This is a genomic window from Stenotrophomonas sp. YJH_SMC_120 (assembly GCF_059368675.1).
The window spans coordinates 1-109,485 of the sequence record NZ_JCAFRY010000007.1 but is presented as its reverse complement, the minus strand read 5'-3'; the positions used below and the strand labels follow the sequence as shown (position 1 = coordinate 109,485).

112 protein-coding genes, 13 tRNA genes and 1 other RNA gene (1 of these 126 only partly in view) are annotated in these 109,485 nt (G+C 65.9%); 53 read left to right on the top strand and 73 right to left on the bottom strand.

Annotated elements, in window-relative coordinates:
* The 3 genes from phoR to AC5P60_RS11230 form a co-directional block, all read right to left on the bottom strand.
* Nucleotides 1–1,067, bottom strand: the 5' portion of a protein-coding gene (gene phoR, locus AC5P60_RS11240) for a phosphate regulon sensor histidine kinase PhoR (RefSeq protein WP_005408257.1). It extends 265 nt beyond the left edge of the window; 1,067 of the gene's 1,332 nt are visible here — the first part of the coding sequence; its start codon is at nt 1,065–1,067; the stop codon falls past the left edge of the window.
* A 106-nt stretch (nt 1,068–1,173) separates the two neighbouring features.
* Nucleotides 1,174–1,863: a phosphate regulon transcriptional regulator PhoB gene (gene phoB / locus AC5P60_RS11235; protein ID WP_005408258.1), complete on the bottom strand. Its 690-nt coding sequence runs from the start codon at nt 1,861–1,863 to the stop codon at nt 1,174–1,176.
* A 116-nt stretch (nt 1,864–1,979) separates the two neighbouring features.
* A complete protein-coding gene (locus AC5P60_RS11230) occupies nt 1,980–3,626 on the bottom strand; it encodes a M48 family metalloprotease (protein WP_495201740.1) in 1,647 nt (548 codons plus the stop codon).
* 142 nt (nt 3,627–3,768) lie between these two features.
* Between AC5P60_RS11230 and grxC the strand changes: the two genes are divergently transcribed.
* The 6 genes from grxC to AC5P60_RS11200 all read left to right on the top strand — a co-directional run bounded on the left by grxC (nt 3,769) and on the right by AC5P60_RS11200 (nt 8,434).
* Entirely contained in the window at nt 3,769–4,059 is a 291-nt protein-coding gene (gene grxC / locus AC5P60_RS11225; RefSeq protein WP_004154541.1) for a glutaredoxin 3, read from the top strand.
* Entirely contained in the window at nt 4,056–4,448 is a 393-nt protein-coding gene (locus tag AC5P60_RS11220; RefSeq protein ID WP_483693519.1) for a carboxymuconolactone decarboxylase family protein, read from the top strand. The genes grxC and AC5P60_RS11220 overlap by 4 nt, the downstream gene beginning before the upstream one ends.
* 257 nt (nt 4,449–4,705) lie before the next feature.
* Nucleotides 4,706–5,710, top strand: coding sequence for an isocitrate dehydrogenase (locus AC5P60_RS11215; RefSeq protein ID WP_033835461.1), 1,005 nt, complete (start codon nt 4,706–4,708; stop codon nt 5,708–5,710).
* Between the two features lie 243 nt (nt 5,711–5,953).
* Complete coding sequence (locus tag AC5P60_RS11210) at nt 5,954–6,697, top strand: cysteine hydrolase family protein (RefSeq protein WP_033835462.1); 744 nt, start codon at nt 5,954–5,956, stop codon at nt 6,695–6,697.
* A gap of 53 nt (nt 6,698–6,750) precedes the next feature.
* Complete coding sequence (locus AC5P60_RS11205; RefSeq protein WP_033835463.1) at nt 6,751–7,659, top strand: LysR family transcriptional regulator; 909 nt, start codon at nt 6,751–6,753, stop codon at nt 7,657–7,659.
* A gap of 25 nt (nt 7,660–7,684) precedes the next feature.
* The gene (locus tag AC5P60_RS11200) at nt 7,685–8,434 is read left to right on the top strand and encodes a sulfite exporter TauE/SafE family protein (protein WP_164207826.1); all 750 of its coding nucleotides are present in this window, start codon (nt 7,685–7,687) and stop codon (nt 8,432–8,434) included.
* A 60-nt stretch (nt 8,435–8,494) separates the two neighbouring features.
* Here AC5P60_RS11200 and AC5P60_RS11195 read toward each other — a convergent pair whose 3' ends face one another.
* Nucleotides 8,495–9,253 carry a Bax inhibitor-1/YccA family protein gene (locus tag AC5P60_RS11195; protein ID WP_005408265.1) on the bottom strand — a complete coding sequence of 253 codons (759 nt, stop codon included), beginning with the start codon at nt 9,251–9,253 and terminating at the stop codon, nt 8,495–8,497.
* A 180-nt stretch (nt 9,254–9,433) separates the two neighbouring features.
* Between AC5P60_RS11195 and AC5P60_RS11190 the strand changes: the two genes are divergently transcribed.
* The 8 genes from AC5P60_RS11190 (at nt 9,434) to AC5P60_RS11155 (ending at nt 11,946) form a co-directional block, all read left to right on the top strand.
* Nucleotides 9,434–9,510, top strand: a tRNA-Pro gene (locus AC5P60_RS11190).
* A gap of 39 nt (nt 9,511–9,549) precedes the next feature.
* Nucleotides 9,550–9,626 (top strand) — tRNA-Arg (locus AC5P60_RS11185).
* A 143-nt stretch (nt 9,627–9,769) separates the two neighbouring features.
* Entirely contained in the window at nt 9,770–10,507 is a 738-nt protein-coding gene (locus tag AC5P60_RS11180) for a BPL-N domain-containing protein (protein ID WP_005408266.1), read from the top strand.
* 188 nt (nt 10,508–10,695) lie between these two features.
* Nucleotides 10,696–10,772 (top strand) — tRNA-His (locus AC5P60_RS11175).
* A gap of 79 nt (nt 10,773–10,851) precedes the next feature.
* Nucleotides 10,852–10,927, top strand: a tRNA-Lys gene (locus AC5P60_RS11170).
* A gap of 197 nt (nt 10,928–11,124) precedes the next feature.
* Nucleotides 11,125–11,200, top strand: a tRNA-Lys gene (locus AC5P60_RS11165).
* A 220-nt stretch (nt 11,201–11,420) separates the two neighbouring features.
* A complete protein-coding gene (locus AC5P60_RS11160; RefSeq protein ID WP_483693518.1) occupies nt 11,421–11,720 on the top strand; it encodes a hypothetical protein in 300 nt (99 codons plus the stop codon).
* A gap of 139 nt (nt 11,721–11,859) precedes the next feature.
* Nucleotides 11,860–11,946 (top strand) — tRNA-Leu (locus AC5P60_RS11155).
* Nucleotides 11,947–12,005: 59 nt separating this feature from the next.
* Here AC5P60_RS11155 and AC5P60_RS11150 read toward each other — a convergent pair.
* The 11 genes from AC5P60_RS11150 to AC5P60_RS11100 form a co-directional block, all read right to left on the bottom strand.
* Entirely contained in the window at nt 12,006–13,250 is a 1,245-nt protein-coding gene (locus AC5P60_RS11150; RefSeq protein WP_049417433.1) for a tyrosine-type recombinase/integrase, read from the bottom strand.
* Nucleotides 13,251–13,316: 66 nt separating this feature from the next.
* Nucleotides 13,317–13,691, bottom strand: coding sequence for a winged helix DNA-binding protein (locus AC5P60_RS11145; protein WP_005412378.1), 375 nt, complete (start codon nt 13,689–13,691; stop codon nt 13,317–13,319).
* A 739-nt stretch (nt 13,692–14,430) separates the two neighbouring features.
* Nucleotides 14,431–14,571, bottom strand: a complete 141-nt coding sequence (locus tag AC5P60_RS11140) for a hypothetical protein (RefSeq protein ID WP_005412379.1) — start codon at nt 14,569–14,571, stop codon at nt 14,431–14,433.
* 241 nt (nt 14,572–14,812) lie between these two features.
* Nucleotides 14,813–15,433 carry an antirestriction protein ArdA gene (locus AC5P60_RS11135; RefSeq protein ID WP_032961789.1) on the bottom strand — a complete coding sequence of 207 codons (621 nt, stop codon included), beginning with the start codon at nt 15,431–15,433 and terminating at the stop codon, nt 14,813–14,815.
* Nucleotides 15,434–15,496: 63 nt separating this feature from the next.
* Nucleotides 15,497–15,757 carry a hypothetical protein gene (locus AC5P60_RS11130; RefSeq protein ID WP_032961791.1) on the bottom strand — a complete coding sequence of 87 codons (261 nt, stop codon included), beginning with the start codon at nt 15,755–15,757 and terminating at the stop codon, nt 15,497–15,499.
* Nucleotides 15,754–15,936 carry a hypothetical protein gene (locus tag AC5P60_RS11125; protein WP_032961794.1) on the bottom strand — a complete coding sequence of 61 codons (183 nt, stop codon included), beginning with the start codon at nt 15,934–15,936 and terminating at the stop codon, nt 15,754–15,756. The genes AC5P60_RS11130 and AC5P60_RS11125 overlap by 4 nt, the downstream gene beginning before the upstream one ends.
* The gene (locus AC5P60_RS11120; protein ID WP_005412383.1) at nt 15,933–16,373 is read right to left on the bottom strand and encodes a hypothetical protein; all 441 of its coding nucleotides are present in this window, start codon (nt 16,371–16,373) and stop codon (nt 15,933–15,935) included. The genes AC5P60_RS11125 and AC5P60_RS11120 overlap by 4 nt, the downstream gene beginning before the upstream one ends.
* On the bottom strand, nt 16,373–16,696 hold the full coding sequence (locus AC5P60_RS11115) for a hypothetical protein (protein WP_005412384.1): 324 nt from the start codon (nt 16,694–16,696) through the stop codon (nt 16,373–16,375). Before AC5P60_RS11115 ends, AC5P60_RS11120 begins: the two co-directional genes overlap by 1 nt.
* 52 nt (nt 16,697–16,748) lie before the next feature.
* Nucleotides 16,749–17,348, bottom strand: coding sequence for a DNA polymerase III subunit beta family protein (locus AC5P60_RS11110; RefSeq protein ID WP_005412385.1), 600 nt, complete (start codon nt 17,346–17,348; stop codon nt 16,749–16,751).
* Between the two features lie 64 nt (nt 17,349–17,412).
* On the bottom strand, nt 17,413–17,583 hold the full coding sequence (locus tag AC5P60_RS11105) for a hypothetical protein (protein ID WP_004154558.1): 171 nt from the start codon (nt 17,581–17,583) through the stop codon (nt 17,413–17,415).
* A 68-nt stretch (nt 17,584–17,651) separates the two neighbouring features.
* Entirely contained in the window at nt 17,652–17,813 is a 162-nt protein-coding gene (locus AC5P60_RS11100; protein ID WP_154267699.1) for a hypothetical protein, read from the bottom strand.
* 1,075 nt (nt 17,814–18,888) lie between these two features.
* Here AC5P60_RS11100 and AC5P60_RS11095 point away from each other — a divergent pair.
* From AC5P60_RS11095 to AC5P60_RS11085, 3 genes are all read left to right on the top strand, one after another.
* On the top strand, nt 18,889–19,218 hold the full coding sequence (locus AC5P60_RS11095; protein WP_032961796.1) for a hypothetical protein: 330 nt from the start codon (nt 18,889–18,891) through the stop codon (nt 19,216–19,218).
* Between the two features lie 215 nt (nt 19,219–19,433).
* Nucleotides 19,434–19,766, top strand: a complete 333-nt coding sequence (locus tag AC5P60_RS11090) for a hypothetical protein (protein WP_043033726.1) — start codon at nt 19,434–19,436, stop codon at nt 19,764–19,766.
* 88 nt (nt 19,767–19,854) lie between these two features.
* Nucleotides 19,855–20,256, top strand: coding sequence for a response regulator (locus AC5P60_RS11085; protein ID WP_125899042.1), 402 nt, complete (start codon nt 19,855–19,857; stop codon nt 20,254–20,256).
* Between the two features lie 21 nt (nt 20,257–20,277).
* On the opposite strand, the gene AC5P60_RS11080 is transcribed toward AC5P60_RS11085, so the two are convergent.
* From AC5P60_RS11080 to AC5P60_RS10970, 23 genes are all read right to left on the bottom strand, one after another.
* The gene (locus AC5P60_RS11080; protein ID WP_005412387.1) at nt 20,278–20,730 is read right to left on the bottom strand and encodes a hypothetical protein; all 453 of its coding nucleotides are present in this window, start codon (nt 20,728–20,730) and stop codon (nt 20,278–20,280) included.
* Nucleotides 20,727–21,035, bottom strand: coding sequence for a hypothetical protein (locus AC5P60_RS11075; protein WP_005412388.1), 309 nt, complete (start codon nt 21,033–21,035; stop codon nt 20,727–20,729). Before AC5P60_RS11075 ends, AC5P60_RS11080 begins: the two co-directional genes overlap by 4 nt.
* A 9-nt stretch (nt 21,036–21,044) precedes the next feature.
* A complete protein-coding gene (locus AC5P60_RS11070; RefSeq protein ID WP_065426719.1) occupies nt 21,045–21,542 on the bottom strand; it encodes a hypothetical protein in 498 nt (165 codons plus the stop codon).
* Nucleotides 21,539–21,730, bottom strand: coding sequence for an LPXTG cell wall anchor domain-containing protein (locus AC5P60_RS11065; RefSeq protein WP_005412390.1), 192 nt, complete (start codon nt 21,728–21,730; stop codon nt 21,539–21,541). Before AC5P60_RS11065 ends, AC5P60_RS11070 begins: the two co-directional genes overlap by 4 nt.
* Nucleotides 21,731–21,738: 8 nt before the next feature.
* The gene (terL, locus tag AC5P60_RS11060; protein ID WP_032961836.1) at nt 21,739–23,403 is read right to left on the bottom strand and encodes a phage terminase large subunit; all 1,665 of its coding nucleotides are present in this window, start codon (nt 23,401–23,403) and stop codon (nt 21,739–21,741) included.
* Between the two features lie 8 nt (nt 23,404–23,411).
* Nucleotides 23,412–23,657, bottom strand: a complete 246-nt coding sequence (locus AC5P60_RS11055) for a DNA packaging protein (RefSeq protein WP_032961803.1) — start codon at nt 23,655–23,657, stop codon at nt 23,412–23,414.
* Nucleotides 23,654–23,923: a phage holin family protein gene (locus AC5P60_RS11050; RefSeq protein WP_005412393.1), complete on the bottom strand. Its 270-nt coding sequence runs from the start codon at nt 23,921–23,923 to the stop codon at nt 23,654–23,656. Before AC5P60_RS11050 ends, AC5P60_RS11055 begins: the two co-directional genes overlap by 4 nt.
* 26 nt (nt 23,924–23,949) lie before the next feature.
* Complete coding sequence (locus tag AC5P60_RS11045) at nt 23,950–24,435, bottom strand: hypothetical protein (RefSeq protein WP_126411773.1); 486 nt, start codon at nt 24,433–24,435, stop codon at nt 23,950–23,952.
* A complete protein-coding gene (locus tag AC5P60_RS11040; RefSeq protein WP_049427184.1) occupies nt 24,435–27,239 on the bottom strand; it encodes a tail fiber domain-containing protein in 2,805 nt (934 codons plus the stop codon). The genes AC5P60_RS11045 and AC5P60_RS11040 overlap by 1 nt, the downstream gene beginning before the upstream one ends.
* A gap of 25 nt (nt 27,240–27,264) precedes the next feature.
* Nucleotides 27,265–29,802, bottom strand: coding sequence for a phage tail fiber domain-containing protein (locus AC5P60_RS11035; RefSeq protein WP_005412396.1), 2,538 nt, complete (start codon nt 29,800–29,802; stop codon nt 27,265–27,267).
* A 39-nt stretch (nt 29,803–29,841) separates the two neighbouring features.
* Nucleotides 29,842–32,934 carry a hypothetical protein gene (locus AC5P60_RS11030; protein WP_099470283.1) on the bottom strand — a complete coding sequence of 1,031 codons (3,093 nt, stop codon included), beginning with the start codon at nt 32,932–32,934 and terminating at the stop codon, nt 29,842–29,844.
* Between the two features lie 78 nt (nt 32,935–33,012).
* Nucleotides 33,013–35,187, bottom strand: a complete 2,175-nt coding sequence (locus AC5P60_RS11025; RefSeq protein WP_032961810.1) for a hypothetical protein — start codon at nt 35,185–35,187, stop codon at nt 33,013–33,015.
* Nucleotides 35,188–35,190: 3 nt separating this feature from the next.
* Nucleotides 35,191–35,589, bottom strand: coding sequence for a virion core protein, T7 gp14 family (locus AC5P60_RS11020; protein ID WP_032961812.1), 399 nt, complete (start codon nt 35,587–35,589; stop codon nt 35,191–35,193).
* Between the two features lie 32 nt (nt 35,590–35,621).
* Nucleotides 35,622–36,095, bottom strand: coding sequence for a hypothetical protein (locus tag AC5P60_RS11015; RefSeq protein ID WP_005412400.1), 474 nt, complete (start codon nt 36,093–36,095; stop codon nt 35,622–35,624).
* Nucleotides 36,092–38,224, bottom strand: coding sequence for a phage nozzle protein (locus tag AC5P60_RS11010; protein ID WP_005412401.1), 2,133 nt, complete (start codon nt 38,222–38,224; stop codon nt 36,092–36,094). Before AC5P60_RS11010 ends, AC5P60_RS11015 begins: the two co-directional genes overlap by 4 nt.
* Nucleotides 38,224–38,814, bottom strand: coding sequence for a phage tail tubular protein A (locus AC5P60_RS11005; protein WP_005412402.1), 591 nt, complete (start codon nt 38,812–38,814; stop codon nt 38,224–38,226). The genes AC5P60_RS11010 and AC5P60_RS11005 overlap by 1 nt, the downstream gene beginning before the upstream one ends.
* Before the next feature lie 99 nt (nt 38,815–38,913).
* Nucleotides 38,914–39,867 (bottom strand): major capsid protein, encoded by a 954-nt coding sequence (locus tag AC5P60_RS11000; protein ID WP_005412403.1) that lies wholly within the window; start codon nt 39,865–39,867, stop codon nt 38,914–38,916.
* 26 nt (nt 39,868–39,893) lie between these two features.
* Nucleotides 39,894–40,679, bottom strand: a complete 786-nt coding sequence (locus AC5P60_RS10995; RefSeq protein ID WP_005412404.1) for a capsid assembly protein — start codon at nt 40,677–40,679, stop codon at nt 39,894–39,896.
* Nucleotides 40,679–40,822: a hypothetical protein gene (locus AC5P60_RS10990; protein ID WP_004154577.1), complete on the bottom strand. Its 144-nt coding sequence runs from the start codon at nt 40,820–40,822 to the stop codon at nt 40,679–40,681. The genes AC5P60_RS10995 and AC5P60_RS10990 overlap by 1 nt, the downstream gene beginning before the upstream one ends.
* Nucleotides 40,823–40,838: 16 nt before the next feature.
* Complete coding sequence (locus AC5P60_RS10985; RefSeq protein WP_005412405.1) at nt 40,839–42,395, bottom strand: portal protein; 1,557 nt, start codon at nt 42,393–42,395, stop codon at nt 40,839–40,841.
* The gene (locus tag AC5P60_RS10980; protein WP_005412406.1) at nt 42,388–42,540 is read right to left on the bottom strand and encodes a hypothetical protein; all 153 of its coding nucleotides are present in this window, start codon (nt 42,538–42,540) and stop codon (nt 42,388–42,390) included. The genes AC5P60_RS10985 and AC5P60_RS10980 overlap by 8 nt, the downstream gene beginning before the upstream one ends.
* A 20-nt stretch (nt 42,541–42,560) precedes the next feature.
* Nucleotides 42,561–42,740: a hypothetical protein gene (locus tag AC5P60_RS10975; RefSeq protein ID WP_005412407.1), complete on the bottom strand. Its 180-nt coding sequence runs from the start codon at nt 42,738–42,740 to the stop codon at nt 42,561–42,563.
* A gap of 64 nt (nt 42,741–42,804) precedes the next feature.
* Nucleotides 42,805–43,341 carry a deoxynucleotide monophosphate kinase family protein gene (locus tag AC5P60_RS10970; RefSeq protein WP_004154581.1) on the bottom strand — a complete coding sequence of 179 codons (537 nt, stop codon included), beginning with the start codon at nt 43,339–43,341 and terminating at the stop codon, nt 42,805–42,807.
* Between the two features lie 68 nt (nt 43,342–43,409).
* Between AC5P60_RS10970 and AC5P60_RS10965 the strand changes: the two genes are divergently transcribed.
* Nucleotides 43,410–43,718 (top strand): hypothetical protein, encoded by a 309-nt coding sequence (locus tag AC5P60_RS10965; RefSeq protein ID WP_032961816.1) that lies wholly within the window; start codon nt 43,410–43,412, stop codon nt 43,716–43,718.
* A gap of 25 nt (nt 43,719–43,743) precedes the next feature.
* Here the strand turns inward: AC5P60_RS10965 and AC5P60_RS10960 are convergent, their stop codons facing one another.
* The 21 genes from AC5P60_RS10960 to AC5P60_RS10860 all read right to left on the bottom strand — a co-directional run bounded on the left by AC5P60_RS10960 (nt 43,744) and on the right by AC5P60_RS10860 (nt 55,964).
* A complete protein-coding gene (locus AC5P60_RS10960; RefSeq protein WP_005412408.1) occupies nt 43,744–43,950 on the bottom strand; it encodes a hypothetical protein in 207 nt (68 codons plus the stop codon).
* Complete coding sequence (locus tag AC5P60_RS10955; RefSeq protein WP_004154583.1) at nt 43,938–44,771, bottom strand: hypothetical protein; 834 nt, start codon at nt 44,769–44,771, stop codon at nt 43,938–43,940. The genes AC5P60_RS10960 and AC5P60_RS10955 overlap by 13 nt, the downstream gene beginning before the upstream one ends.
* Nucleotides 44,768–44,917 (bottom strand): hypothetical protein, encoded by a 150-nt coding sequence (locus tag AC5P60_RS10950; protein ID WP_005412410.1) that lies wholly within the window; start codon nt 44,915–44,917, stop codon nt 44,768–44,770. Before AC5P60_RS10950 ends, AC5P60_RS10955 begins: the two co-directional genes overlap by 4 nt.
* A complete protein-coding gene (locus AC5P60_RS10945; RefSeq protein ID WP_043033722.1) occupies nt 44,914–45,225 on the bottom strand; it encodes a hypothetical protein in 312 nt (103 codons plus the stop codon). The genes AC5P60_RS10950 and AC5P60_RS10945 overlap by 4 nt, the downstream gene beginning before the upstream one ends.
* Entirely contained in the window at nt 45,222–45,470 is a 249-nt protein-coding gene (locus AC5P60_RS10940) for a hypothetical protein (RefSeq protein ID WP_005412412.1), read from the bottom strand. The genes AC5P60_RS10945 and AC5P60_RS10940 overlap by 4 nt, the downstream gene beginning before the upstream one ends.
* The gene (locus AC5P60_RS10935) at nt 45,467–45,592 is read right to left on the bottom strand and encodes a hypothetical protein (RefSeq protein ID WP_005412413.1); all 126 of its coding nucleotides are present in this window, start codon (nt 45,590–45,592) and stop codon (nt 45,467–45,469) included. Before AC5P60_RS10935 ends, AC5P60_RS10940 begins: the two co-directional genes overlap by 4 nt.
* A gap of 28 nt (nt 45,593–45,620) precedes the next feature.
* On the bottom strand, nt 45,621–45,986 hold the full coding sequence (locus AC5P60_RS10930) for a hypothetical protein (RefSeq protein ID WP_005412414.1): 366 nt from the start codon (nt 45,984–45,986) through the stop codon (nt 45,621–45,623).
* Nucleotides 45,983–46,321: a hypothetical protein gene (locus AC5P60_RS10925; protein WP_050483582.1), complete on the bottom strand. Its 339-nt coding sequence runs from the start codon at nt 46,319–46,321 to the stop codon at nt 45,983–45,985. The genes AC5P60_RS10930 and AC5P60_RS10925 overlap by 4 nt, the downstream gene beginning before the upstream one ends.
* Nucleotides 46,303–48,177, bottom strand: coding sequence for a DNA polymerase (locus tag AC5P60_RS10920; protein WP_049417451.1), 1,875 nt, complete (start codon nt 48,175–48,177; stop codon nt 46,303–46,305). The genes AC5P60_RS10925 and AC5P60_RS10920 overlap by 19 nt, the downstream gene beginning before the upstream one ends.
* 12 nt (nt 48,178–48,189) lie before the next feature.
* Nucleotides 48,190–48,840: a Gabija anti-defense Gad2 family protein gene (locus AC5P60_RS10915; RefSeq protein ID WP_005412416.1), complete on the bottom strand. Its 651-nt coding sequence runs from the start codon at nt 48,838–48,840 to the stop codon at nt 48,190–48,192.
* 10 nt (nt 48,841–48,850) lie between these two features.
* Nucleotides 48,851–49,099: a hypothetical protein gene (locus AC5P60_RS10910; RefSeq protein WP_005412417.1), complete on the bottom strand. Its 249-nt coding sequence runs from the start codon at nt 49,097–49,099 to the stop codon at nt 48,851–48,853.
* Nucleotides 49,100–49,264: 165 nt separating this feature from the next.
* Nucleotides 49,265–50,896 carry a toprim domain-containing protein gene (locus AC5P60_RS10905; RefSeq protein WP_004154589.1) on the bottom strand — a complete coding sequence of 544 codons (1,632 nt, stop codon included), beginning with the start codon at nt 50,894–50,896 and terminating at the stop codon, nt 49,265–49,267.
* Nucleotides 50,883–51,062, bottom strand: a complete 180-nt coding sequence (locus tag AC5P60_RS10900; RefSeq protein WP_004154591.1) for a hypothetical protein — start codon at nt 51,060–51,062, stop codon at nt 50,883–50,885. Before AC5P60_RS10900 ends, AC5P60_RS10905 begins: the two co-directional genes overlap by 14 nt.
* Nucleotides 51,059–51,445: a helix-turn-helix domain-containing protein gene (locus AC5P60_RS10895; protein WP_004154592.1), complete on the bottom strand. Its 387-nt coding sequence runs from the start codon at nt 51,443–51,445 to the stop codon at nt 51,059–51,061. Before AC5P60_RS10895 ends, AC5P60_RS10900 begins: the two co-directional genes overlap by 4 nt.
* Nucleotides 51,446–51,456: 11 nt before the next feature.
* On the bottom strand, nt 51,457–51,819 hold the full coding sequence (locus tag AC5P60_RS10890; protein WP_004154593.1) for an N-acetylmuramoyl-L-alanine amidase: 363 nt from the start codon (nt 51,817–51,819) through the stop codon (nt 51,457–51,459).
* On the bottom strand, nt 51,820–52,257 hold the full coding sequence (locus AC5P60_RS10885) for a RusA family crossover junction endodeoxyribonuclease (RefSeq protein ID WP_157178715.1): 438 nt from the start codon (nt 52,255–52,257) through the stop codon (nt 51,820–51,822).
* The gene (locus AC5P60_RS10880; RefSeq protein WP_004154595.1) at nt 52,241–52,906 is read right to left on the bottom strand and encodes a hypothetical protein; all 666 of its coding nucleotides are present in this window, start codon (nt 52,904–52,906) and stop codon (nt 52,241–52,243) included. The genes AC5P60_RS10885 and AC5P60_RS10880 overlap by 17 nt, the downstream gene beginning before the upstream one ends.
* Nucleotides 52,906–53,064, bottom strand: coding sequence for a hypothetical protein (locus AC5P60_RS10875; protein ID WP_154267700.1), 159 nt, complete (start codon nt 53,062–53,064; stop codon nt 52,906–52,908). The genes AC5P60_RS10880 and AC5P60_RS10875 overlap by 1 nt, the downstream gene beginning before the upstream one ends.
* The gene (locus AC5P60_RS10870) at nt 53,064–53,348 is read right to left on the bottom strand and encodes a hypothetical protein (RefSeq protein ID WP_005412421.1); all 285 of its coding nucleotides are present in this window, start codon (nt 53,346–53,348) and stop codon (nt 53,064–53,066) included. Before AC5P60_RS10870 ends, AC5P60_RS10875 begins: the two co-directional genes overlap by 1 nt.
* Complete coding sequence (locus AC5P60_RS10865) at nt 53,341–53,484, bottom strand: hypothetical protein (RefSeq protein ID WP_005412422.1); 144 nt, start codon at nt 53,482–53,484, stop codon at nt 53,341–53,343. The genes AC5P60_RS10870 and AC5P60_RS10865 overlap by 8 nt, the downstream gene beginning before the upstream one ends.
* A gap of 44 nt (nt 53,485–53,528) precedes the next feature.
* Nucleotides 53,529–55,964, bottom strand: a complete 2,436-nt coding sequence (locus AC5P60_RS10860) for a DNA-directed RNA polymerase (RefSeq protein WP_005412423.1) — start codon at nt 55,962–55,964, stop codon at nt 53,529–53,531.
* Between the two features lie 563 nt (nt 55,965–56,527).
* Here AC5P60_RS10860 and tig point away from each other — a divergent pair.
* From tig to AC5P60_RS10805, 11 genes are all read left to right on the top strand, one after another.
* Nucleotides 56,528–57,823: a trigger factor gene (tig, locus tag AC5P60_RS10855; RefSeq protein WP_483693515.1), complete on the top strand. Its 1,296-nt coding sequence runs from the start codon at nt 56,528–56,530 to the stop codon at nt 57,821–57,823.
* Nucleotides 57,824–57,899: 76 nt separating this feature from the next.
* Nucleotides 57,900–58,526 carry an ATP-dependent Clp endopeptidase proteolytic subunit ClpP gene (clpP, locus tag AC5P60_RS10850; protein ID WP_004146318.1) on the top strand — a complete coding sequence of 209 codons (627 nt, stop codon included), beginning with the start codon at nt 57,900–57,902 and terminating at the stop codon, nt 58,524–58,526.
* Between the two features lie 126 nt (nt 58,527–58,652).
* Nucleotides 58,653–59,942 (top strand): ATP-dependent Clp protease ATP-binding subunit ClpX, encoded by a 1,290-nt coding sequence (gene clpX / locus AC5P60_RS10845; RefSeq protein ID WP_004154600.1) that lies wholly within the window; start codon nt 58,653–58,655, stop codon nt 59,940–59,942.
* A 144-nt stretch (nt 59,943–60,086) separates the two neighbouring features.
* Nucleotides 60,087–62,534: an endopeptidase La gene (lon, locus tag AC5P60_RS10840; RefSeq protein WP_033835467.1), complete on the top strand. Its 2,448-nt coding sequence runs from the start codon at nt 60,087–60,089 to the stop codon at nt 62,532–62,534.
* A 217-nt stretch (nt 62,535–62,751) separates the two neighbouring features.
* Nucleotides 62,752–63,024 (top strand): HU family DNA-binding protein, encoded by a 273-nt coding sequence (locus tag AC5P60_RS10835; RefSeq protein ID WP_005408270.1) that lies wholly within the window; start codon nt 62,752–62,754, stop codon nt 63,022–63,024.
* Between the two features lie 11 nt (nt 63,025–63,035).
* Nucleotides 63,036–63,110: transfer RNA gene (locus AC5P60_RS10830), tRNA-Val, on the top strand.
* Nucleotides 63,111–63,136: 26 nt separating this feature from the next.
* Nucleotides 63,137–63,213 (top strand) — tRNA-Asp (locus AC5P60_RS10825).
* A gap of 84 nt (nt 63,214–63,297) precedes the next feature.
* A tRNA-Asp gene (locus AC5P60_RS10820) sits at nt 63,298–63,374 on the top strand.
* An 86-nt stretch (nt 63,375–63,460) separates the two neighbouring features.
* A tRNA-Asp gene (locus AC5P60_RS10815) sits at nt 63,461–63,537 on the top strand.
* Between the two features lie 106 nt (nt 63,538–63,643).
* Nucleotides 63,644–63,720 (top strand) — tRNA-Asp (locus AC5P60_RS10810).
* Nucleotides 63,721–63,866: 146 nt separating this feature from the next.
* Entirely contained in the window at nt 63,867–65,822 is a 1,956-nt protein-coding gene (locus AC5P60_RS10805; protein WP_483693514.1) for a peptidyl-prolyl cis-trans isomerase, read from the top strand.
* 227 nt (nt 65,823–66,049) lie between these two features.
* On the opposite strand, the gene AC5P60_RS10800 is transcribed toward AC5P60_RS10805, so the two are convergent.
* Together AC5P60_RS10800 and gloB are read right to left on the bottom strand one after the other, a co-directional pair.
* Nucleotides 66,050–67,249: a lytic transglycosylase domain-containing protein gene (locus AC5P60_RS10800; RefSeq protein WP_005408272.1), complete on the bottom strand. Its 1,200-nt coding sequence runs from the start codon at nt 67,247–67,249 to the stop codon at nt 66,050–66,052.
* A complete protein-coding gene (gloB, locus tag AC5P60_RS10795; protein WP_049402787.1) occupies nt 67,246–68,010 on the bottom strand; it encodes a hydroxyacylglutathione hydrolase in 765 nt (254 codons plus the stop codon). The genes AC5P60_RS10800 and gloB overlap by 4 nt, the downstream gene beginning before the upstream one ends.
* Nucleotides 68,011–68,021: 11 nt before the next feature.
* Between gloB and AC5P60_RS10790 the strand changes: the two genes are divergently transcribed.
* From AC5P60_RS10790 to dnaQ, 3 genes are read left to right on the top strand one after another with little or no spacing between them, the layout of a single operon-like run.
* Nucleotides 68,022–68,672, top strand: coding sequence for a class I SAM-dependent methyltransferase (locus AC5P60_RS10790; protein ID WP_049397081.1), 651 nt, complete (start codon nt 68,022–68,024; stop codon nt 68,670–68,672).
* Between the two features lie 13 nt (nt 68,673–68,685).
* Complete coding sequence (gene rnhA, locus AC5P60_RS10785) at nt 68,686–69,138, top strand: ribonuclease HI (protein ID WP_005408275.1); 453 nt, start codon at nt 68,686–68,688, stop codon at nt 69,136–69,138.
* A gap of 4 nt (nt 69,139–69,142) precedes the next feature.
* Nucleotides 69,143–69,874, top strand: coding sequence for a DNA polymerase III subunit epsilon (dnaQ, locus tag AC5P60_RS10780; RefSeq protein WP_483693513.1), 732 nt, complete (start codon nt 69,143–69,145; stop codon nt 69,872–69,874).
* 111 nt (nt 69,875–69,985) lie between these two features.
* On the opposite strand, the gene AC5P60_RS10775 is transcribed toward dnaQ, so the two are convergent.
* On the bottom strand, nt 69,986–70,690 hold the full coding sequence (locus AC5P60_RS10775) for a PP2C family protein-serine/threonine phosphatase (RefSeq protein ID WP_005408277.1): 705 nt from the start codon (nt 70,688–70,690) through the stop codon (nt 69,986–69,988).
* Between the two features lie 165 nt (nt 70,691–70,855).
* On the opposite strand from AC5P60_RS10775, the gene AC5P60_RS10770 reads away from it, so the two are divergent.
* Nucleotides 70,856–70,946 (top strand) — tRNA-Ser (locus AC5P60_RS10770).
* Nucleotides 70,947–71,366: 420 nt separating this feature from the next.
* Here AC5P60_RS10770 and AC5P60_RS10765 read toward each other — a convergent pair.
* Nucleotides 71,367–74,381 carry an autotransporter outer membrane beta-barrel domain-containing protein gene (locus AC5P60_RS10765; RefSeq protein ID WP_495201739.1) on the bottom strand — a complete coding sequence of 1,005 codons (3,015 nt, stop codon included), beginning with the start codon at nt 74,379–74,381 and terminating at the stop codon, nt 71,367–71,369.
* Nucleotides 74,382–74,672: 291 nt separating this feature from the next.
* Here AC5P60_RS10765 and AC5P60_RS10760 point away from each other — a divergent pair, with 291 nt between their 5' ends.
* Complete coding sequence (locus AC5P60_RS10760; RefSeq protein ID WP_005408281.1) at nt 74,673–75,077, top strand: DUF6165 family protein; 405 nt, start codon at nt 74,673–74,675, stop codon at nt 75,075–75,077.
* A 78-nt stretch (nt 75,078–75,155) separates the two neighbouring features.
* On the opposite strand, the gene AC5P60_RS10755 is transcribed toward AC5P60_RS10760, so the two are convergent.
* Entirely contained in the window at nt 75,156–76,202 is a 1,047-nt protein-coding gene (locus AC5P60_RS10755; RefSeq protein WP_012479274.1) for a glycosyltransferase family 9 protein, read from the bottom strand.
* 20 nt (nt 76,203–76,222) lie between these two features.
* Here AC5P60_RS10755 and AC5P60_RS10750 point away from each other — a divergent pair, with 20 nt between their 5' ends.
* From AC5P60_RS10750 to AC5P60_RS10740, 3 genes are read left to right on the top strand one after another with little or no spacing between them, the layout of a single operon-like run.
* The gene (locus AC5P60_RS10750; protein ID WP_012479275.1) at nt 76,223–76,972 is read left to right on the top strand and encodes a 3-deoxy-D-manno-octulosonic acid kinase; all 750 of its coding nucleotides are present in this window, start codon (nt 76,223–76,225) and stop codon (nt 76,970–76,972) included.
* Complete coding sequence (locus tag AC5P60_RS10745; RefSeq protein WP_483693511.1) at nt 76,972–77,739, top strand: MBL fold metallo-hydrolase; 768 nt, start codon at nt 76,972–76,974, stop codon at nt 77,737–77,739. Before AC5P60_RS10750 ends, AC5P60_RS10745 begins: the two co-directional genes overlap by 1 nt.
* Nucleotides 77,736–78,125 carry a nuclear transport factor 2 family protein gene (locus AC5P60_RS10740; protein ID WP_049402792.1) on the top strand — a complete coding sequence of 130 codons (390 nt, stop codon included), beginning with the start codon at nt 77,736–77,738 and terminating at the stop codon, nt 78,123–78,125. Before AC5P60_RS10745 ends, AC5P60_RS10740 begins: the two co-directional genes overlap by 4 nt.
* Nucleotides 78,126–78,203: 78 nt before the next feature.
* On the opposite strand, the gene ffs is transcribed toward AC5P60_RS10740, so the two are convergent.
* An RNA gene (gene ffs, locus AC5P60_RS10735) (signal recognition particle sRNA small type) lies at nt 78,204–78,300 on the bottom strand.
* A gap of 300 nt (nt 78,301–78,600) precedes the next feature.
* On the opposite strand from ffs, the gene AC5P60_RS10730 reads away from it, so the two are divergent.
* Nucleotides 78,601–78,918: a DMT family transporter gene (locus tag AC5P60_RS10730; protein ID WP_005408286.1), complete on the top strand. Its 318-nt coding sequence runs from the start codon at nt 78,601–78,603 to the stop codon at nt 78,916–78,918.
* Between the two features lie 359 nt (nt 78,919–79,277).
* On the top strand, nt 79,278–90,182 hold the full coding sequence (locus tag AC5P60_RS10725) for an autotransporter-associated beta strand repeat-containing protein (RefSeq protein ID WP_483693510.1): 10,905 nt from the start codon (nt 79,278–79,280) through the stop codon (nt 90,180–90,182).
* Between the two features lie 56 nt (nt 90,183–90,238).
* Here AC5P60_RS10725 and AC5P60_RS10720 read toward each other — a convergent pair whose 3' ends face one another.
* On the bottom strand, nt 90,239–90,682 hold the full coding sequence (locus tag AC5P60_RS10720) for a GNAT family N-acetyltransferase (protein WP_033835198.1): 444 nt from the start codon (nt 90,680–90,682) through the stop codon (nt 90,239–90,241).
* Nucleotides 90,683–91,052: 370 nt separating this feature from the next.
* Here AC5P60_RS10720 and AC5P60_RS10715 point away from each other — a divergent pair, with 370 nt between their 5' ends.
* Complete coding sequence (locus AC5P60_RS10715; RefSeq protein WP_483693509.1) at nt 91,053–91,427, top strand: DUF3592 domain-containing protein; 375 nt, start codon at nt 91,053–91,055, stop codon at nt 91,425–91,427.
* A gap of 335 nt (nt 91,428–91,762) precedes the next feature.
* On the opposite strand, the gene AC5P60_RS10710 is transcribed toward AC5P60_RS10715, so the two are convergent.
* A tRNA-Ser gene (locus tag AC5P60_RS10710) sits at nt 91,763–91,855 on the bottom strand.
* A gap of 162 nt (nt 91,856–92,017) precedes the next feature.
* Between AC5P60_RS10710 and dnaX the strand changes: the two genes are divergently transcribed.
* The 4 genes from dnaX to AC5P60_RS10690 all read left to right on the top strand — a co-directional run bounded on the left by dnaX (nt 92,018) and on the right by AC5P60_RS10690 (nt 95,516).
* The gene (gene dnaX / locus AC5P60_RS10705) at nt 92,018–94,051 is read left to right on the top strand and encodes a DNA polymerase III subunit gamma/tau (RefSeq protein WP_483693508.1); all 2,034 of its coding nucleotides are present in this window, start codon (nt 92,018–92,020) and stop codon (nt 94,049–94,051) included.
* Between the two features lie 6 nt (nt 94,052–94,057).
* Nucleotides 94,058–94,378, top strand: a complete 321-nt coding sequence (locus tag AC5P60_RS10700) for a YbaB/EbfC family nucleoid-associated protein (protein WP_005408298.1) — start codon at nt 94,058–94,060, stop codon at nt 94,376–94,378.
* Nucleotides 94,379–94,489: 111 nt separating this feature from the next.
* On the top strand, nt 94,490–95,089 hold the full coding sequence (recR, locus tag AC5P60_RS10695; protein WP_005408299.1) for a recombination mediator RecR: 600 nt from the start codon (nt 94,490–94,492) through the stop codon (nt 95,087–95,089).
* A 67-nt stretch (nt 95,090–95,156) separates the two neighbouring features.
* Nucleotides 95,157–95,516, top strand: coding sequence for a histidine triad nucleotide-binding protein (locus AC5P60_RS10690; protein ID WP_005408300.1), 360 nt, complete (start codon nt 95,157–95,159; stop codon nt 95,514–95,516).
* Between the two features lie 77 nt (nt 95,517–95,593).
* Here the strand turns inward: AC5P60_RS10690 and AC5P60_RS10685 are convergent, their stop codons facing one another.
* The 4 genes from AC5P60_RS10685 to AC5P60_RS10670 are packed head-to-tail and all read right to left on the bottom strand — an operon-like array spanning nt 95,594 to nt 99,960.
* A complete protein-coding gene (locus AC5P60_RS10685; protein WP_005408301.1) occupies nt 95,594–96,121 on the bottom strand; it encodes a Slp family lipoprotein in 528 nt (175 codons plus the stop codon).
* Nucleotides 96,118–98,067, bottom strand: a complete 1,950-nt coding sequence (locus AC5P60_RS10680; RefSeq protein WP_033835174.1) for a transglutaminase TgpA family protein — start codon at nt 98,065–98,067, stop codon at nt 96,118–96,120. The genes AC5P60_RS10685 and AC5P60_RS10680 overlap by 4 nt, the downstream gene beginning before the upstream one ends.
* Nucleotides 98,060–99,004 (bottom strand): DUF58 domain-containing protein, encoded by a 945-nt coding sequence (locus tag AC5P60_RS10675; protein ID WP_033835175.1) that lies wholly within the window; start codon nt 99,002–99,004, stop codon nt 98,060–98,062. Before AC5P60_RS10675 ends, AC5P60_RS10680 begins: the two co-directional genes overlap by 8 nt.
* A 2-nt stretch (nt 99,005–99,006) precedes the next feature.
* Entirely contained in the window at nt 99,007–99,960 is a 954-nt protein-coding gene (locus AC5P60_RS10670) for an AAA family ATPase (RefSeq protein ID WP_005408304.1), read from the bottom strand.
* 42 nt (nt 99,961–100,002) lie between these two features.
* Between AC5P60_RS10670 and AC5P60_RS10665 the strand changes: the two genes are divergently transcribed.
* Nucleotides 100,003–101,844, top strand: a complete 1,842-nt coding sequence (locus AC5P60_RS10665) for a glycosyltransferase family 39 protein (protein ID WP_483693507.1) — start codon at nt 100,003–100,005, stop codon at nt 101,842–101,844.
* A 229-nt stretch (nt 101,845–102,073) separates the two neighbouring features.
* On the opposite strand, the gene AC5P60_RS10660 is transcribed toward AC5P60_RS10665, so the two are convergent.
* A complete protein-coding gene (locus tag AC5P60_RS10660; protein ID WP_483693506.1) occupies nt 102,074–102,643 on the bottom strand; it encodes a Maf family protein in 570 nt (189 codons plus the stop codon).
* Between the two features lie 113 nt (nt 102,644–102,756).
* On the opposite strand from AC5P60_RS10660, the gene AC5P60_RS10655 reads away from it, so the two are divergent.
* From AC5P60_RS10655 to fabF, 8 genes are all read left to right on the top strand, one after another.
* Nucleotides 102,757–103,266, top strand: a complete 510-nt coding sequence (locus AC5P60_RS10655) for a YceD family protein (protein WP_012479287.1) — start codon at nt 102,757–102,759, stop codon at nt 103,264–103,266.
* A gap of 107 nt (nt 103,267–103,373) precedes the next feature.
* Nucleotides 103,374–103,568 (top strand): 50S ribosomal protein L32, encoded by a 195-nt coding sequence (rpmF, locus tag AC5P60_RS10650; protein ID WP_005408308.1) that lies wholly within the window; start codon nt 103,374–103,376, stop codon nt 103,566–103,568.
* Between the two features lie 91 nt (nt 103,569–103,659).
* Nucleotides 103,660–104,637, top strand: a complete 978-nt coding sequence (locus AC5P60_RS10645; protein ID WP_005408309.1) for a beta-ketoacyl-ACP synthase III — start codon at nt 103,660–103,662, stop codon at nt 104,635–104,637.
* A gap of 78 nt (nt 104,638–104,715) precedes the next feature.
* Nucleotides 104,716–105,498 (top strand): BUD32 family EKC/KEOPS complex subunit, encoded by a 783-nt coding sequence (locus AC5P60_RS10640; protein WP_005408310.1) that lies wholly within the window; start codon nt 104,716–104,718, stop codon nt 105,496–105,498.
* A 256-nt stretch (nt 105,499–105,754) separates the two neighbouring features.
* Nucleotides 105,755–106,699 carry an ACP S-malonyltransferase gene (fabD, locus tag AC5P60_RS10635; protein WP_043033680.1) on the top strand — a complete coding sequence of 315 codons (945 nt, stop codon included), beginning with the start codon at nt 105,755–105,757 and terminating at the stop codon, nt 106,697–106,699.
* Nucleotides 106,700–106,787: 88 nt separating this feature from the next.
* Nucleotides 106,788–107,531 carry a 3-oxoacyl-ACP reductase FabG gene (gene fabG, locus AC5P60_RS10630; RefSeq protein ID WP_005408312.1) on the top strand — a complete coding sequence of 248 codons (744 nt, stop codon included), beginning with the start codon at nt 106,788–106,790 and terminating at the stop codon, nt 107,529–107,531.
* A 152-nt stretch (nt 107,532–107,683) separates the two neighbouring features.
* Nucleotides 107,684–107,923: an acyl carrier protein gene (gene acpP / locus AC5P60_RS10625; protein WP_005408313.1), complete on the top strand. Its 240-nt coding sequence runs from the start codon at nt 107,684–107,686 to the stop codon at nt 107,921–107,923.
* Nucleotides 107,924–108,066: 143 nt separating this feature from the next.
* Nucleotides 108,067–109,329, top strand: a complete 1,263-nt coding sequence (gene fabF, locus AC5P60_RS10620; RefSeq protein WP_012479290.1) for a beta-ketoacyl-ACP synthase II — start codon at nt 108,067–108,069, stop codon at nt 109,327–109,329.
* A 28-nt stretch (nt 109,330–109,357) separates the two neighbouring features.
* On the opposite strand, the gene AC5P60_RS10615 is transcribed toward fabF, so the two are convergent.
* Nucleotides 109,358–109,485: integrase core domain-containing protein (locus AC5P60_RS10615; protein ID WP_146257439.1), on the bottom strand; the 128-nt coding region annotated here is incomplete at its 5' end.

Sequence of the window (109,485 nt, the reverse complement as noted above, 5' to 3'; positions counted from 1 at the left end):
AGCACCGCGCCCTCGCCTTCGCGGCGGAACTCCACGGCGATGCGGCCACCGGCCGGCGTATAGCGCACCGCATTGGTGACCAGGTTGGAGAAGGCGCTATGCAGCTCCTTGGTGGAACCCTGCAGGTCGACGCCGGCCAGATCGTCGATGCTGATCTGGTGGCGGCCCTGGCTGTGCGCTTCGGCCTCGCGGCGTAGTGTGGCCAGCATCGGCTGCATGGCGACGGTCTCTTCCTCGCTGTGCTCCTGCGATTCCAGCCGCGACAGGGTCAGCAGGTCTTCCACCAGCTGGGCCATGCGCTGGCTCTGCTTGCGCATTTCTTCCAGCATCGGACCGGTGCCCGGGAAATCCTCCGGGTCCATCATGTCCAGGTAACCGTGGACCACGGTGAGCGGCGTGCGCAGTTCGTGTGAAACGTTGGCGACGAAGTCGCGGCGCACCTGTTCCAGGCGCAGCAGCTTGCTGACGTCGCGGGCGATCAGCAGCCAGTAGTCCGAAGAATACGGAATCAGTCGCAGGTTCAGGCGGATCGCAGGATCGACCGGTGAGGGCACGTCCAGGATCGGCTCGGCGTTGCGGCCGCCGGCCAGCCAGTGCGCCAGCGGCATCGGCTGCAGGCGTTCGACCAGCGCCTCGCCGAGGTCGCCCGGATGATGCAGGCCAAGCAGGGCGGTGGCCGCTTCGTTGAACCACTGCACGCGCTGGCTGTTGCGGTCCAGCACCACCACGGCATCGGGCAGCGCGGCGGCCGCGGCGCGGTAGCTGCGCAGCATGTCGAGCAGGCGGCGCTTGCGAACGCGCATTTCCACCTGGTTGCGGTACAGCAGGCGGTCCAGCTCGTTCCAGACGCCGGTGCCTTCCTCGGCGGTGTCCCAGCGCTGGCGCGCGGTCAGCCGGCGCAGCACGCTGCGCAGCCGCCAGTAATGCCAGGCCAGGGTGGCCAGCGCGCCCAGTGCGATGCACAGCCACAGGTGACCCGTGAACCACCCCACCAGTCCGGAGAACAGCAGTACCGCGGCAACGGTGGCCAGGGTCTTCAACCAGGCAGAGCGGATGTGGCGGGGCATTGCGATCTCGTCGTTGAAGTGCGGCGGTTCACTGGGGTGAACCGAGGGTTATAGCAGAGTTGCCGGCGCCGGCACCTGCGGGTGCGCGGCGTCGGCACGACGAGACTCAGGTCGCGGTGGAGAAGCGGTAGCCGGCGCCGCGCACGGTCTGCACCATGTTCTCGGCGTTGAACGGTTCCAGCGTCTTGCGCAGGCGGCGGATGTGCACGTCGATGGTGCGCTCCTCCACGTACACGCTGCCGCCCCACACATGGTCCAGCAGCTGGGCGCGGGTGTAGACGCGCTCGGGGTGGGTCATGAAGAAGTGCAGCAGGCGGTACTCGGTCGGGCCGATCGGCACCGGCTGGTCGTTGGCGAACACGCGATGGGCGGCGCCGTCGATGCGGATCGGGCCGACGGCCACGCTGCCGTCCTCGTCGTCTTCGCGGGCGCGGCGCATGACCGCCCGGATGCGGGCCAGCAGTTCGCGCGCCGAGAACGGCTTGACCACATAGTCGTCGACGCCGGCTTCAAGGCCACCTACGCGGTCGTTCTCTTCACCGCGGGCGGTCAGCATGATGATCGGCACTTCGCGGGTCAGCGTTTCCTTGCGCCAGCGGCGGGCCAGGTCCAGGCCGCTGGTGCCGGGCAGCATCCAGTCCAGCAGGATCAGGTCGGGGACGCGATCGGCGATGGCGGTCTGGGCCTCACGGGCATCGCCGGCGTGGACCGGTTCGTAATCGCCCTTGCGCAGGGCGAAGGCGACCATTTCACGGATCGCGGGCTCGTCATCGACGATCAGGATGCGTTTCTGCACGAGGACACCGTAGGGCTCGGTTACTGGAGTGGTGCCAGTAGACTACGGTTTGATGACATGTTTGTGACTACCTGGCCGGAACCGGTCGGGATTGCCATCGACCGGTCACGCAGCACTCAGCGGCGGTCCAGGTCCGGGTCCTGCACGCCCTGGCGGCGCAGCTCCAGCACGGTGGGGGTGATCGCCTCGATGCGCGCATCCACCCGCGCCCGGCCCACGTAGTCCAGCGCCGGGTTGCGCTTGAGGGCCTGCAGCTGCATCAGCGATTGCTCCGGGCGGCCGCTGAGGAAGGCGGCCTCGGCATAGGCCTCGCTGGCGCGCACGCTGTCACCGGCCAGCTCGCTGGCGCGGGCGTATCGCTGCTGGAAGACCGGATCGTTACCACTTTGCGACAGCAGGGGCCGCAGCATGGCCTGCGCGCGCTGGCCGGCCTCGCGGGTGCCCTGTTCGTTCAGGATCTCGGCGTAGGTCAGGGCCACGGGCCGGCTGTTGGGGTGCTCGCGCAGCAGCCGCTCGAAACGGGTGTTGGCCTGCGCGCCCAGCCCGGCACGCGATTCGGCCTCGCCCAGCCCCAGTGCCAGCCACAGGTTGTCCGGGCGGGTCTGCAGCAGGCTGGCCAGGGTCTGCCGGGCCTGCGTGGCACCGCTGCGGCCCCCGCGCATGACCGCCAGCGCCTGGCCATAGCGCTGGGCGTCGTTGAGACCGTCCTTCTGCCGCTTGGCCATGTCCGCGTATTCGCGCTCCAGCTCGGCGGTGGAATCGGCGCTCAGCACGCGCAGGCGCTCGCGTGCCCACTCGAAGTCGCCAGTGGCGCCACGGGCCAGCTGGCCGACCGGAACGCGCAGCACGCTGCTGGGCAGCAAGGGGTTGTTTCCGCGCAGCAGCGGCTCGGCCAGGCCCGGGTCGGCCGGATTCACCCGCTCCTTGCGTTCGCCGCTGGGGGTGCTGGTGGTCAGCAGCACCGTGTCCTTCTTCATCTGCTCGGCGCGGGCCTTGGCCTCGCTGATGCGGGTGATGTTGACCGGGTGGGTGCGCAGGAACTCGGGCACGCTGTAGCCGCCCTCGTTGCCGCGCATCGCCGCCGACATGCGCTCGAAGAAGCCGGCCATGGCATCCACGTCATAGCCGCTGCGCGACAGGGTACGGATGCCGAGGCGGTCGGCCTCCGATTCGTTGGAGCGGGTGTAGTTGATCTGCCGCTGCTGCATCAGGCCCATGCCGGAGCTGATCGCGGCCATCGTCGCGTTGCCGGAGGAGGTGCTGTTGCTGGCCTGCGCGGCCACCACCGCCGCCAGCATGCCGAGCAGGATCGGTATCTGGTCGCGCTGGGCGCGTTCGACCCCGCGCAGCACGTGCTGCTGGGTGACGTGGGCGATTTCGTGCGACAGCACTGCAGCCACCTCGTCCTCGCGCTCGGCGGTCAGCACCAGGCCGGCATTGACCCCGATATAGCCGCCCAGCGTGGCGAAGGCGTTGATCTGGCGGTCCTTCATCACGAAGAACGTGTAGGGCTGGCGCGGCTGGTCGCTGTTGGAGCCAAGCCGGGTGCCCATGGTCTGCAGCCAGTCGTTCACCAGCGGGTCGTCCAGCAGGTAGCCGTAGTTGCGCAGCTCGCGCAGCATCATCGCGCCGTACTCGGCCTGGCGCGCCGGGGTCAGCAGCTCGCCGGCCGAGGAGCCGATGTCGGGCAGCTTCTCCTGGGCCTGGGCCAGCGGCATGGCCAGGGCCAGGGTAACGGCGGTAGTCAGCAGCAGGGCTCGCAAGCGGAAGGTCCTCGGGCAGGGCGCGCCAAGCGTGGCAGGGCAGGGGGCAACCATTCGTTAACCCACAGTGTTGCGGCGGTGGCGTGGAATTTCCAGCGCACCGGTACCATATGTAGACCGTCGATCCATCGTGGAGTTTCCCGTGACAGCCCAGACCGCCGGCGGCGCCCCCGCCATCACCATCTATTCCACCGCCGTCTGCCCGTATTGCGTGGCCGCCAAGAACTTCCTGAAGAGCAAGGGCCAGCAGTGGACCGAGGTCCGCATCGACCTGGACCCGGCCGAGCGCGAGAAGATGATGGCACTGACCCGCCGCACCAGCGTGCCGCAGATCTTCGTCGGCGACGTCCACGTGGGCGGCTACGACGACATGATGGCCCTGCACCGTGAAGGCAAGCTCGAGCCGCTGCTGGCCGGGCAGGGCCAGGCATGAGCGCGGCCGACGACGGCAGCAAGGACCGCATCGCCGAATTCTCCGACTTCCGCAAGCGCATGAACGAACGCATCCTGGGCGAACCGAACCAGGTGGTGCGCCGCTTCTTTGCACTGGACACGCAGACCTACCAGGCCGGCGCGCTGGACGTGAAGACCAAGGAACTGCTGGGCCTGGTGGCCTCGATGGTGCTGCGCTGCGACGACTGCATCAGCTACCACGTGGCCCAGTGCAAGGACGCCGGCGTGACCCGTGAAGAGTTCTTCGAGACCTTCTCGGTCGGCCTGGTGGTCGGCGGTTCCATCGTGATCCCGCACCTGCGCCGCGCGGTCGACTTCCTCGACCAGCTCGAAGGCGGCGCCAGCGCTCCGGCAGCGCACGAGCACTGAGGGTAGTGCCGGCCGCTGGCCGGCATCGCCTGAACTCGACCTGGCCGAGGTTGCCGGCCAGCGGCCGGCACTACCGTGCTTTTCCGCGATCCAGCCGCCAACGCGCGCGGGCACACTGCCTGAGCCGGGCACTGGGACCATGGTCTATTTGGGACCTCGGCCCCGTCTCAGGCATAATTGCCGGTGAAACTTCCTTTGCGCCGGCGTCTCCGGGCACGTCCGGACGGCGTTTTTCCCCCTGTTCGGAACATCGATCAATGACGCAGAAAATTACGGTCATCCGCGGCGACGGCATTGGCCCGGAAATCATGGACGCCACCCTGTTCGTGCTCGACCAGCTCAAGACTGGGCTGGAGTACGAAGACGCCGACGCCGGCCTGGTGGCCCTGGAAAAGCACGGCGACCTGATGCCGGCGGTGACCCTGGAATCGATCGCGCGCAACAAGGTCGCGCTGAAGAGCCCGCTGACCACCCCGGTCGGTGGTGGCTTCACCTCGATCAACGTCAGCCTGCGCCGCCATTTCGACCTGTACGCCAACGTGCGTCCGGCCCACACCTTCCCGAACACCAAGTCGCGTTTCGACAACGTCGACCTGATCACCGTTCGTGAGAACACCGAGGGTGCCTACCTGGCCGAAGGCCAGGAAGTGTCGGCCGACGGCGAGACCGCCTTCTCCGGCACCCGCATCACCCGCAAGGGCTCCGAGCGCATCGTGCGCTACGCCTTCGAGCTGGCCAAGAGCACCGGCCGCAAGAAGGTCACCGCTGTGCACAAGGCCAACATCATCAAGTCGACCTCGGGCCTGTTCCTGAACGTCGCCCGTGAAGTGGCCGCGCAGTACCCGGACATCGAGTTCCAGGAAATGATCGTCGACAACTGCTGCATGCAGCTGGTGATGCGTCCGGAACAGTTCGACGTGATTGTCACCACCAACCTGTTCGGCGACATCATCTCCGACCTGTGCGCCGGCCTGGTGGGTGGCCTGGGCCTGGCCCCGGGTGCCAACATCGGCAAGGACGCCGCGATCTTCGAAGCCGTGCACGGCACCGCGCCGGACATCGCCGGCCAGGGCAAGGCCAACCCGTGCGCGCTGCTGCTGGCAGCCGCGCAGATGCTGGACCATATCGGCCAGCCGGAAAACGCCGAGCGCCTGCGCAAGGCCATCGTGGCCACCATGGAAGCCAAGGATTCGCTGACCGGCGACCTGGGCGGTACCGGCACCACCATGAGCTTTGCCCAGGCCATCGCCAGCCGCCTGTAAGCGGCCGGGCGACCTCGGTTGAATCCACAGCGGGGCGCCTTCGGGCGCCCCGTTGCGTTGTGGGCTGACTCGTAGATCCACGCCATGCGTGGATGGCGGGGCTTTGGTCCGCAGCCACCCATGGGGGGGTCTACAGGGGTTGTTTGTGCGTATTTCGCACAGATCATGTGCTGTTGCACGGCTGGTTCGTGCGCCATCCGCTCCGCATCCTGTGCCCACTTTCCACTGCACAGGAGTCGCTCCATGAATCTCACCGCCTTCGGCCTGGCCAGCCTGATCGGCATGGCCGCCACCATTCCGGTTGTTGCCGCCGAGTCGGCCCATCCCACCATCCGCCATATGGCGGGCGCGCCGGTCGCGACCTCGCTGGATGCAGCGAGGACCGCCGTGCTGGTGATCGACTTCCAGAACGAGTACTTCGATGCCAAGGCCGCGCCGGGCTTTGCCGGTGGCCGCATGGTCATTCCCGATGGCGTGGCCGCACTGCGCCAGGCCAAGCGGGTGGTCGCGTTCGCCGATGCCCACGGCATCCGCGTGATCCACGTGCAGCACGTGTTGCCGGCCGGTGCACCGCTGTTCGCGCAGGGCAGCGTCAATGCCGACTTCCATCGCGACCTGCAGCCGCGCAAGGGCGAGACGGTCGTGCAGAAGGACAACGTCAGTGTGTTCGCTGGCAGCTCGGCCGCGGTGCTCGACACGGTGCTGAAGGATGCCGGCATCGACACCCTGATCGTCACCGGCCTGCAGACCCATGCTTGTGTGGCCGGTGCCGCGCGCGACGCGGCGGCCGCACCCCGTGGTTACCGGGTGATCGTGTCGTCCGATGCCAGCGCCAGTCGTGACCTGGACCTGGCTGGTGGCCAGCGCATCGATCATCGCGCGCTGCACGATGCCTCGCTGGCGCAGATCGAAGACGCCTTCGGTGATGTCATGAGTACCGACGCGATCCTGGCGTTGCCGGTGCGCAAGGCCGGCGACGGCGCTTGATAAGCTGGCGGGGCCCGCATGCCGTGGGCCCCGCCACATGGAGCTGCCCGCCGATGGATCACTTCGCCGCCCTGCGTGCGCTGCGCGCCATCGTTGACGCGGGCAGTTTCACCGCGGCCGCTGAACGCCTGGGGACCACTCACTCGGCGATGTCACGGCAACTGCGCCAGCTGGAAGAGCATCTGCAGGTTCGCTTGCTCGATCGCAACAGCCGCAGGCTGTCATTGACCGAGGCCGGGCGCGACTACTACCGCGAGGCGGCAACGCTGCTGGACCGCCTGCAGGAGGCGGACGACCGTGCCCGCGCCGGGCAGGCGCAACCCAGTGGCAGCGTACGCATCAGCGTGCCGCAGGTCGTGGCCAGCCAGGAGTTGCAGCATTGGTTGCCGTCGTTCCTGCAGCGTTACCCGCACGTCTCGTTGGATTTGTCGGCCGATGATCAGCTGGTCGATGTCGTCGGTGGTGGGTTTGACTTGGCCCTGCGCATCGCGCATGCGTTGCCGGACAGCCAGCTGGTCGCACGTGAACTGGCCAGCTGCTCGCGCATCCTGGTGGCCGCCCCAGCCTACCTGGCGCGTCATGGCCTGCCGCGTCAGGCATCGGATCTCGCGCAGCACACGCTGCTGGGCTTCAGTCCCACACCGTCAATGCCGCCCTGGCAGCTGCAGGGGCCGCGTGGTGCCAGCATGAACATCGAGGCTGGCCAGCGCCTGCGCGTGGATGCCACGCCGGCACTGTATGCCGCCGCGCTTGCGGGAATGGGCATCAGCCTGTTCACCGCACTGACGGTGCAGGAAGACCTACGCGCCGGTCGTTTGATCCGTGTGCTGCCTGCCTGGCACGCCGGACAGCGGCGCTACTTCGCGCTGTATCCGCATGCACGTGCGCTGGCGCCGAAAGTGCGTGCGCTGGTCGAGCACCTTGCGGCGCACTACGCTGCACAGGTGGGCGCGGCAGGGTAGTCGCGCGGCTGCAATCGAGGTGGTGATGGAGTCGGTGTATCTGCTGGTCGCACTGGGCGCGATCGTCGCCGGATTCGTGCAGGGCCTGTCCGGCTTCGCCTTTGGCATGGTGGCGATGTCGTTCTGGGCATGGGGGCTGGAGCCGCGACTGGCGGCCACGCTGTCGGTGTTCGGCGCGCTGGTCGGCCAGCTGGTCGCGGTGTTCACCGTGCGCCGCGGATTCAACCTGCGCCTGCTGCTGCCGTTCGTGCTGGGCGGGTTGGCCGGCATTCCGCTGGGCGTGATGGTGTTGCCGCAGCTGGACATGGACTGGTTCAAGGCGCTGTTGGGCGGCTTCCTGGCGTTGTGGTGCCCGGTGATGCTGATGGTGCGCTCGTTGCCTCCGGTCCGCGTTGGCGGCCGTATCGGTGATGCGATTGCTGGCATGGCCGGTGGCGTGCTCAGCGGCATCGGCGGCTTCGCCGGGCCGGTGCCGACGTTGTGGAGCACGCTGCGCGGCTTCGGCAAGGACGAGCAGCGCGCGGTCATCCAGAACTTCAATCTGGCCATGCTGGCGGTGACCATGGCCACCTATGTCGGCAGTGGCCTGGTGAGCCGGCAGATGCTCCCGTACTTCGCCATCGTGGCGCCAGCCATGCTGGTGCCGACCCTGCTGGGCGCGCGCGTCTACATCGGCATCAGCGAGCTGCGCTTCAGGCAGGTCGTACTGGGCCTGCTGACCGCATCAGGCATTGCGTTGGTGGCCTCGTCGCTGCCGACGCTGCTGGCGCGCTGAGGGAGGAACGAAAAAGGGCGCCACGAGAGGCGCCCTTTGTCATCTATGGCATGTTCCGATTCAGCGCTGCTGGATCTTCGACAGCAGGCGCAGGAACTCCACATACAGCCAGACCAGGGTCACCATCAGGCCGAATGCGCCATACCATTCCATGTACTTCGGCGCGCGCTGGGCCACGCCGGTCTCGATGAAGTCGAAGTCCAGTACCAGGTTCAATGCGGCCACGACCACCACGAACAGGCTGAAAGCGATGCCCAGCCAGCTGGAGTCATGGATCACCGGCACGTTGATGTTGAAAAAGCCCAGCACGAACGATGCCAGGTAGAGCAGGGCGATGCCGCCGGTGGCGGCGACCACGCCCATCTTGAAGTTCTCGGTGGCCTTGATCACGCCGCTGCGGTACGCGACCAGGAGGGCGGCCAGGGTGCCGAAGGTCAGCAGTACGGCCTGGAACACGATACCCGGGTACTTCATGTTGAACAGCGCCGACACGGCGCCCAGGAACAGGCCTTCGACCAGCGCGTACATCGGCGCGGTGACCGGCGACCATTCCTTCTTGAAGATGGTGATCAACGCCAGCACCAGGCCGCCGATCGCCCCACCGATGGCGTACAGGCTCGCGCTGCCGGAAATCTGGCCGTACTCGTCGACCGCCTGGCTCCAGGCGAACGCCGCGGTCAGCACGGTCAACAACAGCAGGATGCCGGTCTTGTTGGCGGTGCCGTTGAGAGTCATCACCTGGTCGGGGCTGGTCACCACCGAGCCGCTGGCGAGGTCGAGGAAGGTCGACTCGGAAAGAGCCGGGTTGCCGCTGCGCATGCGTGTTCTCCGTGCGGATGAGGGGCTGGACGGCCATCCGGCCGATGACCGGGAGCATAGCTGATGGCTGCACGTGGTGCCGTGCCAGGCGTCGCGTTCGAGTCGCCCGCGTTGACAGTTCATGATGCGCTTGGCCACAATGACCAGCTCCCCGGGCCTGGCCCGAGGGGATTGCAAGACCGGGGTATAGCGCAGTCTGGTAGCGCGCCTGCTTTGGGAGCAGGATGTCGGGGGTTCGAATCCCTCTACCCCGACCAATCCCACATCACGTCGGATTGGACACCGTTCCGGTCCGGGCGCCCGTAGCTCAACTGGATAGAGCACCGGCCTTCTAAGCCGGCGGTTACAGGTTCGATTCCTGTCGGGCGCGCCATTTCACCCATCTCCTGCAGGTCCTGTTGTTACCGGCCTCTGCCTGGTCCTGCGCTGTGTTGGCGCGCATTCAATCTGGTCCGTCGTGGCCGATGCATAGTCGGCCTGCCCCATGCCGGGGTGACTGCGCTGAGCCATCCCTTGATGAACACCGTTGCGCGATCGCGCTGTCTGCTGCTGGCGATGGGCCTGGGGCTTGCCGTGCAGGCGTCCGCCAACGCCCCAGTGATTGCGGTCTACCGCGGCGAGGCCGGTTGCCCAGGGTGTTCGGAGGCCGTCGAACAGGCCATCCATCGTTCGCGTCCGGACTATCACGTGGTGTTCGTCGGCCCGGGCGAGGCCGTCGATGTCGATTCGCTGGCTACGTCGCGCTACCGGGCCTATGTGCAGCCGGGGGGCGGGCAGGACATCGACGCCGCGATGGCGGCGGTGGGCGAAGAGGGGGCGGCAGTCATCCGTCGTTTCGTCGATGCAGGTGGAACCTACATCGGCCTGTGCATGGGGGCCTACCTGGCCGGTGCATCGCATCTGGGCCTGTTGGCGCAGGACCTGGACGCCGAGGCCGGCAGGCCGGGATTCCCGGTGCAGGATGAAGACGATGCCGTGATTCCCGTCGTCTGGGACGGGCGCCGCCAGACGGTGTACTTCCAGGACGGTCCCTACCTGCCCAAGGCGCCACGCGACCAAGGGTTCAAGGTGATTTCCCGCTACACCAATGGCGACATTGCGGCTGCGTCGTATCGCCACGGGAAGGGCAGGGTGGTGCTGTCGGGACCCCATCCGGAAGCGCCGACGCAGTGGTTCAAGATGGCGGAAATCCCGCTTTCGCAGATGCCGTCGGCCGATCTGTTCAAGTCACTGCTGGATGAGGATCGGCGCTGAGGCGGGCGCGTGCGCAGCGCGACGCGGAATGGCGACCGGCACATCAATGTGAAGAAATGCTTGCAATTCCTTCGCGACTCCCGGAAAATGCCGGACTCGCTTCAGGGGACGGCCTTCTGGTCCCACCCGGTCGCAACGCATCAGGTTCCACTGCTGGCAGCATCGGCAGGGGAGCAGAAGTTTCAGTGGTGGCTGTAGCTCAGTTGGTTAGAGTACCGGATTGTGATTCCGGTGGTCGGGGGTTCGAATCCCCTCAGCCACCCCACTGTTTCAACCGTATCGGCGCCGCCGGAGCGGTATTGCAATAAACAGAATGCACGCTACAATGTGTGTCTGAGTTTCACGGGCCGTTAGCTCAGTTGGTAGAGCAGTTGACTCTTAATCAATAGGTCCAAGGTTCGAATCCTTGACGGCCCACCAAGACAGAAGCCACCTGGTACGCCAGGTGGCTTTTTTCTTATAAGTGTGAACCCGTCATTTCGATGGATCACGCGCTGAAGCGCTCCGCCTGGCGGGGTTCTGCAGCGGCAGCGGGACTGCAGCGCTTGTTTCAACGATGTTGAAAAAAGTGCTTGCACCCACCGAGCGGATCGGGTCATAATTCGCGCCCCGATTTCGGGCTGTTAGCTCAGTTGGTAGAGCAGTTGACTCTTAATCAATAGGTCCAAGGTTCGAATCCTTGACAGCCCACCAGACGAAAGCCACTTGGTTCGCCAAGTGGCTTTTTTCTTGCCTGTTTGCCGGGTTGCGCTTCATCCACGCATGGCGTGGATCTACTGAAGCGGTGCTGAAACCAGGGGCATGTGCGTCATCAGTGTTCTCAATGCTGTGCGCTGCTTCTCACCGCATTGCCTCTTTCATCGCACCCAATGGATCTTCCGCGCCGAGGGCGCATGTGAGAAGGAAGAAGCTGATGACCGATATCAACCGACTGTGCCGGATGGCGTGGGTTCCTTTCGCGTTGCTGGCGCTGATGGCCTGCGCACCTGGCAGTGACCCGGCGAAGACGGTCGAGCGCGATGCGGGCACCGGGGCCGTTCCGGCGCGCCCGATCGCAGGAGTCGCGCAGCCGGCATCGCTGGTGGAGGGTGGGGCCGCCAGCGAGGCTGTGGACCTGCGTCGCACCGATGATGGTGGCGTGGACATCCGCAAGGTGGATGCGGCTGGGCAGGGCGCTGACGCATCTGCGCCCCCTGCCGCGGCGAAACACTGAGTGGCTGCCGTCCCGAACGGTCGCCTGACTTTCGGGACGGCCTTTGGCGCGGACGATGTGCCCGCCTGTCATGTTCAGTTTTGTGCAGGCCTTCCGATTCCAGCCGGCGCCTGCGACAATGAACGCCTGTGCCGGCCAAGCGAAAGTGGCGGAATTGGTAGACGCCCTGGATTTAGGTTCCAGTGAGGGTGACCTCGTGCGGGTTCGAGTCCCGCCTTTCGCACCATCTGGCCGAGCACAGATTGCCTAAGTGATTGAAAAATAAGCTGGCGACGGTCAGTTGTCCTATTGGATTCCCGCTTTGGCAATTGATCCCTGTCTCGGAACGTCACCTGTTCCGTTCGAGGCGGCTGGGAGGCGGAACTGCTCCAGTGCAGACATGCCTTGGAGCGATTGCTCGGCCAGTACCTTCGCGTAGACCGCTGAGGTGGTCTGGATGTCGCGGTGTCCGAGCCACTCCTGCACGAGCTTGATGTTGCCGGTCGCCAGCAGCAGCCGAGTGGCGCACGTATGGCGGAGCGCATGCGGTACGCACTCCTTCTCGGAAGCGAGATGTGTCCCCTTGATGGCCCATTGCCACAGCCGGTCGGCGCGCGTGCGATTGAGCATCGTGAAGGGGCCGTCCGATGTGGCCGCCAGGGCGTCCTTGCGCCGCTGTAGAACCTCGGCGACACGGGCGGTGCAGGGTAGGGTGCGGGGACGCCCCTTCTTGAGCGTAGCGTGCCGCCAGAAGCGGACGTGGAGCCTTCCGCCCTGATCGACTACTTCGGACCACCGGATGCCGATGGCCTGGCTCATGCGGCAGCCCAGGTCGGCGAGGCACACGAACAGGTCGCGGTAGTCCGCCCCGTCGCGCACCCGTGGGTGCCCTCCGGCAGGGCCGTTCGGGAGCGTGTCCCACTCCAGCAGCCGCGCCAGGATCAATTCCTCGTCCTCAACGTTCAGGACGAACGTGCGTGCGTTGTCCCTCTCGTCGGCCAAGCTGTACTCGGGCAGCTCTCCCAAGAACCGGCCGGCCTTCCTCTCGCGTTTCAGTAGGGCAAGGAGGCACTGCATCTTGCGGTTCACGGTGGCGGGAGCCGCCTTGTCGGCGAGCATGCGCTGCGCCATGTCGTTGACCGCGGCCTGCGTGATGTCGTTGATGGGCGTTTCCTCGCCCAGGTAGCTCTGGACCACCTTGCAGTTGGTACGCACGGTGTCGATGGACCGGAGCTTGCCCCAAAAGTTGCGGTCGTCCAGCGCGTCGTCCATCGCGTCCTTGAGGGTGCGCTGGCGGACCTTGGCCTTCGCCACGGCCATCTGCACCGACCGGGACTTGCCCCGAATCAGCTCCCGCAGCGCGTCCTCTGCAATCTCGGGGTCGTCGCGCAGGGCGTCGAGGACCGCCTGCTCCTTGCGCTCGGCTGCCACGCGGTCGCGGGTGCCGGTGGACAAGCGCACGCGCCGGTATCCCTCCTGCACGTCGAGCATGTAGTAGCGCTTATCGGGCGCACCCGGCTTGGGCGCGGTCCCTTTGAGGCGAAGGGCCATGTGTATCTCCAGAAATGAAAAAGGCCCGCACTAGGCGGGCCTCGGGGCACAACGGGGTGTTGGGGGTTAGGCGGCTGCGACGCGCGCCGTCACCTTGCGGTTGACACGTTCTGCGAGCGAAGCCAGCCAGTGCAGCGCCTTGGTCGTCGGGAAGATCAGGTTGCGCTTGCGGTAGGCGGGATCAGGGCGCTGCTCTAGGAAGTCAGGCCCCGGCTCGCGGTTACGCTTGATAGACGACAGGTCGAGCACATTGCGGCTCACTGCGGAGGGAGAGAGTCCGCCGAGGACGCGCTCAAGGTCCACCTGCTGAATGCCCGGCTCGTCCACAACGGCGAGTAGGGTGAGGATGCGGGTGGCGGTGATGTCCTCGTCGATCTCTTCCCGGAAGGCTGACAGTGCGGTTGTGAGAATGGCCGTCAGTTCTTTCTGCGAGAGATTCATGGTGCGCTCATTTTCCGTAAGGGGATGGTTCCCCCTTGGGAAACCATCAGGGTCTATCTTGGAGCCGCAATGTAAGGATTACAAGGCCCAAGCCAATGTTGATGGCATTCTTGCCAATTTTGTCCATCCAGAAACCACGCTGCCAAGGCGTGGGGGAGGGGTCGATTCCGATCTCATATCCAAAGGCTTTCACGAACAGGTCCAGGTACTTCTGCCCTGCGAAGGGGCCGTCCTGTCCCCTGCTCACGGCGTTGTAATGCGCCGCCACCCCCGGCTGCGCTCCACAAAAAGGTCTTACGTTTCAGTGTTTTAAGAACGGTAGTGCCAGCATCGCCGCCAGGGTCACAATGGCCCCGACCACGGATGCAAAAAACAGTCCTTGCCCTACGCGGACTACCGCGCTGGCTATTGTCCGTCTCACCGTACTCATAGACTGAGAACGCCCCCCTGGTCGTCTGCGGATGCGCAGCCCGACAGCATGACGCTGCCGTCGGGCAGACTACAGGCCACAATGATGGCGCGTCCGTAGGAATCAAGTACCACGGGAGAGATTGATCCCGACTGGTGCAGTGAAGTCATGGCCGCGGGGTCTCCGTTGGGGCCGCGGGTGGGACCGGATACGACACCCGCCAGCCACAGTCCTCGGGGACGACCGAGAACTGGACGCGCTCGTTGAGTAGGCCGAGCATCGCGCGGAGAGCGCCGCGCTTCTCGTTATGGTCGAAATTGATGGTCCGAATCATTCGGGCACCTCGTAGGTCCGTTCATGCAGGACCAAAACCTCCCGCTCGAATACCAAGAACGGGCCGAACTGGTGGACGCGGAGGGCCACGTTGACGATCACCAGGGTCGAGTTTGCGGTGAAATCTGCGTTACGCATATGTAAGTCTCCTGTTATGCAAGTGCTACAAATGGAACAATGAGTGCCAAATATCGAGATTGGCCTTATGATTAGGGCTGAAGGGCGTGATAGCCACTCCCGACCCCAAGGACCGTTCGATGATTGACCCCCGCTTAGAAGTCGCCATTACGGCCCTTCACCTAGTCGTATGGGTGTGGACTAGCTCGGTGCCGGCGCATCGCACATACCTGTATTGGCGCAGGGTCTTGCGGAAGCGGCGTTAGCGGCTCCAGAAGTAGAAGCCGCTCACCTCAAACGCGTCACCGTTGAGCCGAATGTCGCGGCCATAGCTCTCGTAGTCGAAGTAGCGGGAGAGGGCGTCGGGCACGCCGTGGAGAAGCCCCGATTCGTCCACATAGTTCTCGGCAAAGTCGGCCCAGCTATCGAACTGGCCCACGTAGGCTTCGTGGAACTGCTCCACGGTCACATCGTCGAGGCCCTCGTGGTCGCAGAAGGCCGTGTAGGCAGCGCGTTCGGTGTCGTTGTGCAACTCGTCCAGCCGCTCTTGCAATGCGCACAGCTTGTCCAGGTCGGGGTGCTCGCCCCAGGTATCCCCGAACACGTCGTCGTAGTCGTGGACGGCCCACTCCTCGGCGCTGGCGACCTTGCCGCTTCCGCCACACGCCGTGCATTCCGCCCCGCCGAATACTCGGGGGACGTATGTGGTTCCAGTACCGCCGCAATCCGGGCAATCAACGGTCACGTTCGGGTGCGGCGACTCGCGCAGGATGCGGGCAATCTCATCGCGCACGTCGTCGGCGTCGCGTCCCTCCAAGTCGATCCACTCGCCGTGCAGGACGCCAGCGTTATATGAGGCAAGGCAGGCAACGTAGATTTGCATGGTGTGCTCCAGAAATGCGAAGGCCCGCACTAGGCGGGCCTCGGGATCAGGGGTGGTTATCGGTCAGTGCGCCCAATCGGGCTTGACGTTCAGCAGGTAGGCGGCGGCCACTGCGCGGGCGGTGTCCTCGTCGGCCACGTCGGCAATCCACCACCAGCGGTCCTTACCGGCCCAGCGGTAGACGCCCCAAAACTGCGCGGCCATCGGTGCGCAAGGCTCGACGCTCCCGTCGAACTCTTGGCGGGGACCGTAGGAGACCGATCGGTCGCCCAGGGTGACCAGCTTGTCACCGGCAGGTACAGCCAGCTCGTTGTCATTGCTCATTGCGACAGGCCCTTTGCGTGTTCGATGGCGCGATCCAGTGCGCCGGGGATGTTGTGAAAAATGCCGTGGCGTGTCGAGTGGGTGAGGCCGATTTTGTAGACCTCAAAATGGTTCGGCCCCTTGCGCAGCACCCATGCCTTTTCGGTCTCGAACAAGATGTCCTCCTCGCGGTAGCTCATCGCGCGGCTCCCATGCCCTCGGCGATCCATGCGCGGGCCTGCTGCTCGGCGCGGGCCACGCCATCGGCGGTCTCGTGGTTGATGCCGTTCCTCGACAGCCACCCGCCCAGCGGGTCGGCGATGTCGTAGGCCCAAACGCCGCTCCACTGCTCGCCGACCTCCTGCCAGAGGCGGTGCAGCATGCGCGCCACCTCGACAAGAAATTCGGAGTCCTCAATGCCCAGCGGCGCGGTGCTCATCGGCTCGGGCCACGTCCACCCGCTCGCCAGCTGCGCGAGGTCGATGGGGTCGAAGTCGGTATCCCTGATTGCGCGGTTGACCACGGTGGCGAACTCCTCGGCTTGCTGCGGCGTCATCGCGGTCGCCGCCAGTTGTTCGTGATAGCGCCCCGGCTGTGCCAGGAACACGTTGCGGGTTCCGTAGGTGCGCAGTTCCATCACAGCACCCCCAGCCCGCGCAGCACCGGCATCACCAGCGCGTTGGTCTCGTCGTTGTCGCTCCAGTCGCTCGCGGCGTCGTCCCCGTTCTCCCAAATCAGGAGCACAAACCCCGCCTTTGTTGCGTCCGGGCGGTAGAACCGCAGGTGATCGTGGTCGGTAGAGGCGAGGGCCTCCAACACTTCTTGCCGGTCGCGGCTGTGCCGCACCGTGGTTTCTTCGCCGTCGTAGACGCCGAGCGAGTAACCAGCGGCGAGGGCGGCATCCACCAGCGCCACGGCTATGCGCTTCGCGCTCTCGGGGGCGTAGTTGTCGAGGTTCATGGCTTTCTCCGGGCAACAAAAAAGCCGCCTTGCGGCGGCTGATGGGTTCGGGTTAAGCGCGGAGCGCGTCGCTGCACAGGGCTTCCGGGTATGACGAGTCGCGCATTGGCATGACGATCAAAGACGCGCACCTGATGCTCGGATCGGTGATGCCGCCAATACCGAACATGGCCGCCACGTCGCCGCCAGTCACCGGAATCAGTGAAGTGGCCTTGCCGCCGAATGCCTTGCAAATTACACCGGCCGCCTTCACTACGCCTTCGAGGACGGCAGGCGCGAATCCGGACAGCTTGAGTTCGTTCGGCTTGGACACCGCAGCACGCCAGTCCGGGTAGGTTCCATCAACGGCAGCAAACTCAATGGCCTGGCCTCCGCGCTCCGCCTTGAACCGGCTGGCATCGCCCACGGCGCTGAAATAGACATCGCCCTTCATCTTGGCGACCAGCTCGCACGCATTGCGCGGCACGATGATCTTGCCAATGTCCCACGGCAGGCTGGTACGCACCACAAGCATGCGGTGGCCGTCTGTAGCAACGATGATCGCACCATCGGCGTGCGACTCAATCAGCACGCCATTCAAGTAGAAGCGAACGTCATTCTTGGGGGCCACATGCAGAGCGGCGGCGATCAGGGCGGAAGGAATTTTGTTCATAGCTTTCTCCGGGCAACAAAAAAGCCGCCTTGCGGCGGCTTCGGGGGATTGGGGTAGGGCGCTGTTAGAGGAACAGCTTGGTCAGCGTGACGATGCCAGCCACAAAGGCCGTGGCGACCACCAGCGGATACCACCGGGTCTCCATCATCAGCTTGTCGCTCTCGCGGTTGATCTTGCGAATCTCAGCGGTGAGCTTGCGCACTTGCAAGTCCTCCAGTGGTCCATTGGTGCTCATGGTAGCTCCAAAAAAGACCCGCCGTCACACGTCGGCGGGGTGTGGAAAACCGGGTTGACGAAAGGGGATCAGATGACAACGGGGGATGGACAAGGCGCAACTTGGGTGCGGTTCTTGTGTGCCTGGCGCTCCCGCTCGTTGAGTCGGGCGCGGTGCTCGCGGATGCCGCGGCGGATGCAACCGGCCACGTAGTAGTCGCGGGCGGTCATATCAAACGGGATCATCGTCATGGGTTGCTCTCCAGTGAATCGGACCACCAAAACGCCCCATCACAACGGTAGGGGCGCTTTGGCGGTCAGACTCATGCTCGTAAGGCATGGAATCTGACCGTCGCCAGCTTCCGGGAGCGCCTCCAGCTCGCCTAGGAATCCCGTACAGATGGCCCCGCTCTTTCTGGCGGTGACCCGGTATCCGTGGCGGCCTTCATCGGCCCTTACACTTCCCGGCGCGGCTAGTGTTCCCAGCTCCCCGCGTTCTGCCGTGGGCGGCGCTCCTGCCTGCCCCTTTCCTACTGTCCCGACCGCACCCTGCGGCCGTTGTTCGATGGTGGGCATTATGCCCTTTTGCTCCCGGTTTGTCAATCACTCCCGGTAGGGGGATGGTTGAGCCGGACGTTACCTGCGGTGCGCTTAGGGGCCTTTGGGGCTAGTCCTCAGTGCTGGCGGGATAAGCTCTAGGTGCTGTCGATCCATCGGTCGCACGTCTGTCGCCGCCTTTTCCGCTGCCGCCGTGTTGCTGGCGACGGGTATAGATTAGATCAATCCCCGCATGGCTGTCAATACCCCGATGGCAACGATTTTGGATGGTCGCAGGGAGCGCCTAGCGCGCGCGTGGGGAGCTTCTATAGGCGGGGCGGTAGGGGTGCCCGTGGCGGGCCTTGCGTGGGCCGTGGTGGCGCATTGGCTGGCCGTGGTGGGCGGCAGGTGGGCATAGGCCGGGCAGGGTGTGCCGAGGTGGTCGGCAGGTGTGCCGAGGTGGTGCCGAGGTGGGCGCGTGGCGGTCAGGGCAAAAAGACAGATAGGGACAGACAGGGGCGCGAACGTTTGAGCGCGGATGTCCGCAGGTTGCCCAGGTATCGCATGGGATTGCCTAGGCACTGGATACCTAATCCGGTGGTTCACCTTTGGAATCAGTAGGTTAGCCGAGGTGGTGACGCCGCAGGTGACGCGAAGGGGGCGCATCGTGCCTTACGCTACAGGGGGCGACCCCCTACGGGGGGTGATCGCGCCGTTCCAAGTAGTTGGATACTCCTTCGGAAATTTGCCGCAAACCTTTCGACCACCTCTGTCACTTCGAGGAGACGTTATGTACGCCCGCCGATACACGATAAGAACCGCTACCGCGATCACCGTCCTGGCCTTAGTGCTCGCAGGACTCCCTGCCGCGTACTTTCAGACCGGCGTAAGGAGCGCTGAGGAGTTGCGTTCCTGGAACGAGCAGATCATCGAGAACGACGCCTCGCCGCAGGTGTTGGTTGATGAGGCGGTGCGGACGTTTGACGCCGCGACGAATGACCTCATCAGCAACCGCAATTCCCGCAACCTGTTTCTCCAGCTCGCTTTGGGCATCCCGGCGCTCGCTTGGATTGGTGCGGGCGTGGTGCTATGGGTCATCAAGGATGGGACGGAGGTCTAGTCCGCCGCAGTGGCACCCAAGGAGGACAGAGGAACACCCCAGGAGTGCATAGGAGAACTGTAGCTCTACTTGATGGTGAATACCAATGAATAGAACTCTATAGTCCTGCTAGAGTAATACTTAGGTCTTACTATGATAGCACCCTTGTCAAGCCCTCCCAGTGCTCCGTGGTCGAATAAACTTAGCGGTTGGCATAGACATTACAACGAGCATCTATGGCATCGCTCAATACCCTCCTCATTCGCTTGGCGGCGCTGGTCACTGTCCTCTCGCTGGTCTGTGCTGGAGTGCCCGCCGCATATCAGCACGCGAAGCTTCGAGCAGCACGGGAGCTGGTCGAACGTACCCGCGAGGTCATAAACGATGACACGACCTCGTACAGCGTGGTGGCCGATGCGGTGCCAATTCTGGATTCTGCACTGACTGAGGCCGCGCAGCACGAGCACATGAGAGGCCTACTCGTGGAATTCACGATTGGCGTCCCGCTGATCGTTTGGTTTGTCGTCTTGGCTGTAATGTGGTGGTTCAAGGATGAAGAATTGGCGTGATAGCTGAACTGTTCACTTTCAGGTAGAGTCGTTTCCTGTCTTTTAACTGGCCGTCGTGTACGGTACGAACCGTTTGGGGAACGTAGGCGTGGGAGAACGCGCGATGGCTACGGATGCATACAGCCAGGGTCGGCTCGGCTCGTTGTTGGTCATGGAAGATGATCCTGACCTCTCAGGGATGTTGAAGGAAATCCTGGCGATGCAGGGTTACGAGGTCGATGTGGTCGCCTCCGCTGCCGATGCATTCGACCGCATAGAGGCGAAAGCATTTCACGCGGCGATCTTAGACATCCAGACGCAGGACGGAGCATCAATGTCCGTCGCCGATTACCTGCTGTCGCACCGAATTCCCTACATGTTCGCGTCCGGGGTGCCGAACCCGCAGCTCCCTGACGCTCACCAGTGGGCGACCTTTCTCCCGAAGCCGTACCGCATCAAAGAACTCATGAGCGCCCTTGATAGGACTCGCCAAATCGGCATTCCTGTTTAGGCGCGTCCATGCGCCAGTAGTTCAGGTCCGGCGTTTTAGGAAACGCTTTGTAACCGTGTCGTAGGTCTGCACCGGAGGACCGCTGTAGAGGTCCGTCGAGCAGGCCATGAGGACTGCTTCGGTCGCGTTGTGGCCTGCCTTCATGGCGGCCAGGGCAATCGCACCACCACTACCGGCGACGAGGAAGTCGCGCCGGAGGTCGAGAGGGAGACCGTCGTGGTAGAAGGCCACCGGGTTGTCCCGCAGGCCGACCACGAGGATCGTGTACTCGCCCTTGGTCAGTTCGTCGAATCCCTCCGACAGCTCGCGCACGGCTCGCTGGATGTGGGAAGTGGTGCCCGCGCCGAACACCACCAGGTCGCGCCCGGTGGTGTCGGTGGTGCGGTAGAACTTCTCCTCCTCGTACCGCAGATCACCAGCGGTGACCTGCGAGTCGATAGCAACGAGCCGGCCGTCAAAGGCCAGCGTGGTCACTGCTTGATGTGCTCCCGCCAGTAGCTCGGGGTGAACGCAGCCCACTCGATGTCGTTCACGTCATCCCACAGGCGCTCCGCGGCATTCCGCAGGTGCTCCCACAGGCCGCCGAGGACGACGTAGGGCAGCGCCAGGAACACGACGACGAACAGCCAGCCGGTGTAGGTGCGACGGGAGGTCTCGCGCAGGCGCTCCAGGAGCCACTGCGAGGCGAGGGCAATGCGTAGCGCTACGTACCCCTTAGCGCGCTCGTAGGCGCGCACCAGGCGCTCGCTGGCGCGGTTGTAGATGGTCTTGAAGTTCATGGGTTCCGGTTAGGTGTTGCGGATGGTTGCCAGGGCCTTCGCGTAGAGCGCGTCCCAGGTGTCACGGTGCGGCTTGCCCGGCCGCCAGTTGCGGACGTAGTAGTCCCATGCGGCCTGGGGGTTACCCAGGGCGGGCAGCGGACGCGGATCGGTGAACAGCAGCAGGCGAGCGAACGCACAGGCGAGCACGTCGTCGGAGGCGAGCGCCTCGTTGACCGCAGCGGTCGAGGGACGCTCCAGACGCGCGGAGACGAGCTGTGAGGCGCGTGCGGAGGTCGCCGGGTGACGGAGTACACCTGCGGTGCCGCCGCCCGCCTCGAACTGCCAGAAGCCGCGTGCGGGGCCTTTGATCTGCCTGCGGTGCTCGAAGCGAGATTCCTGGAGACCAATGGCGAGCAGCATGACCTTCGCTTCGGGAGTGAAGGCCACGCCGGGGAGCAGCCGGGCCGCCGCGGGGATCAGGTTGTCCCTGACCTCCACGAGGCTCGGCAGCTTTGCGTCGGTCATACCGGCGCGTAGGGGTTCGACTGGCCGCCCTGGGTGTGGCAGCAGGGAGCGTGGTTGCAGTCGCACGGCGTTACCGGCGCGGGTGCGCTCGGGCCGTCGTTGTCGTCGTCGTTCTTGCGGCGCAGGAACAGGTACAGCAGGCCAGCGGCGGCGAGCGCCATCAGCCACGCAGCGAGCGTGTTGGACATTGGGTCTCCTACAGGATGTCGAGGTAGTTGTCGGGTGACGGCATGCGGCCGGTCACGGACTGGATGAAGGAGGCGTACTCGCGGTCGAGCAGCTCCTCCAGGTAGCGCTGCTCCTCCTTGGACACGTCTCGGGAGAGCTGGTCGGCCCAATACTTCACGGCCATCGCCAGCGCTTCGAGGCGGTCGTCGTGGCGCAGTGCGCCGCGGTCGCGCGTGATGCGCGTCAGCTGGTAGCACAGCTGGTACTTCTGTTCGGACTTCTGATCGGCGCGGATGATCGAGGCATCGACCACCAGGCGGTGCTGGTTCAGCACCGGCTCCAGCACGTCGATGATTCGGTTCTCCTTCGAGGTGCCGTAGTGCTTCACCTCCTCGATGGAGCACGGGTACACGCGCGCCAGGACGCCGGAGAGCATCTTGGCGAACATGCCGTCACCGAAGTTCGCCTCAATGAGGACTGCGGAGACCTTCTCGGCGCGCGCGATGTGCGCCAGGGTCTCCAGCGTGTCGTCGTCGTAGCCGCCCTTGGTCGCACCAGCGCGGCGCGCGTAGAGCATGCCGCGAAGCATGCCGACGACCGCGTAGCCGGTTTCGTCGCCACCTCGGCCCGAGGGGTCGATGGCGAGTACCTTGCCGGTAAACTCCTCCATTTCCGAGGCGAGGTACATGGGCCGGTACAGGCGGTCGCCAGTGAAGCCCACGGACGGGATGTCGCTGACGATGTACTCCGGGCCGCTGCTGTAGACCACGCGGATCGGAGCGACCTCGCGGTCCACGTCCATCACGATCAGGTCGGACAGCTTGAGCGGGTACTTCTCGGCGTCGGACAGCGACGCATCGAGCATGAACTGGAGCATGAAGCCGGAGCGTCCGTAGGACGCCTCGCGCTCCATCAAGTCCTCATCGGAGAAGCGGACGCTCTCGCAGTTCTTCCAGGCGAGCTTGGGGTTCGCGTCGAACGCATCGGCGATCATCGGCGCGAGGCGGTCGCCGTACACCTGACGGTGCTTGGTGTCCTTCGGGTAGCGCGCAGGCCAGATGCGGATGACGTAGCCGCGCTCGGGCAGCTTGTTGTAGAGCGACTCCTCGGTCTGCGGAGTGCCGAGGTAGATGATCTCGCCGCCAGGCTTGAGCACCGCGTCGAACTCCTTGACCAGCTCGGCGAGCTTCTCGCGCTGCACGACGGTCATGGAGTTCTTTGGGACTTCGATGTCGTCCGCGATGATGGTGTCGGCGCGGGAGCCGGTGAGCTGGCCGTTGATGCCGACCGACTTCACCGAGGGCGACTGATCGGGCTGCGCGGGACCGACATCGAACGCCAGGTTCGAGTTGCGCTGGTCGGGACGCGGGCGCAGGTGTTGCAGCTCAGGCAGGGTTTCGATCAGGCGCTTGACGAACACCGAGAACGCATCGGCGCGTTCCTTCGATGCCGAGACCACCATGATCTTGTGCTGGGGGTCTTTCCAGAGGAGCCAGCAGACGTAGGCGGCCGTCACCCAGGACTTGCCGACGCCGCGGTACGCCATGATGACGCGACGGCGCGGGCCGGTTTTCAGGAACTCGCAGATGTCGTACTGGATCGGAGTGGGGCTTGGTAGCCCCAGCTCCTTCCAGACGTACCAGGCGAAGTTGCGGAAGTCCTCGAAAGGGTGACGAACGTGGAGGCTCGTCATGCCCTCCATCAGTTCAGCCGCCCATCCTCAGCGGGATCGAACGGGAACTCGGACACCTTGTCGGCCAGCTTGCCCAGCGGTGAGCCGGGCGGCGTGGCCGCAACGTCGATGCCGTTGTCCTTGAGAAACTGCCGGGCCACGTTGAGGATCGAGGCCAGGCCCTTCGCGTCCGACTCCATCGAGTCGATGGTGTCGGCGAGCTTGTCAGCGACTGCGGCGTGCAGTCGCTCCAAGGCATCCTTGGGGGCGGTCACTTGTTGACGACGCGGTTCAGTACGGTCTCCAGCGCGGACGTGCCGAGCGACGCCAGGATGCACGCGAGCGCGACCTGGGCGACGAAGGAGACGCCGGGGATGAAAATGACGATGGCACCAGCGGCAAGGCCGGTAGCGCCAGAGAGGATTGCGCGGCCGAGCGCCTGCTTCCAGGTGATCGGATCGTTCGACGTGAGCATCTTTGCGATGCCCACGATGAGGCCGACGCCCGCGAGAGCGCCGACCAGCTTCACTTCATCGTGCATTAGGTCTCTTGTAGGTGGTGGATGCGTTAGAGCGGACGACCGAAGCTGTACTCGTAGTTGCCGGTCAGGGTGATCTGCGTGACGCCATCGGTGACGACGACTGTGAACTGCCCCATGCGGGAGGTGTTCCGCCCAGAGGCGGTCACAGTGCCACCGAGGCCGCTGCCGGAGATCGACGCGCCGCCTGTGACGGAGCGGGAGACCACGGAGTAGTTGCCGGTGCCGCCCGAGCAATAAACGCTGAACGACTCGCTGACCGTGCCGTTGGTGGACTGAGGCCAGTTACCCATCAGGTAGCTCGGCGACAGCGATGCTTGGAACGGCGTCGCCTTGACCGCGTTGTAGAACTGCGAGGCGTAGATCGGGCCGCTCGTGGGGACGCCGTAGTTGGCCGGAACGTCGGGCACCAATCCACGTCCTCGGTAATACTGGTCCGCGTAGATCGGGTAGCCGCCGCCAAACTCGGCGCGGATCATTTCCCAGGAGATAGGGCCGGAGCCGGGGAGGGCCATCAGGCACCTCCCCCAAGGTCCGCGACGCGCTTACGCAGCGCCTGCACCTCAGCGATAAGGAAGGGAATAGCCTTCTCCCACTGGATCGTCTTGATGCCGTTTGCGTGCGTGGCGACCATCAACGAGTAGACCTCCTCGGCCTCCTGCGCGATGCCGCCGACCTCGTGATCCGCGCTCGGGTGGAACGTGGGATTCAGCTCGGCGATTGCCTTGGCATCCCAATCGAACTCGCGTACACGGAAGCGGTCGAAGAAGTCGGCCACCTTGGAGGCCGAGGCGTCCACGATGTTCTTCTTTAGACGCGCATCGGACGCATAGGCGACGATGTTGCCCGTGGCGACCCAATTGTTGCTGCCGTCGCGGTAGGCGCACCACGAGAAGGCGTTGCTGGCGAGGAAGCCGTGGTTGTTGTCGTTGCAATGGAGCCAGTGCGTGGTCCCGTTGTCGGAGTCGTAACAGGTGATGGTTGGCGAGTAGCTCTCCAAACGGAGGTCGCCACCGCTACCGCCTGGGCCAGCGATAAGGAATCCCTTGCCGCCGTAGGTGCGAACCCAGGTGCTGTCCTGCATCCAGATGCCGCCGCCGTGCGCTTCCGAGTACCAGCCGGTGCCGGACTGCTGGGAGCGGAACCAGCCAGCGTTGAGGTAAATCTGATCGCCGACCGTCAGGCGGCCCGCAATGTTCGCAGCACCGTTCCAGTACAGGTTGTACCAGCTGTTCGTGTTCACGCGGGTGATCGAGCAAACGTCATCGCCAGCGCCGTTCGTTCCGTGGATGTACGCGGTTCCCGCTGCACCCATGCCGGTCAACCGCAGCGGCGCGCCATAGGCCAGAGTGACCTGCCCGGTGAAGGTTGCGCCACCCAGGCTCGCCTTGCCGTCCAGTGCGGACTGGAGGCCGCTGACGTTTGCGATGGTGTGCGTGTGACCGGCGTCGGCCTTTCCTGCCGGGTTGAAGTTCGCCGAGGTCCAGACGGTGCCGCCAGCGTTGAGGGACGCGACGCCACCCGTGCCATCGCCGAATCGGAACTCCAGCGAGTTCGCAGCTGGCGGCACGTACACATAGCGATCCAGCGACCCCAGGTACATGACGCCGGACGTGGCCTCGCCGCCAAATCCCTGCACACGAATCTGCCCGGAGGCGAACGTCTTGACGCCACCGATGGACTGATCGTCGGTCACGTTGACGACGTTGGCGATCTCGGCGGCGGTATGCGTGTGGCCGATTGCCGACTTCCCGTCGAGCGCCGCTTGCAGCCCGGTTACGTTTGCGATGGTGTGCGAGTGGGACGCCGCCGCTTTGCCGTCGAGCGCGGACTGGAGGCCGGTCACGTTGGCGATGGTGTGCGTGTGCGTCGCCGCCGCCTTGCCGTCGAGCGCCGTCTGCGTCGCGGTGCTGATCGGCTTGTCGAGGTCGGCGGTATTGTCCACCTTGTCGAGGCCGACCTGCGCCTTGGTGTGCGTGTGGGTGCTCGGCGGGTAGGTCGTCGGCTTCCCGGTGACGTGGGTGTTGAAGTCCACGTCGTCGCGGGTCGCCAGCGCGCCCAGGCCGCCGATGTCGCCAGCCACGAGGGTCACGTCGCCCTGCTTACCGGCGACGCTGGTGACCTGATCGGTGTTGTCGATCTTCTCCCAGGTAGCGCCGTAGAGCGCCTGGTCGCCGACTCGCCAGTGGATGTCGCCCACAGTGCCTTCGCCGACCACCTTGTAGAAGTGACCCTTCACCGGGTTGGCCGGGAACGCACCAGTGCCGGCATCCCACGATCCCATGTAGACCAGCGAGCCAGTGACGGCAGCCTGCGCCTGGGCGGCCCAATGCTTCGCCGAGAACTCGCCCGGCGAGACCTCGGTGCCCTGCGGCGCGTTCGCGTACAGGCCAGCCTTGTCGCGGGCAGCCTCGGCAGCGGCCTTGGCCGACGATGCGGTCTGCGCCGAGATCGAGGCGGCAGACGCCGAGCCGGACGCAGCGGAGGCATGACCGGCTGCGGTGGTCGCCGAGCCAGCAGCCTCGCCAGCCTTGGTCGCCGCGGCGGACGCCTGGGCTTCCGCCCGGTTGGCCTGGGTGGTCGCCTGAGTGACCGAGGTCGCTGCGGCGGTCGCGCTGTCGGCGGCTGCGGCAGCCGATGCTGCGGCAGCGGTGGCGTCAGCTTCCGCGCGGTCGGCCGCGTCGGTCGCATAGCCCAGGATGGTCTGCGCCTGATCCCGTGACGTGGCGGCAGCAGTCGCCGCTGCTTGCGCGTCGGAACGCGCCTGACCCGCTGCGGTGGCCGACGTGCCCGCCTGGCTTGCGGAGCCAGCCGAAGCCAGCGCCGAGGTGGCCGAGGCCGTCGCCGAAGCGGCGGCGTCCACTGCGGAGCTTGCCGCCTCGGTCGCGCTGTCGGAAGCCTCGGCCGCCTTGGCAGCAGCGAAGGTCGCCGCGTCGGCGGTGGCCTGCACGTCGTCGTCGATGCTCGCGGCGGATTCCGCAGCGCGCACGGCGGATGCTTCGGCAGCGTCGGCGAAGCCAGAGGCGTCATCTGCGGACGCCTGCGCGGCGTTCGCCATGCCGGTTGCCACGGACACCAGGTCGCGCACCTGCACGACCGAGCCGGTCAGCTCGTCGGTCAGCCCGGCCACGTCCTTCTGGAGCTGCGGGAACGAGAGGAGGGTGTGGTTGTTGCCCAGGCCGTCCGTCACGACGACGGTGCCTTCCTCCTGAGTCAGCAGCGCGATCATCTGATTCTCGCGCCGGTTCCAGCGGTCTACCAGCGTCGAGAGGCGCGAGGCCAGCTCGGCGTTGGAGACGTAGCCGGGGGTAGTGCTCATGCGGTGCTTGGGTTCTCTCTGAGGGTTATCGGATGCCGAAGGCGAAGCCGCCAATCGACGTGATGAGGTAGTTCGGGTAGGCCGGGGCGTCGTAGCCGTGGACCTGCGGAGGCGGGCTGGATGCGCGGCACCGCACGCGGAATGCGCGGGCACCGCCTGTCCATGCGCCGGACGCCGAGAGCGTCACCGACTGCTCGTAGGTGTAGAAGTTGGACGCGGTGAAGGTGTTGCCGTCGCCGCCCATCTGCTGAATCAACGCGCGGTACATCGGCGGCTCGTGCGAGGCGATGACGACCCACACAGAGTCGCGCAGCTCCTCCAAGATGACGTGCAGCCCGTAGACGCGCGTGTTCGCGGTGACGGTCACCGACACGGAGGGCGTATGACCCTCGCCAGCCAGCACCGGAGCGCCGAGCCAGAACTCGTGGATCGCCACCCAATCGCCGAGCGGGATGAAGTTGTTGCCCGCCTGGTAGCAGAGGCTCGTTGCCCCGGTCCACCACACGCCGGTCGCCGACTGGAACTGCCCAACGATGTTGGGAGCATTGACGCGGCCTCGGAAGAACGCGCCGCCGTTGCGGTCCACGTAGAACACCGCGTTGTTGGCGTTCTTCGCGCCGGAGCCGACCCACAGGGGCCAGTCGCCGAGGTTGGAGATTTCCACGCGGAACTCGGCAGCGTTGACGATGTTGCCGTTGCCGTCGAGGGTGTGGGTCTTGAACGTGCCGCCGTTGATCGTGCCTGCGTTTGCCGTGAGCGCGGCCAGGGAGTTCACCCTGATCTTGTCCGCAGTGATCGTCCCGTCCACCACCAGCGCACCCTGGATGCCCACGGTGGACTGGCCGCCGACAGTGCCGATCACGAACGGATACTTGATGCTCGCCAAGGTGCCGCCCGAGGTGTACTGCGGGTGGACGAAGGCGAAGCGATCCGCGGTGACGATGAAGTCGCTGCCGGTCTGCGGGTTGGCGGAGAGGGCGATACCGGCGACCACGGGGACGCCGTTGATGGTGCCCGCGTTGATCTTGACCGAGTAGTTGGCCTGCCACTGACCGTACATGCCGGAGTGCTGCCCGGCGACCACGTTGAACTCCTGCCGGATGGTGGCGAAGTCGCCGTCCTTGAACGCCTGGACCTGCGTGGCCGCGATGGCCTGTGCCTGCTCGGCGGTGATCTTGGTGGTGTTGAGCTGCTGCACCAGCGCGCCGGTCGGAGAGGTGACATCCAGGTCGGCCTTGCGCCAGCCGGTGCCATCCCAAATCTGCGTCAGGTACGCGCCGGTCTGCACGGTCTTGACCCAAAAGGTCGGAACCTTGAAGCCGCCAGCGGGCGGGGAGGGCTGCGCGTCCGAGAAGATCGTCGGCGCGGTGCTGGTCTCCAGCGTGGATACCTGGGAAGCCAGGGCTTCGCGCGCGGACGCTTCGGTGTCGATGCGCTGCTCGAAGGCGGCCGAAACCGCCGACACCTGGCCGTCGATCTCATTGGCAATCCCCTGCGGCACGTTCGCGCCGTAGCTGGCCGCCATCTGCTGTCGGAATGCCGTGTTGGCACCCTCGGCGTCCGTCAGGGCTTCGGTGGTCTCGGCCAGGCCAGCGATGTTCTCGCCGTGGCGGACTACTGCCGTCTCAACGTCGGACACGCGGGCCTTGGTTGCGTCAACCTCGGCCATGACCGCGGTGCGGACCTGCGCCGCGCTGTCCTCGATCTCTGCGCCGAGGCGCTGCTCGGTGGCCGCACGCGCCGCTTCGGTGGTGCTCTCCACCTCGTCGATGCGCTGGTTGAGCGCTGCGGAGATCGTCTTGCCGTTCTCGACCACCTGGCCTTGCAGCTCGGTGATCGCCTCGACGCGCGCGGAGCGCTCGTCAGCGATGGCGCGATTGACCTCCAGGAATCGTGCCTGGCTACTTTGCTCGCCGTAGTCCACCCGCGCGAACAGGTCGATGATCTGCTGCGCGATGACCTTGTTGCCTTCGGTCAGCAGTCCGATCTCGTGGGTGGCCGTGCTGATCTTGTCGCCATAGTCGCGCTGCACGTCGAAGAACTCGTGCGAGCGCATGATTTCCTCCAGGATCGCCTCGGCGTTCACGTCGATAAGGTCGATGCGGGTCAGCAGGTCTTGCAGTGCTGGCGAGCGGAGGAGCTGCTCGATGATTGCGTTGAGGTCCGGGTCGCCACCGGGGTTACCGGGGCCGCCACCGGGGAGGCCGCTGCCACCACCGAACTCGGCGAGTTCCTGGTGTGCGTACAGCAGTTGGCGGAACGACTTGGACAAGTCGCGCGCCGGGAGGTTTGCGCCTTCCTTGTAGTTGACCAGGAGGGCGTCAATCGGCGTGAATCGCCGGATGGTCACAGTGTAGGGTGCGTCGAGCACGCCATCCTGCGACGGAATCTCGATGGTGCTGGCGTCCACCCACGACACGGAGACAGCGCGGGCCGCGTCCGGTTCACCGACGAACGCCCGGATGTGTTCGCGGGCGATGTACGGGAACGGCACGGTGAACCGCGTAGGGCCTCCCTCGTAGGTGTAGAGCACGAAGGAAAGGCCGCGCGATAGTTCGATCATGCGTCCTCAAAAAGGTGGAGGCCCCGAAGGGCCTCCTGGTTACGGTCGATCAGTCCCGTCCTTGCGGTCAGGGAACTGCTGTAGGGCTTGATCCGCGATGTTGCGGACGCCCGTCATGTTGTTGAACCACCAAATCTTCCAGAAGTCGCGCATCTGCTTCTCGGTGATCTCCTCATCGTCGCGGATGGCCGAACCGATCATCCGCGTGCTGCCGTAGACCTTGTTGAACAGGTCGATGGACGGGATGCCCATCACGCCGTTCTCCAGGCCGGTCGAGCGGTTGTTGGCGAACACCGGGTCGTTACCCAAGGCGTCCGCCCACACGGCGTCGGTGACCGCGGGGATCACGTTCGACCAGCTCGATTGCGCGACAGCGTTCTTGTAGAAGTTCTCCTGCGTCAGCTGCTTCTTCCGCTGTTCGGGGTTGCCCGCAGTGTTGATGTACGTGCGAGCCGCCCAGCCCATGCCTGCTGCCGAAGTGGACAGCACGACCATCGCGTAGGTGCGCCAGTCGTCGTAGTGGTGGACGGAGTTCAGGAAGTGGCGGGTGTAGCTGTTGACCATGAAGCTGCGGAACTGCGTGACGATGCGGCCGGTGGTGGAGTGCATCAGCTCGATGCTGTCCGAGGCGTCACCTTCGAGAACCTGGTGTCGCGTCACGCGGAACAGGAAGGCCGCCATGCGCTCGCGCGTCTGGAACGGCAGCTTGTCCGGGTCGATCTGCTCGATCTGCCGCTTGCCTTTGAGGTAGCCGAACACGTCGGCCTGGGCCTTCTCGTCGAGGCCCCAGGTGCGCAGGCGGGCCACTTCGGCGTCCGACAGCTTCTTGGCGTTCGCCATGTCCAGCAGCCGCAGCAGCGTGGCGCGACCGGCGATGCGTTGGAGCATCGTGTTGATCGGGGCCATGCCGGATGCGACCGAGGTGACGTGCGTCGCCATGTTCATCGCGTTGTCGATCTTCTCGCCGTGCTTGACGTTGAACGTCTGCGGCACTAGCGCATCCTCGTCCAGGCGCAGGAACGGCGGGTTGCGCAGCCAGTCGGTGCCGGGTGCGAACAGCCGCTCCATGACGCGCGCCTCCTGCGAGGACAGCTTGCCGTCAGCGCCGCGCACCAGGAAGTCGCGGGCGGCACCCACGGAGTTCCAGAAGTTGCGGAGACCGGCATGCGCGATGGTCGGGCCAAGCTCGGCGAACAGCGAGAAGCCGACCTGGTTCATCACGCGGGCGAAGTTCCAGTTGCGCAGGAACCGCGCGTAGCGTGCGCCTCGGCTGGCGGGATCGAGTTCGGTGCTGCGGCCGAAGGTGGACTTGAGGCCGATGTCGATCAGGCGCTCGATGTCCTTCACGTCGTCGCCGGACTTGCGGGCGTCGCTCTTGAGCTTCGACACGAAGCGGTCGAGCTGTGCGCGGTTCTTGATGCCAGCCTTCGACGACAGCGCCGACCAGCCGGTGATCTCGCGCATGTAGCGGGTCATCACCGAGTCCACGTCGTTGTCGAACAGGTCGGCCATCGAGACCTGCACGTCCTCGCCAGCCTCGTTGCGGATGGTGGTGGAGTAGGTCTCGTCGAGGTCGATGCGCTTCTTCGCGCGGTCGAGCTTGCCCGACTCGTAGGTCTTGCGCTCCAGCTTGGACAGTAGCTCTTGCGACCGCACGGGCGAGACGCCCGCCTCGGTCAGCATGTTGCCGATCTCCTCGACCGAATCGCTGTCCAGCGGGCGGACCAGCAGGTCCATCCCGTCGCCCTCGAAGTTCGCTTGGGCGCGCTTGAGGTAGGAGCGTGCAACCGCCCCGAGCAGCTCGTCGTCGATCTCGTCGCCTTCGTCGGTGGTGGCCTCCCAGGCGCGACGCATGGCGGGCTTGATGAGCTGCTCGATCACGTCGTCCTGGTGAAGCTGCATCTCGCCGAACAGGCGCTTGAAGCCCTTGCCACTCCAGTAGCGCGGCAGGTAGCTGCCGTTCTGCGCCACGTTGGCGAAGCCGTCGAGGTTGCTGTCCTGCGCCAGCTTGAGCGCATCGCGCATCGCCTTGGCGACGCTGCCGGCCGCCTTGGCGGCTTCCGGTGATACGTCAGGCGCACCGCGCACGGCACGGCCGACCTCCTCGTTGAACTTTGCGCGCTCGGAGAAGTTCCACCAATGGGTGCCTGTCCGTTGCTTGTAGGCGTCCCATGCGGCGTTCACTCCGCTCCGCCATTCCGTCTCCATGACGGCCAGGTGGCGCTTGGCGAACTCGCTGGTGGACTCCTGGACCGCGACGGAGCGATCGGTGTAGCCGACGCCATCGCGGAACAGCAGGCGGCCCGCCTCGCGCACCAGCGGCGACTTGGCGCTACCCATGCGGGCAGCAAGGTCGCGGCGGACGGTGGCGAAGTGGGGCGTGATGTGCGCGTTGACCAGCGCCTTGTCGGTGAACTCCTGCTCGAATGCGCTCTCGTTGCGCAGCGGGAGGACGCCTGGCGTGAGGTCGTTGGCGGCGGTGCCTGCCACGCGGGCGGCGGACAGCGAGTCGTCACCGGCCAGCCGCTTCACCACGTCAGGCTTCACCTCGCCGTCGAACAGGGCACCCCGGCGAGCGCCGAGGGCACCACCGAACGCGAACGACAGGGCGGCGCTCTGCACGCCATCCGCGAGCGTCTGCTCGGGGTCGTAGGTGGAGGTTGCGGCCGACATCAGCGCGGAGGTGCCCGCAGCCTGTAGACCGGAACGCACCGCGTTGGCGAGGCGTCCGGCCTTGGCTGCGTACCCCAGGCCGCCCGTGGCGAGATCGAGGCCGGTTGCCACCGGGTCGGTGAAGCCGAGGGCGATCTGTCCGCCCAGGCCGAACTGCGCCAGGTCGTCGTCCGCCATCTGATTCATAAAGGCCACGGATTCCAGATAGGAGAGGTGCTCGTCGGACGTGGCCCGGCCGAACAGCTCCCACTGCTCCGGGCGCAGGCCCATCGACTCCCAGCGCTTGCGCGCGTCTGCGGGAATGCGATAGCCCTGCTGCGGCTCGTAGCCCAGCTCGGTGATGAAGCGGTCGATGAAGCCGATGCCGCCCTTTGCCTGGGCAGCGCCCCATCCGTCCCATACGGTCGTCTGATCCTTCCGGCGCTCCGCGGCCTCTCGCTGCTCCTTGCGCTCGCGCACGGCTTGCACGATGGGCTGCTGGGTTGCCGGCTTGACGATGTTCTCGTCTGCGCCGGGTAGGGATTCAAACATGCGGTCTTACTTCCTCGTCAGGTACTCCAGGAAGTCCTCGGGGACTGCCGGGGTGGTGGTGGTTTGCTTGGTGCCCGCGTTGGGAACCAGCGGCTTGGTGAGGTCGAACTTGGGCAGCTCGAAGGCGGGAGCCTCGGCGGCGCTGGCGTCGCGCTTGGCGATGGCCGCAGGGACTTCCGTGGTCGCCGACTGCGAGCGCAGGTCGCGGATGTTCCGGGACTGGTCCGCCCAGGTGGTGCGCTGCTCGACCCGACGACGCGCCTGGGATTCCGCAAGGTCTCCCTTCCAGCGCTGGTGCTGTGCCGCGATGGCACGCGGGTCGAAACCGATGGCGCGGCCGGTGTCCGGGTCAGGGATCAGCCAGTTGTCGGGGCCGACGATCTGCCACTGCCCCGGATTGCGGGGATTGGGCAGGGCCGACAGCTCATCCGGGTCGCGGCCGAGCTTGCGCGCGACCGTCTGGATCAGCTCGTCTACCGCTGGCTCGGCACCCTGCGGCATGCCGATGTTTGGCACGCGGCGGCCGTTGACGGTCGTGCGCTGGGCGTCGATCTGACCGACCGCTGCACGGATGGCAGCTTCGCCGGACACTCCGCCACGCGAGGCGATGCGCTCGGCTTCCTGGCGGATGCGGTGCAGCTCACGCGGGTCACGCGGCTTGCCGTCGATCTCCAGGTAGTCCTTGATGCCGGACTTCCAGGTGTCGTTGATGACCGAGCGGGCCTCCTCGACTTCCCGCTTCGGTTGCGTCAGGACGCGAGCGGCCTCCTGGTGAGACTGACCGCTGCGCCGGGTGTCGTAGAGGTACTGGTCCAGCATTGCGGCAGCCTCGCCGCCAGCGACCGTATCGGCGTACTTGGGCGAGACCTTGCGGAGCTGTTCGTACAGCGTCGCGGCGTTCTGGAAGTTCTCCTGGAACGCCGGGTCAGCGCGCTTGAGGATGCGTTCGAGCTGGGGGATGACGATGCCCTGCCGTGCCCACTTCTGGAGCACCTGGCCGCGTGCGGCCTGCGGGGTTTCCTCCCACTCCTTACCGGCCTGCTTCTTGAGGTCGGCGTCGCTGATCTCGTAGGGATTGCCCCCGGCTACCAGCTTGCGGATGCGCTCCTCTCGGGCGCGCTCCTTCGCTTCCTGCTCCCAGCGGCGAAGCGTCTGCTCCTGCTGGTTGTTCCAGTATCGCTTGAAGGACTGGAGGTCGCCACCGCTCAGGCCGAATTTACTGGCCCAGGTGTCGATGGTCTTGTGGGTGAGCTGGCCGCGATCCGCGAGGCCCTGGAGCGTCCACTCTGCCTCGGCCATCGCCTGCTTGCGTGCCTCGTCCTCGCGGTGTGCGATCACGCGGGCACCAGCGGCAGCCGCCGCGCGCAGCTCGTCGCCGTGCTCGGTGTTCATCAAGCCGGGCTGGCCGTCGCCGCGGTCCTGCTCCAGGAACGCCAGGATCGACTGAGGATCGCGGTTGCCTGCGGCCAGCTCCTCCTTGGCGGCCTCGACGTAGAGTTCGTCCACGTCGCGCTTGTTGAGATAGGCGTACTCCTCCTGGTCCAGCATCGCGTACAGGCCGTTCATGCCCTCGGAAGTGAGGAACGTGCCGCCCTTGATGCCGTCGCGGATGATCGCGGTCAGCGACTCCTTCTGCCGGACCAGCATTTCCCGCATCGAGTCGGCCTGCCACTGCTGGCGGACCTGCTGCGCGGCGCGCATGGCGACCGGCATCAGGGCCTTGCGGACCTGCGGGTCTTGGAACTCGGGGTTCTGCGTCAGCGCAGCCATCCGCTCCTTGATGAGCGGCTCGATGTCGGTGCCGGGTTCGGCCTTGGCGATCTCTTTGGCCGCTTCGATCTGCCAGTCGCGGACGCGGATGATGCCGTCTGCCTTGAGGTAGCCGCGACGCCATGACTCCGACTGCTGGGCAACGAAGTCCTCGGCCTGCCGGGGCGTACCCTCGGCGTCCTCCTGCATACGTTGGGTCGCCGCGGCGCTGTACTGCTCGCGGCTGTTTGAGATCATCTGCGAGTTGACGGAATCCGAGACGCGCGTCAGCACCGCAGCGGCGGTGCGAGAGAGGACACCGGCACCAGCGGAGGACGCTTGGTCAGCCTGCACCGCCAGAACGGGGCGCTCGGCGAGACGCTGCGGCACCTGCGCGCGGCGGATGATCTCTTGGGGTTTCGTGCGAGCCACGGGTTACTCGTCTCCGGGAATGGAATAGCGCTTGTAGGTTTGGATGTTGCTGTAGGCATTCGCGCCTGACTGCATCACGCCGCCCAGCGCCTCGGCATTGCCGGTGCGGATACGAGCGCGTGCTTCGGAGCCGCTTTCGACGACTCCGTTCCTGCGGTTCTTCTCGATGAGGGCCACGTCACGGCCAGCCTGGGCCATGATGTCGTTCGCCAGCAGCTCGACCGAGTTGCCGGACACTGCCGCTTCTGCTGCGGAGGCGCGCATCGCGGATCGCAGTGCGCGGGCCTCCTCCATGCGCTGTTGGGTGCGCTCGGCGGCCTGGTCGTTGATCTGCTCCTGCTGACGCTCCGCGGCTTCCTCGATGGCCTTGTTGTTCTGATCCTGGCCGTACATGGTCGCCATCGCGCTGACTGCGGCGATACCGACCTGGACTGCTACGGGGTTGCACATGGGGTCTTGGTTACTCGGACGAAGGGTGTCTTGGCGAAGCCGTAGGCGGACTCGACGCCGCTCTCGCGGAAGCCAAGCCAGCCGAGCCATCGCCGCGTGGTGACGGCGTGGACATCGACGAAGTTGAAGATGGTGCCGAAGGTGGCCGACCACTCGTCGCTGATCCGCCGAGCTTCTCGGAGGAACGTGCGGCAGAACGTGGGAGCCACCAGGGCGTCGGTGCCCAGCAGCCAAACCGAGGCGATACCCTCGGCGTGCTGGCTGAAGCCGAAGATGCACACGGGGGAACCGTCGTGCATCGCGGCGAAACTGCGGTCGCTCGCGGTCACTGCAAATGCGAGCGCCTGGAGCGGGGTGTGACCATGCGAAGCCGCCACCTCCAGGATGTCCTCCTGCCGCATGTTCTCGGCGACGTGGAGGATGTCGCTGGCGGTGGGGCTTCGATAGGTCAGGGTCATACTCGGCTGCGGGAGACGAACATGCCGCGCCACTGTGCTGACTGGAACCAGCACTGGAACGGCAGGCGGTTGACGAGGTGCATGCGGACGCTGTTGGCGTCGCCCAGCACGGGGAACCGGCGAGAGCCGGAGTGGAACGTCGGGGCGCTGGTGCGGAACACCGAGTCGTTGAGGACGCGCGCGGTGTACGCACCGGAGTGCGACGCCACGTAGGTCTCGACGCGGCCATTGCCGTGCTGCTCGACCTCCAGCTCGAAGTACGCGCCATCCTTGTAGGCGACCTCGATGTCACGCACCTGCGTGCGGCCCACCAGCACGGCCTGGTTCTGCCCACCGCGAACGATGGGCTTGGTCAGGGTGAGGCGGTGCTCGTAGTCCATGCCGACGACCACGCGGCCCTCGGTGTGGTTACCGGGGAGCGCAAGGCGGGTGCGGGCGTTGTCCCAGCGCGCCTTGGTGATGTCCAGGTACGCGCCGGGGTCTTGCCAGTCGTCCGTCTTGAGGACGGTGACCGTCATGCCATCGGGCACGATGTAGGGCAGGTCGATCCAGGTCTCGTTGCCGAACTGCTGATAGGTGGGCTGCACCACCAGCATGCGGTCGAGCAGGAAGTTGTAGTCGCCCGTGGCATCCGTGTCGTGCTGGTTGAGCACCATGCGGAACTTGAGCAGCTCGCAGCCGCCGCCTGGGGCTTCCGCGACGGCGTACAGCACGTCGTTGATGGCGTGCATGTGGACGATGCGACCGACGCCGGAGATTGACCAGCGCGTCCATGCGGACTGCTGCTTCTCGTCGCCGATCCAGCGGACGAAGTAGACGTAGAGCTGCGCGTCGGTCGGCTCGTCAGGAGCGAAGAACACGCAGTCGGCACCACTTGCGCTCGCCATCGCTCGCATGCGGCCCGGCATCAGCTTGGGCACATGCGCCGTCACGTCGGCGGCGTCGCCGGTCACCGACAGGTCGTCGATGAAGTATTCGCGCACGCTGGCGTATGCGCCGCTGTCCTCGGTGAAGTACAGCGACTCGCCCATCAGCTTCGGCCGGATGTACGGCGAGCTGCTGTAGCTGTTGACCGGATCGCTCTTGACGTTCTTGGCGGCCAGGTACGGCTCGGCGGTCAGGAGGAACTGGCCGCCCGCAGCGGCAAGGAACAGGGCCGACTGGAACGGGACTGCGTGGTAGAGCGTGGTGACGCCGTTAGACCCGCTGACGCTCACGTCGATGGGGTCGGCGTCGAGCACCTGGGTCACCGAAGTGCGCCAGAGGTTGAACGGATCGGAGACCTCGGACATCAGCACGTTCTCCCCGGCCAGGAAGCCTAGGCGGTCCCGGTGCTTGAACACCTCGCGGATGCGCTGGCCGTCGATGGACGGGAACGGGTTGCTTTGCTCGTCACCCGCGAGGCGCGCGGTCCACTCCGGTCCACCGAAGGAGAACCAAAAGCCGTCCGCATGCACTGGATCGGGGATGCGCTTGAGGATGTGCGGCATCGTCTTGGCATCGAAGCGGTGCTTGATGCCCGGCCGGGCGACCTCCAGGTAGACCGAGGAGGACTGCTTCTGGACGTAGTAGTCGTCGAATTGCGATTCGGACGAGCCGATGATGTTGTAGATCGCGCCGGTCGGCACAACGGCCGAGCCTTTGTCGCCGGGCTTCGGCAGGTCGGACATCGTTTGCGCCGATCCGTACAGCGAACCGGGCGACAGCTCATCGCTCTGCTTCACGTCTACCAGCCGGTTGACGATGAAGGTGGTGTCGGAGAACGTCGCCAGCGCGAAGCACGACCACGCACGCTGTCCCTGGGTGTCCAGGTAGTTGAGCGCGTCGCCCGTGGCGTTGACGGTGTATTCCTTGCCGGTCTCGTGGTCGAACACGCGGATGCTGCGGTGACCCACGGCGACGATGTAGCGCTCGTTCTCATCGCGGACGATGGAGTGGAAGGCACAGTCGTGATCGAGGGTGACGCCAAGGCCAGCAACGAACTCGGCGGGCGGGCGCTTGCCAGCGCCCATTGCGGCATGCAGCCAGGCGTTGATCGCCTTGGTGAGCTGGTTCGGCGAGCGGACGGTATCGTCCTGCTGCGACTCGCCTCCCAGGAACGAGGGATAGTCCCCCGTGATTAGCGGCATCAGCGGTCCCAAATATCAGACACGTCCGTCGAGCCACTGAGGAAGTTGTGGCCGCGGGCGTAGGTGAAGTCGGCGTGCTCCTGCGCGAAGATGAGGTATGCCTCCTCCTCGTGCTTCTCGGTGAACACGTAGAGCTGGTCGCTACCCAGCACGCTCGTCTGGAACAGACGCGCAGCGCGCACGGCGATGTAGCGGCGGGCCGACTCGGGCAGCTCCTCGTAGGCGAGGAACCAGGTCACGAAGTCGGCGGTGGGGGCCGACGAGAACGTGTCGGCGAGGGTGAGCGGGTTGATGAGGCGCGTGCCTCGGATCACCAGCGGCTCGCTTCCGCGTGCGGGGACGAGCTTGAGGATCGACTGCGGCGGCAGCACCTTGCCTTCCGCGTTGAGCGTGAAGGTGAACGACTCGCTGGTGTTGAACCACCAGCCAGCGGTTTGGACCTCGCGGCTCACCGCGCGGAGGGTGTCGCGCGCCTGCGAGGCGTACAGGTTGCCGAGCGCTTCGAGGTCGCTGATCGGCGCTTCGCCGATAGCACCGAGCAGCACATTGACGGCTTCGAGTTCCGTGGTCGGAGTGAGTTCGAGGTTCATGGATTCGGGGCAAAAAAACGGGGGACACCCATGTGGATGTCCCCCGTAGATGGAGAGAGATTGAAGCGCCGCGGGATTTGCCCAACGGCGCGGTATTGCTTACGGGGCCTTCGACAGCTCGATGGCACCGCGCGGAGCCAGGATGCCGTGACCCAGCGCGTACTTCGCCAGCATCAGGGTGCCCTGCTTCTCGCCCTGGTACACGTCCTCCAGGGACAGGTCCAGCAGCTTGAGGGTGCCGACCGCCGAGCGGTGGAAGATCACGCCCACGGTGTCCGCGAAGTTGCCGCGGTACTTGGCCGGGATCGAGGCCAGGGCCGACTCATCGACACGCGGCATCGCGTTGATCTTCACCAGCGGGATGCGGGCGACCGAGGAAATGATCGCCTGGCCGTAGGAGCCGTTCGATTCCGCGTTGATGTCGCGGTCGATCAAGTCCTTGTTCTCGGTCAGCAGATACCACTGAGCCGGGGCCAGTGCGCCAGTGAACTCCTGCGGGTTGTCCGGCAGCAGCTTCTCGTCGAACAGCATGCGGGCGTTGCGGAACGCATCGGCCAGCACGGTCGGATCGGAGGCCATCGTGGCGGCCTTGATGATGGCACCACCCGGCTGGCCTTCGACCTTGCCTTCGGTGGTACGAGCGGCCAGGATCGCGCAGCGCAGCTCGTTCTGCATGCGCTTGAGCGCCAGCTCCGCACCCTGCTGACGGGTGTACTCGGAACGCACGTCGTAGTGGTTCATCGCCTCGTCGATGTTGGCGATGAAGGCGTGCGAGATCAGCATCGGATCGAGGGTGATGATGGTCTCGTTGTGCTCGACCACCAGGCCCTTGATCTCGGTGCCCGGCACATGGTACTCGGAGCCGATGGTGCCGACGTTCGGGAACGAGGCGGACTTGCCGCTCTCGATGTTGCGCACCGACACGCGGCCGTCCAGCTTGTAGTTCTCGACGAAGCTGGTGATGGTTTCAGCAGTGTAGTTCTGCTTGAACAGCGCCCAGGCGTCGCCGTTGGCCTGGGCTTGACCCAGGCGGGAGGGGATTGCGTCCGACATTTAGTCCTTGCTTGAGGTTGAGTGGATTACTTGAACAGCGGCGACACGGCCAGGCGGGCGGAGACTTCCGCGCGGTAAGCCGGATCACGGTGGTAGCGCACATCGCGCATCGCTTCGACGACCTGCGCCTGCGACTGGAACGGCTTGGGGCCTGCATCGGCGTTCGATGCGGTCTTGCCATTCAGAAGGCGGCCGTTGCCGCCACGGAGGGCGACGAGGCCCTGGACTGCCAGCGCTGCGCGGCCGGCGTCGCCGGACTGCACCGCTTCGTTGAACGCCCGCTTCTGCTCGGCGCTCAGGTTGGTCTTAGCCCACTGGACCAGGCCGTCGTAACCGGCCTTGCCACCTGCGGGCGAGTAGACGGCGTTCTCGTAGGTCTGCACGCGAGCGCGCAGGCCATCGACGTACACGTCCACCAGCTCCTTCGGATAGCCCGCGTCCTGGAGCTTCTTGTAGCTCTCCTCGGACAGCGAGCCGTTCGAGTTGAACTCGGTGGCGAAGTCGTCCAGGTTCAGGCCAGCCCGCGCCAAGGCGTCACGCGCGTCATCCGCGGTGGCGTCGTCGATGGTCGCGGGGCCGCCCTTGCCACCCTTGTCGTCGGCTGGCGTGCTCAGTTGTGCGTAGGCGGCTTCCAGCTCCTCCACGGTCTTGTACTTGCCGCCGAACAGGCGCTCGCCATCGGTGCCACCCTGCGCGCCCGGTGCGGGCTGCTGGGTGTCCTGGGAGTTCTGCGGCGGCTGCTGACCTGGGGTCGGCTGGCCGTTGATGCCGTCAAGGCTGACGGTCACTTCGGACTTGCCCGGCTGCGACATTACTTGTCCTCGGGCTTGTAGTTGACGATGACCAGGCCGTTCGTCTTGCGGGTGATCTCGGCCTTGCCCTTACGCTCGACGCTCGGAGCCTTCGGGGCTTCCTTGGTCGGCTTGGCGGGCTTCTCGGTGGTTTCGTTCGACATTGCGTCCTTCTCGGGGTTACGGGGTTTGGGTCATCGCTGAGGCGATATTCGGAGCGGCACGGACCATCGCCTCCTGCGCCGAGGCGTCCTGCTGCTCGGCAGCAAGCTCGTCGTCGGAGCGGATCAGGCCCTTGGTGGAAATGTCGGAAGCGGCGGCCAGTCGGGAGATCGCCTCGCCACTGTTGAGGCGGCGCGCCTTCTCCTCTGCGCCGACAAGCGCATCCACTGCCTGACCGAACTCGATCAGCTTGTTCAGGTCGTGGCCGCGGCCGAGGGCGGCGATGCCAACGGTGATGCGCGGCTTGATGAGTTCCTGCGGCAGCTCGGGCAGGCGACCCTGCTTCTGGAGCTTGTGCAGGCGGCGGCGGATCAGCGGCAGCAAGAGCTGCTCGCCCGACATCGCCATGAAGCCGCTGAGGGCGTCGTCGAGTTCCTGGGTGAGCACCCGGATTTCGTAGGCGGTCACGCGCTCGCCGGGGCGCTGCACGGCGGACTTCACGCCGAAGATCAGCTCCAGCGAGTTCGCCAGCCCTTCGGCCTCCTGACGCACGAAGTTCAGGTCGTAGGCTTTCTGGAGCTGGAGCGTGGTCACGTCGCTGGCTTCGCCACGCAGCACCGCGCCGGACTCGGCCTCGGTGAGCTGGCGCTCGCGGATCGTCGAGGTCGGCTTGAGGAACATGATGATCTTCGCCAGCGCGGCGGCACCCTTACGGATCGCCTTGCGCAGCGCCTCCAGCGACTCGAACGCGCCCACGTAGTCGTAGACCAAGCCCTCGCCGTAGTCGTCCACGAGGGACGGCGGCGCGCACAGGGGAATCCACGGGCAGGCGTCGATGGGGTAGGTGCCCACGGTCTCGGGGACTTCGACGCCCTCGACCTCCTGGACCACTTCCCACTCCTTGCCATCTTCCGAGCGACGCACCCAGGTGTAGAGGTTCACGTCGTCGTTCTTGGTCTTTTCGTCGCGTTCCTGGGCGAGCTTCTGCATCACCGCCGCGCGGATCGAGTCCGGCAGCATGGCCGGGGCGATCTTGTCGAGCGTGATGATCTCCAGCACGTTGCCCAGGCCGTCGCGGTCGGTCACGTAGGAGGTCAGCGGATACAGCTTAGGCTTGCCCTCGTCGGGGTCGTAGAGCAGGAAATTGCCGAGGACGATGGCGTGCTTGGCCGCCTCGCTGAGGACCGGGCGGACGCCGCTGGTCTCCAGGTCGTTGACGATGACCCGCTCCACGTCCACCAGCGCGGCCTCCAGTTCGGAGGTCTCCACGCCAGCCTGCTCGGCGATGTTCTCGGCGACTGCCTGGTCAGGCGCGAGCTTGAACACCGAGGCGTTCGGCGGGAGCCAGGCCAGCACGATCTTCGAGGCCAGGGCGTTGACGCACTTCGGGCCGGTGTCGATGTAGGCGGAACCGGGGGTACGCGATTTCGCGCCCTCGTCCACCCACAGGCGGGGCAGGGTAACCTTGGCGCAGCGCTTGGCGCGCGTCTCGGCTTCTTTGCGGTTGGACTTGAGATCGCCGTAGCGCTTCGCGGCCGTCTGCTTCTCGGCCGAGGTCTGCTTGGCGTCAGCCATTCGGAATGGTCAGTCCTTGGTACTGCGTTGCGTTGTTCAGGTCCAGTCGGACCTTGGACTTACGCCGCTGATCGGCCGCGTGGCCGGTCGGCTGGGTGTCCTGGCGGGTCAGCAGGATCGGGTCTTTCTCCTGCTGGTCCGGCATGTTGGGCTTGCTGCACATGATTAGCGGGCGCGGTGCTCCATCTGCTCGACCTTCCGCAGCGCCTTTAGCCGGAGGATCAGGCGGCGCTCGCCCTGCCGGAGCAGGAACTCCTCCTTCGGCTTGGCGGGGTCGTAGATCACTTCGGGGTGCAGTTCGTCCAGGAGGTCGATCAGGTCGTAGGAGTGCAGAGGGATTTGCATAGAACTCCTGGGTTATGAATAGGTGGGGAAACTGTCGTTTCCCCCGATGATGACCACTAAACCCTTAGAGTCGGGCCAGCGATTCCGCGACCATCCGCAGGCGGTGGATCGGGCCGTTGTTGTCGATCACGGTGTCGATCAGGTCGCCGTGGACGCCTGCCTCGGAGGCATGCGCCGAGACCGGGGCCGCGCTGTCGCGGAGCACCTGGACCACCTGGCCGCCCCACTCACGGATGAACTGCGCCTCGTTGTCGAAGCGAACGTCCGACACCACGACGCCAGCAGCGCCGTCGCGGCGGGCCTGACGGATCTTCTGCGCGACCACCTTGACCCACAGGTCGCGGTCGATCATTTCACGGCCCCACTCGGTGCCCACGGTCTGCATCAGGCGGCGCGGGGTCTGCCCGTTGAGCCAGTCGAGCGGCTCCTCCTTGAGCGGGCCGTCCTCCATCGCGGACACCGGCAGGCCGGTGATGTCCGCCACGAAGGCGCGGATCGGGGCCGCGAAGGACAGCTTCACGAAGCCGTGGTCGCTGACCAGGAACTCGGCCAGGGTGTCTTTGCCGCTGCGGGCGCGGCCGGTGATTCCGATGATCTTCATGGGGACTCCAAAAGAGAAACCCGGCCTTAGCCGGGTACAATTCGTGTTCGTTATGGAAGGAGACAGGTATGGCGAGTTCTACGCCGAGTAACACAAACGGAGCGGAAATCTCTGAGCTTGCACAGAAGCTCTATGGCCTACAGGAGGCGATGGATGCGCTCGTGGCATCAGGGCAAGCACAAGGAATTCAGCGAGAGCGCTACGATGCGGCCAAGCAGCTCATCACAGATAAGCTCACTGAGTTCAGCTGCACGTATGAAACGTTGACTACGCCGAAGGCGATCCAGCTTTGGGTTTTCAATAGCCGAGAACCCGTAAGTCGGAATCCGTCAGAGATTGCACACTGGAAGCAGTTCTACGTGGACGAGTTGCGGTAAGCAGGATCAGGTGGCTTGGTTGTCGTCAGGCGAAACACCGGGCGATCAGCCAAGCCGCGCCAGCAACGCCGACAGCGGCCGGCCACAGCTTGACGCTGCCAGCCGAGCGGTACAGGGTGCGTTCGAGGGTGTTGAGGCTGCGCCACCACAGCCAGGCAGCGCCGTAGGCGACGAAGGCGAACAGCACGGCCAGCACGGCGACGATGGTGATGAACAGGATCAGGGTTTCCACAGCTTCACTTCCTTGGTCTTGGGGTTGTAGTCGCCGTAGCGCAGGATTCGCGCGAGGCGTGCTTGGCGGATCGCATCGTGCTTCGACAGCGGCTCGGTGCCGCCGCGGGGGATGCGGGTGGTGTAGGTGGTGACGACGGTGTTCCACAGCGCGCCGAGGTGCTCCTCGACGGACGCATCGCGGTACGCCTCGTGGATGGGCATGAGCAGCTCGTCCGCGCCCTTGTGGCCGATGCCGGGGAAGCCGGGGTAGTTATCCACCTGGTCGCCCGTGAGCACCTGCTTCATCCAGAACAGGTCAGCGTCGTGAGCCGAGATCGGCCGGACGCCCACGTCGGGACGGTTGGGGTTGTAGAGACGGATGCCGGGGATCGTCTGCATGTCCTTGTCGATGGACACGACGATGCGGCTGCCTGGCGCGCGCTTCGGATTCGGGTGCGAGGCCAGCAGCCCCAGCACGTCGTCACCTTCCAGGTTCTCGATCTCCACGATCTTGTCGCCGAACTCGTCGTAGACGAACTCGTCGAGCACGTACCACAGGGCAGGCTTGTCCTTGCTGGCACGGTTGAGCTTGTAGGTTGGGTCGATGTCCTTGCGGAAGTTGTGCTTCTTGCAGGACAGGGCCAGCAGGTAATCACGCGCGCCGAACTTCTCGACGATCTCGTCGATGTAGTCCTCCAGCTTCGCCTTCGCGCGCTCGGGCTGGATCGCTTCGACCTTGTTGCCGTCGCCGTTCCAGTCGATGTTCGCGGTGTTCGAGAACGCGAGCTGGTAGCGCAGCACATCGGCGTCGATCAGTAGCAGGGGGCCGCGCTTGTTCATGCGTCCACCCACTGCCATCCCAGGAACGCCAGCGCGAACCAGCGGTGCAGCCAGTTCGGACGCTCCCGGACCTGCACGAAGAAGTTGCCGCCAATGACCCAGGAACCGGCCGCCTGCGGTGGCCGATAGGTGACGTAGGAAGTCATGGCCGCTTCTCCGGGTGGCGCTCATACCACGCCTGTAGCTCGGCGGCGTAGCGCTTCATTCCGGCCTGGTACTCCGGGCCGTCGCCGAGCGGGTACTCGTGCTCGTCGCACACGAAGTCGGTGGTCGGGATGGTGTACGGAATCTGCGTGCAGGAGTTCCCCGTACACATCGACTGCCACATGATGATGTAGGAGTTCTCGCTGTGCCCTTTCAGGCACGAGCCATAGTCCGCACTCGGCGGCCAGGGCTTCATATCGCACGCAGCGAGGCCAGCACACAGCGCCAGGATCAGGAGAGCGCGCTTCATACCATGCTCTCGTGTACGGCGACCCAGCACTTCTCGCTAACGCGGCGGATGAAGTAGGTCGCGGTGCTCCACTCCACGGGGCGCAGCATGCGCTCGGTGCAGCACGGGCACTTGGCGTTGTAGGCATGAACCTCGGGCTGGTGTTCGAGCACAGCCACGCGGTAGGTGGTACACGGATCGATCACGCGGACATCGCCGTCAGCGGGGCCGCCAATGAAATGCACGCGAAGCCGGTTCTCGTTCATCGGTTCGATTCCTTGAGGACTTCCAGGGCGCTCGCCTTGTCGGCGTTGCAACGCTGGAGGCCGTCCTCGGCGTTGCCGCCGAAGCGGTAGAGGTCGTAGGTGGTGGTGGTCGGGTCAGCCATCACGGCGTCGAGTGAGGAGTGCGTGCCCTCAATGACGGTCGGCTGGAGGAACTGCTCCGGCACGACTTTCGAGGTGTGCGCGGCGCAGCTCGTCAGGAATGCGGCGAGACAGGTAATCGCCAGTTTCCGGGTCAGCATTTGCTGCAATCTCCACAGAGCGGTTGGTGGTGGCGCGGGCGTTCCGCAGCGCTGCATCGAAGGCAGAGCGGCGCACGGCTTCGCGGTTGAGGGTCTCGACGGTCTGCTTGAGGTCGGCCAGTTCCTTTGCCGACTCCTCCAGCTCCGTCACGCGCTGGGCCATTGCGGTGTACTTCCAGGCTGCGAAGCCGCCTGCCGCGAGCGCGGCAACGACCAGCAGCGCCGCGAGGGCGCGCAGGATGTTGGTTGGGTTCATCGGTTCTCTTGGACGTAACAGGCGACTCGCAGAAGCTCCGAGGGAGTCGCGTCGGACTTGATCTGATTCGCGCGTGCGGAGATCACGCGCACGTTGCCCCGGACGTAGCCGAGGTCAGGTTCGATGCGGTCGAGCGTGGGTGAGTTGGGGCCTTGGGCCTTGCGCCCGACAGCGCGGTACAGCGGGATGCCCAGTGCCGGGCAGAAGTCGGGGACCACGATGTCGTCCGACGTGAGGTCGAACGGCAGTCCCTTCCTAGCTGCCCGGCGTTTCGCTTGGCGCACCAGGGCGAGTGCAATGTCCCGCTTGCCGCGGGTCAGTGCGTCTCGGCCCAATTCCTTCCGATCTTGAACTCGCCATCGAGCGGACAGCGGAAGCCGAAGTAATCGCCAGCCTTGCGGATGGCAGCCTGGGCGGTCTTGCCCACGAACTCGGCCTTGTCCTCGTCCACTTCGATTTGCCACTCGTCATGGACGTTGGCGAGGAACTCGTAGTGGACGCCCGGCACCAACCCTGCGGCTTGCAGGTCGGCGTCGAGGATCACCAGGGCTTTCTTCATCACCAGCGCACCGGCCGACTGGAGCAGGGTATTGAGCGCGGCGTGGTCGCTGCGGATGTGCAGCTTCCGGCCGTCGAGACCGATCAGGTATCCCTTCTCGGCCGCGCGCTTCTTGACCCCGCGTACCAGCTTCTCCAGCGCAGGCAGCCCGGCCAGGAACTTCGAGCGGAGCTTCGCCCCGGCCTGGCGACCCTTGCCAACGATGGAGCCGAGCTTCGCGTCGCCTGCCCCATAGAGGAAGGCGTAGATGAAGGTCTTGGCGTTGTCGCGGGTTGGCAGTCCTGCCGCCGATTGGTTGACGGAGTGGATGTCGCCTTCGAGGATGACCTTGGCGTACTCGCCGCCGTCGTGCTTTGCCATGAAGTGCGCCAGGCAGCGCAGCTCCAATCCCGAGGCGTCCGCGCCGACCTGGAGCTTCCCTGTTGGGACGCAGAACAACGAGCGGCACTCGAATCCGTAGCCGCCTTCCTGGCCCTTGAGGATTCCCTTCTCCTTCGAGTGCTGGACCTTCGGCACCTGAGCGATGTTCGGCTTCGAGTGCGTCATGCGGCCGGTCACCGCTGCGTTCTGATTCACGCTGCCGTGGATGCGGCCGTCCTTCTTGATGGCCTTGAGCCACGCCTCGTCGCCTTCGGCGAGCTGGCCGAGGCGCTTGTTGACGATGAAGTGCTCCAGCAGGAGCGGGATGATCGGGAACTTGAGCGCGCCCAGGACTTCTTCGTCGATCTTCGGCTGGCCCTTCTCGGTGAACTCCTGGGGCTGCCAGCCGTACATTGCAGTCAAGCGGTCAGCAATGTGCTGGCGGCTTGCCGGGTTGAACACCACGTCCTTGTAGGTCGTGACCTCCACGCCCTTGACGTAACCGCGGCGCTTGTCGTCGCGCTTCGGTACGAACTTGCGCTTCACCACCTTCCACGGCGGAATGACCTTGCGCAGCTCGGCCTCCAGCGCAGTGCGCCGGGACACGAGGATGCACTCCAGCTCACGCGCCTTCTCCTGATCGAACAGGTAGCCGTAGCGCTGCTGACGCGAGAGGATCGGCGCGACGGCCTGCTCCAGCTCGATGGCCTCGGTAGGGAGGCCCTTGCTCATCAGCAACGCGAACAGCGCTTGCGTGACCGCAACGTCCTGGTCGCAGTAGTCGTCCATTTCCTGAGACCACTGTGCCCAGGGATCGAGGCCGCGTGCGGCCATCTGCGCCGCGTAGTCGCCTTTCCAGCGACCGAGGCGGTAGCCCCACGCTTCGAGGGCGTGGCGGCCGATCAGCTTGCCCGGCAACACCGGGTTCGCTCCCTGCTTCTTGCGGGCCTTGAAGTCGCGGTCCTTGAGGTCCGGGTAGACCAGCGTGGACATCAGCAACGTGTCGAAGTACGCCTGGACCTTGAAGTCCGGGAACACCTTGGCGATAGCCGGAATGTCGAATCCGGCGATGTTGTGGCCGACAACGCGCTTGGCCTTCTTGAGCCTCTCGACGGCCTGACGGACTGTCATTTCGCCCGTGCCGTGATCGTTGGCGGACAGGATGGGACCGCGCGGTGCGCCGGTCTCATCTACCTCTTGGAGGGAAATGCAGTGGATCGTGTCAAGTTCGTCGAGGAGGCCATTGGTCTCGCAGTCGAATACGAGGATCAACGGCGGTCCTCCTTACGGGTAGCCGTGGTTGGTTACGGGGATTGCGCGGACGCGGCGGCGGGCGCGGAGGATGTACTCCGGCTCGGGGGCCTTCGGCGGCGTGTGGACGCCCTGCGGCGCGTGGCCGGGGAAGTCGTCGTCCTCGAACAGTTCGTCCTGCTCGGGCTGGTCGGGATGCAGCGTGTAGCCGTAATCCTCGACGTAGTGCGTGATGCGGCGGATGGTGCGCTCGGTGCCGTTGTTGTTCAGCACGAACAGCAGCTTCTCCGATGCGTCGGCAACCGCGCCTTCGAGGGATACGACCACCACCTCGTCGGTGCTGGGTTCGTAGATGGCGACGTGGGCGCAGCACCGCAGATCGAACCGGGCGCAGTGCTCGTGCGGCGTACCGAACTCGAAGCCGATCAGGCTCACGAGGTGACCCTCGGGCGAGCGGAAGTTGCGGATGCCGTTCGGAGCGGCCTCGCTGGTCCAGTCGTTACGGCCGCTCAGGTACGCGGCCACGTAGGTGTAGCTCGCCAGTGACACGAAGAAGCAGTCGATGTCCTTGATTTCGGTCCCGTCGTAGAACGCGCGCAGGCTTCCGCCACCCAGGATCACCAGGTGGCGGACTTCGGCCGGCAACACGTCGAACAGGGACCGAGCGTGTTGCTCGGCAGTCATGGTTGGTCCCTTAGCGGATCAGGTTGGTGAAGCGCTCGGCGACGCGCAGGGCGCGCTCGGCTTCTTCCTCGTGCTCGTCGGCCTGCGAGTGCAGGACATCGGCCTTGTCGCGCAGCGTCGATGCGGTGGCGATGCGGTCGGCGCTGATCTTGAACAGCTTGTCCACCTGGCCCTCCAGCACCTTCACCACGTCGGTCACGGTGTCCTTGCGGAACGGAGCGGTCAGCAGGTCGATTGCGATGGCGACGATCTCTTTCATTGGGGTAGTTCCTCGGCTTTGATGTGGATGACCACGCGCCGCCCAGGCTTGCCGTACATGACACGGCAGGCTTGGTCGGAGCGCGGGAGTTGGTAGGGGAGAACGAGGCTCTCAGCGAAGGAGAGCGGCGCATCAGCTGGGATGAAGCCGACGACCGAGCGGCCGTCAGTAGTCGGAGGTGGATACATCGGATGACTCGTCGGCGAAGTCGCCGTATTCGCCCGGAGCATCTGCATTGAGCAGGCGGCCGGATGCGTGGTCGTAGCTGTAGTAGAGAACCTGGCCGTTCGACTGGCCGGTGAAGCGATCCTTTAGGACGCGGAAGGTCGTGCAGTTGCGCTCGGCCTCGTTCTCGGCCTGCGTGTTGCGCTCCAGGCCGAACGCGAAGTGCGTCCAGAAGCCAATCGCGCGGCTGCCCTTGAAGTGGCGGAGCATCACGCGCCCGCCTTCCTCGTGTGGCTTGCCTTCTGGCGTGGCGAGGTGCGAGACCAGGTAGATGCAGATGAGGTGGCGCTGCGCGAACTGCGCGATCTTCGCCATCGTGTCCTCCAGCATCTTCCGCTCGTCCTCGGCACCGGCCGCAAACGACGTGAGGTTGTCGAGGACGATGTGCTTGACGCCCTCGGCGACGACCATGTGGGCCATCTTGGCTTCGATCACGTCCCACTCGGACGAGCCGAAGTGGTCGTAGATGAACACCTGGCCCTTGTCGAGAATCTCGAACGCGGCTTCCAGCTCCTCCTGCGTCCAGCTCCCATCGGGGACGTGGAAGCGGCGGCCAGCAACCTTGCCTGCCATGCGCTTCGCCGTCTCGACCGGCTGCTGCTCCAGGAAGAACAGGCCAACGCGGTCGCCGGTTTCCTGCGCGATGAAGGCTGCTTCCTCCATCAGCCAGTCGGTCTTGCCGATGCCGGTGCCCGCGCCGAAGGTGTAGACCTCGCCGTACCGCTTGCCGTAGGTCAGCGCGGTGAGGCGCGGGTCGTGCCAAGGCATGCCCATCGAGACCGGCTTGAGTGCCTTCTCCTTGAGGGAGCCGAACGTCACCACTCCATCGGGGCGCTTGGTCTGCGCTTCGTAGATGGCGCGGGTGATCGCCTCGGCATCGCCACGCTGGAGCAGCTCGTTCGGGTCTTTCGCCGGGAGCTGTGCGATCTTGGCCTTGCCGGGAGTCAGCAGCAGCGCCACTTCCTGCGCGGCGGCTTGGCCCGGTTCGTCCATGTCGAACATGAGCACAACCTCGTCGAAGCCGTTGACCCACTCCAGCTCGCGCTTGATGGACTTGGCCGCGCCTTGCGCTCCGTTCGGAACGGACACCACCGGCCAGCGGAGGCCGAGTGCCTGCGCCACGGAGAGCGCGTCGATCTCGCCTTCGGTGATGACGAGGCGTCGCCCCGGTTCGTAGAGGTGCTGGCCGAACAGCCCGCACGCCTTCGAGTCGCCGATGAATGAGAACTTCTTGTCGGGGTAGCGGAGCTTCTGCGCGACGATGCCGCCATCGCGCTTGTAGTTGGCGATCTGCACGGTCTTGCCGTGCTTGTCCTTGCCGATCCAGTAGCCGTACTTACGGCATGCTTCCTCAGTGATACCGCGCTTCGCCAGGGCTTGCGGTTCACCCTTCGCAAAGTCGCTCATGGTTTTCCTGCTGGTGGGTTGAGAGACCTCCTCGCCTTCGGCTGGCTCGTAGTGACCGCAGCCGAAGCAGTAGCCGTGCCCGTCGCTGTAGCGCGCAAGGTTGTCCTTGCTGCCGCAGTTCGGGCACGGCTCTTTGTGGAGGTATTCGGAGTCAGCGCTTTGCACGCTCCACGGACCACATGCGCTTGCGGTAGGAAATGCCGAGGCGACGATTCAGCGCACCCTTGACGGTGCGGCCCAGGCCGCGGAACGGCTTGTCGGCGCGCGCCCATGCGCGCTCGAAAGCCAGGCGCATCGCGGACGGAATGACGGTGGTAGCGGTGTTGGTCATGCGTTCTTCTCCAGCAGGAACTTGGTGAATGCGGCGACTTCTTCGGTCGCATCGTTGGCGTCGAGGCCCAGCTCGTCGGTGCAGTAGTTGCGATACAGCTGGAGCAGCGCATCGACGCGGTACTGCTTCGGAGCGCGGCGCGCTTCCAGGAGCGGAGCCTTGCTGCGGCGCTGACGGCGCGACAGGCGATAGCGCGTGTACCGCTGCCCCGAGGCGTCCTCGCAGGTCTGCGTTTCGATCTCGAAGCCAGCAGCGCGCAGCTCATCGACGCGCGAGGCGAGGCGGCGGATGCGGTAGACGCCTTCGGCCTGCCACGAGGTCAGGTGCGAGTGGCGACGCAGGTGATCCAGGACGACCTGGGTTTGCGGGGGCAGCGGTTTCACGTTGGGTTCTCCTATCGAGGGAAGTCAGGTGCCCACACGACGGGCTTGCCGTAGGCGGCGAGCAGGCGTCGCAGCGCGGCGTGTTGGGCTTCGGTGAAGTTGTCCTCGGGCTGCATGGCGTCGTTGACGCCGCCCAGGAGGCAGACTTGGTATGCGGATTGGTTGTGCTTACCGGCGAGAGCGCCGGGCTGATTCAGCGGGCGACCGTCGTAGATCGAGCCGTCACGTTCGATGACGAAGTGGACGGCGATCTTCGAGTAGCCCTGCGAGCGGTGCAGGCGTGCGAGTTCTTCGCCGGTCGTGACCTGCTCGGGGCGGGTCATGCTGGCGAGGACGAACAGCGCCTCTACCGATTCCAGAGGTTTGAGGCGCACTTAGAGTTTGTAGAGGTGGACTTCGGTGCGTGGTTCTTCGTCCGGCTGCGCCCAGCGCTTACCGGAGAGCAGCCACATGACTTGCTTGTCGTCGGCCCAATAGCCGGTGGCTTTGGTCACAACGTCCATCGGCCCCTTGGCGAGGTTGTCCACGTCGCCCTTGGGAAACGCGGCCTTCGAGGTCTTGGCGCGTTTGCATACCGCGATGATGACCACTAAAACCGGATCGGTCGGCGACAGGTCCAGATCACCGGCTGGCAGATGCTTCTCTGCGGCTTCCTTCCAGGTCTTGTAGGTCTTGCCGTAGTAGACGCCCCAGCGCGAAACCTTCGGGCGCGAGGCGGGCACCGGGTCAAACGGGAACGTGAGGGAGGCCAAATGCTTGGCCCCCCTCGCGGTGTTCACGATGACCGACAGCGGATCAGTAGTCGCCGTCATCGCCCTCGTCGTCGGAGTCGCTGTCGTCGTCCGAGTCGTCATCGCTGTCGCTGAACGGCGCGCTGTCGGCGGCCTCGTAGCCGTCCTCCTCGCCGAAGCCGTAGTCCTTGGCGTTGCGCTGGCCGAACTCGACCAGCTCGATCACCTGGACGGCGACCATGTAGCAGGTCAGGTAGAACTTCTTGGCCGATTCGACGAACGAGCCGCCGATCTCGTAGGAGACCTTGAGTTCGCTGCCGCCGCCGATCTGCGGCGGGTTGTCGATCTTCTTGCCGCGGGCGTCGAAGATGTCCGGGCGCATGGTGAACTTCTTGCCGGTGCGCTTGCTGACGCCGCTGGCCTTCATCTTGAACTTCACCAGCACGCGGCCGGTGTCATCGCCGTTCTCGTCGGTTTCTTCGGTGAACACCGGGGCCACTTCGGCACCCTTCTTCTTCTTCGGGTTCTCGCTCAGGAACTCCTGGAACAGCTCGTCGCGCCGGGTTTCCAGCTTCTTCGCCAGCGCCTTGAAGTCCTTGTCGTTCGGGTCGAACGCCAGGCTCACGGTGTATTCGCCTTCCGGCTTGAACTTGGTGTCCGGTTCGTTCAGGCGCGGCCACACGGCGGTGCCCTTGGGGGAGACGAATCGTTCGCGCTTCTTGGTTGCCATCAGTTGTCGGTCTCGTAGTTGGTCGGGAGATAGATGCCCGCGCGCCACAGGTCAGCGGCGGCGGTCAACGGGGTGTCGGCGGAAATGCCGAAGGCTTCGTCGATGTCGAAGCCGATGAGCGCCTCGTCGATGAAGGCGTCGGTGATCGGGTCACGCATCACGGGTAGTGCGGTTTCAGCTCGCGCTCCGCGTAGCGGCGCACGGCGTTGAGGGTGTTGACCTGCCGGTAGCGGCAGTCCTGCTCCATGCGCGAGACGACCCGCAGCACTTCCATCGGATCGAGGCCGAGCACTTCGCAGAAGTTCTTGAAGGCGCACGCCAAGCCGATCACCTGATCGGCCGGGTGGCCGAGGGACTGCACGCTGTCGATCACTACGAAAGCGCCGCGTGCGGCGCTCTCGGCAGAACGTGAGTGCAGTCCGTCGATGACGCGATCACGCACCTGCGTGCAGCTCCGTCATGCGGTGCTTGAACTCCTCGACCGTGCCGTGTTCGGCCGGGTTGTAGATGCCGAGGACCACACCGAAGTGGTCCTGGGCAACGTAGGTGTTCAGTGCGTGCTGGTAGTTGATGCTCATGTTGATGTTCTCGCTTGGGGTATCAATTGCCAAAAGGGGATGGACTAGGCAAAGAAATAGCGCGACTCCAGCACCAGGCTGAGGTCCAGGTCGCCATGCGGCGGGAGGGGTGGGAGTTTCTCTGCCGCTTCTGGCGGGAGCTGCTCGACGAGTTGCTGTCGGAAGTCGGCCAGTACGTCGCCGCTGTATTGATCGACGAACGCCTGCCGGAGTGCGGCGGCGAGGATTGCTGCCTGGCCCGCGTGCGTACCGTAGGAGTCGTGGATCATGGCGAACGACTCGATGCCGTTCTCTGCCGCGAGGCAGGTGGTCAGCATCATGTGGCTGGCGTCGCAGGAGTGGACGAAGTTCGGACTGATCCCGAGGGTCTGCCTGCGACGGTCGAGCTTAGTACCGCCGATGTTGACCACTAAATTCACCTCGCGGCCTCCGACGTGCGGCCGGATGCGGACGCCTTCCTCCTCGCGGTACTCCTGGAGGACCGGGAAGCCAGCGGGGGTCGTCCAGCTCACCGGCAGGTCGGCCGACGAGGCGACCTTGGAGGCGTCACGCAGCCAGTCCATCGCCGCGCGGGCTGCGATCACGACCTCGCCGATGCACTCCCACAGCAGGGTCGCCAGGTACTCGGCGGTCTCCCAATCGTCCTCCATGCCCAGCTTCTTGAACTTGGAGAGCACCTGGGCGCGCATGCCCGACTTCGTGACGCCGTAGGGCAGCGTCATCACCGGCTGCTTCACGATGTCGCGGGTGAGCTGGCCGTCCAGCTTGATCGCCAGCGGGTCGCCGCTCTCGGCACGGGCGCGCAGCTTCTCCTGGGCCACGTCTTTCACGCGCGAATAGATGTCGGCGGGCTTCGGCTGCGGGATCAGGTTGGTGGCTGCACCGCCCACGGAGTCGCGGAGCATGGCCGAGAAGTTCTGGAGGCCGTTACAGGAGCCGTCGAGCGCGATGGGCAGATGGGAGACGTGATCGCGGCCGTTGAGGCTGTAGCCGAGCCACTCGAAGCACGCTGCCAGCGCGCAGAACGGGCTGTCGGCGTCCATCCAGAAGCGTTGGCCGTCCAGCGGATCGAGGGCGCTGTCGAGAATCTGCTCCTCGTGCTCGCGCACCCAGGCCACGCGCTCCTCGAACGACACCTTGTCCACGCCGAAGCAGTTGGCGACGTGGATGGCGAGCCAGTAGGCACCGTCCTCGCCGAGCGGCACGCCTTGGGCGAACGTCAGCAGGCCCTTGGCCGCATCATCACCCTGCGGGGTCAGCGTCGGGGGCAGGGGGTAGCACCGGCCGCGGAAGTCGAGGTTGTGAGGGAAGTAGATCGCGGGGTACTCGGCGAACTTCTCCGCCAAGGCGATCTTCTGCGCGGCGGCGAGGCGGGTGGACACGCTGCGCGCGTTGGCCTCGTAGACCTTGGCGCGGTCGCGCTTCCATTCCTTGAACTCGTCGGCGTGGTGCTCCTTGAAGTAGTCCGGGTCGGTCTCCAGCAGGGCAGGGCGGCTCGGCAGGTCCATCAGTTCACGCTCCGGCAGCCCGGCGACACCGCCGCCTGCGTTCCACAGCTCGCGCATGACCTCTAGGACGGGCACGTTCACCTTCCAGGCGGTTGCCTGGATGGCGTTGAGGGCCTGGTAGACGTTGGGCATATCGACCAGCGCCAGCTCGCGCTTGTAGGCGCGGTTGCGGGTACGCACGAGGTCAGCCCGGCCGCCGATGTCGGTCAGGTAGCCGCCGTCGCGGGGCGTGGTCCACGGACGGGGCGGGACGACCATCGGCATCAGCACCGGCTGGTACAGGGCGGCGCTGTCGTGGGCCTTGGTCAGCCAGTCGAGCACCTTCTGATTCCCGGCGATGAGCAGGTGGCGCTTGCCGCGCTCGGCGACGGTGACCAGCTCGACCAGCCCGGTCGCCTCGACGAACAGCTCGATGAGCTTCATGCCCACCAGCAGCGCGTCCTTGTCGGACAGGTAGAGGCGCTTGTCGTCCTCGGGGGCGAACTCGGCGTCGGCGATGACGTGCCGCATGACGGCGGTGGAGTGCCGGGCCGAGGTGGACTTCTTGAGCTGCTCCTGGACGACCCGGTACAGGCCGGGGTGCTTCTCGCGGAGCAGGGAGAAGTTGATCTCGTTGGCGACCTCGTGGCCCAGGGTGATCGCCACGGACACCGCCTTGCGGTGATCGGCGACCAGCGCGTTGACGCAGGTGAAGCTGGTCAGATAGGCGAGGGCGTGGGGGTTCAGGTGGCGGATGAATTTGAGGGCGGCGTGGCGCTTGCCCGGCTTGCCGGTGTCGGCTTCGGCCACGAACGCCATGATCGCGGCGGCGGTGGCGTCGATGCTCTCCATGACCAGCTTGCGGCCGGGGCCGGTCTCGGCCTCCTGGCGCTGCTCCCTGATCTTCTCGTAGCGGGCAATGCCCAGGCTGGTGCTTTCCTTCTCCAGTTCGAGCTGGGCGGCGTGCAGGTCGTTCTCTTGCCAAGTCGTCATCGTTTGCCCTCGGGGGATGCAAAAGTCAAAACGGGAGGACCGCACCGGGGGCTGCCCGGTACGGTCCTGAGTGGTTCGGTTGTTGGTCCTGGGTGGACCTATGTGGAACTGTAGTAGTCCTCGGTGGTGAACAGCAATGAGTAGTTCTGAATGGTTGTCCTAGGAGGAGGTCCGCCGAAGATGACCACTTTATTCGGCGTCACCTGGTGTCACCTGTCGCGGCACCCGGCGTCACCTATATGTCACCCGAAGCGTCACCTGATAGACTGGAACGCTGTAAGTAGTTGAGTGGTCAGCACTAATCGGCAGGGGCTTCGGGATTTAGGTTCCAGTGCCGCAAGGCGTGGGGGTTCGAGTCCCCCCTTTCGCACCAGTGCCGGCCTGTCCCCCGCCCTGATCGGGCCCCGCTGCCCCCCTTGACCGGCACGCGCTGGCAGTGCAGGCCGAATTGGGCGAAACTAAAGGGCTGCGGCAAGCAGGCGCGTCCCAGACGTCGTGTCCTTACAACCGTTTCATCCCAATCATCGAGCCGGGGGCCTGCGCCACCGGTGGCAGGAGTCAACATGCAAGCTTCGATCGAATCCACCGGCAACCTGGAACGCCGCCTGAGCTTCTCGCTGCCGGAAGACCGTCTGCAGAGCCACATCGTCGGCCGCCTGGGCGAAATCGCCCGTACCACCCGCATCAAGGGTTTCCGTCCGGGCAAGGTGCCGGCCAAGGTGATCGAGCAGCGCTTCGGCGCGCAGGTCCGTGGCGAGGCGCTGGACGGCCTGCTGCGCGAAACCTTCGACGCGGCCGTGCGCGAGCACGATCTGCGCATCGTCGGCAGCCCGCGCATCGACAAGGGCGACGAGGGTGAATTCTCCTTCGTGGCCACCGTGGAAGTGGTGCCGGACTTCGGCGACATCGACGTCAGCAAGCTGGCTGTCGTGCGCCACACCGCCGAGATCACCGACGCCGACATCGACCAGATGATCGAGAACCTGCAGAACCAGCGTCGTACCTGGGCCCCGGTCAGCCGTGGCGCGCAGGACGGTGACCTGGTCGCGGTGGAAACCTGGTCGCAGGCCGGTGAAGAGCGCCTGCCGGCCGAAGGCACCGAGAAGGGTTCGATCGTGCTCGGCCAGGGCATGATGTTCGAGGCCATTGAAAAGGGCCTGGTCGGCCTGGCCAAGGGCGAAGAGAAGACCCTGGACGTCGAGTTCCCGGCGGACTGGCGTGTGCCGGTGCTGGCCGGCAAGACCGTGCAGGTCACCGTCAAGGTCGCCGAAGTGTCCGAGCCGGTCGTGCCGGCGGTCGACGAAGCCTTCATCAAGAGCTTCGGCGTGAAGGGTGGCGATGTGGAGCAGTTCCGCAGCGACATCCGCGCCAACCTGGAGCGCGAGCTGAAGGGCGCCCTGATGAACCGCCTGCGCCGCGAAGTGGGCGAGCAGCTGATCGCCGCCTATTCCTCGGTGGAAATGCCGCCGCGCCTGGTCGAGAACGAAGCCCGTGCCATGCTGGCCCAGCAGGTCGAGCAGATCCGCCGCAACGGCCAGAACGTCGGCGAGATCCCGGCCGATGCCCACGAAGGCTTCAAGGAAGCGGCCGCCAAGCGCGTGCTGGTCGGCCTGCTGGTCGGTGAAGTGGCCCGCATCAACGACCTGCGCCTGGAAGCCAAGCGCCTGAACGAAACGATGCGTCTGATCGCTTCGACCTACGAAGAGCCGGAGCAGGTCATTGAGATGTACCGCAACGACCCCCAGCTGATGTCTGGCCTGCAGAACCGTGTGATGGAAGAGCAGGTGATCGACTGGATCGCCGAGCGTGCCCAGCACACCGAAGAGAAGCTGTCGTTCCAGGACGCGATCCGCCAGTAAGCCCGGGCGGATCACCGGATGCCCCGCGCCTTTGCCGGCGCGGGGTTGTTGCCCCCCAAGATAGGTACCTCACGTAATGGACAACCGAACCAAAGCCCTGAACCTGGTTCCGATGGTGGTCGAGCAGACCAGCCGCGGCGAGCGTGCCTACGACATCTATTCGCGCCTGTTGAAGGAGCGCCTGATCTTCCTCGTGGGCCCGATCGACGATCACATGGCCAACGTGGTGGTGGCGCAGTTGCTGTTCCTGGAATCGGAAAACCCGGAAAAGGACATCAACATCTACATCAACTCGCCGGGTGGCGTGGTCACCGCCGGCATGGCGATCTACGACACCATGCAGTACATCAAGCCGAATGTGAGCACCACCTGCATCGGCCAGGCTGCCTCGATGGGTGCCCTGCTGCTGGCCGCGGGCGAAGCCGGCAAGCGCTATGCGCTGCCGAACTCGCGCGTGATGATCCACCAGCCGCTGGGCGGCTACCAGGGCCAGGCCACCGACATCGACATCCACGCGCGTGAGATCCTGACCCTGCGTTCGCGCCTGAACGAGGTGCTGGCCAAGCACACCGGCCAGTCGCTGGAGACGATCGCCCGCGACACCGAGCGCGACAACTTCAAGAGCGCCTTCGAGGCGCAGGCCTACGGTCTGGTCGACCAGGTCCTGGAGCGTCGTCCGGATGAGTCGATCCAGGCCGGTTGACCGGCCTTCACGGGGCCATGGAGGCCTCGTTCCTGCAGGGTCGGGCGGGACTGGTGTCCCCTCGGCCCTGTGCTATTCTCGAATCGAACCCCCGTTCAGCGGGTGGGGTAACTGGGTAAGCGAAGCATGAGCGAAGACCGCCAAGGTCGTTCCACGGACACCGGCAAGATCCTCTACTGCTCTTTCTGCGGCAAGAGCCAGCATGAAGTGCGCAAGCTGATTGCGGGTCCGAGCGTGTTCATCTGTGATGAATGCGTGGAGCTGTGCAACGACATCATCCGCGAGGAGCTTGAGGAAAAGGCGCAGTCGGCGCGCAGTTCGCTGCCGAAGCCGCGCGAGATCCTCGAGGTGCTCGACCAGTACGTGATCGGCCAGAACCGCGCCAAGCGCACCCTGGCCGTGGCCGTGTACAACCACTACAAGCGCATCGAGAGCCGGCAGAAGAACGACGACGTCGAACTGGCGAAGTCGAACATCCTGCTGGTCGGCCCGACCGGTTCGGGCAAGACCCTGCTGGCCGAGACCCTGGCCCGCCTGCTCAACGTGCCGTTCACCATGGCCGACGCCACTACGCTGACCGAAGCCGGTTACGTGGGCGAGGACGTGGAGAACATCATCCAGAAACTGCTGCAGAAGTGCGACTACGACGTCGAGAAGGCGCAGCAGGGCATCGTCTACATCGATGAAATCGACAAGATCTCGCGCAAGAGCGAGAACCCGTCGATCACCCGCGATGTGTCCGGCGAAGGCGTGCAGCAGGCCCTGCTGAAGCTGATCGAAGGCACCGTGGCCAGCGTTCCGCCGCAGGGCGGCCGCAAGCACCCGCAGCAGGAATTCCTGCAGGTGGACACCAAGAACATCCTGTTCATCTGCGGCGGCGCGTTCGCCGGGCTGGACAAGGTGATCCAGGCCCGTTCCACCGACGTCGGCAGCATCGGCTTCGGCGCCAAGGTGAAGAGCAGCGAGCGCAAGCAGGAAGTGGGCAAGGTGCTGGCCGAAGTCGAGCCGGAAGACCTGATCAAGTTCGGCCTGATTCCCGAGTTCGTCGGCCGCCTGCCGGTGGTGGCGACCCTGGAGGAGCTGGACGAGCCGGCCCTGATCAAGATCCTGACCGAGCCGAAGAACGCCATCACCAAGCAGTTCAAGAAGCTGTTCGAGATGGAGAACGTCGAGCTGGAGTTCCGCCCGGACGCGTTGTCGGCCATTGCCCGCAAGGCGCTCAAGCGCAAGACCGGTGCCCGCGGCCTGCGTACCATCGTCGAATCGGTCCTGCTGGACACCATGTACGACCTGCCGTCGCAGGAAAACGTCAGCAAGGTGGTGGTAGACGAGTCGGTGATCGAGCACAAGTCCGAGCCGTACCTGATCTACCAGACCCCGGCGGCCCCTGAACAGAAGGCCGCAGGCGCCGAGTGATCCTTCCAGGTTGTTGATTGGAAAGGATTTTCAAGGAATGCCTTGCATCTGAAAGCCGATGGCCCCATAACGGGGCCATCGGCTTTTTTTGTCTCCGGAAGATGCCCCTCCCGGAGGCGGTTTTCCCCCTTCCCTGGAGCCCCCATGGCCCGTTCCCCAAGTGAAACCCTCGACCTGCCGGTCCTGCCGCTGCGCGACGTAGTGGTGTTCCCGCACATGGTCATCCCGCTGTTCGTCGGCCGTGACAAGTCCATGCACGCGCTCGAACAGGCAATGGAGGCGGACAAGCGCATCCTGCTGCTGGCGCAGAAGTCGGCCGAAACCGACGACCCGCATGCGGCCGACCTCTACCAGGTCGGTACGCTGGCGCAGGTGCTGCAGCTGCTGAAGCTGCCCGACGGCACCATCAAGGTGCTGGTCGAAGGACTGTCGCGCGTGCAGGTCACCCACGTCGACGAGCGCAACGGCTCGCTGCACGGCCAGGCGGTGGAGATCGACGCCACTGACGAGCGCGAAGCGCGCGAGGTCGAGGCCATCGCCCGCTCGCTGATGTCGCTGTTCGAGCAGTACGTCAAGACCAACCGCAAGCTGCCGCCGGAGCTGTTGCAGACGTTGTCGGGCATCGATGAGCCGGCGCGCCTGGCCGACACTATCGCCGCGCACATCAGCGTGCGCCTGGCCGACAAGCAGCGCCTGCTGGAAACGCTGGCCGTGGGCGACCGCCTGGAAATGCTGGTCGGCCTGGTCGACGGCGAGATCGACGTGCAGCAGATGGAGAAGCGCATCCGCGGCCGCGTGAAGTCGCAGATGGAGAAGAGCCAGCGCGAGTACTACCTCAACGAACAGATGAAGGCCATCCAGAAGGAACTGGGTGACCTGGACGACGCACCGGGGGAGCTGGAAGAACTGGCCCGCAAGATCGCCGAAGCCGGCATGCCGAAGGCCGTTGAAGCCAAGGCGCGCAACGAACTGAACAAGCTCAAGCAGATGTCGCCGATGTCGGCCGAAGCCGCGGTGGTGCGCAACTACCTGGAGTGGCTGCTGGGCGTGCCGTGGAAGAAGCGCAGCAAGGTGCGCAAGGACCTGAAGGCTGCGCAGGACACCCTCGACGCCGATCACTACGGCCTGGAGAAGGTCAAGGAACGCATCCTTGAATACCTGGCGGTACAGTCGCGCGTGAAGCAGATGAAGGGACCGATCCTGTGCCTGGTCGGGCCGCCGGGCGTGGGCAAGACCTCGCTGGGCCAGTCCATCGCCAAGGCCACCAACCGCAAGTTCGTGCGCATGTCGCTGGGCGGCGTGCGCGACGAGGCCGAGATCCGTGGCCACCGTCGTACCTACGTCGGTTCGATGCCGGGCCGCATCGTGCAGAACCTCAACAAGGTCGGCAGCAAGAACCCGCTGTTCGTGCTCGACGAGATCGACAAGATGTCGATGGACTTCCGTGGCGATCCGTCTTCGGCGCTGCTGGAAGTGCTCGACCCGGAGCAGAACAACGCGTTCAACGACCATTACCTGGAAGTGGACCTGGACCTGTCCGAAGTGATGTTCGTGGCCACCTCGAACTCGCTCAACATTCCCGGCCCGCTGCTGGACCGCATGGAAGTGATCCGCATCCCCGGCTACACCGAGGATGAGAAGCTCAACATCGCCACCCGCTACCTGGTGCCCAAGCAGGTCAAGGCCAACGGCCTGCAGCCGGAAGAGCTGGAGATCGGCAGCGATGCCATCCAGGACATCGTGCGCTACTACACGCGCGAATCGGGCGTGCGCAACCTGGAACGCGAGATCGCCAAGATCTGCCGCAAGGTGGTGAAGGAGATCGCGCTGGCCGGCCCGCAGCCGGCCAAGGCGAAGAAGGGCGCGAAGAAGAAGGCGCTGGTGAGCGTGTCCAGCAAGAACCTGGACAAGTACCTGGGCGTGCGTCGCTTCGACTTCGGCCGTGCCGAGGAAGAGAACGAGATCGGCCTGGTCACCGGCCTGGCCTGGACCGAGGTGGGCGGCGATCTGCTGCAGATCGAATCGACGCTGGTGCCGGGCAAGGGCCAGCTGATCCTGACCGGCCAGCTCGGCAACGTGATGAAGGAATCGGCTTCAGCGGCGCTGTCGGTGGTGCGTTCGCGCGCGGTCGGCTTCGGCATCGACAGCGACTTCCTGCAGAAGCACGACGTGCACCTGCACGTGCCCGATGGCGCCACCCCGAAGGACGGCCCGAGCGCCGGTGCGGCAATGGTCACCTCGCTGGTGTCGATGCTGACCAAGGTGCCGGTGCGTGCCGATGTGGCGATGACCGGCGAGATCACCCTGCGGGGTCGCGTCACCGCCATCGGTGGCCTGAAGGAAAAGCTGCTGGCGGCACTGCGTGGCGGCATCCGCACGGTCATCATCCCGGAAGAGAACCGCAAGGACCTGGCCGACATTCCGGCCAACGTCACCCGCGATCTGAAGATCGTCCCGGTGAAGTACATCGAAGAGGTCCTGGACCTGGCGCTGGAGCGTCCGTTGGCACCGAAGAAGGCGCGCAAGAGTGCGCAGCGTGTCACGGTGCGCAGCAAGGCCAAACCGAGTGGAAGCGCGCGCGTCAAGCATTGACGCGCGCTGTCCAATGGCCCGAAACCCGCGTCATTGCTGGCTTTCCAGCTTGCGTGGGGGTAGGGCCACTGGTATAAAAGCAGCACTCGCGAATGAGTGATCGCTGCCAGCGATGACTGAATCGGCGAACCGTTTCCACATGGTGGCCGCATGCAGAAGGCATGCGGTTGCTTCCCTGTCGAATAAGCGGAACCCACCGCCAAAGGAGTTGTAGAGAATGAACAAGACCGAATTGATCGATGCCGTTGCTGAAGCTGCCGACCTGACCAAGGCCGAGTCCAGCCGCGCTGTCGATGCCGTCGTTGCTGCCATCACCAAGGCGCTGAAGGACGGCGATGCGGTCACCCTGGTTGGCTTCGGTACCTTCCAGGTCCGCGACCGTGCTGCACGCACCGGCCGCAACCCGAAGACCGGCGACACCATCAAGATCGCTGCTTCGAAGAATCCGTCGTTCAAGGCTGGCAAGGCCCTGAAGGATGCTGTAAACTAAGCGGCTCGCTGGGGTGCTTAGCTCAGCGGTAGAGCGTCTCCTTTACACGGAGAGGGTCGGGGGTTCGAAACCCTCAGCACCCACCACAGCACCGCGGTAAAAGTTTGAGTGTGGAGCGGTAGTTCAGCTGGTTAGAATGCTGGCCTGTCACGCCGGAGGTCGCGGGTTCGAGTCCCGTCCGCTCCGCCATTCAACGAGGCCTCCGGCCAAAAGCTGGAGGCTTTGTTTTCTTCCCGGTCCAGGCCGGCTGGAAAGCAAAAAAAGCAACAATGCGGAGCGGTAGTTCAGCTGGTTAGAATGCTGGCCTGTCACGCCGGAGGTCGCGGGTTCGAGTCCCGTCCGCTCCGCCACTACATCGAGGCCCCCGGCCTGAAGCCGGGGGCCTTGTCTTCTCCCCGGAAGGCTCGGGAAGAAGGCGAAAGGTTTTTGCAAGAACGGAGCGGTAGTTCAGCTGGTTAGAATGCTGGCCTGTCACGCCGGAGGTCGCGGGTTCGAGTCCCGTCCGCTCCGCCATTGCAGAATTCTTAAGTCCCTGTGAAAAAACTTTGAAAAAAGTGTTCATCGGGCTGGGTTTCCAAGGAGTCTTCGGATATACTGGGCACCTGCAAAGTTTCAGCGCGGAGCGGTAGTTCAGCTGGTTAGAATGCTGGCCTGTCACGCCGGAGGTCGCGGGTTCGAGTCCCGTCCGCTCCGCCAACTCTAAAAGCCCTCGGCGCAAGCCGGGGGCTTTTTCTTTGTGCCGTCGGAAGCGGTGCGCAGGCCACGCCAGCGCTGCTTTTGGTCCCTGCGACGAAGCGGGTTACACTGCCGGGCTCGCCAATCAGGCCTTGTGATTCCTCACCATGCTGCAGAAACTCCGCGACAAGACCTCAGGCTGGATCGTCACCGTGATCCTGGGGCTGCTGATGATTCCGTTCCTGTTCGTGATCGACAACAGCTACCTCGGTGGCGTTGGCGCACAGAACGTGGCCAAGGTTTCCGCGCCGCCGACCTGGTGGCGTTCGGCACCGTCGTGGTGGCCGGTGCGCATGCTGTGGCAGCACCATGAGATCAGCGCGCAGGATTTCCGCACCCGCTTCGAGCAGGAGCGCATGCGTGAGCGCCAGCAGCAGGGCGAGAATTTCGACCCGCGCGCGTTTGAAAGCACCGAAAACAAGCTGGCCGTGCTCGATCAGCTGATCGACGAACAGGTCGTGCGCCTGGTTGGCGAGCAGGCCGGTGTCGTGATCGGCGATGGCGCGGTGCGCGAGTACATCGCCACCATCCCGGCCTTCCTCGATTCGAACGGCAAGTTCAACGAGAACAACTACCGCCTGGCGCTTGCCGGTGGCAATCCGCCGCGCACGCCGACCCAGTTCCAGGAACTGGTGCGTGAGAGCCTGCAGCAGTCGGTGATTCCGTCGGGCCTGCAGAACTCGGGCTTCGTTACCCAGTCCGAGACCGAGCGCCTGCTGAAGCTGCTGGGCGAGACCCGCGATGTCGAACTGGCCGCGTTGCCGGAAATGCCGGCCGATACCGCGCCGGTGACCGACGCGCAGATCAAGCAGTGGTACGACAGCCATGGCAAGGACTTCCGCCAGGCCGAGAGCGTTTCGCTCGAGTACGTCGAGATCAATGGTGCGAACCTGCCGGCACCGACCGCCGCCGACGAAGCCACCCTGCGCAAGCGCTATGAAGACGAGAAGGCGAAGTTCACCACGCCGGAGCAGCGCCAGGCCTCGCATATCCTGATCACCGGCGACGGTGCCGAAGCCAAGGCGAACAAGATTGCCGCCGAAGCCAAGGCTGCCGGCGCCGACTTCGCTGCACTGGCCAAGGCCAACTCGGAAGACCCGGGTTCGAAGGGCCAGGGGGGTGACCTGGGTTGGGTCGAACGCGGCGCGATGGTCAAGCCGTTCGAAGATGCGCTGTTCGCTGCCAAGGCCGGTGACGTGATTGGTCCGGTCAAGACCGAGTTCGGCTATCACATCATCAAGGTTGCTGCGGTCCGTGGCGGCCAGGGCAAGTCCTTCGAGGAAGTGCGTGACACGCTGGCTGCCGAGCAGCTGAAGGCCGACGGCGAGCGCGGCTTCAACGAACTGGCCGGCCGTCTGGTCGACGCCATCAACAAGAGCCCGAGCGATCTGGCTGCCGCGGCCAAGGAAGTGAACCTGCCGCTGCAGACGCTGGGCCCGATCACCCGTGCCACCGCCAGTGGCATCGCCGCTGACCCGGGCGTGCTGCGTGCCGCCTTCTCCGACGTGCTGGTGCAGGACGGGACCGCCAGCGACCCGATTGCGCTGGGCGGCGCGACCAACCACAGTGTGGTCATCCGCGTGGCCGCGCACACCCCGGAACAGGCCATGCCGCTGGACAAGGCGCGCGAGCAGGTGATCGCCGCGATCCGTGCCGACCGTCAGCGCCAGGCCAGCGACAAAGCGGCCGATGCCGTGCTGGCCAAGCTGAAGGCGGGCGCCACCCTGCAGTCGCTGGCGGCCAGCGAGAAGCTGCAGCTGAGCCCGATGCCCGGCCTGCCGCGCAGCCAGCCGGTGCCGACCCCGGAAATCAACCGCGCGATCTTCAGCGCGCCGGTGCCGGCCGATGGCAAGCCGAGCTACGGCAAGGTCGATGTCAACGGCCATGCGTTGCTGTTCGCGGTGAACAAGGTGAACCCGGGCGACGTGAAGGAAGTGACCGCCGAGCAGCAGAAGCAGCTGAAGGACCAGCTGAGCCAGATCGATGGCATGGCTGCGGCCAAGGCCTATGTCGAGGCGATGCGCAAGAAGTTCGTGATCCAGACCACCGAAGCGAACCTGTAAGCCTCGCGGCGGGCAGAATCGAAGAAGGCCCGGCAATGCCGGGCCTTTCTTTGTCTTCGCGTCGTTTGTGGCGCGCTTGGCCTCTGGTAGTGGTCGAGCTTGCTCGACCGCCTCTTGTAAAGTCGAGCCGTGCTCGACTGCATCCGCTGGGCGCAGGCATGAAAAAGCCGAGCATGGGCTCGGCTCTGTAGGAGGCAGGGCAGGGCGCGGCCGGAATCGCGCCTGCTTCAATCCTCGACGCGCAGCACCGCGCCAGGCTTCAGCACACTGCTGCCGCTCAGTCCGTTCAGCGACAGCAGGGCCTTCACCGGCATGCCGTAGCGGCGGGCGATGGTCCAGGCCGACTCGCCATCACGCACGGTGTGGCGGCGGCTGCGCGGACGGTCGGCGATCGCGGCGACGGTTCTGGTGACCTGCGGCGTCGGTACAGCGGCCGCCACCGGTGCGGTGGTGGCGACCAGCGCGGTCGCTGCCTCCGCTACCGTCGCATTTGCGGCCGAGACCGGCGCCAGCACGCGGGTGGTACCCGAGGGGCGGCCACCGGAGGCCAGGGCCGGGTTGAGGCGGGCGATCCTGGCAGGGTCCAGGGCGCGCTGTGCGGCCCACTGCTGCACGCTGGTGCCCGCAGGCAGGGTGTGGTCCTTCAGCACCGGCACGGTGCGGTCCAGCGAGGCCATCACGCCAGGCTGGTCTTCCACGTCTTCCAGCACGCAGGCCAGGGCATGCAGCTTCTCGACGTAGGCATGGGTGACCGGCGACAGGCCGGGCAGCGCCGAAGGCTTGGCGTTCTGCGCGTTCATGCCAGCCTTCCGCATGGACTGCAGCACGCGGTACTCGCCGGCGTTGTAGGCCATCGTGGCCAGGCGCCAGTCGCCGCCGAACATGCCGTGCAGGGTCTTCAGGTAGCGCACTGCGGCCTGGGTCGAATCGACCGCCGACAGGCGGCCGTCATAGCCGTTGGTCATCGGCACGCGATGGTTGCGCGCGGTGGTGGCGATGAACTGCCACAGGCCGGTCGGGCCGCTGCCATTGCGGGCATTGGGCCGGTAGCCGCTTTCCACGAAGGGAATCAGCGCGAACTCGGTGGGCAGGTCGGCCTTGCGCAGCTCTTCGACCACGTAGCCGAACAGCACCAGCGCATCGTCATCCTGGTTGGCCAGGCGCGAGGGGGCGTGGGCGAACTGCTTCTGCCAGCGTGGGCTGGTGGCCTCGGCGTCGCAGCTGGGTTCGGCCAGGCCGTCGCGGAAGCTGGTGAAGATCTCCTGGCCGTTACGCACCGAGGCCGCTGGCAGCGCGGACGGATCCAGCGGCAGGGCCGCGGCAGCGGTCAGGTTCTGGCTGATGCCGGCGCCCAGCGACTGTGCGCCCGCGGTTCCGGCCAGCCCCAGGACAAGGCCCAGGGCCAGCGGCAGACTTCGGCGCATCATGCGCGGAAGCCGTCTTTCCAGTGCCGAAGACCGGCCATCACGTCGACGTCGTCAACGACGTCACGGCCCAGGTGTGCCGAGACCGACGCACGGATCGGCGCCGCGTGCACACGCAGGAAGGGATTGCAGTCGAATTCGTTGGCCAGGGTTACCGGCAGGGTGGAACGGTCATCGCGGCGCATGGCCAAAGCCTCCTCTTGGCGCTGCCACAGGGCAGCGTTGGCGGGGTCGACATGCCGCGCGAAGACGGCATTTGACACGGTGTACTCGTGGGCGCAACAAAGCAGCAGTTGCGCGGGCAAGGTACCCAGCTTGCGCATCGATGCCAGCAGCTGGGACGGCGTACCTTCGAACAGACGTCCACAGCCCAGGCTGAACAACGAATCTCCGCTGAAAAGATGTTCAGCAGTGTGAAACGCGATGTGGCTGCGGGTATGCCCGGGCACGGATAGTACGTGGAACGTCCGGCCCAGTGCCTGAACGCGTTCACCTTCGCCGATCCGTTCGGTGGCCGTGGGGATGCGCTCTTCGACCGGCGCGATGACCCGTACACCGGGAAAGCGAGCCTGCAGTGCGGGCACGCCACCGATGTGGTCGTCGTGGTGGTGGGTGAGCAGGATCGTGTCCACGCGCAGGCCCTGATCGGCCAGTGCGAGCACTGGCGCGGCATCGCCGGGGTCGACGACCACGGCAGTGCCATCGTCGGCGATCAGCGTCCAGATGTAGTTATCCGCAAATGCGGGCAGGGCAGTCAGTCGCATAGAATTGGACCATGCCCGCGCTGCAGAGCACCCGTCAAGCGAGCCAGACCCCGTGGTTCGACAGTGAGCCGGCGGCGGCGCTGCGCGTTCTGGAACGGCAGTTGCTGCTTCCGCAGCTGTCGGCGCTGCCCGCGCAGCCCTGGCTGTGGATCGCGCCGAGTGCGGCCTGGCTGGAGGATGCGCAGCTGGGTGGGCGCGGCCTGCGCCTGTACCGGCAGGGGTCGGGACCGGGCTATGACGGCGATACCCGCTGCGGGCTGCCCTTGCCTTTGGCCAACGAGAGCGTCAATGCGATCGTGCTGCAGCATGTCACCACCGGCGATGCCGACCTCCTGCTCGACGAGTGCGAGCGCGTATTGATGCCGGGCGGCCATTTGTGGCTGAGCAGCCTCAATCCGTTCAGCCCCTACCGCACGCACTGGCGGCAACATGGGCTGGTGGTGCGTACGCCGCAGCGGATCCGCCTGCTGCTCGGCCGCCATGGCCTGGAGTGCGACGATATGCGCTACCTCGGCCCGCTCTGGCGCGGTGCCGGCAGCCGTCGCCCGGGAGGCTGGGCGCCATTGCGCGCGGCCTGCCTGTTCCATGCGGAGAAACGCACGCTGGCCCTGCCCGGGCCGAAACCGCTGCCGGTGCGCTGGCACGGCACCGTTGCTACCTGATTCTGGAGCTGTATTGAAAACCATCGAAATCCACACCGACGGATCCTGCCTCGGCAATCCCGGCCCCGGCGGCTGGGCTGCGTTGCTGCGCTACAAGGGCCACGAGCGCGAGCTCAGTGGCGGTGAAGCGCACACCACCAACAACCGGATGGAGCTGATGGCGGCCATTTCCGGGCTGGAGACGCTGACCGAGCCGTGCAACATCGTGCTCTACACCGACTCGCAGTACGTGCGGCAGGGCCTGACCCAGTGGATGCCCGGCTGGATCCGCAAGAACTGGAAGACCGCTGGCGGTGATCCGGTGAAGAACCGCGAGCTGTGGGAGCGCCTGCACGCGGCCACGCTGCGGCACCAGATCGACTGGCGTTGGGTGAAGGGCCACTCCGGCGACCCGGACAATGAGCGGGTGGATACCCTGGCCCGCAACGCGGCGATCCAGATCCGCGACGCCAGCCCGGTAAACTGAGCCCATGCGTCAGATCATCCTCGATACCGAAACCACCGGCCTGGAGTGGAAGAAGGGCAACCGCATCGTCGAAATCGGCTGCGTGGAGCTGTTCAAGCGCCGCCCGACCGGCAACAACTACCACCAGTACATCAAGCCGGACTGCGAGTTCGAACAGGGCGCCCAGGAAGTCACCGGACTGACCCTGGAGTTCCTCGATGACAAGCCTGAATTCGCGCAGATCGCCGATGAGTTCCTGGCGTTCATCGATGGCGCCGAGCTGATCATCCACAACGCGGCGTTCGACCTTGGCTTCCTCGACAACGAGTTGTCGCTGCTGGGGCCGCAGTACGGGAAGATCACCGACCGCTGCACGGTCATCGATACCCTGGCGATGGCGCGTGAGCGCTTCCCGGGCCAGCGCAACTCGCTGGATGCGCTGTGCAAGCGGCTGGGCGTGGACAACTCGCACCGTGCGCTGCATGGCGGCCTGCTCGATGCGCAGATCCTGGGCGATGTCTATATCGCACTGACCTCGGGCCAGGAAGAGATGGGCTTCGGCTTGGGCGATGACGATGGCGGCGGTGCCGGCGCGGCGTTGCAGGCTTTCGATACCAGCAAGCTGCTGCCGCGTCCGCGCGTGGTGGCTACGCCGTCGGAACTGGAAGCGCACGCTGCGCGGCTGGAGCGGCTGCGCAAGAAGGCCGGCCACGCGCTGTGGGATGGCCCGAAGGTGGAAGAGCCCGCCAGCGCGTAATACATCGAGGTAGTGCCGGCCGCTGGCCGGCATCGTCGTGATACGAGGTTCCCCGGGTGAGCCGGCCAGCGGCCGGCACTACCGCCTCCACGCATGGCGTGGCTCTACCGGTTAATGGCAGCGCACCAGGATCACGCTGATGTTGTCACGGCCACCGCCATCGAGTGCGGCGGCGACCAGCGTATCCACGCATTCCTGCGCGCTGGCATCTTCGAATGCCAGGGTGCGGGCGATGCCGCGGTCATCCACTTCCTCGGTGAGACCGTCGCTGCACAGCAGCAGCTGCATGCCCGGACGCAGCTCACCACTGGTGGTGGCCACGTTCAGGTGGGCTGGATCGGTCACGCCCAGTGCCTGGGTGACCACGTTGCGATGCGGATGCGCGCGGGCCTGTTCGGCGGTCAGGTTGCCCTGCGCGACCAGTTCCTGCACCACGCTGTGGTCCTGGCTTAGCTGCGCCAGCTGGCCGTCGCGCCACAGGTAGGCGCGGCTGTCGCCGACCCAGGCCACTTCATAGCGGTTGCCCTGCACACGCGCGGCGACCACGGTGGTGCCCATCGGCAACGTGTCGTTGCGCCGGCGCGAGGCGCGGATGATCTCTTCGTCGGCAGTGCGGATGGCCTGTGCCAGCGGTGCGCCGCGGCGGATCTCGCGCACGATGGTTTCGCGTGCCAGTGCACTGGCCACTTCGCCGCAGGCATGTCCGCCCATGCCGTCGGCCACCAGCCACAGGGCCAGCTCGCTGTCACCGTAGTAGGTGTCCTCGTTGAGCTCGCGGCGCATGCCGGGGTGGGTGAGGTGTCCGAATTCGATCATGGTAGGCAGGGCGGGGTATTGCCGGGGGAGACAGGCATCATCGGGTGGCCGCAGGCATCCGGCAAGGCATGCGCCCAGGAAATTTTCAGTTCGTTGGCCGGAATGACTTGTCGTCGGCCTCACTTCCTCGTATGATGCGCGTCCCCGGTCCGCCGGGGACCACCCGGAGAGGTGGCAGAGTGGTTGAATGTACCTGACTCGAAATCAGGCAGGCGTTTATAGCGCCTCGGGGGTTCGAATCCCCCCCTCTCCGCCAGATAAAAGAAAAGGGCTGCCTTTCGGCAGCCCTTTTCTTTTATCTGGCGCGGGACACGACGCGCGTTTCGCGCGCCGCCCCACACGTTGCGTGGCAACGCGTGGGCCCCTCCCTTTGCCTGCCTCTCCCCGCCCCTGTCGGGGCAGCCCCTCAACAGAGGGGCTTGTTTCACCCGGCGATTCCCTGTGTGGCGGATGCAAGTCATTGCTTGGATGAGTTCGGTGATCATCCCCTCGACTGGAGAGGGCTGCCGAAAGGCAGCCTTTCTTCTTTCATCAGGCGCGGGAACGCGACGCGCGTTTCGCGCGTCGCCCCACACGTTGCGCCGCTCGTTGCCCGCTGGGTGCATCCACGCACGGCGTGGAAGGCAAGGCCATTCGCACAGGGTGGGGACCGATGCCCCGTGCGAATGGCGTGTGCTCAGAACGTGTAGCCCAGCCCCAGCTGTATGCCGTTCTGGGTCTGGCCGTCGCGCCGCTCGCCCACGTAATCAACCATCACCGACAGGCGCTTGCTGGCACGGCTGGTCACGCCCAGGTTCCAGGCCAGGACCTGCTCACCGACGGGCTGGCTGCTGGCACTGAACAGCAGGTCCGGGGCGGCGGCGAAGCCGTTGCTGTAGCGGGCCTGGGTATCGCCCAGCTCCTTCTGCCAGACCACGCGGGCCCGCGGGGTGATGCGCTCGCCGTTGTTGCCGTCGAAGGTCTTGAACAACTGCAGGCCGGCGCCTACGCGGATGCTTTCCAGGCTGCCACTGCGGCCGATGAGTGCGGCTGCGTCCTGGCCTTCGTTGAAGTGCGTGGCCGAGGTGCGCATGTAGTCGATCACCGGCAGCAGCGGCTGTATCACCAGGCCGTTGCCGGTGGTGAACGAGAACGCATGCTCCACGCGCGCGGAAATCGCGTCGTTGCTGTACTTCGCACGCACCGGTGCCTGCAGGCCCTCGATCCCCTCGATGCTGCGACGGGTATCGTGGCGAAGATCGGTGTAGCGGACGGCGGCGGACAGGTAGCCGCGCGAATAGAGCGCGTCCACGTAGCCGCCGATATCCAGCGCGCGGACATCGCCGCTGAATCCTGCACCTTCGCTGGACCGGGTCGACATGTCGGCCGCGGCAAGGCTCACGCCCAGTGTCACGCGGTCGTCTGCCAGACGGGTATCGGCACCAAGCGCGATGCCGCCGATGGTGTGGTTCAGGCCGGCGACGCCCGCACCACCCTCGATACGGCCATGGCTGCCGAACCCGCGCGCCCAGAAGCTGCAGTTGTGTCCGGCGTCGCCCGCATCACTGCCTGCATCTGCCGGTGCGACCAGGTGCATCGCCAGCTGGTTGAACAGGCGACTGCCGGTCGTTGCCGATTGCGCCGAGGCGGTCTGCGCGGCCTGTGCTGCCAGGCCGTCCGCATCGCCACCGCTGCGCGATGCTGCCTGGTGCTGCTGCACGACGTTGCCGATGCTGCCGACCAGTGCGGTATCGGCCAGGCGCAGGCTGGCATGCGCGTCGCCGCGCAATGCTCCCGCCTGGCGCGCGATGTCATCGCGGTCAGCGAACTGCAGGGCACCCAGCAGTCCGCTCATCGAGGAGGTGCGCTGCGCAGCGGCCTGTTGCAATGCGATGCCCAGACCGTCGCCGGATGCGGCGTTGCCGAACAGGCGTGTGTCGTCGAAGGAGGGATTGGCGGTCAGCCACAGGCCGCTGCCGGTCTGGTTGACGGTGAAGCTGAGCAGTGAATTGTGGCGAGGGCGGAATACGGCGCCGGGAGCGGTGAGGTCCACCGCGCTGCCGGCCTCGCCACTGCGCTCGACGTACTGGAAGCGCCCTTCGATGAAGTCCGACACCGGTGCTGCGCGGGTCAGGGTATCGGGCGTAGCGGTGCGGCACCACAGGCCAGCGTACTCACCGTTCGACGCGCTGCAGGGGGCGATGGGCAGCTGCAGGGCGCTGGCATCCACCTGGGTTCCCACCAGGTGGTTCTGCTGCCCGGCCGGGAAGAACGCCTGCTTGACGTCCAGCGTCAGCCTGGCGGCGGGGGCAATGCTCAGCACGGCGCGGTTGATGTTGCCGAACAGGTTGTAGTCCCCCGCCTGCCGGTCCTCATCGACCAGGAAGTAGCGGGCTTCTTCCAGCGTCAGTGCCGGTGCAGTGCGCTGGCTGTCGACCTGGAAGGCCAGGTTCGCACCGTCATTGAGGTTGATGTAGCGACCCTTGCCGATCCGGAAGCGCTCGCTGGTGAACACGTCGTCGCCACCCGGTGCGAGTGCTTCCAGCGAGTAGGGGCGCATGACGATGCCGGACGGCGCGAGCGTTCCGCCCTCGTTGATGTCGATCGTGGCATTCAATGAACCGTGCCCGGTCAGCACGCCGCCGCGTTCGATCACGGTCAGGCTGCGCAGTGCGCCCTGCTGCAGTTCGATGCGCCCGCCATTGCGGGCGCCGATGGCTTCGGCGTGGTGGATCCAGCCATTCTGCTGCAGGCGCAGGGTGCCGCCATCGGCGACCACATACTGGGCGGCGGAAGCGGTATCCAGCGACCAGACCCCGCCCTTGCCGATACGGATCACACCGAAGGCGTCGTCCAGCCGGATGTCCGGGGCCGACTGCTGGAAGTAGCGCAGGTTGGCCAGCGCATTGGTGTAGCGCCCGCGCACGGCCAGGTTCGGATTGAGGTCTCCGCTCACGTCCTTGTCGACGGAAAGCACGTCGCCGGTCTGGACGTAACCGGCTTCGGTGACGACGCGATCACTGTAGAAGGTCACACCGGGATACGCGGTGCAGTTGCCTGCCGCGCTCTGGTCGCGGGTCGGGCAGAAGCGCGTGGCCACGGCCGCCACGTTCGGGTCGAAGTAGCGCAGGAAGCCCGACTGCTGGGTCAGTTCATAGTGCGCCTGGACGATGCGCGCTTCGATGACCGCGAAGTCGGTCGGGCCGAACATGTCCCGGTAATACTTGATGTACTTATCCTGCCCCGGGTAGGGGGTAGGACCGTTCGGGCCGGATTCGCCATGGATGCCCAGCACCGTCTCCGTGTAGTTGCCGTGCGTCGGCAGCAGGCCGAACTGCGTGACCTTGCGCTTCACGCCGGCAACGAAGGCGTCGGCGCAGGCCGAGTAGCAGCCGCCGTCCAGTACGGTATCCAGCCCGTGCTGGCGGATGATGGCACCCATGCCCACGCCACCGGAGGCGGCCCCGCCCGGCGAGTTGCGGAACACCACCTGGCGGAGCGGCGTACCCCGGGCCTGCGCGGCCAGGATGTAGGCCTCCAGCGTCTGCGGATCGGTCGCCAGTACGTTGCCGGTGTAGTAGAGCGTGTCTCCATTCACGTGGAACGCACTGGCATGGGCCTGCGGCGAGGCAGCGATGCCGAGAAGTGCTGCAACAAGGGCACTGCCGAGGACGGTGGCGCGACGGGTGGGGAGGGCGGGATATCGATGCATGCGGAGTTCCACGGAAAGGAGTGAAGTGCGGTTGCCGCCCCTTTTTCGCTGCATGAACACGCTGATGCGGCGTGGTTTCAACACGTTGCGGCGTGGGCAGGGCGGGTCGCGCGCGCTCGGCCGTTGGACTGGCCGGGCGAGGAGGGCGACAGGCCGCCTCTCCAGACCGCTAACGCAGCTGCGGGGGGATCTCCCCCAGTCATCGCGCTCGGCTGACCCTGCAGGCGCCGGGGCGCAGCGTTTGCGCCGCGCGGGTTACCATGTATGCATCACCTGCTGGAGCCTTCCCCCATGAGCGCTGAAATCCTTGTCCCCGTGTCCTTCGGCGAGCTGCTGGACAAGATCTCGATCCTGCAGATCAAGTCCGAGCGCATCAGCGACGAGGGCAAGCTGGCCAACGTGCGCAGGGAGCTGTCGGCGCTGGAGCAGACCTGGATGGCGCACCCGGCGGCGGTGAAGGACATCGCCAAGCTGCGTGCCGAGCTGAAGGCGGTCAACGAGCAGCTGTGGGACATCGAGGACGACATCCGCCTGAAGGAAAAGGCGCAGGCGTTCGACCAGGGCTTCGTCGACCTGGCGCGCAGCGTCTACCTGCGCAACGACGAGCGTGCGCGCATCAAGAAGGCGATCAACCTGGCGCTGGGCTCGGCGTACGTGGAAGAGAAGTCCTACCAGGATTACGCGCAGCGCGCGTAATCCCGGCGGCCAAAAAGGGGAGATCCACGCCACGCGTGGATGAAACCGCTGGGCGCAGGCCAACGCCCGGCCGGCCAATCACCCCAGATGATCGGCCACGTAACGCTCGAAAGCCGCGATGCCGTCTTCGACAGTGATCAGTTCCATCACATCGTCGAACTCGATCTTGGTGCCCCATTTCAGATCGGCAGCCTGCTTGGCCAGGTACTTGCGTGCGGCGTCGTCGTAGCGGTCCACGCAGTAGCGGCGGTCCGAGTACGGTCCGCTGCGGTTCGGGTTGCTGGCCGCATGCAGGCCCAGCACCTTGGCGCCCATCGCGTTGGCGATGTGCATCGGGCCCGAGTCCGGAGTCATCACCAGGTTGGCGCGGGCAAGCAGGGCAGGCAGCTGCTTCAAGGTGTCCTTCCCGACCAGGTCCAGCGCCGGCGTGAGCAGTTGTGCCTGGATGGCATCGGCCATGCTGCGCTCCAGTTCGCTGCGGCCACCGCACAGCACCACCTGCCAACCACGCTGCGCGGCGTGGTTGGCCACGGCTGCATAGCGGTCTGCATACCAGTTGCGGCGCACGTGGCTGGAACAGGGCGAGATCATCAGCACCGGGCGCCCATCGTCCTGCCATTGCGCAGCGGCCCAGTCATATGCGGACTGTGGCACGGCCAGGTCCCAGCTGACCTCGGTCTGGCGCAGGCCCAGCGGCTCGCAGAAGCTGCCGATGGCATCCAGCACATGGACGCCGGGGCGGTCTGGAATGCGCTCGTTGATGAAGAGCCCGTGCAGGTCCTTGGAACGGCTGCGGTCGTAGCCGATGCGTCGCTCGGCGGGAATGAACGCCGACAGCAGGTTGGCGCGGAACGCCACCTGCATCTGCAGCAGCGCTTCAAAACGCCCCGGTGGCAGCTGTTTGCGCAGCTCCTTGACCCCTGCCATGCCGCTCTTCTTGTCGTAGGCGTGGAAGGTGACGCCGGGCAGGCCATCGAGCAGTTTGTGGCCGACCTTGTCGATGATCCAGTGGATCGGCGTGTCCGGACGCGCAGCCTGCAGGGTGCGCACCAGGGGCACCACGTGGGTGACATCGCCGAGTGCGGACAGGCGCAGGAGGCACAAGGAGGAGGACGCTGATGCCATGTGTTGTTAGACTCAATGAAATGGTCGCATTCGACGCCAATGAAGCGCTGACGCCATGCCGCGAGGGTCGCGGCATCGGGGCCATTCTGTTCGACCGCGAGCGGCTGCGGCAAGCCGAGGTTGGCCTGTTCTCGCCCCAGCACTGGGGCAGCAAGGCCCGGCCGGTCGGCGAGGGCGGCCGCGGCAGCGCCTGGTTCATCGATGCGCCGTTCGGCGCCAGCGTGCTGCGCCACTACCTGCGCGGCGGCCTGGCAGCGAAGATCAGCCATGACCAGTACCTCTGGCGTGGCTCGGACCGGACCCGGAGCTTTGCCGAATTCCGCCTGATGCGCGCCCTGCGCGAGAAGAAGCTGCCGGTGCCCAGGCCGATCGCCGCGTACTACATGCGCGAAGGCCTGCGCTACCGGGCGGCAATCCTGATGGAGCGGATCGAGGGCGTGCGCTCGCTGGCCGACCGTGCGCTGGTCGCCGGACGGGGCGCGCCCTGGGAAGAGACCGGGCGGCTGATCGCCCGCTTCCACCGTGCCGGCCTGGACCATGCCGACCTCAACGCGCACAACATCCTGTTCGATGGCAACGGCCATGGCTGGCTGATCGACTTCGACCGCGGGGTGATCCGCATTCCGGCCACCGCCTGGCGCGAACGCAACCTCAAGCGCCTGCTGCGCTCGCTGATCAAGCTGCGCGGCGAGCGCAGCGTGGAGGACGTGCAGAAGGACTACGCGCGGCTGAGGCGCGCCTATGACATGGCCTGGAACCGGGGCACCTGATGGGCTGGTCGTTGCGTTTCCTCGGCGTCGGCAACGCGTCGGCGGTCGAGCTGGGGTCGCCGATGTCGGTGATCGAGCGGGACGGGCGGCCGTGGCTGACGATCGACTGCGGCGGCGAAGGCCTGACCGCGTTCAAGGCGCACTACGGGCACATGCCGCAGGCACTGTTCGTCACCCATGTGCACCTGGATCACGTGGCCGGTTTCGAGCGGCTGTTCGTCGATACCTTCTTCAGTACGCAGCGCCGCGGCAAGGTGCGCCTGTATGTGCCTGCCACCGTGGTGCCGCTGCTGCACAAGCGCATCGGTGACTACCCGAACGTGCTGGCCGAGGGCGGTGCCAACTTCTGGGATGCCTTCCAGTTGATCGTGGTGGGCGAAGCGTTCTGGCACGAGGGCGTGCGCCTGGAAGTATTCCCGGTACGCCACCACTGGCCGGAGACGGCGTACGGCCTGCGCCTGCAGGGCGCGCTGACCTGGAGTGGTGATACCCGGCCGATTCCGGAGATGCTGGCCCGCTTCGCCAATGACAACGAACTGATCGCCCACGACTGCGGCCTGCACGGTAATCCGTCGCATACCGGTGTGGACGACCTGGAGCGCGAGTACAGCTCGGAACTGCAGGCGCGGATGATGCTCTACCACTACGCCAACGTGGCTGATGGCGTGGCGCTGGCCGCGCGCGGCCACCGCGTGGCGCAGCCGGGGCAGTGCGTGGCGCTGGCGACCCCCACTGCACCGCACGTGCTGGCGCAGGATCCGCCGTGAGCGGTGCCGGCCAGCCCGCCGACGCGGCGCTGGCCGCCGGACTGGAGGTGCTGGAGCGCGCGCTGCATGCGCCTGCGGTGCGGGCCGATCCTGAGCGCCTTGACGCATTGCTGGACGAGGATTTCAGCGAGATCGGCAGTTCCGGGCAATGCTACGGCCGTGATGCAGCCTTGCAGGAGATCCCGTTGGAGCGCGCGCAGGTGCTGATCGAATCGGAACAGTACGCGGCGTGGTTGCTGGCCGACGGTCTGGCCCAGGTGCGTTATCGCAGCCGCCATTACCTCGACGGCCAGCCGCAAGGCTGGGTGCTGCGCAGCTCGCTGTGGCGCCGGCACGGGGATGGATGGCGCATGCTGTTCCACCAGGGCACGCCCGAGGCACGGTAGGACCGGGCCATGTCCGGCGAAGGGCGCCAACCAGGGTTGGCACCTGCCAGGGGCGGGGCGTCGCCGGAAAAGGCGATGGCCCCGCCGGCTGACCTCGGCGCCCGCGTCGATCGATACCGTTGCTGCCTTCCGGCCCTGGCGGGGTTTTCGACCTAGCGTCGCGAGGGGCCGACGGGGCCACCATAGAGACGTCGGCCGCCCGGAGGGCAGCCAGTTCACGGACCAGGGGAAGCAGCGCGCGATGCGCCAGAGACCACAGCCGGACTGCGCATCGGCTGGCCGATGGCAGACGCGTAGTCTAGCGCAGGCAGGTGCATCGACGCCAGCTTCACGCGCTGAATCCGCTGTAACCCGTTCCCGCCCATGGCGGCCCGGGCCACCCGCCGTTGCTAGAATGCCGGCCAGGAGGAACGGCCTCCCCCACATCGGGAATCAAAGACCAGGACGGCCTGGCCCTACCAAGAGGAGGGCCGTCATGGCCTGGATCTATCTGTTGTTCGCCGGCCTGCTGGAAATCGTCTGGGCCGTGTCCATGAAGCAGTCCGAAGGCTTCACCAAGCTCACCCCCACCGTGGTCACGATCGTCGGCATGATCGCCAGCTTCTGGTTGCTGGCGGTGGCCATGCGCAGCCTGCCGCTGGGCACCGCCTATACGATCTGGACCGGCATCGGCGCGGTCGGTGCGTTCGTGGTTGGCATCGTGTTCCTCGGCGAGCAGGTCAGCCCGATGCGGATCGGTGCAGCGGTGCTGATCGTTTCCGGCCTGGTGCTGATGAAACTCTCGAGCAGCTGAATGATTTACTTATGGCGGGGAAAGGAATCTCCGCTTCCAGCAGGTATATGCATTTTCGGCAAGACCATTTTGTCCGCCCGTTTTATTTGACGTACGTCATGAAAATAACGAGCGTGATTCACATGCCGCTGGCACCGACGGTCGCACAGTGCCGCCATTCGTCGGGCGAAACCGGGGAGTTTTCGCCTTGAGGGACACGCTGTCGTACCTGTCACCGGGTGCGACCGCGTGAAGATGTGAAGATTTTCAGGAGTTAATGCCTTCAAACCTTGTTTCCGTATCGGGAGCCGGGGTGGGCCGCATTGTCTCCAAAAAAACCTGCCAGCTGTGCCATCCGGTCTTTTCATGGAGATTTACCGATGAACCGCATTTACCGTCTGGTTTTCAATCGTGCCCTTGGGGTAATGCAGGTTGCTTCGGAGGTCGCCCGGAATCCCGGCGGAAGCGCGGTCAGCGCAGGGCGGGTGCCGCGATTGCGGGCGCACCAGCTGGCGGTGGCTTTGGCCGCCACACTGGCCAGCGGATCGGCGTTTGCGGCCTGCACTACCGCAGGTACGACGGTGACCTGCGCCACCGGCTCCAATACCAATTCGCTGACCAACAGCATCAACGGCGTGACGCTGGATATCCAGACCGGCGCCGCGCTCAGCGTGCTGCCGGTCGTTGGCGGAAGTGCAGTGAATTTGAGTGGTAATGGCATCACCGTGAACAACCAGGGCACGGTCGATCCCACGATCAACGGTGGCCTGAGCCTGGCGGCGTCGGGCATGGTGCTGGGCAACAACACCGTCGGTGGAAACACCATCAGCGTCAACAATCAGGCAGGCGGGGCGATCAAAGGCCTGGTCAACATCGGCTCCATCTTCGGTTTCGGCGGACAGGCGCTGGTGGTGCAGAATGCTTCCGGCGGTGTCAGCAACATCGTCAACGCCGGTAATGTGGACATGTCGATCTTTGGTGCAGGCCTGTTGACCACGGCCGATGCGGCATCGATCGTCAGCTACGGTGGTGCGCAGACCACTCTCGACAACACCGGCACCATTACCGGCCGCATAGGGTTCCAGGGTTCGGCCACGGCGGGGGCCGGCAATACCTTCCTCAACGCAGGAACCATCAACGGCAGTGTGAACCTGGGCAGTTCGGTCACCGGGAACACCTTCACCGCCGTGTCTGGTTCCAGCGTCAATACCGCCGGTATCGGCGTGGCCGGGCAGGTCGGCGCGCTTGCGGTGAATCTGGCCGCGGCCGGCATCGTCGACGGTGGTTCGGCGTCCAACAACAGCCTGGTGCTGCAGAACAGCGCCACCGGCCCGGGCAGCGGTACCGGTGGGGTGGTGACCACGCTGGGCTGGAACCAGTACATCAACTTCCAGAGGCTCACCGTCAACAGCGGTACCTGGAACCTGCAGGGCGCGTGGGCGGGTGCAGGCACGACCACGCTCAATGATGGTCTGGTCAATTTCAATAATGCCGGTTCCTTCGGCACAGGGCTGTTCACCGCCAACGGCGGTGCCATCGCCTCCTCCACGGCCGGTCTGAATCTGGCCAACGCTTTCAGCCTTGGTGGCAATCTGTCACTCGCGGGGACCAATGCGTTCAGCCTGGGTGGCGTGCTGTCCGGTACTGGCGGGCTGACGGTCAACAACACCGGCATCGTCACGCTCGGCGGCGCAAACCTGTTCTCCGGCGGCGTCAACCTCAATGCCGGCGGCCTGGTACTGGGGAGTGCCGGTGCACTGGGCAGCGGCAACCTGACCGTGGGTGGCAGCGCTTCGTTGGATACGACGGCGGGCTTCACCCTGGGCAACAATCTGGTGATCAATGGCGGGGGCTCGCTGAACCTGCTGGGCAGCAATGCGTTGTCATTGAACGGTTCGATCTCCGGTGCCGGCAACGTGACCAAGAACGGCGCCGGCACTCTCACCTTGAACGGTGCCAATGCGCTGACCGGCAGTTTCAACCTGGCCGGAGGCGCGTTGGCGCTCGGCGCGGGCGGCAGCCTGTCACCCACGGGTGCGATGACGCTGGGCGTTGGCACCACGCTGGACCTGACGGCAGCGGCCAACCAGACCATCGGCTCGTTGGCCGGCCTCGGCGGCACGGTCAATCTGGGCAGCCACACTCTGACCTTGGGCGGGCTGGGCGACACCAGTTACAGCGGCACGTTCGGCGCCGGCACGGGTGGCCTGATCAAGCAGGGCATCGGTGTGCAGACCCTGTCCGGCGTAAACAACCTCAGCGGCGGTGTTGCGCTCAACGCCGGCGGCTTGTTGCTGGGCAACGTGGCAGCGTTGGGCAGCGGCACGCTGTCCGTCGGCGGCAATGCCACGCTGGATGGCACGACCGGGTTGGCGTTGACCAATGCCGTCAACCTCGGTGCCGGGGCCAGCCTGAATCTGCTGGGCAACCAGGCGCTCACCTTCAACGGCGTGATCGGTGGCGCTGGCGGCCTGATCAAGAATGGCGCGGCAACCCTGACGCTCAACGGCGCCAATACGTTCGGCGGCGGTCTGGCGCTCAACGCCGGCAGTCTGGTGCTGGGCAATGGCGGTGCACTGGGAGCCGGCGCATTGAACGTCGGCGGCGCGGTATCGCTCGACGCCAGCACCGGGCTCACCGTGGGCAATGGCATCACACTGGGCGCCGGCGGTTCGCTCAATGTGCTGGGCTCGAACGCGCTGACGCTGGGGGGTGTCATTGGCGGGACCGGCAGCCTGGTCAAGAACGGCGCTGCCACGCTGACGCTGGGTGGTGCGAACACCTTCACCGGCGGCTTGGCGATCAATGCCGGCAAGGTCGCGGTGGGCAGCGGCGGCAGCCTGGCTGCCGGCGGTGCGGTCAGCCTGGCCGGCATGGGCGCTGACCTGGACATCTCGCTGGGTGGCAACCAGACCATCGGTGCACTGTCCGGCATCGCCGGCAGCACGGTGACGTTGGGCAGCAGCACGCTCACCTTCGGTGATGCCACCAACCAGACCTTCGCCGGCGTGATCGGCGGCACCGGTGGCCTGGTCAAGCAGGGCAGTGGCGTGCAGACGCTGACCGGCGCCAACACCTTCAGTGGTGGGTCGAATCTTGCGGCCGGCGGCCTGGTGCTGGGCAACGCCGGCGCGCTGGGAAGCGGTGCGCTGACGGTCAGTGGCAACGGTTCGCTGGACACCACTGCAGCACTCAACCTGGGCAATGCGATCAACCTTGGCGCGGCATTGACCCTGCCGGGCAGCCAGAACCTGGCCCTGGCCGGCAACATCACCGGCACCGGCAGCCTGGTCAAGAATGGCGCGTCGACACTGACCTTGAACGGTACCAACACCTTCAGCGGTGGACTGAGCGCAAACGCCGGCAGTCTGCTGCTGGGCAACAGTGGCGCACTCGGCACCGGGACGCTGGGCATTGGCGGCAGCGTCTCGCTCGATGGCGGCGTCTCGCTGAACCTGCTCAACAATGTGTCCCTGGGCGCGGGTGCCGCGCTGTCGCTGCCGGGCTCGCAGGCGATCACGCTGGGTGGCGTGGTGTCCGGTGCTGGCAGGCTGGTGAAGAATGGTGCCACCACCTTGACCCTCAACGGCGCCAACAGCTTCGGTGGTGGGCTCACCGTCAACGGCGGCGGCGTGCTGCTGGGCAATGCCGGCGCACTGGGTACCGGTGCGCTGTCGGTGGGCGCCAATGCCACGCTGGACAGTTCGGTAGCGCTGAACCTCGCCAACAACCTCAACCTCGGCGCCGGCGCGGCGCTGGATCTGCTGGGTAGCCAGAACGTGTCGCTGGGCGGTCTCATCAGTGGTACTGGCAGCCTGGTCAAGAACGGTACGGCGACGCTGGCGTTGAACGGCGCCAATACGTTCAGCGGGGGCGTCGGCCTCAACGCGGGTCTGCTGCAGCTGGGCAATGCGCAGGCGCTGGGTACCGGCCAGCTGGACGTGGGCGGCAACGCTTCGCTGGAGGCCACAACGGCGCTGGCGCTGGGCAACAACATCGGTCTCGCTGCCGGTGCCAACCTTTCCGTGCTGGGCAGCAATGACCTGACGCTGGCCGGTCCGGTATTCGGTGCCGGTGGGCTGATCAAGGACGGCACGGCGCGGTTGACGTTGTCGGGCGCCAATACCTACAACGGCGGCACCACCATCAACGCCGGCACGCTGGCGCTGGGCGCAGGCGGCAGTCTCGCCGCAGCCGGTACGGTGAATCTCGCCGTTGCGGGCGCGACACTGGACATCTCCGCCGCCGGTGCGGCACAGACTATCGGCGCGTTGAATGGCGTGGCGGGCAGCCAGCTGGCGCTGGGCGCGCAGTCGCTGACCTTTGGCGGTGCCAGCAATGGCAGCTTTGCCGGTGTGATCGGTGGTACCGGTGGCTTGGTCAAGACCGGCACGGGCGTGCAGACGCTGTCCGGTGCAAACACGTTCAGTGGTGGCCTTGCGCTCAACGCGGGCGGGTTGGTGCTGGGCGATGCAGGTGCGCTTGGTACCGGTGCACTGGGTATTGGCGGCACCACCACGCTGGACAGCACGGTGGCATTGAATCTGGCCAACGCGGTGAACTTCGGTGCCGGCACCCAGCTCGCCCTGGGCGGAACCAGTGACGTTGCATTCGGAGGCGTGCTGAGCGGCAACGGCAGCCTGGTCAAGAATGGTGCGGGCCTGCTGACCCTCAACAACACCAATACCTTCGGTGGCGGCCTGACCTTGAACGGTGGTGGCCTGGTGGTCGGCGCGAGTGGTGCGCTCGGTACCGGTGCGCTGGCGGTCAATGCCAGCACCACGCTGGATGCGGGCACTGCACTGACACTCGGCAATGCGGTCACGCTGGGCTCGGGCGTCGCACTCACGCTGCCCGGCAGCAATGCGCTGACGCTGTCCGGCGTGGTCGGCGGCAATGGCAGCCTGATCAAGAATGGCGGCACCACGCTGACGCTGTCCGGTGCCAACACCTACACCGGCGGTACCACCATCAACGCCGGCACGCTCGCGTTGGGTACGGGTGGCAGTCTCGCCGCAGTCGGTGATGTCACGCTGGGCGCAGGCGCTGGCTTCGATATCTCCGGCGCCGGCAGCAACCAGACCATCGGTGCACTCAACGGAGCGGGGGGAAGCACGCTGACGCTGGGCGGCAATTCGCTCACCTTCGGTACGGCCGGCAACGCCGCGTTCGATGGCGTGATCAGCGGCGGTGGTGGCCTGGTCAAGGTGGGCGCGGGCGTACAGACCTTGTCCGGCGCCAATACCTTCGGTGGTGGCGTGACGCTCAATGCAGGCGGACTGGTGCTCGGCAATGACGCAGCGCTGGGCACGGGCGCATTGACCGTCGGTGGTGCTGCCACGCTGGATACCACCGGCCTGGCAACGCTGGCCAACAACATTGCGCTCAATGCCGGGCTGACCGTGCTCGGGACCCAGGCACTCACACTCAACGGCGTCCTTTCCGGGGCCGGCAGCCTGACCAAGAATGGCAGCGCGACGCTGACCTTGAATGGCGCCAACACCTACACCGGTGGCACCAACATCAACGCCGGCACGCTGGCGCTGGGGGCCGGTGCCAGCCTGGCGGCGAGCGGTACCGTGAACCTCGCCACCGGCGCCACGCTGGATCTGTCTGCCGGCAGTGGCACGCAGCAGTTCGGCACGCTGGTCGGCAACGGTACGGTGAACCTCGGTGCCAACTCGATCGAGGTCGGCGGCGCCACCAATGGCACCTTCAGTGGCTCGATCGCAGGCACGGGGGGCCTGACCAAGGTCGGTGCGGGCATCGAGACGCTGACCGGTGCCAATACCTACACCGGCGGGACCTTCATCAATGCCGGCACGCTGGCGATTGGTCCCGGTGGCAGCCTGGCCGCCACCGGCGCGGTGACGCTGAGCGCCGCAGGCACCGGCTTTGATATCTCCACCGCAGGGGCCAGCCAGACCATCGGGGCGTTGAACGGCGTGGCGGGCTCGACGGTGAGCCTGGGGGCACAGACGCTGACACTCGGTGGCGTTGGCAACAGCCTCTTCGATGGCGCTATTTCCGGCACCGGTGGCCTGGTCAAGAATGGCGCCGGGATTCTCACTCTGGGCGGTGCCAATCTCTTCAGCGGTGGCGTTGCACTCAACGGCGGTGGCCTGGTGGTTGGCAACAACGCTGCGCTCGGCAGCGGTGCGTTGACGGTCGGAAGCAACGCAACGCTGGACGCATCGACCGGTGCCAGCCTGGCCAACAACATCAGCCTGGCAGCGGGTGCCAATCTTGATCTGCTCGGCAGCCAGTCGCTGGCACTGGGCGGTGTGATCTCGGGTACAGGTGGGTTGATCAAGGACGGTGCGGCCACGGTAACCCTGAGCGGTGCCAACACCTACACCGGTGGTACCACCATCAACAGCGGCACGCTGGCGATCGGTGCTGTGGGCAGCCTCGCCGCAACCGGCGCGGTGAACCTGGCCGGTACCGGTACGCTCGACATCTCCGCGGGCAACCAGACCATCGGTTCGCTGGCCGGCGTGGCAGGCAGCACGGTGGCGCTGGGCGGCAGCACGCTGACCCTGGGCGGCACGGTGGACAGCATCTTCAACGGTGTGATCGGCGGCAGTGGTGGCCTGATCAAGAACGGCGCGGGCGTGCAGACGCTCAATGGCGTCAACACCTTCAGCGGTGGCGTGGCGCTCAACGCCGGTGGCCTGGTGGTCGGCAACAATGCTGCGCTGGGCACCGGTACGGTGACGGTCGGAGGCGCTGCTACGATCGATTCGAATACTGCGGCCATCCTTGCCAACACCTTCGTCCTCAACAACGCGTTGACCGTGCTGGGCAGCAACAACCTGACCCTCAATGGCAGCCTGAGCGGCACCGGCAGTCTGACCAAGGAGGGGGCAGCCACGCTGACCTTGAACGGCACCAACACCTACACCGGCGGTACCAACATCAACGCCGGTACGTTGGCACTGGGCGCGGGCGCGAGCCTTCACGCCAGCGGCATCGTCAACCTGGCCTCGGGTGCGACCTTCGATCTGTCGGCGGGTAGCGGCACGCAGCAGTTCGGTACCCTGATCGGCAACGGTACGGTGAACCTGGGTGCCAACACGCTGACGATCGGAGACGCCACCAATGGCACGTTCAGTGGTTCGGTGGCCGGCTCCGGTGGCCTGATCAAGGAAGGATCGGGTACCCAGACCTTGACCGGCACCAACACCTTCACCGGTGGTACCACCATCAACGCCGGCACGCTGGCGATCGGCGCCGGTGGCAGCCTGGCTGCCACCGGTGCGGTGAACCTGGCCAACGCCGGTACCGCCTTCGACATCAGTGCGGGAGGCGCGCAGGCCATCGGCTCGCTGGCCGGCGTGGCGGGTTCGGCAGTGGCGCTGGGCGGCAGCACGCTGACGCTCAATGGCGTGGGTAACAGCACGTTCGCCGGTGACATCACCGGCACCGGTGGCCTGGTGAAGAACGGCGCCGGCATACAGACCCTGAGCGGTAACAATACCTTCAGCGGCGGCGTGGCACTCAACGCCGGCGGCCTCGCCCTGGGCAACAACAATGCACTGGGAACCGGCGCGCTGACCGTAGGCGGCAACGCCAGCCTGGATGGCACCAGTGCGCTGACGCTGGCCAACACCGTGCAGCTGGCCAGCGGCACGCTGACTCTGGCCGGCAGCAACGCGCTGACCTTGAACGGACCGATCAGCGGTGCCGGTGGCTTGCTGAAGGATGGCGCGGCGACGGTCACCCTGGGCGGTGCCAGCAGCTATACCGGCACCACCACCATCAACAGCGGCACGCTGGCGGTAGCAGCCGGCGGCAGCCTGTCCGGTGCCAGCACGGTGAACCTGGCCGGCACCGGTACGCTGGACATCAGTGCCGGTGGCAACCAGAGCATCGGTGGCCTGGCCGGCGTGGCCGGCAGCACGGTGGCGCTGGGAGGCGCAACGCTGACTACCGGCGGCAACAACGCCAGCACCGTGTTCGCTGGCGTCCTCAGTGGCACCGGCGGCCTGGTGCAGGGAGGTACCGGTACGCTGACCCTGAGCGGCGACAACACCTATACCGGCGGTACCACCATCAACGGTGGCAGCACCCTGCAGATCGGCAACGGTGGCAGCACCGGTTCGGTGCTGGGCGACATCACCAACAATGGCAGCCTGGTCTACAACGTCGGCACCACGGCAACCGTGGGCGGTGTGGTCAGCGGCAGTGGCAGCCTGACCCAGGCCGGCAGCGGTACGCTGGTGCTGACCGGCAACAACACCTACACCGGCGGTACCACCATCAATGCCGGTGGCACATTGCAGGTCGGCAACGGCGGTGCAACCGGCGCGATCGTCGGTGACATCACCAACAACGGTGCGCTGGTATCCAACGTGGCCGGCAACACCACGCTCGGTGGCACCATCAGCGGTAGTGGCGGCCTGACCCAGGCCGGCAGCGGCGTGCTGGTGCTGACCGGCAACAACACCTATACCGGCGGCACCACCGTCAATGCCGGTGGCACCCTGCAGGTGGGCAATGGCGGTGCGACCGGTGCGATCACCGGCAACGTTGCCAACAACGGCAGCCTGGTATTCAACGTGGGCGGCAACACCACGGTCGGTGGCGCCATCAGCGGCAGCGGTGGCCTGACCCAGGCCGGCAGCGGCGTGCTGACCCTGGTCGGCAACAACACCTATACCGGTGGCACCACGATCAATACCGGCGGTACGCTGCAGGTCGGCAACGGCGGGGCAACCGGCGCCATCGCTGGAGACATCACCAACAATGGCGCGTTGATCTCCAGCGTGGCCGGCAACACGCAGCTGGGCGGCACCATCAGCGGTACGGGTGGCCTGACCCAGGCGGGCAGTGGGTCGCTGGTGCTGACCGGCACCAACACCTACACCGGGGGTACCACCATTAACGCCGGCGGCACGCTGCAGCTGGGCAATGGCGGCGCGACCGGCTCGATCATTGGCGATGTCACCAACAACGGCACGCTGCTGTCCAACGTGGCCGGCAACACCACGCTGGGCGGCACCATCAGCGGCAGCGGCGGCCTGACCCAGGCCGGCAGCGGCACTCTGACCGTGACCGGCAACAACACCTACACCGGGCCGACCACGATCAATGCAGGCGGCACGTTGCAGGTCGGCAACGGCGGTGCGACCGGCGCGATCGGTGGCAACGTCACCAACAACGGCAACCTGGTGTTCAACGTGGCCGGCAATACCACGGTCGGTGGCGCCATCAGCGGCAGCGGTGGCCTGACCCAGGCCGGCAGCGGCACGTTGATCCTGGGCGGCAACAACACCTATACCGGTGGCACCACCATCAACACCGGCGGCACGTTGCAGGTCGGCAATGGCGGCGCCAGCGGCGCGATCGCCGGCAACGTCAGCAACAACGGCAGCCTGGTGTTCAACGTGGGCGGCAACACCACCGTCGGAGGTACCATCAGCGGCAGTGGTGGCCTGACCCAGGCCGGCACCGGAACGGTCACCCTGACCGGCAACAACACCTACACCGGCGGCACCACCATCAATGCCGGCGGCACCGTGCAGGTCGGCAATGGCGGCGCCAGCGGCTCGATCACCGGCAACATCACCAACAACGGTGGCCTGGTCATCAACACCAGCGGCACCACCACGCTGGGCGGCACCATCAGCGGTGGTGGCAGCATCGTGCAGGCAGGCCCGGGCGGCCTGAACCTGGGCGGCAACAGCGGCGGCTTCAGTGGCACCGGCCAGGTCACCGGCGGTGGCCTGAATGTCACCGGCAACATCGGTGGCCAGTGGACCATCGGCAGCGGTACCACGCTGTCCGGTACCGGGACCATCGGTGGCACGGGTGGCGGCGTGACGGTGTCCAGCGGCGGCATGCTGTCGCCGGGCAATGGCCCGGGCAACGGCAGTGGTGCAGGCAATGGCACCGGCACGATCACGGTGGGCGGCAACCTGACGTTGTCGCCGGGCAGCACGCTGGGCGTCGATCTGGGTGCCAGCGGCAGCGACACGGTGCAGGTGGGCGGCAGCGCCAACGTGGGTGGCAGCATCGTCAAGGTGAATACCATCTCGCCGAACACTAGCTACCAGCAGGGCCAGCAGTACACCGTGATCAACGCGGGTGGTGGCGTCAGCGGGCAGTTCGCTTCGGCAACCTCGCCGTCGGCCTTCCTGACCATCACCCCGGTCTATACCGCGAACACGGCCAACCTGCAGATCGACGTGGCGCAGACCGCGGCATTCACCACGGCGGCGAAGACGCGCAACCAGTACAACACCGCTGCAGCGCTGGACAGCCTGCCGCAGAGTGGTCCGGCACTGGGCCTGTACAACACGCTGCTGATGTATGACGCGGGTACCGCGCGTGCGGCGTTCGACCAGTTGTCCGGCGAGGTACATGCGGTCAGCCGTGCGGTGCTGCTGTACGACAACTACCTGGAAGAGGGCATCCGCCAGCGTCTCGGCAGCGAACTGCCGACCGTGCGTGGCGAGCGTGCCTCGGCCTGGCTGGCCGGCAGCGGCAAGGTGTTCCGCCAGGACGGTGACGGCAACGGCGACGACATCCGCTCCAACCGCAATGCACTGATGGCGGGCGTGGACTGGCAGCTGGGCGAACACGTGGTGCTGGGTGCGGCCGCAGGCAACGAGCGGCTGGATACGCGCCTGTACGATCGCAGCTCGCGGGCCCGCCTGCGCGGCAACACGTTCGGCCTGTATGCGCAGGGCCAGTGGAACAACGGCTTTGCGGTCGGTGGCAGCGTATCGCGCGGTGACTACCGCACGCGTACCACGCGTGAGGTGCCGCTGCTGGGCCAGACCCTGTACAGCCGCCAGGACTCGGATGTGACCATCGCGCAGGTGGAGGGCAGCTGGACCTGGACCCATGGCAGGACCCAACTGCAGCCGTATGTGCAGTTCACCAGGCACTGGGTCGACAGTGATGGTGCGGTGGAGCAGGGCGGCACGGCTGCGCTGGTGCTGGAAGGCGGCAAGGACACGCTCAATGTCAGCACCGTGGGCGTGCGCGGCCGTTGGGATGTGGGCAGCGGCGAGCGCTTCCCGGCGCAGCTGACGGTTGGCCTGGGCTGGCAGCATGCATCGGGTGATACCGATGTGGCCAGCCGCAACCGCTTCGCGGTGGGCGGCAATGCCTTCGACGTCTACAGCGCGGTGATGGCACGCAATGCGCTGGTCAGTCAGGTGGGCGTGGCGGTGGGCCTCGGCCGCAACAGCCAGCTGTCGATGTTCGTGCAGGGCCAGCACGGCGATGGCCGCCGCGACGTGGGCGGGCAGATCAACCTGCGTGTGGGCTTCTGAGGAGAGTCGGGCGACGTTGGATCCACGCCTGCGTGGATCCAGGGCGGTGCGGAGGGCTAGACCCTCCGCTCCATCTCCACGGCATCGATCCCGGCGCCGTGGCCATTGGAAACGATCCGCGTCACCTGGAAGCCCAGGCCAGCATAGAAGCCCTGGGTGTGCTGGCTGGTACTGAGCGTGATGCGCTTGATCGAGGGATCCGCTTCGGCCTGGCGCAGGCGTGCCAGCGCCAGTTCCCGGCCCAGTCCATGCCGGTGCAGCGCGCGCTGTACCATGCCCCAGCAGAAACCGGCACTGCCGTCGCCGCGTCGCGACAGGCCGCCGCACGCCACGATGCTGCCATCTCGCTCGATGACCTGGAATGCACAGTCCATGGCCTGTTCTTGCAGGAAGCGCTCAAAGTCGCTGCGCTCTTCGGGCGCGAAGTAGGTGGGCACGTTGCTGTCGAAAATCGACAGGCAGGCGCTGGCATCGGCGGGGCGGTAGAGGCGGAGATTCATGGAAAATGCCTTGGCGTTGCCCGGGCGCATTTCAACCGTCCAGACGTTGTCCTTCTCAAGTGGGTATCGCACGACGAGGCCGCAGGAGCCGCCGAAGTGTTCCAAGGTGCGTGGAGCGGAGTCGATCTTCTCACGGATGATTTCGCCCAACTCGAATGACTGTGCGGAACACAGGCGCCTGTACCAGGCGGGTGCGTCAGTGGCGAGGCGCATGCGGCCGCGATGGAGCGGGGCGCGGCGGCTTCTGGGCTATGCTTTCGACACGTGGGACTGACCGCGCGGCAGGATCCGCCGGCCCCATTCGTCTTCCTGCCTGCAACGGAGCTGTCGAGCGATGCCCGACCCTTCTCTTTCCCGGACCGCCCAGGTCATGCGCAGTCTGCTGTTTGGCGCGGTGGGGCTGTTGATCCTTGCCGTGGCTGCCTTCGAAGTGACGCATCGCCTTGAGTTCCTGCAGATCGCGCAGGCCGTCGATGGCCAGGTTGAGCGCCTGAACGCGGGCGGATCGCATCCGCAGATTGCGTTCACCACCGCGACCGGCCAACGCGTCTCTTACCCGCAGGGCGGCATGATCTTCGGCTATGAGCCTGGACAGCCGGTACGCGTGCTGTACGATCCGGCGCAACCGCGCGTGGAGCCGGTCCTGGATACGTTCGGTGCGCTGTGGGGAATGACGGTCGTGTGGATGCTGCTGGGGCTGGCGTTCGTCGGCGTCTGCGTGCGGGGACTGCTCCGGCGCAGGTGACTCGCAGCAGATCGCGCGCTGTCGGCGGGCGGACCGTTGGACCTGCCCCAGGCGGCAGGGCCTGTTCAGTCCGGTAGTACCTAGCGCGCTTCCCGCCAGCCAAATAAAAAAGCCGCCCAGTGGGCGGCTTCTTCATTTATCTGGCGGAGAGAGGGGGATTGTCGGGTGCATCCCTGCACCCGATCCCGATGCGCGTTGCGCCCCGGGACCAGCCTGCGGCTGTCCGGTTCTGCTCCTGCAGAACCGTCGAACCCCGGCGGGGCGTCTCACCACCCATCCCATCCGCCAGACAAACGCAAAAGGGCCACCCTGTGGGCGGCCCTTTTGCGTTTGTCTGGCGGAGAGAGGGGGATTCGAACCCCCGAAGCGCGGTTTAGACGCTTACACACTTTCCAGGCGTGCTCCTTCAACCACTCGGACACCTCTCCGGATCCCTGCCATCGGCAAACGCCTCAGCAGGGGCGCAGATTCTAGCGGGCTGCGCGGCACTTCACAAGCACCCCGGCCAGGAACCCGCGAAAGATGTGCCGGAGGCGAGGGGGCTGGACAGGCATGGCACAATGGAACATCCGATGGAAAACGGTGGCCTGATGTCCTATCTCGTCCTTGCCCGCAAGTGGCGTCCAAAGCGTTTTGCCGAGCTGGTGGGCCAGGAACACGTGGTCCGTGCGCTCAGCAACGCACTGGACAGCGGCCGGGTCCACCATGCGTTCCTGTTCACCGGCACCCGCGGCGTGGGCAAGACCACCATCGCGCGCATCTTCGCCAAGTCGCTGAACTGCGAACAGGGCACCAGTGCCGATCCCTGCGGCCAGTGTGCAGCCTGCCTGGATATCGACGCCGGCCGCTACATCGACCTGCTGGAAATCGACGCCGCGTCCAACACCGGCGTGGACGACGTGCGCGAGGTGATCGAGAACGCGCAGTACATGCCTTCGCGTGGCAAGTACAAGGTCTACCTGATCGACGAAGTGCACATGCTGTCCAAGGCGGCGTTCAATGCGCTGCTGAAGACGCTGGAAGAGCCGCCGGAGCACGTGAAGTTCCTGCTGGCCACCACCGATCCGCAGAAGCTGCCGGTCACCGTGCTCAGCCGCTGCCTGCAGTTCAACCTCAAGCGCCTGGACGAGGACCAGATCCAGGGCCAGATGACCCGCATCCTGGCGGCCGAGGAGATCGAGGCCGACGGCAGTGCCATCGTGCAGCTGGCCAAGGCCGCTGATGGCAGCCTGCGGGATGGCCTGTCGCTGCTGGACCAGGCGATTGCCTATGCCGGCGGCGCGCTGCGCGAGGACGTGGTGCGTACCATGCTGGGCACGGTCGACCGCACCCAGGTGGCGGCGATGCTCGATGCGCTGGCTGACGGCAATGGCCCGCGCCTGCTGCAGGTGGTGGCCGCGCTGGCCGAATTCTCGCCGGACTGGAGTGGCGTGCTGGAAGCGCTGGCCGAAGGCCTGCACCGCATCCAGGTGCAGCAGCTGGTACCGGGTGCGGCCGTTGCCGAAGGCCTGGACGCCGCCGCATTCGCCGAGCGCCTGCGCCCGGAAGTGGTGCAGCTCTGGTACCAGATGGCCTTGAACGGCCGTCGTGACCTGCCGATGGCGCCGAGCCCGCGCGCGGGCTTCGAGATGGCCGTGCTGCGCATGTTGGCGTTCCGCCCGGCCGCGGCGGTCCCGCCGGTGCCGAAGTCGGTGGAGGGGGCAGGCAATGCGCCGGGTGGCAATGCTGCCGGTGGTGGCACCGGTGCGGGTACCCACGAAGCGACGCCGGCGACTGCCGCCGCTTCGGCAAGCCCGGCCGTGGTGGCGCAGGTGGCCGCTCCGGTGCAGGCCGCGCCGCGCGAACCTGAACCCGAACCTGAGCCGGCCCCGCAACCCGAACCGGACCCGACGCCGGAGCCCGAGCCGGTTCCGGTGGAAGAGCCGGTGTCACCGCCGCCGGTGAAGGCCGAAGCAGCGGCGCCGCCGTCCGTTGAAATAGAAGTGGGCGACGACCTGCCGCCGTGGGCCACCGACGAAGCCGAGGCACGTGACGAGGCGCTGGCGGCCGAGATGGCTGGGCCGGAAGCTGCCATGGTGGCGCCCTGGCATGAGCCGCCGGCTCCCGTCGCGGCTCCCAGCGAGCCTGCACCGCCCGAGCGCCCGTTCCGCACTGAAGGCATTGCCATCGCGCCGGTCGAGCCGGCGCCAGTGCAGGAGAATGCGCCGCTGGAAGGTGTGAGCGACCTGGCCAGCGCCGAGGACTGGCTGGATCTGGTCGCCAACAGTGGCCTGAGCGGCCCGTCGCGGCAGCTGGCCGCCAACGCTGCCTTCATCAGTTGCCAGCACGGGACCTTGAAACTGGGCCTTTCGCCCGGATTTGAATACCTGCGCTCGGAGCGCGCGCTGGCCGCCCTGGGCGAGATGCTGGAGAAGGCCCTCGGCCAGGCGCCGAAGATCGTGGTCGAGACCGTGGAAACCGAACACGTTCCGGCCGAGACTCTGCACCAGCGTGCCGACCGCCAGCGTAGTGAGCGGCAGCAGGTGGCAGAGGCCGTTTTCATGGACGACCCGGAAGTGCAGGTGCTGATCCAACAGCACGGTGCCCGGGTTGTTTCCGATTCCATCCGTTCTTTTGACGAGTAAGACACCATGCGCGGAAACATCGCCCAACTGATGCAGCAGGCCCAGAAAATGCAGGAAAACCTGCAGAAGGCCCAGGAAGAAATCGCCAAGATCGAAGTGACCGGCAGCGCCGGCGGCGGCATGGTCAGCGTGACCCTGACCGGTGCCAAGGAATGCCGCAAGGTGCGCATCGACCCGTCGCTGACCAGCGACCCGGAGATGCTGGAAGACCTGATCGCCGCCGCCTTCAATGATGCCTCGAACAAGATCGATGCCGAGTCGAAGTCGAAGATGGGGTCGGCCACCGCCGGCATGCAGCTGCCGCCGGGCATGAAGCTGCCGTTCTGATTTCCCAGGGGGCGCCTGCCGCTGCAGGTGCCCGCTCCAACCCTCGGTCGAGCATGGCTCGACTCTACAGACAGCTGTCGAGCGTGCTCGACGCCATGAAAGCATGCCGCCGTGTCCGCACCCCTGCTTGAACAATTGATCGACGCATTGCGGGTGCTGCCTGGCGTCGGCCAGAAGACTGCACAGCGCATGGCCTATCACCTGCTCGAGCGCGAGCGCGAAGGTGGCCAGCGTCTGGCCGAGACACTGGCATTGGCGGTGGAGCGAATCGGCCACTGCGTGCAGTGCCGCGATTTCAGCGAAACCGAGCTGTGCCCGACCTGTGCCAACGGCAGCCGCGAGCGCAGCCAGCTGTGCGTGGTCGAATCGCCGGCCGACCGCCTGGCCATCGAGAACGCCACCGGCTTCCGCGGTGTCTACTTCGTGCTGCAGGGGCGGCTGTCGCCGCTCGATGGCATCGGCCCGCGCGAGCTGGGCCTGGAGCAATTGGAGCGACGGTTGGCCGAAGGCGAGGTGCAGGAGCTGATCATCGCCACCAGCGCCACTGTCGAGGGCGAGGCCACCGCGCATTACCTGGCGCAGCTGGCGCGCGCACGCAAGGTGCAGCCGAGCCGTTTGGCGCAGGGCCTGCCACTTGGCGGTGAACTCGAATACGTCGATCGCGGCACGCTCTCGCACGCGTTCGGAACGCGCAGCGAATTCCGCGATTGAATGCCGGCCGGGCATCCCCCGGCGCGGCCGGCCTACAATGCGGATGACATCCCCGCCGAGGCCGACCATGAGCAACGAAACCCTCTTCAGCAAGATCATCCGTCGCGAGATCCCGGCCACCATCGTCTACGAGGATGACGAGGTGCTGGGCTTCAAGGACATCGCACCGCAGGCGCCGGTGCACGTGCTGTTCATTCCGAAGAACGAGATCATTCCGACCCTGGATGACCTGCAGCCGTCGCAGGCGCACCTGATCGGCAAGCTGGCGCTGGCTGCCGCCGAGTATGCGCGCCGCGAGGGCTTCGCACAGGACGGTTACCGTATCGTGATGAACTGCCGCGAGCATGCCGGGCAGACCGTGTTCCATATCCACATGCACCTGCTGGCCGGTGCGCCGCTGGGGCATTTCGGTGCGCCTGGGCGTTGAAGCCCCTGTCCACGCCATGCGCGGATGAAAAAGGCCGCCCGAGGGCGGCCTTTTCCGTCATGCCTGTGCGGTGACGATCACCACCAGCCCCAGCGACCATAGCCGCCCCAGTACGGACCATACGGGCCCGGGCCCCACGGGCCATAGGGGTAGGGCACCACGTCGACCTGGCGCTGTTCCGGCCACAGGTAGATCACATCGGCCGACAGCTTGGGCAGGCGGTAGTCGTACTCGCCGATGCGGGTGTTCTGGTAGCCGTCGATCTTGCCGATGAAAGTCACGTCACGACCGGCTTCGAACACGGCCGGGTCGTAGAAGCCGGCACGGCAGGCGATGAAACGACCGTCGCTGGCGTCGGACGAGGTGGTGTTCGGGCGGCCACTGCCATTGAGCGGGCGCGAGATGATCTGGAAGCAGGTCTCGCCCTGGCCGGGCTTGGTTTCGATGATGCGGCCGCCCCAACGGACCGGCGTGCCGACCTGCTGGGTAGCGACCGAGTCGCGCGGGGAGACCAGGCTGAACTGTCCCTGCAGCGGCTTGGGGGCCGTGGCGCAGGCCGACAGGGCCAGCGTGGCCACAGCGGTGAGAAGGAACTTGGTGTTCATGGGGAGGCTCCGGAAGTCGGGCGATGCCTGCGCAGGTCCCGCAATAATGAAGCGAGGTCGGTGCAAGTTCCAGCGTAGCGCGCGTCGGCGAAACGCTGGCTGAGTGCGAGCAGGGCCGGGTCAGGGCGCTGCCGGTGCACCCGCTGGGCCCAGTCCTGTGCGGTTTCGTGCGGTTCACGGGCCAGGCCGAGGCGGGCGTAGCGCCGTCCGAGCCGGTGCCAGGCGCGCAGCAGCGGGTCGCGTTCGCGCTCGCCACGGGCCAGCAGCCAGGCCATCCACGCCAAGGCCAGCATCGTTGCCACCACGAAGCCAGCGACAAGTTGCGTGGGGCCCAGATCATCCATCCCGAACGGCGTGAGCAGTTGCTGCTGGCGGCGTGCATCGAATGACAGCACCAGGTCGTTCCAGCCGCGGCGCAGCCAGTCGCCCATCTGCCCCAGCTGCTGCCAGCGTTGCTGCAGTGGCGTGTCCGTACCGGCCTGCAGGCGGTCGTCCAGTGTATCCAGGATGCGTTCCGGTGCCACGGCTGCGGTCGGGTCAACCCGTACCCAGCCGCGCTGCGGCAGCCATACCTCGGCCCAGGCATGGGCGTCCATCCGCCGCACGATCCAGTAGTCGCCAAGGCGGTTGTAGGTGCCGCCGGCAAAGCCGGTCACCACCCGTGCCGGGACGCCGGCGTTGCGCATCAACACCACGAAGGCCGAGCTGAAGTGTTCACAGAAGCCGGCCTTGTAGCCGAACAGGAACTCGTCGATCGGGTCGCGCCCTGCCGCAGGGGTGTCCAGCGTGTACGAGAAGTCGGTGGTGATCCACTGCAGCGCGCGGCGCACGATGGCCTCGTCATCGCTGCCAGCCTGCTGCCGCCATTGCTGCGCCAACGTGGCGGTGCGCGGGTTGAAGCCACTGGGCAACTGCAGCGCGGCCCGTCGCAGATAGGGTGACAGCGTGCTGTCGAAGCGTTGTGGTGGCGCCGAATGCAACCGCCAGCGGCTCAGCGACGCCAGTGACCGCTCGCTGCTCAGGCTCATGTCCGCATCCAGCGTGCTGCCTGCAGGCGCGCGGCTGGGCAGGTCCAGTGCCACCAGCTGGCGCCGGTCGGTGGGTTCGTAGTCGATCTGGTAGTCCCAGCCCTGCGTACCGGCCTCGACCACGGCCGCCGGCCGTCGCTCGCTGGCGCGGTCACGTGTCCAGCGCCGGCCATCGAAGGCGGTCAGTACCGGTCCTCGCCAGTAGCGTTGCATCGGCTCGGGTACCGCGCCGAAGAACTGCACGCGCAGCGCCGGGCTGTCGTCGGCCATCAGGTCCAGCCACTGGCCGGGCTCCATGCTGTCGGACAACCCCGGCGTACCCACGGCGCGCTCGGGAACACCCCACAGTGGCGTGGCCAGGCGCGGGAACAGCCAGAAGCAGGCCAACGCCAGCGGCAGGCCGATCGCCAGCAGGCGGCCAACGCCGCGCAGCTGCCCTCGCAAAGGCAGCGGCGCGGCGTGGCCTTCATCCCCGGCCAGCCGTTGCAGGGCGAGCAGCGCGCTGATCCCCGCCAGTGCGGCCAACACCGTGGTCAGTGGTCCTTGGTCGAGCAGGAACGCCGCAAACGGGGAAAACAGCGCGAACCCGAGCAGGCTGCGGGCATCGCGCCGGCTGCGCAGTTCGCTGGACTTGATCGCCAGCATCGCTGCCAGCAGGGCGCAACCGGTATCGCGCCCAGGTCGGACCATCCCCATCTGCCAGGCGATGGCACCGAGCATGGCCAGCACCAGCAGCAGGCGCACCGGCATGGGCAGCACCCTCCGCCACGACAGGGCCGCAGTCACGAGCGCTGCAGCCGCGATCACGCCCGCCAGCAGGGGCGGCAACTGCAGCAGCAACGGCAACAGCGCCAACGCCGCGCTGGCCAGGGTCCAGTTGCGGGCATTGCGGTCGAGCGCGGGCGTGGTCTCAGTCATGCGGCATCAATGCCAGTGCACGCAGGCACAGGTGGTGGTGGCTGGCGCCCTGGCCTGGCCCGAACGGCGGGTGTGCAGGCAGCAGCAGGGTGTAGCGGCGGCCTTCGCGCTCGGCCATGTCGACCCATCGCGCCAAACGCGCGATGCGTGCTTCATGGCCCAGCGGGGACAGCGTGCGCCAATCGAGGATGACTTCGATGCCAACCGGCCTTTCGTACTCGCGCACCAGCAGGCTGTCGCGGCGTGCCGAGTGCTTCCACGAAATGCTGCGTGGCGCATCGCCCGCACGATAGGGCCGTAGCTGATGCAGTTCCTCGCCACTGGCATGGGCGCGCGTGTGCAGCGGATCGTTGCCGCTTTCCGGCAGTGCAGGGGCCAGCGCCTCGGGTTGCGGGTAGACCAGCAGCGGTTGTTCCGGCCACACCCACGACCATGCCCGCACCAGGCCCAGTGGCTGGTTGGTGGAGAGGCGGATGCGCGGGAGCTCCAGCCAGCCGCGGCGTTCGCTGGGAACGTGCAGCTCCACCTCACCGCGGCCGTGTGCAGGCAGCGAGGTCCAGGCTTCGCTGTCCCCCAGCTGCAGGTGCAGGCCGTGGCGTGCGCGCGGATCACGCAGTGACAGGTCCACGCGCAGGCGCAGTGGTTGCCCGGCAGGAACCGGCTCGGCGGAGATCGCGTCGATCTGTACGCCCGACAGCTGCAGGTGCGCGGCGATGGCGCTGGCGATCGCCGCTGCCGCCAGCAGCAGGGCCAGCAGCAACGCCGGGTTGTTGTTGTAGTTCAGTGCGCCCAGCAGCATTGCCGCCAGCAGCGCGGCGACGAACAGGCCGAAGCGGGTGGGCAGTACGTAGATGCGGTGGCGGTCCAGGCGCTGCGGCAGTGCTTCAGGCCTGCGCGGGCGTGCCAGCAGTTGCAGTCGTGCCCAGCGCGTGGCCACCCTCAATCCACCGCAACGGTCTGCAGGATGGCCCGTGCCAGTGCCGGCCCCGAGCTGGACTCGGCTTCGGCCACGAGGCGATGACCGGCCACCGCCACGAACAGGGTCTGCACGTCCTCGGGCACCACGTGGCCGCGGCCCAGCAGAAGTGCATGCGCCCTGGCCGCGCGCAGCAGCGCAAGGCCGGCACGCGGTGACAGGCCCACGCGCACGCCGGCGTGCTGGCGGCTGCGGGTCAGCAGGGCCTGCACGTAGTCGACCAGTGCATCGCTGGCATGGACCTGGCTGACGGCTTCACGCAGCGCGCGTACCTGGGTGTCATCCAGCTTCGGTACGGCACGTGCGATCAGGTCGCGGCGGTCTGTACCTCGCAGCAGTTCGCGTTCGGCCTGCGCACTGGGGTAGCCCATCGCCAGGCGCAGCAGGAAACGATCCAGCTGCGAATCCGGCAGCGGGAAGGTACCGGACAGATCCACCGGGTTCTGCGTGGCGATCACGAAGAACGGATCGGGCAGGGGATGGGTCTGCCCATCCAGGGTGACCTGCTGTTCGGCCATCGCCTCCAGCAGCGCGCTCTGCGTGCGTGGCGGCGCACGGTTGATCTCATCGGCCAGCAGCACGTGGGTGAACACCGGCCCCGGGTGGAACTGGAACTGGCGGCTGCCGGCCTCGTATACCGAAACGCCCAGTACATCGGCGGGCAGCAGGTCGGAGGTGAACTGCACGCGCTGGAAACTGAGGCCCAGGCTGCTGGCCAACGCATGCGCCAGCGTGGTCTTGCCCAGGCCGGGCAGATCTTCGATCAGCAGATGGCCGCCGGAAAGCAGGGCGACGAAAGCCAGCCTGACTTCCGGCACCTTGCCCAGCACCAGTGCGTTTACCTGATCCTGTGCCTCCCGCAGGGCCTGGCGCAGTTGATCGGTTAGCATGCTGGGATTGGGGGACGAGGCTGGCATGATCGTCTCAGGTCTGGAATCCATTCGATTATCCATAGAGCAATGCAGGGCGAACAGCGCGCGCGGACAATATTTCTCTGGTTATGGACGCTGGTCACAGCGGCCAAGCTGGTAGTGGCTGCGCGGCTGCCACTGTTTGTTGACGAAGCGTTCTATTGGCAGGAAGGCCAGCATCTGGCCGCTGCGTATTCGGACCTTCCCGGACTGACCGCGTGGTTGGCGCGCCTGGGTGTGGAGATCGGTGGCCACCATGTGCTCGCGTTGCGCCTGCCGTTCCTGGCCATCGGCGCGCTGCTGCCGTTGCTGGTGGTGCGCACGGCCACGCGCTGGTTCGGCAATGTGGCCGGTTGGCAAGCGGGCAGCCTCACGCTGTTGATGCCGTTGTCGGCGACGCTGGGCCTGCTGGCGGTGCCGGATGTGCCCATGGCACTGGCCGCGGTGATCTGCCTGCACGCCGGTGCGCGGCTGCTGCACAACGTTGATGCATCGTCGGCGATGAAGCTTGCGCTGGGCCTGTCGATCGGTGCGCTCAGTCACTACCGTTTCATCGGTGTCATCGGCGTTGGCTTCATCGCGTTGCTGGCGCTGCCGCAGGGGCGGCGCATGCTGGCCGATCCGCGCGTATGGGTCGCGCTGGCGGTGGGCGTGCTGGCGTGGCTGCCGTTGCTGGCATGGAACGCGGACAACCACGACGCCGGCCTGAAGTTCCAGGTGGTCGAGCGCCATCCCTGGACGTTCGAATGGAACGGGCTGTGGTTCCTGGTGATCCAGCCCATGCTGGTCACCCCGATCCTGTGCATGGCGATGTGGAAGGTGGCGCTGGCCGGTACCCGCAGGGGCGGCGGCACGCGCGTGCAGTGGCGCTACTTCGGTCTGGTCGGGGGCGTATCCACGCTGGGCATCTTCCTGCTGGGCTTCTTCACCGACGTCGAGCGGATCAGTTTCCATTGGCCGCTGCCGGGCTATCTGGCCCTGCTGGTGGCGGTGCCGGTGGTGCTCAACGGCTGGCCACGCTGGCTGCGGCGCACCGGCTGGTGGCTGGCGGGCGCAGGCATGGTGCTGGCGTTCGGCTATTACCTGATGGCCTCCACGCCCGCGTTGCGTGAGCAGCTGGCAGGCAGCAAGTACTACCCGCGCAATTTCGCGGGCTGGCAGCCGTTGGCGATGGCGGTGCGCGAAGAGTTGCAGCAGATGCCGGCGGGCACGCGGGTGCTGGCGGGGAACTTCAAGGTTGGCGCCGAGCTGGGCTTCCAGCTCGGCAATGGCGATATCGAAGTGCTGCCGCATCCGCTCAACGACAAGCATGGGCGCACCGCGCAGCTGGCGCAGTGGGAACTGCTGCATGAGGGCAAGCGCTCGACGCCGATGCTGCTGGTGCTTTCACCCAGCGACCAGCGTTACCGCGATCTGCTGGCGCGCTATCACGCCATCTGCGGACAGGTGGGGCCGCTGCCGGCGCCGCGGGTGGTCAGCAGTGACCATGGCTTCCAGCGTTTCCTGCTGTTCCGGCTGCCGGCGCAGCGCGCGCCCGGGGCGTGCGTGACTCCGGCAATGGCGTGGCTGGATACGCCTTCCAACGGCGAAAAGGTGTCTGGCACGCTGGCGATCAAGGGATGGGCGTTCAAGGATGGTGTCGGCCTGGCACGGGTTGAGGTGCTGGTCGATGGCCGCTCGATGGGGGATGCGCGCTATAGCCGCGCATTCGACGTGCGCCAGACCTGGCCGGACAGCACCGATCCGCAGCATCCGGCGGTGGGCTTCGATGCTTCATTGGACACGAGCACGCTGGCGCCGGGACGGCATTGGCTGGGCCTGCGCCTGCACGGTCGCGATGGCAGCGTGGAGGAATGGCAGGAGCAGCCGTTCCAGGTTCGCGGGCGCTGAGGCGGAGCGCGGTCCAGGTGGTCGCGCGCCAGGTTGGTTGCGTGCTCCAGGTTGGTCGGGGGCTCCACGTTGGTAGAGTCGACTGTTAGTCGACTGCTCTTCCAGCCGCCGGCAAAACCCCGCGCTGCGCGCGATGGTCGACTGACAGTCGACGTTACCCGGCTCAGGTCCTACCCGGCCCATGTCCGGCCTGTTTCCGCGATCGGTGCCGGCAATCAGTGTGTCGCCTTCAGGGCACCGCGAACCCTGCCTGGCGCAGCAACCCGCACAGCGCGATCAGCGGCAGGCCGATCAGCGCGGTCGGGTCGCGGTTGTCGATCGCTTCGAACAGGCTGATGCCCAGGCCCTCGCACTTGAAGCTGCCGGCGCAGTCCAGCGGCTGTTCGGTGGCCACGTAGCGCGCGATCTCCTCCTGGCCCAGCGCGCGGAAACGGACCTCGGTCAGATCCACGGCACTGAATGATTCTCCGTCTCGCGTGAGACTGATGGCGGTATGGAAGCGTACTGTCTGCCCGGACATCGCCGCCAGCTGCGCGCAGGCCGCCTCGGCCGTGCCGGGTTTGCCCAGCGGCCGCCCGTTCAGGTCCGCCACCTGGTCAGAGCCGATCACCCAGGCGCCGGGGTGGCGGACGGCGACTTCGGTTGCCTTGGCCGTGGCAAGGCGCGTTGCAAGGGCCAGCGGCGTCTCACCGTTCAACGGGGTTTCATCCACCTCCGGGCTTGCGCAGTCGAAGGGCAGGCCCAGCCGCTGCAGCAACTCGCGGCGGTAGCGGGAGGTGGAGGCCAGGACCAGTGACATGCGAGAATACCGGGGCAGGGTGCGGCAGTCTGGCCTGTGCGCAGCGCCAGCAGCAAGTGCTGTATGGCGGGCATTTGACAGCAGCCCCCCCGATCCTTAGTATTCAGCGGCTTATGTCCGCGAACGTGCCCGAATCGCTGGATGCTTGGCGGATGGTCGTAGCGCGAAGGCGCTTCGACGGCCAGGTCTCCCTGGCTGAATTGACCCGCCTGCAGGGGCTGGTCGCAGATACCGACGGCGAGTGTTCCTACTCGCTTGAATTCGGTCGCGACGAAGTCCTGCGGGTATCCTATGTGGAACTGACCATCGACACCGCGTTGCCGCTGACCTGTCAGCGCAGCATGCAGCGATTCCTGTTGCCGGTGAAGGTGACCCAGAGGCTTGGCCTGATCCGCGACGAGGACGAGGAATCGTCCCTGCCGGAGGAGTACGAGGCGTTGCTGGTGCCGGAAGACGGCCAGCTGCGTCCGCTGGACCTGGTCGAAGACGAGTTGGTGCTGGCGGTGCCGGTGGTTCCGCTGTCGCCCGACGGTGAAGCAGTCGACAAGGACTGGGCGCCGAGCGAAGAAGAAACAAAGAAGGCCAATCCGTTCGCGGCATTGGCGGCATTGAAGAAACAATAGCAGCCGGATTGTCGTCGGCGGCTGCGGCGAAAGCGAAAGTGTGCTGGGCGCTGGCGTCCTGCGCGACGATACGACGAAGCAAAACGAACCGAGTTTGGAGCAATCCCATGGCTGTGCAGAAATCCCGTGTTACCCCGTCCCGCCGCGGCCAGCGCCGTTCGCATGACGCCCTGAGCGCCAAGCAGCTGTCGACCGACCCGACCACCGGCGAAGTGCACCTGCGTCACCACATCACTGCCGACGGTTTCTACCGCGGCAAGAAGGTCATCCAGACCAAGACCTCGGCCGTCGAAGAAGATTGATGTGCCGGGAAGGCCGCTGCCCTCGGGCAGCGGCCTTTGCCTTCTTTCCCGGGCGTGCCGGTGATCGGCGGCCCGCGCAACAGGAAACATGATGAGCAAGCGGATCTATTCGAGGATCGCGGGCACCGGTAGCTATTTGCCGGAAAAAGTCCTGACCAACGCCGACCTGGAAAAAATGGTCGAAACCTCGGATGAGTGGATCCAGTCGCGCACCGGAATTCGTGAACGGCACATCGCGGCCGAAGGCGAAACCACCAGCGACCTCGGCTACCAGGCCGCGTTGCGCGCACTTGAAGCGGCCGGTATCGACGCTTCGCAGCTCGACATGATCGTGGTCGGTACGACCACGCCTGACCTCATTTTCCCCTCCACCGCGTGCCTGATCCAGGCCAAGCTCGGTGTTGCGGGGTGCCCTGCCTTTGACGTCAACGCCGCCTGCTCGGGCTTCGTGTTCGCGCTGGGCGTGGCCGACAAGTTCATCCGTTCCGGCGACTGCAGGCACGTGCTGGTGATCGGCACCGAAACGCTGACCCGCATGGTCGACTGGAACGATCGCACCACCTGCGTGCTGTTCGGCGATGGCGCCGGCGCCGTCGTGCTCAAGGCCGACGAGGAAACCGGCATCCTCAGTACCCACCTGCATGCCGACGGCAGCAAGAAGGAGCTGCTGTGGAACCCGGTGGGCGTCTCGACCGGCTTCAAGGACGGTGCCAACGGTGGCGGCACCATCAACATGAAGGGCAACGACGTGTTCAAGTACGCCGTCAAGGCGCTGGACTCGGTCGTGGACGAGACCCTGGCTGCCAATGGCCTGGACAAGTCCGACCTGGATTGGCTGATTCCGCACCAGGCCAACCTGCGCATCATCGAAGCCACCGCCAAGCGCCTGGACATGTCGATGGACCAGGTGGTGGTGACTGTCGACAAGCACGGCAACACCTCGTCCGGCTCGGTGCCGCTGGCGCTGGACGCCGCGGTGCGTTCGGGCCGCGTCGAGCGCGGCCAGCTGCTGCTGCTGGAAGCCTTCGGCGGCGGCTTCACGTGGGGTTCGGCCCTGCTGCGCTATTGATAGTGCAAGTTACGACAATGTGAAGTTTTGTCGTTACGGCCCCTCTGGGGCCGTAACGCGTTTAAAGGAGTACACGTCATGGTTGAGCCCATCGTCATCGAAGGGCAGCGCGCCTGGCTGAAGCAGTACGGCAAGGGAAGCCGCGCAGTGGCCCTGGGCCTGCTCAATTTCGTTGCCCGTCGTTTCCATCTGGACGCCCTGCGACCACCGCCGCACCGTGGTGGTGATGCCGCGCGAGAAACCGAAGCCCGTCGCCTGGGAGAACTGCAGGCGCAGGGCGTGAACGTGCCCGACGTGCTGGGCAGCGGCCACGCCGCGCTGGTGATCGGTGACAACGGCAGCTCGTTCAATACCTGCCTGCGCCAGGCCGACGAGGCCGGCCGCGACCGGCTGGTGATGGCGGCCATGCAGGCGATCGCCGAAGCGCATGCGCGCGGCGCCTATTTCGGCCAGCCGCTGCCGCGCAACCTCACCTGGGATGGGCAGAAGGTGGGCTTCATCGACTTCGAGGAAGATCCGCTGGAAGTGATGGATCTGTCCGAAGCGCAGGCCCGCGACTGGCTGATGTTCGGTTACGGCGTGGCCAAGTACTACGCCGACCGCCCCGAGCAGCTGCAGGCGATGATGGCCGAGGCGATGGGCGAGGCCCAAGCGCCTGTGCGCGAACACGTGCACGCGGTCAGCGGCCGCCTGCGCAGCCTGGCCCGGGTCTGCATGAAGCTGGGCCGTTCAGCGCGCGCGCTGGCGCATTCGATCTTCATCGCCCATGGCGCCAGCACGGCGGGCGTACTGATGCTGGTGGGCCTGTGCGTGGACTTCCTCGCCGACGGCGACCTGGACGTGCTGCAGCTGTTCTGCTGACGGCAGGTTCGCGCTGCTGGCAGGTTGGCGCCGCGGTAGAGTCGACTGTCAGTCAATTTCCGCGCGCAGCGCGGGCTTTCAGCGGCTGATCGAAGGGCAGTCGACTGACAGTCGACTCTACCTGGGCGGGGCACCGCACCGGATGCCGGGCTGTCCCGCGGCGGCGCTCCATACGCCTGCATACGCGCACGTACAGACGACACAGCGGATTCGCCCTTATCATGGCCCGCTTCGATTGCAACAAGCGGATGACCGCGTGACCGTATCCACCCTCGCTTTTGTCTTCCCCGGCCAGGGCTCGCAGTCTGTGGGCATGGTGGCCGAGCTGGCCGAACTGCACCCGCAGGTGCGTGAAGCCTTCACCGAAGCATCCGATGGTGCCGGCGTCGACCTGTGGGCGCTGTCCCAGGGTGGCCCGGAGGAAATGCTCAACCGTACCGAATACACCCAGCCGGCCCTGCTGGCCGCGAGCATCGGCGTGTGGCGTGCCTGGAACGCCGTGGGCGGTCCGCGCCCGTCGGTGCTGGCCGGCCACAGCCTGGGCGAGTACACCGCCCTGGTCGCCGCTGGCGCGCTGAGCCTGCATGACGGTGCGCACCTGGTGCGCCTGCGCGGCCAGCTGATGCAGGAAGCCGCACCGGCCGGTGTCGGCGCCATGGCCGCCGTGCTCGGCGCTGAAGACCAGCTGGTGCTGGACGTCTGCGCCGAAGCCGCGGGCAGCCAGGTGGTGGTGCCGGCCAACTTCAATTCGCCGGGCCAGATCGTGATCGGCGGCGACGCAGATGCGGTTGACCGCGCGCTGGCGCTGCTGGCCGAGAAGGGCGTGCGCAAGGCCGTCAAGCTGGCCGTGAGCGTGCCCTCGCACACCCCGCTGATGCGCGAAGCCGCCAACCGCCTCGCCGAAGTGATGGCCGGCCTGTCCTGGCAGGCGCCGCAGCTGCCGGTGGTGCAGAACGTGGATGCCCAGGTGCATGACGGTATCGACGCGATCCGTACCGCGCTGGTCCAGCAGCTGTACCAGCCGGTGCAGTGGACCGGTTGCGTGCAGGCGCTGGCCGCCCGTGGCATCACCCAGGTTGCCGAGTGCGGCCCGGGCAAGGTGCTGACCGGCCTGGTCAAGCGCATCGACAAGGCCATCGACGGCCGTTCACTGGCCACCCCGGGCGACTTCGAAGCCGCCCGCGAGGCATGGTCGGCCTGACTCCCCCTGTTCCTGCCGACCGTACCGGTGGCCGCTGCACGCGGTACGGGTACGGGTACGGCGGCCGCCCCAGCCTGAGGAAAACATCATGAGCAAGCCCCTGCAGGGTGAAATCGCACTGGTCACCGGCGCCAGCCGTGGCATTGGTGCCGCCATCGCCGATCTGCTGGCCGCCCAGGGCGCCACCGTCATCGGTACCGCCACCACCGAATCCGGTGCTGCCGCGATCGGCGAGCGCCTGGCCGCCCACGGCGGTCACGGCCGTGCACTGAACGTGACTGACGCTGCCGCGCTGGACAGCGTGCTGGACGGCATCGCCAAGGAGTTCGGCCCGATCTCGATCCTGGTCAACAATGCCGGCATCACCCGCGACAACCTGCTGATGCGCATGAAGGACGAGGACTGGGCGTCGATCATCGACACCAACCTGACCAGCGTGTTCCGCACCAGCAAGGCGGTGATGCGCGGCATGATGAAGGCACGCAAGGGCCGCATCATCAACATCGCATCGGTGGTGGGCGTGACCGGCAATGCCGGCCAGGCCAACTACGCGGCCGCCAAGGCCGGCATCATCGGCTTCAGCAAGTCGCTGGCCAAGGAAATCGGTTCGCGCGGTGTCACCGTCAATGTGGTTGCTCCCGGCTTCATCGACACCGACATGACCAAGGCGTTGCCGGAAGAAGCGCGCACCGCGCTGATCAACGACATCGCCCTCGAACGCCTGGGTTCGCCGGAGGACATCGCCCATGCGGTGGCCTTCCTGGCCAGCCCGGCTGCCGGTTACATCACCGGCGAAACCCTCCATGTGAACGGTGGCATGTACATGCCGTAAGCAAGGGGCGCAGGGATTGCGCCGCAAGTGGTTGATCTGCTGAGGTTTTTGCTGCGATGCAAGGCCGCGCCGGTTTCCACTACACTATCCCACGGCCATCGCCTTTGATGGCGACCACTTTTGAACCACAACTCCATCTGGAGCGAGATCCCATGAGCACCATCGAAGAACGCGTCAAGAAAATCGTCGTCGAACAGCTTGGCGTCAAGGAAGAAGAAGTCACCAACAGCGCATCGTTCGTCGATGACCTGGGCGCTGACTCGCTGGACACCGTCGAGCTGGTGATGGCCCTGGAAGAAGAATTCGAGTGCGAGATCCCGGACGAAGAAGCCGAGAAGATCAGCACCGTGCAGGCCGCCATCGACTACGTCAAGGCCCACGTCAAGGCCTGATGTCAGACGGCAGTGCGCGTGCAGGTATTTCCTTGCCGCGCACCGCACCCCATGGGGCCGCTGTTGCGGCCCCGTGTGTTTGGGCATCACATCGAAGCAAACCGAGTTACCCGTAGAAATCATCCGGGTCAGGAGAAACAGCAATGAAGCGTCGCGTCGTCGTAACCGGCCTGGGTATCGTCTCGCCGTTGGGCAATGATCTGGCCAGCAGCTGGGAAGGCATCACCCACGGTCGTTCGGGCATCGGTCCGCTGACCAACGTTGCTGATGCCTACGTGGATCGGTTCACCACCAAGATTGCAGGTGAGGTCAAGGGATTCGACATCACCGCCGACAATGAACTGTTCGGTAAGTTCCGGGTCAGCGGCAAGGATGCCAAGAAGATGGACCCGTTCATCCATTACGGCCTCGGTGCCTCGTTCATGGCCCTGCATGATTCGGGCCTGGAGATCACCGACGCCAATGCCGAGCGCATCGGCGCCATCGTCGGCGCCGGCATCGGCGGCCTGCTCGGCATCGAAGAGCAGACCATCGAGTTCCACGAGGGCAAGAAGATCTCGCCCTTCTACGTACCCAAGACCATCATCAACATGCTGCCGGGCCAGCTGAGCATCATCACCGGCCTGAAGGGTCCGTCGTTCTCGGCGGTCTCGGCGTGCGCGACCTCGAACCACTCGATCGGTACCGCGATGCGCATGATCCAGTACGGCGATGCTGACGTGATGGTGGTCGGCGGTGCCGAGCGTGGCTCGTCGCCGACCGCGCTGGGCGGCTTCTGCGCGATGAAGGCCATGAGCACCCGCAACGATGCCCCGGAACAGGCTTCGCGCCCGTGGGACAAGGACCGTGACGGCTTCGTGCTGGGCGACGGCGCCGGCATCCTGATCCTGGAAGAGTACGAGCACGCCAAGGCACGTGGCGCGAAGATCTACTGCGAACTGGCCGGCTTCGGCGCCAGCTCCGACGCGTACCACATGACCGCACCCAGCGAGAACGGCGAAGGCGCCGCGCGCTGCATGGTCATGGCCATGAAGGACGCCGGCGTGACCCCGGAGCAGGTGGGTTACCTCAACGCGCACGGCACCTCCACGCCGCTGGGCGACCTGGGCGAGACCATGGCGATGAAGACCGCCTTCGGCGACCACGCCTACAAGATGATGGTCAGCTCCACCAAGTCGATGACCGGCCACCTGCTGGGCGCTGCCGGCGGCGTGGAAGCGATCTTCTCGGTGATGGCGCTGCAGGACAACGTCATCCCGCCGACCATCAACCTGGAACAGCCGGGCGAAGGTTGCGACCTGGACTACGTGCCGAACGAAGCACGCCAGGCCAAGGTGGACGTGGTGATGTCCAATGGCTTCGGCTTCGGCGGCACCAACGGCACGCTGATCTTCAAGCGCGTCTGACTGGTGCGGTAGGTTGTAGAGTCGACTGTTAGTTGTGTAAACCCACCACGTTGTTCAGCAGGACTCTGGAAATAGGTGGCTGGCCACCGATCCCCATGTGAGGGCGGTGCCAGTTGTAGTGGTGCAGCCATTGGGTCAGCACGGAATTGCGCTGGT

What these genes read in the sequence shown, in the direction of transcription:
- AC5P60_RS10975 (WP_005412407.1), bottom strand. Translation starts at nt 42,740, where the DNA reads ATGCAAATCCCTCTGCACTCCTACGACCTGATCGACCTCCTGGACGAA.
- AC5P60_RS11095 (WP_032961796.1), top strand. Translation starts at nt 18,889, where the DNA reads ATGTACGCCCGCCGATACACGATAAGAACCGCTACCGCGATCACCGTC.
- AC5P60_RS10865 (WP_005412422.1), bottom strand. Translation starts at nt 53,484, where the DNA reads ATGAGCATCAACTACCAGCACGCACTGAACACCTACGTTGCCCAGGAC.
- AC5P60_RS11200 (WP_164207826.1), top strand. Translation starts at nt 7,685, where the DNA reads ATGGAGTCGGTGTATCTGCTGGTCGCACTGGGCGCGATCGTCGCCGGA.
- AC5P60_RS11215 (WP_033835461.1), top strand. Translation starts at nt 4,706, where the DNA reads ATGACGCAGAAAATTACGGTCATCCGCGGCGACGGCATTGGCCCGGAA.
- AC5P60_RS11145 (WP_005412378.1), bottom strand. Translation starts at nt 13,691, where the DNA reads ATGAATCTCTCGCAGAAAGAACTGACGGCCATTCTCACAACCGCACTG.
- clpP (WP_004146318.1), top strand. Translation starts at nt 57,900, where the DNA reads ATGGACAACCGAACCAAAGCCCTGAACCTGGTTCCGATGGTGGTCGAG.
- AC5P60_RS11120 (WP_005412383.1), bottom strand. Translation starts at nt 16,373, where the DNA reads ATGGAACTGCGCACCTACGGAACCCGCAACGTGTTCCTGGCACAGCCG.
- AC5P60_RS10950 (WP_005412410.1), bottom strand. Translation starts at nt 44,917, where the DNA reads ATGACTTCCTACGTCACCTATCGGCCACCGCAGGCGGCCGGTTCCTGG.
- AC5P60_RS10680 (WP_033835174.1), bottom strand. Translation starts at nt 98,067, where the DNA reads ATGACTGAGACCACGCCCGCGCTCGACCGCAATGCCCGCAACTGGACC.
- AC5P60_RS10945 (WP_043033722.1), bottom strand. Translation starts at nt 45,225, where the DNA reads ATGAAGCGCGCTCTCCTGATCCTGGCGCTGTGTGCTGGCCTCGCTGCG.
- AC5P60_RS10755 (WP_012479274.1), bottom strand. Translation starts at nt 76,202, where the DNA reads ATGGCATCAGCGTCCTCCTCCTTGTGCCTCCTGCGCCTGTCCGCACTC.
- AC5P60_RS10775 (WP_005408277.1), bottom strand. Translation starts at nt 70,690, where the DNA reads ATGATCGAATTCGGACACCTCACCCACCCCGGCATGCGCCGCGAGCTC.
- clpX (WP_004154600.1), top strand. Translation starts at nt 58,653, where the DNA reads ATGAGCGAAGACCGCCAAGGTCGTTCCACGGACACCGGCAAGATCCTC.
- AC5P60_RS11075 (WP_005412388.1), bottom strand. Translation starts at nt 21,035, where the DNA reads ATGAACTTCAAGACCATCTACAACCGCGCCAGCGAGCGCCTGGTGCGC.
- AC5P60_RS11065 (WP_005412390.1), bottom strand. Translation starts at nt 21,730, where the DNA reads ATGTCCAACACGCTCGCTGCGTGGCTGATGGCGCTCGCCGCCGCTGGC.
- AC5P60_RS11130 (WP_032961791.1), bottom strand. Translation starts at nt 15,757, where the DNA reads ATGAGCAATGACAACGAGCTGGCTGTACCTGCCGGTGACAAGCTGGTC.
- AC5P60_RS10645 (WP_005408309.1), top strand. Translation starts at nt 103,660, where the DNA reads ATGAGCAAGCGGATCTATTCGAGGATCGCGGGCACCGGTAGCTATTTG.
- fabG (WP_005408312.1), top strand. Translation starts at nt 106,788, where the DNA reads ATGAGCAAGCCCCTGCAGGGTGAAATCGCACTGGTCACCGGCGCCAGC.
- AC5P60_RS10875 (WP_154267700.1), bottom strand. Translation starts at nt 53,064, where the DNA reads ATGCGTGACCCGATCACCGACGCCTTCATCGACGAGGCGCTCATCGGC.
- AC5P60_RS11090 (WP_043033726.1), top strand. Translation starts at nt 19,434, where the DNA reads ATGGCATCGCTCAATACCCTCCTCATTCGCTTGGCGGCGCTGGTCACT.
- AC5P60_RS10955 (WP_004154583.1), bottom strand. Translation starts at nt 44,771, where the DNA reads ATGAACAAGCGCGGCCCCCTGCTACTGATCGACGCCGATGTGCTGCGC.
- AC5P60_RS11160 (WP_483693518.1), top strand. Translation starts at nt 11,421, where the DNA reads ATGACCGATATCAACCGACTGTGCCGGATGGCGTGGGTTCCTTTCGCG.
- AC5P60_RS10640 (WP_005408310.1), top strand. Translation starts at nt 104,716, where the DNA reads ATGGTTGAGCCCATCGTCATCGAAGGGCAGCGCGCCTGGCTGAAGCAG.
- AC5P60_RS10885 (WP_157178715.1), bottom strand. Translation starts at nt 52,257, where the DNA reads ATGACGGCGACTACTGATCCGCTGTCGGTCATCGTGAACACCGCGAGG.
- AC5P60_RS11180 (WP_005408266.1), top strand. Translation starts at nt 9,770, where the DNA reads ATGAACACCGTTGCGCGATCGCGCTGTCTGCTGCTGGCGATGGGCCTG.
- AC5P60_RS10665 (WP_483693507.1), top strand. Translation starts at nt 100,003, where the DNA reads ATGCAGGGCGAACAGCGCGCGCGGACAATATTTCTCTGGTTATGGACG.
- AC5P60_RS11005 (WP_005412402.1), bottom strand. Translation starts at nt 38,814, where the DNA reads ATGAACCTCGAACTCACTCCGACCACGGAACTCGAAGCCGTCAATGTG.
- AC5P60_RS10915 (WP_005412416.1), bottom strand. Translation starts at nt 48,840, where the DNA reads ATGACTGCCGAGCAACACGCTCGGTCCCTGTTCGACGTGTTGCCGGCC.
- rpmF (WP_005408308.1), top strand. Translation starts at nt 103,374, where the DNA reads ATGGCTGTGCAGAAATCCCGTGTTACCCCGTCCCGCCGCGGCCAGCGC.
- AC5P60_RS10750 (WP_012479275.1), top strand. Translation starts at nt 76,223, where the DNA reads ATGGTCGCATTCGACGCCAATGAAGCGCTGACGCCATGCCGCGAGGGT.
- AC5P60_RS10860 (WP_005412423.1), bottom strand. Translation starts at nt 55,964, where the DNA reads ATGACGACTTGGCAAGAGAACGACCTGCACGCCGCCCAGCTCGAACTG.
- AC5P60_RS10790 (WP_049397081.1), top strand. Translation starts at nt 68,022, where the DNA reads ATGCCCGCGCTGCAGAGCACCCGTCAAGCGAGCCAGACCCCGTGGTTC.
- AC5P60_RS11050 (WP_005412393.1), bottom strand. Translation starts at nt 23,923, where the DNA reads ATGCACGATGAAGTGAAGCTGGTCGGCGCTCTCGCGGGCGTCGGCCTC.
- AC5P60_RS10800 (WP_005408272.1), bottom strand. Translation starts at nt 67,249, where the DNA reads ATGATGCGCCGAAGTCTGCCGCTGGCCCTGGGCCTTGTCCTGGGGCTG.
- dnaX (WP_483693508.1), top strand. Translation starts at nt 92,018, where the DNA reads ATGTCCTATCTCGTCCTTGCCCGCAAGTGGCGTCCAAAGCGTTTTGCC.
- AC5P60_RS11135 (WP_032961789.1), bottom strand. Translation starts at nt 15,433, where the DNA reads ATGCAAATCTACGTTGCCTGCCTTGCCTCATATAACGCTGGCGTCCTG.
- AC5P60_RS11045 (WP_126411773.1), bottom strand. Translation starts at nt 24,435, where the DNA reads ATGGCCCTCCCCGGCTCCGGCCCTATCTCCTGGGAAATGATCCGCGCC.
- lon (WP_033835467.1), top strand. Translation starts at nt 60,087, where the DNA reads ATGGCCCGTTCCCCAAGTGAAACCCTCGACCTGCCGGTCCTGCCGCTG.
- AC5P60_RS11205 (WP_033835463.1), top strand. Translation starts at nt 6,751, where the DNA reads ATGGATCACTTCGCCGCCCTGCGTGCGCTGCGCGCCATCGTTGACGCG.
- AC5P60_RS11220 (WP_483693519.1), top strand. Translation starts at nt 4,056, where the DNA reads ATGAGCGCGGCCGACGACGGCAGCAAGGACCGCATCGCCGAATTCTCC.
- AC5P60_RS10980 (WP_005412406.1), bottom strand. Translation starts at nt 42,540, where the DNA reads ATGCCGGACCAGCAGGAGAAAGACCCGATCCTGCTGACCCGCCAGGAC.
- acpP (WP_005408313.1), top strand. Translation starts at nt 107,684, where the DNA reads ATGAGCACCATCGAAGAACGCGTCAAGAAAATCGTCGTCGAACAGCTT.
- AC5P60_RS10935 (WP_005412413.1), bottom strand. Translation starts at nt 45,592, where the DNA reads ATGGCTGACCCGACCACCACCACCTACGACCTCTACCGCTTCGGCGGC.
- AC5P60_RS10970 (WP_004154581.1), bottom strand. Translation starts at nt 43,341, where the DNA reads ATGAAGATCATCGGAATCACCGGCCGCGCCCGCAGCGGCAAAGACACC.
- AC5P60_RS10835 (WP_005408270.1), top strand. Translation starts at nt 62,752, where the DNA reads ATGAACAAGACCGAATTGATCGATGCCGTTGCTGAAGCTGCCGACCTG.
- fabF (WP_012479290.1), top strand. Translation starts at nt 108,067, where the DNA reads ATGAAGCGTCGCGTCGTCGTAACCGGCCTGGGTATCGTCTCGCCGTTG.
- AC5P60_RS11195 (WP_005408265.1), bottom strand. Translation starts at nt 9,253, where the DNA reads ATGCGCAGCGGCAACCCGGCTCTTTCCGAGTCGACCTTCCTCGACCTC.
- AC5P60_RS10940 (WP_005412412.1), bottom strand. Translation starts at nt 45,470, where the DNA reads ATGAACGAGAACCGGCTTCGCGTGCATTTCATTGGCGGCCCCGCTGAC.
- AC5P60_RS10765 (WP_495201739.1), bottom strand. Translation starts at nt 74,381, where the DNA reads ATGCATCGATATCCCGCCCTCCCCACCCGTCGCGCCACCGTCCTCGGC.
- AC5P60_RS11010 (WP_005412401.1), bottom strand. Translation starts at nt 38,224, where the DNA reads ATGCCGCTAATCACGGGGGACTATCCCTCGTTCCTGGGAGGCGAGTCG.
- AC5P60_RS11100 (WP_154267699.1), bottom strand. Translation starts at nt 17,813, where the DNA reads ATGACGATGATCCCGTTTGATATGACCGCCCGCGACTACTACGTGGCC.
- AC5P60_RS11140 (WP_005412379.1), bottom strand. Translation starts at nt 14,571, where the DNA reads ATGCGTAACGCAGATTTCACCGCAAACTCGACCCTGGTGATCGTCAAC.
- terL (WP_032961836.1), bottom strand. Translation starts at nt 23,403, where the DNA reads ATGACGAGCCTCCACGTTCGTCACCCTTTCGAGGACTTCCGCAACTTC.
- AC5P60_RS11000 (WP_005412403.1), bottom strand. Translation starts at nt 39,867, where the DNA reads ATGTCGGACGCAATCCCCTCCCGCCTGGGTCAAGCCCAGGCCAACGGC.
- AC5P60_RS10910 (WP_005412417.1), bottom strand. Translation starts at nt 49,099, where the DNA reads ATGAAAGAGATCGTCGCCATCGCAATCGACCTGCTGACCGCTCCGTTC.
- AC5P60_RS11210 (WP_033835462.1), top strand. Translation starts at nt 5,954, where the DNA reads ATGAATCTCACCGCCTTCGGCCTGGCCAGCCTGATCGGCATGGCCGCC.
- AC5P60_RS11150 (WP_049417433.1), bottom strand. Translation starts at nt 13,250, where the DNA reads ATGGCCCTTCGCCTCAAAGGGACCGCGCCCAAGCCGGGTGCGCCCGAT.
- AC5P60_RS11105 (WP_004154558.1), bottom strand. Translation starts at nt 17,583, where the DNA reads ATGAGCACCAATGGACCACTGGAGGACTTGCAAGTGCGCAAGCTCACC.
- AC5P60_RS10690 (WP_005408300.1), top strand. Translation starts at nt 95,157, where the DNA reads ATGAGCAACGAAACCCTCTTCAGCAAGATCATCCGTCGCGAGATCCCG.
- AC5P60_RS10965 (WP_032961816.1), top strand. Translation starts at nt 43,410, where the DNA reads ATGGCGAGTTCTACGCCGAGTAACACAAACGGAGCGGAAATCTCTGAG.
- AC5P60_RS11035 (WP_005412396.1), bottom strand. Translation starts at nt 29,802, where the DNA reads ATGATCGAACTATCGCGCGGCCTTTCCTTCGTGCTCTACACCTACGAG.
- AC5P60_RS10655 (WP_012479287.1), top strand. Translation starts at nt 102,757, where the DNA reads ATGTCCGCGAACGTGCCCGAATCGCTGGATGCTTGGCGGATGGTCGTA.
- AC5P60_RS10685 (WP_005408301.1), bottom strand. Translation starts at nt 96,121, where the DNA reads ATGAACACCAAGTTCCTTCTCACCGCTGTGGCCACGCTGGCCCTGTCG.
- AC5P60_RS10880 (WP_004154595.1), bottom strand. Translation starts at nt 52,906, where the DNA reads ATGGCAACCAAGAAGCGCGAACGATTCGTCTCCCCCAAGGGCACCGCC.
- tig (WP_483693515.1), top strand. Translation starts at nt 56,528, where the DNA reads ATGCAAGCTTCGATCGAATCCACCGGCAACCTGGAACGCCGCCTGAGC.
- AC5P60_RS11020 (WP_032961812.1), bottom strand. Translation starts at nt 35,589, where the DNA reads ATGGCGACCATGTACGGCCAGGATCAGAACAACAAGGCCATCGAGGAA.
- AC5P60_RS10930 (WP_005412414.1), bottom strand. Translation starts at nt 45,986, where the DNA reads ATGAACCCAACCAACATCCTGCGCGCCCTCGCGGCGCTGCTGGTCGTT.
- dnaQ (WP_483693513.1), top strand. Translation starts at nt 69,143, where the DNA reads ATGCGTCAGATCATCCTCGATACCGAAACCACCGGCCTGGAGTGGAAG.
- AC5P60_RS10995 (WP_005412404.1), bottom strand. Translation starts at nt 40,679, where the DNA reads ATGTCGCAGCCGGGCAAGTCCGAAGTGACCGTCAGCCTTGACGGCATC.
- AC5P60_RS10985 (WP_005412405.1), bottom strand. Translation starts at nt 42,395, where the DNA reads ATGGCTGACGCCAAGCAGACCTCGGCCGAGAAGCAGACGGCCGCGAAG.
- AC5P60_RS10760 (WP_005408281.1), top strand. Translation starts at nt 74,673, where the DNA reads ATGAGCGCTGAAATCCTTGTCCCCGTGTCCTTCGGCGAGCTGCTGGAC.
- AC5P60_RS11015 (WP_005412400.1), bottom strand. Translation starts at nt 36,095, where the DNA reads ATGACCCTGACCTATCGAAGCCCCACCGCCAGCGACATCCTCCACGTC.
- AC5P60_RS10745 (WP_483693511.1), top strand. Translation starts at nt 76,972, where the DNA reads ATGGGCTGGTCGTTGCGTTTCCTCGGCGTCGGCAACGCGTCGGCGGTC.
- AC5P60_RS11040 (WP_049427184.1), bottom strand. Translation starts at nt 27,239, where the DNA reads ATGAGCACTACCCCCGGCTACGTCTCCAACGCCGAGCTGGCCTCGCGC.
- AC5P60_RS10990 (WP_004154577.1), bottom strand. Translation starts at nt 40,822, where the DNA reads ATGTCGAACGAAACCACCGAGAAGCCCGCCAAGCCGACCAAGGAAGCC.
- AC5P60_RS10715 (WP_483693509.1), top strand. Translation starts at nt 91,053, where the DNA reads ATGCGCAGTCTGCTGTTTGGCGCGGTGGGGCTGTTGATCCTTGCCGTG.
- AC5P60_RS10725 (WP_483693510.1), top strand. Translation starts at nt 79,278, where the DNA reads ATGAACCGCATTTACCGTCTGGTTTTCAATCGTGCCCTTGGGGTAATG.
- AC5P60_RS10660 (WP_483693506.1), bottom strand. Translation starts at nt 102,643, where the DNA reads ATGTCACTGGTCCTGGCCTCCACCTCCCGCTACCGCCGCGAGTTGCTG.
- AC5P60_RS11070 (WP_065426719.1), bottom strand. Translation starts at nt 21,542, where the DNA reads ATGACCGACGCAAAGCTGCCGAGCCTCGTGGAGGTCAGGGACAACCTG.
- AC5P60_RS10900 (WP_004154591.1), bottom strand. Translation starts at nt 51,062, where the DNA reads ATGACCAACACCGCTACCACCGTCATTCCGTCCGCGATGCGCCTGGCT.
- AC5P60_RS10720 (WP_033835198.1), bottom strand. Translation starts at nt 90,682, where the DNA reads ATGAATCTCCGCCTCTACCGCCCCGCCGATGCCAGCGCCTGCCTGTCG.
- AC5P60_RS11125 (WP_032961794.1), bottom strand. Translation starts at nt 15,936, where the DNA reads ATGAGCTACCGCGAGGAGGACATCTTGTTCGAGACCGAAAAGGCATGG.
- AC5P60_RS10730 (WP_005408286.1), top strand. Translation starts at nt 78,601, where the DNA reads ATGGCCTGGATCTATCTGTTGTTCGCCGGCCTGCTGGAAATCGTCTGG.
- AC5P60_RS10700 (WP_005408298.1), top strand. Translation starts at nt 94,058, where the DNA reads ATGCGCGGAAACATCGCCCAACTGATGCAGCAGGCCCAGAAAATGCAG.
- AC5P60_RS11110 (WP_005412385.1), bottom strand. Translation starts at nt 17,348, where the DNA reads ATGAACAAAATTCCTTCCGCCCTGATCGCCGCCGCTCTGCATGTGGCC.
- gloB (WP_049402787.1), bottom strand. Translation starts at nt 68,010, where the DNA reads ATGCGACTGACTGCCCTGCCCGCATTTGCGGATAACTACATCTGGACG.
- AC5P60_RS11115 (WP_005412384.1), bottom strand. Translation starts at nt 16,696, where the DNA reads ATGAACCTCGACAACTACGCCCCCGAGAGCGCGAAGCGCATAGCCGTG.
- AC5P60_RS10670 (WP_005408304.1), bottom strand. Translation starts at nt 99,960, where the DNA reads ATGCCAGCCTCGTCCCCCAATCCCAGCATGCTAACCGATCAACTGCGC.
- AC5P60_RS10805 (WP_483693514.1), top strand. Translation starts at nt 63,867, where the DNA reads ATGCTGCAGAAACTCCGCGACAAGACCTCAGGCTGGATCGTCACCGTG.